Genomic DNA, 113,994 nt, shown 5'->3' on the forward strand with positions numbered 1-113,994 from the left:
TGGGCCTCCGCCAACAAGTTCTCCCTCCTCGGCGGACTGCGCACCGCCGCCCAGCTCCTCGCCTACGAACTCCCGATGCTGCTCGCCGCCGCCTCCGTGGCGATGGCGGCCGGCACCGTCTCCCTCCCCGGCATCCTCGACGCCTTCGAGTGGTGGTGGCTGCCCTGGCAGATCGTCGGCGCGATCGTCTTCTTCGTCGCCGGCCTGGCCGAACTCCAGCGCCCGCCCTTCGACATGCCCGTCGCCGACTCGGAGATCATCTTCGGTGCCTACACCGAGTACACCGGTCTTCGCTTCGCCCTGTTCCTCCTCGCCGAGTACGCCGGAATCATCATCCTGTGCGGCCTGACCACCGTTCTCTTCCTGGGCGGCTGGCACGGCCCCTGGGGCGCCGACGGCCTCGGCTGGGTCTGGACCCTGCTGAAGACGGCCGTCCTCGCCTTCCTCGTGATCTGGCTCCGCGTCACCTATCCCCGTCTGCGCGAGGACCAGCTCCAGAAGCTCTCCTGGACCCTCCTCGTCCCCCTCTCTCTCGCCCAGATCGCCCTCACCGGCATCGTCAAGGTGGTGATCAACTAACCATGGCCCCCATCCCCGGCTCCGGCCTCGCCAAGGGCCTGGCCGTCACCCTCCGCACGATGACGAAGAAGTCCGTCACCGCGCAGTACCCGGACGCCCAGCCCGACCTCCCGCCCCGCACCCGTGGCGTGATCGGCCTGTTCGAGGAGAACTGCACGGTCTGCATGCTCTGCGCCCGTGAGTGCCCGGACTGGTGCATCTACATCGACTCCCACAAGGAGACCGTCCCGGCGGTGACCCCCGGCGGCCGCGAGCGCAGCCGCAACGTTCTCGACCGCTTCGCCATCGACTTCGCCCTGTGCATGTACTGCGGTATCTGCATCGAGGTCTGTCCTTTCGACGCCCTGTTCTGGTCCCCGGAGTTCGAGTACGCCGAGACCGACATCCGCGACCTCACCCACGAGCGCGACAAGCTCCGCGAGTGGATGTGGACCGTCCCGGCCCCGCCCGCGCTGGACCCCGGCGCGGAGGAGCCCAAGGAGATCGCCGCCGCCCGCAAGACCGCCGAGAAGCTGGCCGCCGCGCAGGCGGAACCGCAGGAGGGAGAGTCGTGAGCCTTGCCGCCGAGACCCACGGCTTCCTCTCCCCGACCGGTGTCGAGATCGCCTTCCTCCTCGTCGGCCTGGTCACCTTCGGCGCCGCCCTGGTCACCGTCACCACCCGGCAGCTCGTGCACGCCGCCCTGTGGCTGGTGGTCACGCTCGGCGGCCTCGCCGTGGAGTACCTCCTGCTCACCGCCGAGTTCATCGCCTGGGTGCAGGTCCTCATCTATGTAGGTTCCGTCGTCGTCCTCCTTCTGTTCGGTCTGATGCTCACCAAGGCCCCCATCGGCCGCTCCCCGGACGCCGACTCCGGCAACCGCTGGGTCGCCCTCACCGTGGCCGTCGCCGCCGCGGCCACGCTGGTCTGGGTGGTCGTCGACGCCTTCCGCACGACCTGGATCGACCTCGACGGCCCCGCCGCCGGCTCCACCAGGGCCACCGGCGAGAGCCTCTTCCAGAACTGGGTCCTTCCCTTCGAGGCCCTCTCCGTCCTCCTCCTCGCGGCCCTGGTCGGCGCGATCGTCCTGTCCCGCAAGGCGAAGGCCGAGTCGGGCTCTCCCTCTGTGAACTCCCGGGCCGGGACCGGCAGTTCCCCATCCGCCCCGGATTCCCGGAATCACACGATCGGGCGAAATGGGCCGGTCGAGGGAACCGGTCCGGCCGAGCAGGAAGGCGCCCGCTGATGCATCTCGCCTATCCCGCCGTACTCTCCGCTCTCCTCTTCTGCACCGGCCTGTACGGCGTCCTCGCCCGCCGCAACGCGATCCTGGTCCTGATGTCGGTCGAGCTGATGCTCAACGCCGTCAACCTCAACCTGGTCGCCTTCGACGTCTGGCTCAGCAAGGCGGCCGAGGAGACCCTGCACTCCGGCCTGGCCCTGACCCTGTTCACCATCACGATCGCCGCCGCCGAGATCGGCATCGGCCTGGCGATCGTCCTCGCCGTCCACCGCAACCGCGGCACCTCGGACATCGACAAGCTCCGCGACAGCGCCGAAGGCCCCGACACCGACGGCTCCGACCGCGACGCCCTCACGGCCGCGCAGGGCGAGAAGGCTGAGGCCACCGCGTGACCACGACCACCCTCGCCACACTCGTCCCCCTCCTTCCGTTCCTCGGCGCCGCGGCCGGCCTGCTCCTGGGCCGCACGGCCCCCGGCTTCGTCCGTCCGCTCGCCGTCCTTCCGACGTTCGCCTCCCTCGTGCTCGCCGCGGTGGTCGCCGTGCGCCAGGGCGGCGACCGGGCGATCAACGCCGGCACCGAGCTGACGCCCACCGGCTCGGTCCCGATCGAACTCGCCCTGTACATCGACGGCTTCGCCGCCCTCGTCGCCGTACTCGTCGGCGTCGTCGCCACCTGCGTGCAGATCTACTCCACGGGCTATCTGCGCGAGGACCCGCGCTACCCGTCGTACGCCGCGCTCGTCTCCCTGTTCACCTCCGCGATGCTGCTCGTCGTCTACTCCGGCGACCTGATGGTGCTGCTGGTCGGCTGGGAGATCATGGGCATCTGCTCGTACTTCCTGGTCGGCCACTACTGGGAGACCCCGGAGGCCCGCGCCGCCTCCATCAAGGCCTTCCTGGTGACCAAGCTCGGCGACGTCCCCTTCCTCATCGGCCTGTTCGCGCTGGCCACGGACGCCGGGTCGTTCCGCATCACGAAGGTCCTCGACACCGTCGCGAGCGGCGGACTCGACCACCCGACGCTGATCGCCCTGCTCCTCCTCGCAGGCGTGGCGGGCAAGTCGGCGCAGTTCCCGCTGCACACCTGGCTCCCGGACGCGATGGCGGGCCCGACGCCCGTCTCCGCGCTGATCCACGCCGCGACGATGGTCGCCGCCGGTGTCTACTTCGTCGCCCGGCTCCTCCCGGTCTTCGAGGCGTCCCGGGCCGCGATGATCGTCCTCGCCGTGATGGCCGCCGTCACCATGGCCGGCTCGGCCCTCGCCGCGCTCGCCCAGGACGACATCAAGCGCGTCCTCGCCTACTCGACGATCGGCCAGCTCGGCTACATGACCGGTGCCCTGGCCGTCGCCGACCGCGGTGCCGCCGTCTTCCACCTCCTGTCGCACGGCGCCTTCAAGGCGCTGCTGTTCCTCGCGGCCGGCGTGATCATCCACGCCGCCGGCACCAACTCGCTGGCCGCCATGTCCCGCATGAGCCACCTGCGCGACCGCGTCCCCGACGCCTACTGGACGATGACCGTGGCGCTCCTCGCGCTCGCCGCGATCCCGCCCTTCAGCGGCTTCTTCTCCAAGGAGTCCGTCCTCGGCGCCGCCGAGCACGTCGCCACCGGCAGCACCGAGCACGCCCCCGGCGCCGCGGGCTGGCTCGTCCTCGTCGCCGGCCTGCTCACGGCCCTGCTCACCGCCGCGTACGCGATGCGCCTGTGGCTGCTGGCCTTCCGCGGCTGGGGCGCCGAGGCCCCCGACCACGGCAGGCAGCCGCTGACCATGACCGTGGTGCTGTGGGTGCTCGCCGCCCCGTCCCTCGCCGTCGGTGCCCTTGCCTACCGCGTGCTCCCCGACTGGTTCGACGGCCACGACCTCACCCCGACCCTCACCACCTCCGTCGTCGGCACGGGAGTGGCCCTGGTCGGCGGAATCGTCAGCTACGCCGCCTGGCGCCACACCACCTCGATCGCGGCCCGCGTCCCGCTGGGTGCGGTCGCGGCCCACCCCGAGGGCGACGCCGCCCAGGTCGAGGCCGAGGCCATCGCCAGTCACGCGCCCGTGTACGGGGGAGTGGCCTACGCACCCGATCCGGCGGACCCCGGCCGGCTGCTGCTCGGCCCGCTGCACCGGCACGCGGCCGTCGGCTTCCACCTCGACGCCGTGTACCGGGCGTTGTTCGTCCGCCCGGTCCAGGCCGGCGCGAGTCTCGTCCGGTTCCTCGACCGCGAGGTCGTCGACACCTACGTCCGTGGGGCGGGCGCCCTACCCCGCTGGCTCGGCATCGCCGTACGGCGCGCCCAGACCGGCAATGTGCAGACCTATGTGAGCGCGCTGCTCGCCGGCACCGTCGTCCTCGCGGTCGCCGCCGTCCTCGTCGCCACGGGAGCGTGAGCAGGCGTGATCGATATCAACGAGTCCGTGATGCAGTTCCTTCTGGCGTTCGTCGTCGTCGGCCCGCTCCTCGGCGCGGCCGCCGCCCTGCTGCCCGCCCCGCCCGGACTGAAGGGGAAGTCCCCCGAGCAGGCGGTGCTCCGGCACGGCGTCACCGTCACCGGCGCGGTCCTCATCGCGGCGATCGTCCTCGCGCTCGGCTTCGACCACGGCCAGCCGTCGAAGATGCAGGCCAGCACGGACATCAGCTGGATCCCCGCACTCGACGTGCGCATCCACCTCGGCATCGACGGCATCTCCCTCCCCCTTCTGGTCCTGACCGCGCTGCTGACCTTCCTCTGCGCGCTCTACTCCTACTTCAAGATGCCTTCGGGCCCGACCCCGAAGGCCTTCGTCGCACTGCTGCTCGTCCTGGAGTCCGGCACCCTCGCCACCTTCGCCGTCCTCGACCTGCTGCTGTTCTTCCTCGCTTTCGAGATGGTCCTGATCCCGATGTACTTCCTCATCGCCCGCTGGGGCGGCGAGGGCCGGGCCGCGGCCGCCTGGAAGTTCATCCTCTTCACGCTGCTCGGCTCCGTGGTCATGCTGCTCGGCCTGCTCCTGATCGGAATCAAGGCGGGCACTTTCGACATGGTGGCACTCGCCACTGACAACGGTCGGTCACTGACCGCGTCCGTGCAGGTCATCGCCGTTTTGGCGATCGGGATCGGGCTCGCGGTCAAGACGCCGATGTGGCCGCTGCACAGTTGGCTGCCCGACGCCCACACCGCCGCGCCCACCGTCGGCTCGGTCCTGCTGGCCGGTGTCCTGCTGAAGATGGGCACCTACGGGTTCGTCCGCATCCTGCTGCCGATCACCCCCGACGGATTCGCCGACTTCGCGCCCTACCTCGCCGCCTTCGCCGTCGTCGGAATCATCTACGGCTCCCTGGCCTGCCTCGCCCTCGCCAAGCAGGGCGCCAAGGGCGACCTCAAGCGCCTCATCGCCTACTCCTCCGTCGGCCACATGGGCTTCGTACTGCTCGGCATCGCCACGATGACCCCGACCGGCGTGAACGGCGCCCTGTTCGCCAACATCGCCCACGGCCTCATCACCGGCCTGCTGTTCTTCCTGGTCGGCGCGTTGAAGGACCGTACCGGCAGCACCGACCTCGACACCCTCGCCGAGGAGACCGGAGCCGCGCTGTACGGCAAGGCCCCGCGCCTGGGCGGCCTGCTCGCCTTCGCCGCGGTCGCCTCGCTCGGGCTGCCGGGCCTCGCCGGGTTCTGGGGCGAGATGCTCGCCCTGTTCGGCGCGTTCGAACCCGCCGCCGGCCTCAGCCGCCCGGCCTTCCTCACCTTCATGGCGATCGGCGCCTTCGGCACCCTCCTCACGGCCGCCTACCTGCTCGTCGTGGTCCGCCGCGTCTGCATGGGCGCCGCGCCGCAGGACGCCCCGAAGCTCGCCGACGTCCAGACGTACGAGTTCGCGGCCTGGACCCCGCTCGTCGCCCTCACCGTCGTCGCCGGACTGTGGCCGAAGACCCTCCTCGGCCTGACCGACCCGGCCGTGCAGCAGCTCCTCGCAGGAGGCACCCGATGAGCTCCCTGGCCCAGCCGCTGACCGCGAACCTCGTCCAGTCCGTCGACTGGCTCGCCATCGCGCCGCCCACCATCGCGGCGGCCGTCGGACTCGCCGTCCTCGTCGCCGACCTGTTCGTCGCGGACAGCAAGAAGACCCTGCTCGGCTGGACATCGGTGGCCGGCCTCGCCGCCTCCGTGCTGATGCTGCTGCCGCTCCTCGACGGCGACCGCTCGACGTTCTGCCTGGCCGGCGACGCCGCCCTGTGCAGCTATACGGCCGACCGCTTCACCCTCGTCATCCAGTTCCTGGTCCTCGGCGGCGCCCTCCTCGCGGCCCTCCTGTCCGTCACCGCCCTCAAGGACGCCCACAAGCAACTCCCCGAAGGGGAGTTCTGGTTCCTGCTGCTCTCCTCCGCCGCCGGCGCCGCCCTGCTGCCCGCCTCCCGGGACCTGGCGACCCTCATCGTCGCCCTGGAAGTCGCCTCGCTCCCCGCCTTCGCCCTCGTGGGCCTGCGCCACGGCGACCGCAAGTCCTCCGAGGCAGCCCTGAAGTTCTTCCTGTCCTCGGTCACCGCGACCGCGGTCAGCCTCATGGGCATCAGCTTCGTGTACGCCTCCACAGGCACCCTCTACCTCACGCAGATCGCCGACCGCATCCAGAACGTCGACGGACAGCTCCAGACCCTCGCCCAGACCGGAGTCGCCCTCACCCTGGTCGGCTTCGCCTTCAAGACGGCAGCCGTGCCCTTCCACTTCTGGGTGCCGGACACCTACGTGGGCGCGCCCCTGCCGGTCGCCGCCTACCTGTCGGTCGTCGGCAAGGCCGTCGGCTTCACCGGCCTGATCCTCGTCACGGTGATCGCCCTGCCGTCGTACGCCGACGTCTGGGGCCCCGCCCTCGCGGCACTGGCCGCCCTCACCATGACCGTCGGCAACGTCGGCGCCCTGCGCCAGCAGGCCACGCGCGCGTACAGCGCGGTACGCCTGCTCGCCTGGTCCTCCATCGGGCAGGCCGGCTACCTCCTGGTGCCGATCGCCGCCGCCGCGTACTCCGACGACGCCGAGCGGTCCATCGGATCCACCGTCGCCTACGCCCTCATGTACGCCGCCGTGAACCTCGGCGCCTTCGCGGTGGCCGCACTGGTCGGCCGTACCGCGACGCTCAACCGCATCAGCGATTACCGCGGCCTGTACGCGCGCAACCCGCTGGCCGCCCTGATCCTGGCCTTCTTCCTGCTCTGCCTCGCCGGGCTCCCGCCGGGCATCATCGGCCTCTTCGCCAAGGTCACCGTGTTCTCCGCCGCCGTCGACGCGGGCCTCGGCTGGCTGGCCGTGGTCATGGCCGTCAACGTCGTGATCGCGCTGTTCTACTACCTCCAGTGGACGGCCCTGCTGTTCCGCGCCCCCGAGGGCGAGCCCGTCAGGCACCTCGTCCCCGCACCGGTCACGGCCACCATGGCCCTCACCGGCGTCGTCGGCATCGCCCTGTCCGGAGCCCCCCAGCTCATCCTGCGCTTCGCCAACACCGGGCTCTTCTGAGCCTGGAGTGCACCCAGGCCCTTCTGAGCCTTGGGGGGCACTCCGCACGCGCGCGTGGGACGCCCCAGCCCTCACGCGCGCGGGCGCGTTCACCCGTACGGACCACTCCCGCAGCCGTACGCGCAAGGGAACCCATGACCCTCGCCTGGCGTTGACCAGTACAGAAGGGTCCACTGGACGTGAGACCACGGCACCAGTGGCATCGAAGATCGACCAGCAAAGGGTTCCCCTGCCGCACCACTTGGAGGGCGTACCGTGCACCGCCGGCACAACGGGCTCAGGACCGCAGTACTCCTCGGGGGACTGTCCGCCCTCATCATCGTCATCGGCAGTTTCTTCGGCCGCATGGGGCTCGTCGTCGCAGTTGTGATCGCGCTGGGCACGAACGCGTACGCGTACTGGAACAGCGACAAACTGGCGCTGCGCGCGATGCGCGCGCGCCCGGTCAGCGAGTTCGAGGCACCGGGGCTGTACCGCATGGTCCGCGACCTCTCCACCCAGGCCCGCCAGCCCATGCCGCGCCTGTACATCTCCCCGACGGAGGCGCCGAACGCGTTCGCGACGGGCCGCAATCCGCGCAACGCCGCCGTGTGCTGCACCGAAGGAATCCTGCGCATCCTCGACGAGCGCGAACTGCGCGGTGTCATCGGCCACGAGTTGAGCCACGTCTACAACCGCGACATCCTGATCTCGTCGGTCGCCGGCGCCCTCGCCTCGGTGATCATGTTCCTGGTCAACTTCGCCTGGCTGATCCCGATCGGCCGCTCCGATGACGACGACGGCCCCGGCCTCCTGGGCATGCTGCTGATCATGATCCTGGGCCCGCTCGCCGCCACGCTCATCCAGCTTGCCATCAGCCGCTCCAGAGAGTACGAGGCCGACGCCTCCGGCGCCCAGCTCACAGGGGACCCGCGTGCCCTCGCCAGCGCCCTGCGCAAGCTCGACGCCGGCACCAAGCAGCTTCCGCTGCCCCCCGAGCCGCGTATCGAGACCGCAAGTCACATGATGATCGCGAACCCCTTCCGCCCGGGGCAGGGATTCTCGAGAATGTTCTCCACCCATCCGCCCATGGCGGAACGTATTGCCCGGCTCGAGAAGATGGCAGGCCCCCCACGATGAAGACCATCCTCAACGTCATCTGGCTCGTCCTGAGCGGCTTTTGGCTGTTCCTCGGCTATCTGCTCGCGGGCCTGCTGCTGTGCATCACCATCATCGGCATCCCGTTCGGCATAGCCGCCTTCCGCATCGGCGTCTACGCCCTGTGGCCCTTCGGGTACACGACGGTCGAGCGCCGTGACGCCGGAGCCCCCTCCTGCATCGGCAATGTGCTGTGGCTGGTCCTGGCGGGCTGGTGGCTCGCCATCGGCCACATCGTCACCGGTCTCGCCCTGTGCGTCACGATCATCGGGATCCCGTTCGGCATCGCCAACTTCAAGCTGATCCCGGTGTCGCTGTTCCCGCTGGGCCGCGAGATCGTGTCGACGGACAAGCCGTTCGCGTCGAGCTGGTAGCCGGACGGGGCGGCAGCGGAAGGCGCAGGTTTTCCACAACCCGACGGTTGTCCACAGGCCGGACCGATTGTCAGTGGCGGCTTGCATCATGAATGCATGACCGAGAACGAGCAGTTGCTGACGAGGGTGGCGGACAAGGCCCGCAACACCCGACCGTGGGGCTGGACTTCACTTCCCGAGCCCGTGGACGCGGCCACCGTGGCCCGCGCCGAGTCCGCCCTCGGCTTCCGCCTGCCGTCGCTGCTCGCCGACCTCTACCTGCGTATAGGGGACGGCGGATTCGGTCCGGAGTACGGCCTGTTGCCCCTGCTCGACAGCCCTCCGGCCGACGAGCCCGCCGCCGTCACGCAGTACCTCGCCAACCGCGAGAGCGCCCGCAAGGACCCGGACTGGCCCTGGCCCGAGGGCGTCCTGCCGATATCTCACTGGGGCTGTGCGATGTACGCCTGCGTGGACTGCCGCAGCCCTCAGGCCACCGTCCTGCTCTTCGAACCGAACGCCGACGACGCCGACCAGGCCTGGTACGTGGACGCCCCGAGCCTCATGGACTGGCTGCGCGCCTGGATCGACGGCACGGGCTGGTACGAGGAGATGAACGAGGGGCAGGAGCTGGCCCCTTGGGCCGACTTCCGCATACGCACGGCGACGGCACGCGCGTCTTGAGGGGACCGACGGCATTCGGTTCCCCGATCGTGCAGACGGACCGCCGCACGACTGGACCGAGAACCACCGAGGCGCCCGCCGCCGCCCGCGACGGCACTGAGCGGGACCGGTCCTGCCCTGCGGCTCGGCGCGCCTGACCGCCGCCCGCGCCCATCACGACAGCTACCGCCCCACGCCCTGACGCGCCCGCGCCGCCGCCCACCGCCGGACCCCGTACGCGACCACACCCACCGTCAGCACACCCGCACCGACAACGACCGAGACCGCAGGCAGCGAGAACGCCAGGATCCCGCACCCGAGCAGCCCCACCGCCGGTACGACGCGCGAAGCCGGTGTCGAGTCGAGGGTCCAGGCCGATGCGTTGGCCACCGCGTAGTACGCCAGCACACCGAAGGAGGAGAACCCGATCGCGCCTCGGACGTCCACCGTGGCGGCGAGGACCGCGACGACCGCGCCCACCGCGAGTTCGGCCCGGTGAGGCACCTGGAAACGTGGATGCACGGCCGCCAGCGCGCCGGGCAGATGCCGGTCGCGGGCCATGGCCAGCGTCGTCCGTGAGACGCCCAGAATCAGGGCGAGCAGCGAGCCGAGCGCGGCGACGGCGGCGCCCACTCGTACCACCGGCTCCAGTCCCGGCACACCGGCCGCCTGTACCGCGTCGGCCAGTGGTGCGCCCGCTTGCCCGAGGCCGTTCGGCCCCAGAACGGAAAGGACAGCCACCGCCACGCACGCGTACACCACCAGCGCGATGCCCAGCGCCAGGGGAATCGCCCGGGGGATGGTGCGCGCGGGGTCCCGTACCTCCTCGCCGAGGGTCGCGATCCGCGCGTACCCGGCGAACGCGAAGAACAGCAGGCCGGCCGCCTGCAGCACGCCGCCCACGCCCCCCGAGGTCCCGATGTCCAGGCGCCCGGCATCGGACTCCCCGGACCCCAGGCTCACGACCACCACACAAGCGAGGACAGCGAGGACCACCGCCACGATCGCCCGCGTCAGCCAGGCTGACTTCTGGACACCGCCGTAGTTCACCGCGGTCAGCGCCACCACGGCCGCGACCGCCACCGCATGCGCCTGCCCGGGCCAGACATACGCGCCCACAGTGAGCGCCATCGCCGCACAGGAGGCCGTCTTACCGACCACGAACGACCAGCCCGCGAGATAACCCCAGAACGGCCCGAGCCGTTCGCGCCCGTAGACATACGTGCCGCCCGAGGCCGGATACAGGGCGGCCAGGCGTGCCGACGACGTGGCGTTGCAGTAGGCGACCACGGCCGCGACCGCCAGCCCGAGCAGCAGTCCCGACCCGGCCGCGCGTGCGGCGGGCCCGAGCGCGGCGAAGATCCCGGCCCCGACCATCGAACCGAGCCCGATCACCACGGCGTCCCCGACGCCGAGGGTGCGCCGCAGTTCGGGGGAGGCGGAGCTGGACGGTGTCATGGCCGGAACCCTACTGATCGCTGCAACCGGGAGGCACCACCGGGACGTCCTGTTCATCAACGGAGCACGAACAACCGAGCACGAACAAGCGCGCCCGAAATCACAGTGCCGAAACAGTGCAGGCGCAGCGCGGAGGGGCAGGTTCAGGGCATGACGATCATCGGCTGGATCATTCTGGGGCTGTTGGCCGGCGCCATCGCCAAGTTCCTGCTGCCGGGACGCGACCCGGGCGGCTTCATCGGCACGACGCTCATCGGCATCGCGGGCGCGTTCATCGGTGGCTGGATCTCGGCCCGCTGGCTGGACCACCCGATCACCAAGGACTTCTACGACGGCGCTACATGGGCCTCGGCGATCGGTGGCTCGCTCGTGCTCCTGATCGCCTACCGCCTCTTGTTCGGTCATTCCCGCAACTGAGCGGCGAACGAACGAGGACCGACGACCGAAGCACACTTCCGAACCGCAGCCAGCAGGCGAGAAGGGTGGGCACCCGCACCGGGGGTGCCCACCCTTCCTCGTGAATCAGCCCGACCGTCGGTTCGCGGTCAGCGGCTCACCGGTAGTTCACGAACTGCAGCGCGAAGTCGAAGTCCTTGCCCTTCAGCAGGGCGATCACGGCCTGGAGGTCGTCCCGGCTCTTGGAGCTGACCCGCAGCTCGTCGCCCTGGACCTGGGCCTTCACGCCCTTCGGGCCCTCGTCACGAATGATCTTCGCCACCTTCTTGGCGTTCTCCTGGCTGATGCCCTCCTGGATCGACGCGAAGATCTTGTACTCCTTGCCCGAGAGCTGGGGCTCGCCCGCGTCCAGGGCCTTCAGGGAGATCCCGCGCTTGATCAGCTTGGACTGGAAGACGTCGAGGACGGCGTTGACCCGGTCCTCGGAGTTCGCCTCCATGAGGATCTTCTCCCCGGACCACGAGATCGAGGCACCCACGCCCTTGAAGTCGTAGCGCTGCGAGATCTCCTTGGCGGCCTGGTTGAGGGCGTTGTCGACCTCCTGCCGCTCGACCTTCGAGACGATGTCGAAACTGGAGTCGGCCATGTCCTGTGGCTCCTTGTATCGGGGTGCGTGTGGGGTGCGTATCAGCGGGCGTGGGGGTGTCCGCCGAGCCCGGGGCAGGCCCCGGACCGCATCCGGACAAGCCTAGCCACCCGCCGTCCCCCGGGCGGCGATCAATCGGGTGGCGAAGCACCCCTGTGTATCGGGTATTGTTTACGTCGTTGCCAGGGAGCACCGCCGAAAAGCGGTTCGAACGGCAGCAAACCCCGGCGGTGTGCCCGAGCGGCCAAAGGGAGCAGACTGTAAATCTGCCGGCTCAGCCTTCCCAGGTTCGAATCCTGGCGCCGCCACACTGGGAAAACCCCTCCGATCTGCGGAAACGCAGCGCGGAGGGGTTTTCGCGTTCCATACTGGCGTACGTTCCAGAGTGGCGTACGGGGGCACACTGGCCCCATGAGCACGCGTCGCAGAAGGTGCCCCGAGTGCCGGCGTGAGATCGCCGTCGTCGCCGGTCGGTTCGCACGGCACGACCCGCCCGGCGCGCGGCAGAGCGGGGAGCTCGTGTCGTGTTCCGGATCACGGCGACACGCGGAACTCGGGGCCGCACAGCCCGCGTTGGACGGGTACGTCGTGCCCGAGTTCCCCGGTCAGCTACCGCTGTTCTGAGTCCGGCCGTACGGTCGCCACCATCTTCAGTTCCCCGCCACCGACTTCACCGCCACCGACACCGGGGCCGAGCCGCTGATCAGTTCGAGCGTCAGGCCGGTCGTAGCGGGGGTGTCGAGCAACTCCGCCAGTACGGCGGCCACGTCGTCGCGGGGGATCGGGCCGCGGCCGGTGTGGGCCTCCAGGCGCACCTGGCCGGTTCCCGCGTCGTTCGTGAGCATGCCGGGGCGCAGAATCGTCCAGTCCAGGGCGTCCAGGCCGCGGACGTACTCGTCGGCCGCGCCCTTGGCGCGCAGGTAGACGTCGAAGATCTCGTCGCCCTCGTGCCGCGGGTTCGCGCCCATCGACGACACGATCAGGAATCGCCGTACGCCCGCCTGGATCGAGGCATTCGCGAAGAGGACCGCCGCGTCCTTGTCCACCGTGTCCTTGCGGGCCGACCCGCTGCCCGGGCCCGCACCGGCCGCGAAGACCGCCGCGTCCGCGCCCTGGAGCCGGGCCGCGACCTCCTCGACCGGGGCCGACTCCAGGTCCAGCAGGATGGGTTCGGCACCGGCCTCCCGCAGGTCGTCGGCCTGCTCGTCCTTGCGGATGATCCCCGCGACCTCGTCCCCGCGCGCGGCGAGCAGCCGCTCCAGCCGCAGCGCGATCTGACCATGACCACCAGCGATGACAATGCGCATGTTTCCGACCGTACGCCCGGACAGCCGCATCCGCCGCACGACTTCAGCCATGCCTCACACCCTGGGGCGCGCACCTCAGGCGCAAGCGCCGAGCGCGCGAGCCGCCGACGCCCGCATCACTCCCACTCCACCCTCACATCCACTCCACCCTCACATCCGCGCCGACCGCGCGCAGAGCCGACCGCATGCAGAGCCGGGCGCCCCCAGCGTGAGGCCCACCCCGACGAACCACCGCCTCAAGAGAGCTCCCCCCGCCCCTGCCGAGGCAACCCCAACTCCGCAGCCACAGCCGAGTTGCAGTACTCCCGCACCGCGCTGGTCCGCGCCACCACGCGCCCCCGGTGCACCACAATGCGGCTGTACGCCAGTGACAGCGCCCCCGACAGCCGCTCCCCGCGCACCGCCAGCAACTCGGCCGGGAAGCCCGCCTCCACCCGTACCTCGGGCAGGCCCAGCGCCGCACGCGCCGACGCGCTCACGCAGTCGTACGCGTCCTCGGGGCGCAGCCCATGGCGTGAGGACAGCAGGTAGGCGGCCTCCAGCGGGTCCCCGCGGCCCACCGGGTTCGACACGTCCCGCAGGGCGCCGCTCCCGGCGGCGACGCGTACGCCCGCGGAGCGCAACAGTCGTACGGGCGCCGTGGCCCGCCGTTCCACGCCCCCGCAGCCGCCCTGCGGCAGGCACACCACCGTCACCCCGGCCGCGGCGAGCTGGTCCGCGGTGCGGGAGGCCACCTGGGCGGGCAGCCGCCCGAGGCCGCCGCACGGGCCGAGGGTCACGCCGGGGCGCAGTCCGCCGGCCATCGCGGCGAGGCGGGACAGGCGCGCCGGGTCGGTGGCGTCGGTGTGCAGGTCGACGGGGCAGCCGTGCTCGGAGGCCACCTCCAGGACCGCCTCCACATAACCCGTCGGATCCGGGTCCAGGTCGGGACAGCCGCCGACCACCGACGCGCCCATCTTCAGCGCGTCCCGCAGCATCGCCAGCCCGTCGGCCCCGGCCACGCCGGTCAGCAGCCTGGGCATCGCCACGGTCGTCAACTCGGTGAGCCCGCGCAGCGAACGCCGCGCCTGGAGTACGGCGGCCAGCGCGTTCAGCTCCTGGATCTCGCCCACGCGCACGTGTGCCCGCAGCACGGTCGCACCGTGCCCGAGCTGGAGCAGAGCGGCCTCGGTGGCCCGGCGCTGGACGTCATGGGGGTCGTAGGAGACCGGTCCGCCCTCGTCGGCGGAGAGGGCGGTGTCGCCGTGGGCGTGCGGTTCGGCCGGGGCCGGCAGCAGCAGATAGCCGCTGAGGTCCACGCGTGTGCCGCACGCGCGCGTGCCGCCCGCCGTCAGGCTCCCGGCGGTGCCGACCGCCTCGATACGCCCGCCGTCCAGCCGTACGTCCACGGTCCGGCCGTCGGTGAGCCGTGCCCCGCACAGCAGCAGAGCACCCGGGTCGGCCGGTCCGGACGAGCCGGAGGACGACGAGTGGGGCGGCTGGGGGTGGCTGTCGGGCATCGCGCTCCAGAGGCAAGATCACGCAGAGTGAGTCGAGCCTAGGGTGGTGATGGGGCCCTGGCGCGCAGGAGCGCAATAGTCGTACCGGTGTGGTCCACGCGCGCGAGTCGCGCCCTCGGTACCGCTATGGCCTGCGAGGCGGCCGTGCCGGGCGCCCGTACGGCCGCGGACAGGGACCGCGAAACGGATTTGGGTGAACGGCGGCTGAGCGTGTAATGTCTTCATCGCTCGCCCCAATAGCTCAGTCGGCAGAGCGTCTCCATGGTAAGGAGAAGGTCAACGGTTCGATTCCGTTTTGGGGCTCTGGTGTGAGAGGTTCCCGCCGCGAGGTGGGAACGGATCGCATCACAGCGGTGTAGCTCAGTCGGTAGAGCAAGCGGCTCATAATCGCTGTGTCACCGGTTCAAGTCCGGTCACCGCTACTGACAGTAGCCGATTGCGGGGTCGGTCCTTCGATCGGCTACTCTTTCTTGCGTTAATTCATTCCATCCGTTCGTCAAGGAGCACTCACGTGGCTGCCACCGACGTCCGCCCGAAGATCACGCTGGCCTGCGTGGAGTGCAAGGAGCGGAACTACATCACCAAGAAGAACCGGCGTAACAACCCGGACCGTCTTGAGATGAAGAAGCACTGCCCGCGTTGCAACGCGCACACCGCGCACCGCGAGACGCGATAAATCAGGCTCGTACGCGAGGCCGCCCCCCGACAGCGGGGGCGGCCTCGCGTCGTTTCGGGCCCGGTTACCGGTCGGTTCCGCCGACCACAGGCCACCCAGAGCAGACACCAGGCAGACATCAGGCAGACATCAGGAGGTACCGAGCCATGGCGCTCGACCAGTCCTTCGTGGGGCGGAGCTACCCGCCCACCGAGCCCTATGAGGTGGGCCGGGAGAAGATCCGTGAGTTCGCGCAGGCCGTGGGGGACACCAATTTGGCCTACACGGACCCGGAGGCCGCCAAGGCGCTCGGCCACTCCGATGTGATCGCCCCGCCGACCTTTGTCTTCTCCATCACGTTCAAGGCCGCCGGACAGGTCATCGAGGACCCGCAGCTCGGCCTGGACTACAGCCGAGTGGTGCACGGCGACCAGAAGTTCGCCTACACCCGCCCGGTGCGGGCCGGCGACCGGCTGACCGTCACCTCGACCATCGAGGCGATCAAGTCGATGGCGGGCAACGAGATCCTGGACATCCGCGGCGAGGTCCACGACGAGGCGGGGGAGCACGTCGTGACCGCCTGGACGAAGCTCGTGGCCCGTGGGGCGGACGCCGTAGAAGGGGAGGCCTGAAGGCGATGACGGCGAAGATCGCATACGGCGACGTCGAGGTCGGCACCGAACTGCCCGCCCAGAGCTTCCCCGTGACCCGTGCCACGCTCGTCCAGTACGCGGGCGCCTCCGGGGACTTCAACCCGATCCACTGGAACGAGAAGTTCGCCAAGGAGGTGGGGCTGCCGGACGTCATCGCGCACGGCATGTTCACCATGGCCGAGGCGGTCCGTGTGGTCACCGACTGGACCGGCGACCCGGCGGCGGTCGTCGAGTACGGGGTCCGCTTCACCAAGCCCGTCGTCGTACCGAACGACGACCAGGGCGCCACGATCGAGGTCAGCGGCAAGGTCGCGGCCAAGCTCGATGACAACAAGGTCCGCGTGGATCTGACCGTGGTCAGCGAGGGCCGCAAGGTGCTCGGCATGTCGCGGGCGGTCGTACAGCTCGCGTGAGCGCATGTGTAAGGGGCGCCCTCCATGGTGGGGCGCCTCTTACACGTCCGGGCCGGTGACACATCTTCCGGCCTACCCCCTTGCCCTAGTTAGTGATTGAGTACTAACTTACTTTCATGGTCAGGATGAGCGCAGAGGAGAGGCGCGAGAGCGTCATCCGCGCGGCGATGAGCGAGTTCGCCCGCGGTGGCTACCACGGCACGTCGACCGAGGTGATCGCCAAGCGGGTCGGCGTCTCGCAGCCGTATCTCTTCCGGCTCTTCCCGGGCAAGAAGGCGATCTTCCTGGCGGCGGCGGCGCGGTGCGTCGAGGAGACCATCCGTACCTTCGCGGAGGCCTCCGAGGGGCTGGAGGGCGAAGAGGCCCTGCATGCCATGGCGAACGCGTACATGGACGTCATCGCAGAGCACCCGGAGCAGCTGCTCCTGCAGATGCAGATGTACGTCGCCGTGAGGGCCGCCGAGGAGGAAGGCGACCACGAGTTCGGCGCGGCGGTGCGCGACGGCTGGATGCGGCTGTGGGACACCGTGCACCTGCCGCTGGGCGCCGACGTCAGCGAGACGACGACCTTCATGGCGTACGGGATGCTCGTCAACTGCCTGGTCGCCATGGGATTTCCGCCCGAGCACCGGGTGTGGGAGGGGCTCTACCCGTCCGCCCGCACCACGGGCCGGCTCGAACACTGAGGCACGAGGAAGGCGTTCCGGCGCCTATGTGTGACCTTTGAAGTTAGTCATCAATAACTAACCGAAGCAGATGGCCACCTCTCTGGGGGAGAGATGTCACCGCAGACCGCACTTCGTGGAGGGCCCGTGTGGGCCCTCGTCATCACCAGCGTCGCCGGATTCATGGCCGCGCTCGACAACCTCGTCGTCACCACCGCACTGCCCTCCATCCGCGAGGACCTGGGCGGGGCGCTGCACGACCTGGAGTGGACGGTGAGTGCGTACACGCTCACCTTCGCCGTCCTGCTGATGTTCGGCGCGGCGCTCGGTGACCGCTTCGGCCGCCGTCGGCTCTTCCTCGTCGGCATCACGATCTTCACTGGCGCGTCCGCCGCCGCGGCCCTCGCGCCCGGCATCGACTCCCTGATCGCCGCCCGCGCGGTCCAGGGCGCCGGCGCGGCGGTCATGATGCCGCTGACGCTGACCCTGCTGACGGCGGCCGTGCCTGCGGACAGGCGCGGGATGGCGTACGGCATCTGGGGTGCCGTCAACGGGCTCGCGGTCGCGTCCGGGCCGCTCATCGGGGGCAGTCTCACCGAGCACATCTCCTGGCAGTGGATCTTCTGGCTGAACGTTCCGCTGGGCCTCGCCCTGCTGCCGCTCGCCCGTCTGCGCCTCGCCGAGTCCTACGGCACCGGCGCCCCGCTCGACATCCCCGGCACGCTGCTGGCCAGCGGCGGGCTCTTCGGGGTCGTGTACGGCCTGGTGCGCGGCCCCGCCGACGGCTGGACCGGGCACCTGGTCCTGACCGGCCTGTTCGCGGGAGGCGCGCTGCTCGTCGGGTTCGTCCTCTACAGCACCCGCGCCAAGAACCCGATGCTGCCGATGCGGCTGTTCCGCTCCCGCGCCTTCTCCGGGATCAACGCCGCGAGCATGCTCATGTACCTCGGCATGTTCGGGTCGATCTTCCTGCTCAGCCAGTACATGCAGGGCGTGCTCGGCTACTCGCCGACCGAGGCGGGGCTGCGCATGCTGCCGTGGACCGGCATGCCGATGCTCGTCGCGCCGATCGCAGGCATGCTCTCCGACCGCATCGGCGGCCGCCCGGTCGTCGCCACCGGCCTGTTCCTCCAGGCCGCAGGGCTCGCCTACATGGCGTCCGTGGTCACGGTCGACGTCTCCTACGCCGCCCAGTTGCCCGGCCTGATCATCAGCGGCGTCGGCATGGCCCTGTTCTTCGCTCCGGCCTCCCACCTGGTCATGTCCAGCGTCCGTACCTCGGAGCACGGCATCGCGTCCGGCGCCAACAACGCCCTGCGCGAGGTCGGCGGCGCGCTCGGCATCGCGGTCATGGGGTCGATCTTCGCCTCCCAGGGCGGCTACGAGACGGGCCAGACCTTCGTCGACGGCCTGCGGCCCGCCCTGGTCACCGGCGCCGCGGTGGTGACCCTCTCCGGTGTCGCGGCCCTGATCATCCCGGGGCGGCGGCATGGCGGCGTGGCGGTGAGCCCGGCCGAGCCGGCGGCGGAGCGTGTGCTGGAGGTGGCGGCGCGCTGAGTACGGCGAGCTGAGCCATCCAGGGCCGGGCCGGCAGGGCCCGACCCACTCCGGCCAGGCCCGGCTGAGCGTGGCCGTCCCGGCCGAGCCCGGCTGAGGCTGCAGCCCCGGGCCGAGCCTGCAGCCCCGGGCTGAGCCCGCAGTCCCGGCCGAGCCCGCCGAACCGATTCACCCCCTTTGACCGCACCGCCGACCACACCACCGACCGCCCCGGACCACCGGACCTGAGGAGCAGTCATGCCCACCCTTCCCTGGACCGTCCCGAACCCCGCGCCGCACCACACCGAGGTGCACGTCTTCGCCTCCCGCTTCGAGACCCGCACCCTTTGGGGAGCGCTCCGCTTCCTCGCCCGTACGCCGGGCGTGTGGCGCCAGGTGAGCCGGGCGCCCGGGGCGTACGGGGCCTCCCTGAAGGCGGAGCCGTTCAAGCGGACCTTCTGGACGCTGTCCGCCTGGGAGTCGCCCGCGGCGCTGAAGGACTTCGCCCGCTCCGGCACCCACGCCCCGACCTCGCGGGGCCTGTCCGCCCAGATGCGGGACGCGAAGTTCGCCACCTGGCAGGTCTCCAGCGACGAGCTCCCGCTCGACTGGACGGAGGCGTTCCGACGGCTGACCTGAACGGCACGCGCGCGTGGTGCGCGTCGCGGACCCGGCGCCCCGCACGGGTGCCGGGGCTGTCGGTGCCGTCTCGTAGTCTTGAGCGCGTGCAGGAACTCCACGACGCCCCCCTCGCCCCCTTCACCACCTTCCGGCTGGGCGGGCCCGCCACCCGTCTGGTCACGGCCACCACCGACGCCGAGGTGATCGACGTCGTGCGCGAGGCCGATGCCGAGGGGAGCCCGCTGCTGCTCATCGGCGGCGGATCGAACCTGGTCATCGGCGACAAGGGCTTCGCGGGCACCGCACTCGTCATCGCCACCAAGGGATTCGAGCTGGACGGCACCACGCTCGAACTGGCCGCCGGCGAGGTGTGGACCGACGCCGTCGCCCGCACCGTCGAGGCCGGGCTCGCCGGGATCGAGTGCCTCGCCGGAATCCCGGGCTCCGCGGGTGCCACGCCGATTCAGAACGTGGGCGCCTACGGCCAGGAGGTCTCCTCGACGATCACCGAGGTGATCGCCTACGACCGCCAGGCAGGCGAGACCGTGGTCATCGCGAACTCCGACTGCGCCTTCTCCTACCGCCACAGCCGCTTCAAGGCCGACCCCGAGCGTTACGTCGTCCTGCGCGTCCGCTTCCGGCTGGAGGACGCTGACGGGCTCTCCGCCCCCGTCAAGTACGCCGAGACGGCCCGTGCCCTCGGCGTCGAGGTCGGCGACCGCGTGCCCCTGGCCGCCGCTCGCGAGACCGTGCTGAAGCTGCGTACCGGGAAGGGCATGGTCCTGGACCCCGAGGACCACGACACCTGGTCGGCGGGGTCCTTCTTCACCAACCCGATCCTCACCGACGAGCAGTTCGCGGTGTTCCACGCGCGCGCGTGCGATCGGCTCGGCGACGGTGTGGAGCCGCCCGCCTACCCGGCGGGGGAGGGGCACACCAAGACCTCCGCGGCCTGGCTCATCGACAAGGCCGGCTTCACCAAGGGCTACGGCACCGGCCCCGCCCGCATCTCCACCAAGCACACCCTCGCCCTCACCAACCGCGGCGAAGCGACCACCGAGGACCTCCTCGCGCTCGCCCGCGAGGTCGTGGCCGGCGTGCGTGAGGCCTTCGGCATCACCCTGGTCAACGAGCCGGTGACGGTCGGAGTCAGCCTGTAGGCCGGGCCGGGCCAGTGGCCGGCCTACAGCAGGCCACGCCCAACTCCCTGCCGCAGCGTCGCCGGGTCGTCGACCATCGCCGGCATCGCGTGCGCCACGTCCGCCCGCCCGAGTCCGCCGCCCGATGAACCGCCCCTCGGGCGAAAACCGCCCACGGTGGTGCGATACGTGCCGGTGAGCGGCTCGTCCGGCGGACGCGGGGGTCGTACGACCGACCAGTCCATGGCGCTACGGGCCGCCACCTCGGCCTCCATCTCCCGCAGGTCGGCGCACACGTCCTTCCCACGCGACCAAGGAGACGGTGCGGCCGCCGGTGGACGAGTTCGCCGCCCGGCCGGCCCGCACCCTGCTCGCCGGCATCGCCGACTGATGTCGCCGGCGCCCAAGGACCGTCCGGCGGATCAGGACTGGGCGAGCCAGTCGTCCACCCCTGCCAGCAGCTTGCCCTTCACCGGCTCCGGTGCCGCCGACGCGCGCACCGACTGGCGGGCCAGTTCCGCCAACTCCTCGTCCGTGAAGGCGTGGTGGTGGCGCGCGATGTCGTACTGGGCGGCGAGGCGGGAGCCGAAGAGCAGGGGGTCGTCGGCGCCGAGGGCCATCGGGACGCCCGCCTCGTACAGGGTGCGCAGCGGGACGTCCTCGGGCTTCTCGTAGACGCCGAGGGCGACGTTCGACGCGGGGCACACCTCGCAGGTCACGCCCCTGTCCGCCAGCCGCTTCAGCAGCCGCGGGTCCTCCGCCGCCCGCACCCCGTGGCCGACCCGGTGCGCGTCCAGGTCGTCCAGGCAGTCCCGGACCGAGGACGGGCCGGTCAGCTCGCCGCCGTGCGGGGCCGACAGCAGGCCGCCCTCGCGGGCGATGTGGAAGGCGCGGTCGAAGTCCCGTGCCATGCCCCGGCGCTCGTCGTTCGACAGCCCGAAGCCGACCACGCCCCGGTCGGCGTACCGCACCGCCAGCCGCGCCAGCGTGCGGGCGTCCAGGGGGTGCTTCATCCGGTTCGCGGCGACCAGGACGCGCATCCCGAGCCCGGTGTCCCGCGACGCCGTCTGCACCGCGTCCAGGATGATCTCCAGCGCCGGGATCAGCCCGCCCAGCCTGGGCGCGTACGAGGTCGGATCGACCTGGATCTCCAGCCACCCCGAGCCGTCCCGCAGATCCTCCTCCGCGGCCTCCCGCACCAGCCGCTGGATGTCCTCCGGCTCCCTGAGACAGGATCGCGCCGCGTCGTACAGCCGCTGGAAGCGGAACCAGCCCCGCTCATCCGTCGCCCGCAGCCTCGGCGGCTCCCCGCTGACCAGTGCCTCGGTCAGCGCCTCGGGCAGCCGTACGCCGTACTTGTCGGCCAGTTCCAGGACTGTCCCCGGGCGCATCGACCCGGTGAAGTGCAGGTGCAGATGGGCTTTCGGCAGTTCAGAGACATCACGTACACGCTCCATTCCAGGATCCTGCCGCACGCCCCGCACGTCCCGGTAGCGCTTTCCCCGAACGTGGTCTTGCTCGCACGCGCGCACGACAAAGCGGGCCGTTCCCCTCGGGGGAACGGCCCGCCAACCTGCTCACGTGAGCAGGTGGTCAGTCCCTGGCCTCCGCCAGCAGCTTCTGGATACGGCTCACGCCCTCGACGAGATCCTCGTCACCGAGCGCGTACGACAGCCGCAGATAACCCGGCGTGCCGAAGGCCTCGCCCGGGACGACCGCGACCTCGGCCTCCTCCAGGATCAGCTCGGCCAGCTCGACGCTGCTCTGCGGGCGCTTGCCGCGGATCTCCTTGCCGAGCAGGGCGTTCACCGACGGGTACGCGTAGAAGGCGCCCTCGGGCTCCGGGCAGACCACGCCGTCGATCTCGTTGAGCATCCGCACGATCGTCTTTCGTCGGCGGTCGAAGGCCTCGCGCATCCTCGCGACGGCGTCCAGGTCACCGGAGACGGCGGCGATGGCGGCCGCCTGGGCCACGTTCGAGACGTTCGACGTCGCGTGGGACTGGAGGTTGGTCGCGGCCTTCACCACGTCCTTCGGACCGATGATCCAGCCGACCCGCCAGCCCGTCATGGCGTAGGTCTTGGCGACGCCGTTGACCACGACGCACTTGTCGCGCAGCTCGGGGAACAGGGCCGGCAGGGAGACCGAGGCGGCCTCGCCGTACACCAGGTGCTCGTAGATCTCGTCCGTCATCACCCACAGACCGTGCTCGACGGCCCAGCGGCCGATCGCCTCGGTCTCGGTCTCGGTGTAGACGGCGCCGGTCGGGTTGGACGGCGACACGAAGAGGACGACCTTCGTCTTCTCCGTGCGGGCCGCCTCGAGCTGCTCCACCGAGACGCGGTAGCCGGTCGTCTCGTCGGCGACGACCTCGACCGGGACACCGCCGGCCAGGCGGATCGACTCCGGGTACGTCGTCCAGTACGGCGCCGGGACGATGACCTCGTCGCCCGGGTCGAGGATCGCGGCGAAGGCCTCGTAGATGGCCTGCTTGCCGCCGTTGGTGACGAGGATCTGCGAGACGTCGGGCTCGTAGCCGGAGTCGCGCAGCGTCTTCGCGGCGATGGCGGCCTTCAGCTCCGGCAGACCGCCGGCCGGGGTGTAGCGGTGGTACTTCGGGTTCTTGCAGGCCTCGATGGCGGCCTCGACGATGTAGTCCGGGGTCGGGAAGTCGGGCTCGCCGGCGCCGAAGCCGATCACCGGACGCCCGGCGGCCTTGAGAGCCTTGGCCTTGGCGTCCACGGCGAGGGTGGCGGACTCGGAGATCGCGCCGACTCGGGCGGAGACCCGGCGCTCGGTGGGAGGGGTTGCAGCGCTCATGAGGCCCATCGTTTCAGACCGGAAACGCGGGCGGCACGCGGGTTTCACGGACTGAACATCGGTTGAACATCCGTCCGGATCGGGCCCGCGGCCTGCGCGATCTTGCGCCGTCGCGCCGCCCGTCCCCCGGCGATCTTTCGCGTATCAAGCCCTCATCGGCCACTTTCTGTTCGACGGCACGCCCAGGACCACGTACACTCTCACCTCGTTGGCCTTCAGCATGCCGCGGTCGCACGGTGCACAGCGAGCAGTCGTCCGGATGCGGTACGTTGGGGGACACACAAAGGGTCGTAGCTCAATTGGTAGAGCACTGGTCTCCAAAACCAGCGGTTGGGGGTTCAAGTCCCTCCGGCCCTGCTACACACTCCTTCGCCAGGATGTGTGCGCATGTACGTACAGCATTGCAACGCCGTGCGGCTCAGACCGGGCGCGGCACGGCCACGACCCGGGATCAGGTGAGGACGAATGGCGGACGCCGTGGGCTCCATCGACACGCCTGACGCCCAGGATGAGGCGCAGGAGAAGAAGAAGGCCCGCAAGGGCGGCAAGCGCGCGAAGAAGGGCCCGCTGAAGCGGCTCGCCCTCTTCTACCGGCAGATCGTTGCGGAGCTCCGCAAGGTTGTCTGGCCGACGCGTAACCAGTTGACGACCTACACCACTGTGGTGATCGTCTTCGTCGTCATCATGATCGGCTTGGTGACCGTGATGGACTATGGGCTCGACAACGCCGCCAAGTACGTCTTCGGCTGAGCCAAGAGCGAAGGGCGCCGTGGTTACCGGCGCCCCTTTTCGCATGTTCCACCCCTATGTATCCAGGAAGAAGCAGCCACCGTGTCTGACCAGAACCTGAACGACGCCATCGAGCAGCTCGGACAGGACGCCGAGTCCATGGAAGACAAGCTCGACATCGTCGAGGGCGCGGACGAGGACCAGGACGAGGTCGAGGCTGCCGACGCCGAGGCGGGCGAGCCGGCCGAGGAAGCCGCGTTGCACGCCGAGGACGAGGAAGAGGCCGCCGAGGAGGAGGCCGAGCCGGTCGACCCGATCGCCGCCCTGCGCGAGGAGCTGCGCACGCTGCCCGGCGAGTGGTACGTCATCCACACCTACGCCGGTTACGAGAACCGCGTGAAGACCAACCTGGAGCAGCGCGCCGTCTCGCTGAACGTCGAGGACTACATCTTCCAGGCCGAGGTGCCGCAGGAAGAGGTCGTCCAGATCAAGAACGGCGACCGCAAGACGATCAAGCAGAACAAGCTGCCGGGTTACGTCCTGGTCCGCATGGACCTGACCAACGAGTCCTGGGGCGTCGTCCGCAACACCCCCGGCGTCACCGGCTTCGTGGGCAACGCCTACGACCCGTACCCGCTGACCCTGGACGAGATCGTCAAGATGCTCGCCCCGGAGGCCGAGGAGAAGGCCGCCCGCGAGGCCGCCGAGGCCGAGGGCAAGCCGGCTCCGGCCCGCAAGGTCGAGGTCCAGGTGCTGGACTTCGAGGTCGGCGACTCGGTCACCGTCACCGACGGCCCGTTCGCCACGCTGCAGGCCACGATCAACGAGATCAACGCCGACTCGAAGAAGGTCAAGGGCCTGGTGGAGATCTTCGGTCGCGAGACCCCGGTCGAGCTGTCCTTCGACCAGATCCAGAAGAACTAAGCGCTGCAGCAGCCTTCGCAGAGGGCCTTCGAACGGCGGTTTCCGCTGGTCGAAGGCCCTTTTCTCGTATCCGGCGGGCCGTGCTGCCGACCGAGCCCCGATAAATGTGTGCTGCACCACAACCATCTGGCGCACCCGCTGGTCTGACTTGATGACCGAAACGCGCGGACAGCGCTCTTCCTGATGTTCTCCAGCTCTTTGTGGCGGTTTGCCCTGGGCTGCGCGCTGCCCGCGTCCGCCTTCGACACCCGCCGAGTCACACACCAAGAAGTGGGGGAACTTCCTCATGCGTGCTCGATCCATCCTGGTCATGGCGGCGGCGTCCGCCTGCGTCCTGCTGCCGGCGACGTCCGCGTCCGCCGGCACCGGTCCGGCCCCGTCGCCCGGCAAGCAGAACTCGACCGCCCGTTCGACCGCCCCGTCCGAGGCCGGCAACCCGCTCAGCGCCAAGGCGCGGGCGGCCGGCGTCTGCTCGGACGCCTACCAGATCGGCGCCACCGCGTACATCAACCGGGGCGGTGCGCACGTGGCCTCGGTGAAGCAGCTCTACTCGCCCAAGTGCCAGGCGAACTACGGCTACCTCTGGGTCTGGCAGAGCTTCCGCGACAAGGTCAAGGACTACGACGTCAGCACCGGCGTCTACAGCTACGCCCGTGACGAGGTCGTGGGGCAGGACTGGTGGAACGCCACCAACAGCCAGGAGTTCTGGTCCTTCCCCGCCGACACGGTCAAGGAGTGCACCTCGGCCATCGGCACGCTGCGCGCCCCCGGCGACCCGTTGCCGGGCCAGGCCGCCACGGCCAAGCGCTGCTGACCTCGCGCTGCCCTTGCCGAGCCCCGGCCGACGCGCGGCGGCCGGGGCCGGTCCTTGTCCGGGCGGTGGGCGGTCAGGTGCCTGAGCTGCCGGTTTTGGCCCTGACGCGTTACCCGTTATCGTTGTGCGGTATGCCTCCATCCGGATGATCCGGAAGCTCACCGCCCAAGGTGGCCAGCGGTACGGATGGCGGCGGAACACCTCTCACTAAGGACCCGGAGAGAGCATGCCTCCCAAGAAGAAGAAGGTCACGGGGCTCATCAAGCTCCAGATCCAGGCCGGTGCCGCCAACCCGGCTCCGCCGGTCGGCCCCGCGCTGGGTCAGCACGGCGTCAACATCATGGAGTTCTGCAAGGCCTACAACGCCGCGACCGAGTCGCAGCGCGGTTGGGTCATCCCGGTGGAGATCACGGTCTACGAGGACCGCTCCTTCACCTTCATCACCAAGACGCCGCCGGCCGCCAAGATGATCCTCAAGGCCGCGGGCGTGGAGAAGGGCTCCGGCGAGCCGCACAAGACCAAGGTCGCCAAGATCACCGAGGCGCAGGTCCGCGAGATCGCCACCACCAAGATGCCCGACCTCAACGCCAACGACCTGGACGCCGCCGCGAAGATCATCGCCGGCACCGCCCGTTCCATGGGCATCACGGTCGAGGGCTGACCTCAACCCCCCAAGCAGAAGTGAGTGGCGGGGCCTGCTCGGCCCGGACCACAACTCCTAAGACACCACAGGAGCAGTAGTGAGCAAGCGCAGCAAGTCTCTCCGCGCTGCGGACGCCAAGGTCGACCGGGACAAGCTCTACGCCCCGCTCGAGGCCGTCCGTCTCGCCAAGGAGACGTCCACGACCAAGTTCGACGGCACCGTCGAGGTCGCCTTCCGTCTGGGTGTCGACCCGCGTAAGGCCGACCAGATGGTCCGTGGCACCGTGAACCTTCCGCACGGCACCGGTAAGACCGCCCGGGTCCTGGTCTTCGCGACCGGTGACCGTGCCGAGGCCGCGCGTGCCGCGGGCGCCGACATCGTCGGTGCCGACGAGCTGATCGACGAGGTCTCGAAGGGCCGCCTGGACTTCGACGCCGTCGTCGCCACCCCGGACCTCATGGGCAAGGTCGGCCGCCTCGGCCGCGTCCTCGGCCCGCGTGGTCTGATGCCGAACCCGAAGACCGGCACCGTGACCCCGGACGTGGCCAAGGCCGTGACCGAGATCAAGGGCGGCAAGATCGAGTTCCGCGTCGACAAGCACTCGAACCTGCACTTCATCATCGGTAAGGCGTCCTTCGACGACACCAAGCTGGTGGAGAACTACGGCGCCGCGCTGGAGGAGATCCTCCGTCTGAAGCCGTCCGCCGCCAAGGGTCGCTACATCAAGAAGGCCGCCATCACCACCACGATGGGCCCCGGCATCCCGGTCGACCCGAACCGCACCCGCAACCTCCTCGTCGAGGAGGACCCGGCCGCGGTCTGAGCAAGCCGCTCACCAGGCTCGACGACGGGCCCCGCACCCCTTCCGGGTGCGGGGCCCGTCCCTGTTCTGCGGCCGTTTGCCGGTCCCCTGGGTTAGCGTGCAGTCACGGGATTCGCACAGGGGGGACGAATGACGAGCACGAGGGCGCGCCGGCCGGCGTTCTGGATCGCGCTGCCGACCGCGCTGACGGCCCTGGCCGCCTGCACCTCCTCCGACCAGCCCGAGGAGGACCGCCCGACGCCCTCCCGCGCCGTGACGGCCGCCCTGCGCACCGTGGAGCGCTCCACCGACCGGGCCGACTCCGCCCGGGTGACGTCCACGACCACCGTGGGCTCGGCGCTGTCCATGACAGCCCACGGCACCCTCGCCTGGGGCGACGGCCTCACCGGCACCCTGACGATCACGTACACGGGCGGCACCACGGCCGAGACGATGCGCCGGCTCGGCACCACGTCGATGGAGGCGCGCTACCTCCCCGACGCCTACTACGCCCGCATGGGCGAGGCCTTCGCCGAGAAGGCCGACGGCAGGCACTGGATCAAGTACGCCTACGACGACCTGAAGAACCTCGCCGGCAGCTCCGGAGCCGATCTCGCCGACCAGATGCGCGGCAACGCCCCGCACACCTCGGTGAAGCTGCTGCTGTCCGCCGCGGATGTGCGCAAGGTCGGCGAGGAGACGGTGAGCGGTGCGCACACCACGCGCTACTCCGGCACCGTGCGGGTGGAGGGCGCCACCCCACAGACCGTCGACATCTGGGTGGACGACCGGGACCTGCTGGTCAAGAAGGTCGAGAAGGGCCGCACGGCCACGGGGGCGCTGACCCAGACCGCGTACTACAGCGACTACGGCGTGAAGACCGCGGTCCGCAAGCCGCCGGAGGGGGACACGGCTGACCTCAAGGACCTGCTGAAGCGAGGGGCACTCGACGGCACGTCGTGAGCACGGCCGGACGGGAGCTGAGCGCCGTAAGGGTCGATTTGCTTGACGGCGACAGCGTCCCGTACTCTCTACAGAAGCCAAAGACCGCTGGTCGTTGCCGTGCGCTCGCGAGAGGGCGCGGTGGCCGAAGGATCCGCTGACAATGCGGACGGCCCGCGCAGGTGACAGTGGAAGAACTCCCGGAGTGTGTACGTCCAAGTGCGCACAACCGGTCGAGTCCGCCCCGAGCGCCTGCGCCGGGGCGTTTCGTTTTCCCCAGTCCTCCTTCGGGTCCGCGCGGTCCGAATCACCCGGAAGGAGGCCGAGGCTCATGGCGAGGCCTGACAAGGTCGATGCCGTTGAGGAGATGCGGGACAAGTTCCGCAACTCCAACGGCGCCGTCATCACCGCGTACACCGGTCTCACCGTGGCGCAGCTCCAGCAGCTGCGTCGTTCACTCGGTGAGAACGCTCATTACCGTGTGGCGAAGAACACCCTGACCAAGATTGCGGCCAACGAGGCCGGGATCACCGCGATCGACGATCTCTTCTCGGGCTCGTCGGCCGTCGCCTTCGTGACCGGTGACCCGGTCGAGGCGGCGAAGGGTCTTCGTGACTTCGCCAAGGACAACCCGAATCTCGTCATCAAGGGCGGTGTCCTTGACGGCAAGGCGCTGTCCGCCGACGAAATCAAGAAGCTTGCGGACCTCGAGTCCCGCGAGGTTCTGCTCGCCAAGCTGGCGGGCGCCCTGAAGGGCAAGCAGACGCAGGCTGCTCAGGTCTTTCAGGCGCTCCCGTCGAAGCTCGTCCGCACCGTGGACGCGCTTCGCGCCAAGCAGGACGAGCAGGGCGGTGCCGAGTAATTCGGCTCGCATCATGACCGCCGCCTGAGGCGGAGGTCGTAGCGGGCCAACGTACGCCCGCCAGACATGTACATCCGGCACCTGCCGAATTAGTGGAAGGAAAGCCATCGTGGCTCTCACCCAGGACGAACTGCTCGCCGAGTTCGAGGGCATGACCCTCATCCAGCTCTCCGAGTTCGTGAAGGCGTTCGAGAAGAAGTTCGACGTCACCGCTGCCGCCGCCGCGGTCGCCGTTGCCGCTCCGGGTGCCCCGGGCGCCCCGGTCGAGGCCGAGCCGGAGAAGGACGAGTTCGACGTCATCCTCACCGGCGCCGGCGACAAGAAGATCCAGGTCATCAAGGTCGTGCGTGAGCTGACCTCGCTGGGTCTGAAGGAGGCCAAGGACCTCGTGGACGGCGCCCCGAAGCCCGTTCTCGAGAAGGTCGCCAAGGACGCCGCGGACAAGGCCAAGGAGTCCCTCGAGGGCGCCGGCGCCTCCGTCGAGGTCAAGTAAGACCTCTCGCGGTCGGCTACGACCGTCGCGTGCTGAACGCAGCCCGCTGAGGCTGTAACGCAGTCGCATCGAGGAGCGATCATCCATTCGGGTGGTCGCTCTTCGGCGTTCCTGGGGGCGCGGCCAGGGTTGCCTTGCGCCCGCTTCGGCGGGGGGTATGGTGATCTTCATCGTGTCTCCGGGCCGTCCTGGGTTCGGGCATGGGGGCCTTGACGAACCGCACGCAGCGCGCAATTCTCAGGACGCGTCGTCACAAGGATCCGAATCCGAGGCATGGATCGGCGACGAAGAGGGCAGTATCAACGTGCATTGAGGGCAGCAGGCATGCCGAGGGCGTTGAGGACAACGAGGGTCGCGAAAAACCCGCACTGGACATCAGTGTGCCAAGTGGCTACACTGACCCTTTGCGCTGCCTGTTAGCTGTCCCCTGCCCGTCACCAGGGGCATGCCCTCGCTTGAGCATCGATGACCGGACCGTCCCTGACCTGGCCATTCTGTGGTTGGAGAAGGAAACCCCTGTCTCTGTGCCCTGGTGAGGGGCCGGTACGCGCGTAGTGAGTCCGAGCCCTCGGAAGGACCCCCTCTTGGCCGCCTCGCGCAATGCCTCGACCGCGAATTTGAACAACGGCGCCAGCACCGCCCCGCTGCGCATCTCCTTTGCAAAGATCAAGGAGCCCCTCGAGGTTCCGAACCTGCTCGCGCTGCAGACCGAGAGCTTTGACTGGCTGCTCGGCAACACCGCCTGGCAGAGTCGGGTCGAGGAGGCTCTGGAGTCCGGTCAGGACGTCCCCACCAAGTCCGGCCTCGAGGAGATCTTCGAGGAGATCTCCCCGATCGAGGACTTCTCCGGGTCGATGTCGCTGACGTTCCGCGACCACCGCTTCGAGCCGCCGAAGAACTCGATCGACGAGTGCAAGGAGCGCGACTTCACCTACGCCGCCCCGCTCTTCGTGACGGCGGAGTTCACCAACAACGAGACCGGTGAGATCAAGTCCCAGACGGTCTTCATGGGCGACTTCCCGCTCATGACCAACAAGGGCACCTTCGTCATCAACGGCACCGAGCGTGTCGTCGTGTCGCAGCTCGTCCGTTCTCCGGGTGTCTACTTCGACTCCACCATCGACAAGACGTCCGACAAGGACATCTTCTCGGCCAAGATCATCCCGTCCCGGGGTGCCTGGCTGGAGATGGAGATCGACAAGCGCGACATGGTCGGTGTCCGTATCGACCGCAAGCGCAAGCAGTCCGTCACCGTCCTGCTCAAGGCGCTCGGCTGGACCACCGAGCAGATCCTCGAGGAGTTCGGCGACTACGAGTCGATGCGCGCCACCCTGGAGAAGGACCACACCCAGGGCCAGGACGACGCGCTGCTCGACATCTACCGCAAGCTGCGTCCGGGCGAGCCCCCCACGCGTGAAGCCGCGCAGACGCTTCTGGAGAACCTGTACTTCAACCCGAAGCGCTACGACCTCGCCAAGGTCGGCCGCTACAAGGTCAACAAGAAGCTGGGTGCGGACGCTCCGCTGGACGCGGGCATCCTGACCGTCGAGGACATCATCTCGTCGATCAAGTACCTGGTGAAGCTGCACGCGGGCGAGACCGAGACGGTCGGCGACAGCGGTCAGAGCATCGTCGTCGAGACCGACGACATCGACCACTTCGGCAACCGTCGTCTGCGCAGCGTCGGCGAGCTCATCCAGAACCAGGTCCGCACCGGTCTGGCTCGTATGGAGCGCGTCGTCCGTGAGCGCATGACGACCCAGGACGTCGAGGCGATCACGCCGCAGACCCTGATCAACATCCGGCCGGTCGTCGCCTCCATCAAGGAGTTCTTCGGCACCAGCCAGCTGTCGCAGTTCATGGACCAGAACAACCCGCTGTCGGGTCTGACGCACAAGCGGCGTCTGTCCGCGCTCGGCCCGGGTGGTCTGTCCCGTGAGCGGGCCGGCTTCGAGGTCCGTGACGTGCACCCGTCTCACTACGGCCGTATGTGCCCCATTGAGACGCCCGAAGGCCCGAACATCGGTCTGATCGGTTCGCTCGCCTCGTACGGCAGGGTCAACGCGTTCGGCTTCGTCGAGACCCCGTACCGCAAGGTGAACGACGGCCAGGTCACCGACGAGGTCGACTACCTGACCGCCGACGAAGAGGACCGCTTCGTCATCGCGCAGGCCAACGCGCCGCTGACGAGCGACCTCCGCTTCGAGGAGGCCCGCGTGCTCGTCCGCCGCCGTGGCGGCGAGGTCGACTACGTCACGGGCGAGGACGTGGACTACATGGACGTCTCGCCGCGCCAGATGGTGTCGGTCGCGACCGCCATGATCCCCTTCCTCGAGCACGACGACGCCAACCGTGCCCTCATGGGCGCGAACATGATGCGCCAGGCCGTTCCGCTCATCAAGGCGGAGGCCCCGCTCGTCGGCACCGGCATGGAGTACCGCTCCGCCGTCGACGCCGGCGACGTCGTCAAGGCCGAGAAGGCCGGTGTGGTCCAGGAGGTCTCCGCGGACTACATCACCACCGCCAACGACGACGGCACGTACATCACGTACCGCCTGGCCAAGTTCGCCCGCTCCAACCAGGGCACCTCGGTCAACCAGAAGGTCATCGTCGCCGAGGGCGACCGGATCATCGAGGGCCAGGTCCTCGCCGACGGTCCGGCCACCCAGCAGGGTGAGATGGCGCTCGGCAAGAACCTGCTGGTCGCGTTCATGCCGTGGGAGGGTCACAACTACGAGGACGCGATCATCCTGTCGCAGCGCCTCGTACAGGACGACGTCCTCTCCTCGATCCACATCGAGGAGCACGAGGTCGACGCCCGTGACACCAAGCTCGGCCCCGAGGAGATCACCCGGGACATCCCGAACGTCTCCGAGGAGGTCCTCGCCGACCTCGACGAGCGCGGCATCATCCGCATCGGTGCCGAGGTCATCGCCGGCGACATCCTCGTCGGCAAGGTGACCCCGAAGGGTGAGACCGAGCTGACCCCCGAGGAGCGCCTGCTGCGCGCGATCTTCGGTGAGAAGGCCCGTGAGGTCCGTGACACCTCGCTGAAGGTGCCGCACGGCGAGACCGGCAAGGTCATCGGCGTCCGCGTCTTCGACCGCGAGGAGGGCGACGAGCTTCCCCCCGGTGTGAACCAGCTGGTGCGCGTGTACGTGGCGCAGAAGCGCAAGATCACCGACGGTGACAAGCTCGCCGGCCGGCACGGCAACAAGGGTGTCATCTCCAAGATCCTGCCGATCGAGGACATGCCGTTCCTGGAGGACGGCACCCCGGTCGACATCATCCTCAACCCGCTGGGTGTGCCGTCCCGAATGAACCCGGGACAGGTCCTGGAGATCCACCTCGGCTGGCTCGCCAGCCAGGGCTGGGACGTCTCCGGCCTCGCGGACGAGTGGGCGCAGCGCCTGCAGGCCATCGAGGCCGACCAGGTCGCCCCGCGCACCAACGTCGCCACCCCGGTCTTCGACGGTGCGCGCGAGGACGAGCTGGCGGGTCTGCTGGAGCACACCATCCCCAACCGCGACGGCGACCGCATGGTCCTCCCGTCCGGCAAGGCGCGGCTGTTCGACGGCCGCAGCGGTGAGCCGTTCCCGGACCCGATCTCGGTCGGTTACATGTACATCCTGAAGCTGCACCACCTGGTCGACGACAAGCTGCACGCCCGTTCGACCGGTCCGTACAGCATGATCACCCAGCAGCCGCTGGGTGGTAAGGCCCAGTTCGGTGGCCAGCGGTTCGGTGAGATGGAGGTGTGGGCGCTGGAGGCTTACGGCGCCGCGTACGCCCTCCAGGAGCTGCTGACCATCAAGTCCGACGACGTCACCGGCCGCGTGAAGGTCTACGAGGCCATCGTCAAGGGCGAGAACATCCCCGAGCCCGGCATCCCCGAGTCCTTCAAGGTGCTCATCAAGGAGATGCAGTCGCTCTGCCTGAACGTGGAGGTGCTGTCCAGCGACGGTATGTCCATCGAGATGCGTGACACCGACGAGGACGTCTTCCGCGCTGCGGAGGAGCTCGGCATCGACCTGTCCCGGCGCGAGCCGAGCAGCGTCGAAGAGGTCTGACGGGAGTCCGGCGGGGCCCTCACCCTTAAGGGCCCCGCCGACCCCCAGGCCCCCGTTTCAGACCACAGACTCACGACCCTGAGAGGGATTGACGCATAGTGCTCGACGTCAACTTCTTCGACGAGCTCCGGATCGGCCTGGCCACCGCTGACGACATCCGTCAGTGGAGCCACGGCGAGGTCAAGAAGCCCGAGACCATCAACTACCGCACCCTCAAGCCCGAGAAGGACGGACTCTTCTGCGAGAAGATCTTCGGTCCGACCCGGGACTGGGAGTGCTACTGCGGCAAGTACAAGCGCGTCCGCTTCAAGGGCATCATCTGCGAGCGCTGTGGCGTCGAGGTCACGCGCGCCAAGGTGCGCCGTGAGCGGATGGGCCACATCGAGCTGGCCGCGCCCGTCACGCACATCTGGTACTTCAAGGGCGTTCCGTCGCGGCTGGGCTACCTGCTCGACCTCGCCCCGAAGGACCTCGAGAAGGTCATCTACTTCGCGGCGTACATGATCACGTACGTCGACGAGGAGCGCCGTACCCGCGACCTGCCCTCCCTGGAGGCGCACGTCTCCGTCGAGCGGCAGCAGATCGAGAACCGCCGGGACGCCGACCTGGAGGCCCGTGCCAAGAAGCTCGAGACCGACCTGGCCGAGCTGGAGGCCGAGGGCGCCAAGGCCGACGTGCGCCGCAAGGTGCGCGAGGGTGCCGAGCGTGAGATGAAGCAGCTGCGTGACCGTGCGCAGCGCGAGATCGACCGCCTGGACGAGGTGTGGACCCGGTTCAAGAACCTCAAGGTCCAGGACCTCGAGGGCGACGAGCTGCTCTACCGCGAGCTGCGTGACCGCTTCGGCACGTACTTCGACGGCTCGATGGGTGCCGCGGCGCTGCAGAAGCGCCTGGAGTCCTTCGACCTCGACGAGGAGGCCGAGAAGCTCCGCGAGATCATCCGTACCGGCAAGGGCCAGAAGAAGACCCGTGCCCTGAAGCGGCTCAAGGTCGTCTCCGCCTTCCTGCAGACCAGCAACAGCCCCAAGGGCATGGTGCTGGACTGCGTGCCGGTCATCCCGCCGGACCTTCGCCCGATGGTGCAGCTGGACGGTGGCCGCTTCGCGACCTCCGACCTGAACGACCTGTACCGCCGTGTGATCAACCGGAACAACCGTCTGAAGAGGCTCCTGGACCTCGGTGCCCCGGAGATCATCGTCAACAACGAGAAGCGCATGCTTCAGGAGGCTGTTGACGCCCTCTTCGACAACGGCCGTCGTGGTCGCCCGGTGACGGGCCCCGGCAACCGTCCGCTGAAGTCCCTCAGCGACATGCTGAAGGGCAAGCAGGGCCGCTTCCGTCAGAACCTGCTCGGTAAGCGTGTGGACTACTCCGCGCGTTCCGTGATCGTCGTCGGTCCGCAGCTCAAGCTGCACCAGTGCGGTCTGCCCAAGGCGATGGCGCTGGAGCTGTTCAAGCCGTTCGTGATGAAGCGGCTCGTGGACCTCAACCACGCGCAGAACATCAAGAGCGCCAAGCGCATGGTCGAGCGCGGCCGCACGGTCGTGTACGACGTCCTCGAAGAGGTCATCGCCGAGCACCCGGTGCTGCTGAACCGTGCTCCCACCCTGCACCGCCTCGGCATCCAGGCCTTCGAGCCGCAGCTGGTCGAGGGCAAGGCCATCCAGATCCACCCGCTCGTGTGCACCGCGTTCAACGCGGACTTCGACGGTGACCAGATGGCCGTGCACCTGCCGCTGTCCGCGGAGGCGCAGGCCGAGGCCCGCATCCTGATGCTGTCCTCGAACAACATCCTCAAGCCCGCCGACGGCCGTCCGGTGACGATGCCGACCCAGGACATGGTCCTCGGTCTGTTCTTCCTCACCACCGACGGCGAGATGCGGAACGTGAAGGGCGAGGAACGCTCCTTCGCGTCCGTGGCCGAGGCGATCATGGCCTTCGACGCGGGCGAGCTCTCGCTCCAGTCGAAGATCGACATCCGCTTCCCGGTCGGCACCATCCCGCCGCGCGGCTGGACCCCGCCGGCGCAGGAGGAGGGCGAGCCGGAGTGGCAGCAGGGTGACTCGTTCCGGCTGCGGACGACCCTGGGCCGCGCGCTCTTCAACGAGCTGCTGCCCGAGGACTACCCGTTCGTCGACTACGAGGTCGGCAAGAAGCAGCTCTCCGAGATCGTCAACGACCTCGCCGAGCGCTACCCGAAGGTCATCGTGGCGGCGACGCTCGACAACCTGAAGGCGGCCGGCTTCTACTGGGCCACCCGTTCCGGCGTCACCGTCGCCATCTCCGACGTCGTCGTTCCCGAGGCGAAGAAGGAGATCGTCCGCGGTTACGAGGCGCAGGACGAGAAGGTCCAGAAGCAGTACGAGCGCGGTCTGATCACCAAGGACGAGCGCACGCAGGAACTCATCGCGATCTGGACCAAGGCGACCAACGAGGTCGCCGAGGCGATGAACGACAACTTCCCGAAGACCAACCCGATCTTCATGATGGTGAACTCGGGTGCACGAGGCAACATGATGCAGATGCGTCAGATCGCCGGTATGCGTGGTCTGGTGTCGAACGCGAAGAACGAGACGATCCCGCGGCCCATCAAGGCCTCGTTCCGTGAGGGTCTGTCCGTGCTGGAGTACTTCATCTCCACGCACGGTGCCCGTAAGGGTCTGGCGGACACCGCTCTGCGTACCGCCGACTCGGGTTACCTCACCCGTCGTCTGGTCGACGTCTCCCAGGACGTCATCATTCGCGAGGAGGACTGCGGCACCGACCGTGGCCTCAAGCTGGCCATCGCCGAGCGCGGCGCCGACGGCGTCCTGCGCAAGGCGGACAACGCCGAGACGTCCGTGTACGCGCGCTGCCTCGCCGAGGACATCGTCGTGGACGGCAAGGTGCTCGCCCCGGCGGGCGTCGACCTCGGTGACGTCCTCATCGACCAGCTCGTCGCCGCGGGCATCGAGACGGTCAAGACCCGCTCGGTGCTGACCTGCGAGTCCGCCGTCGGCACCTGCGCGATGTGCTACGGCCGTTCGCTGGCCACCGGCAAGCTGGTCGACATCGGTGAGGCGGTCGGCATCATCGCCGCCCAGTCCATCGGTGAGCCCGGTACCCAGCTGACGATGCGTACCTTCCACACCGGTGGTGTGGCCGGTGACGACATCACCCAGGGTCTGCCGCGTGTCGTCGAGCTCTTCGAGGCCCGTACCCCGAAGGGTGTCGCCCCGATCTCCGAGGCCTCCGGCCGCGTCCGGATCGAGGAGACCGAGAAGACCAAGAAGATCGTCGTCACCCCGGACGACGGCAGCGACGAGACGGCGTACCCGATCTCGAAGCGCGCGCGACTCCTGGTCAGCGAGGGCGAGCACGTCGAGGTGGGCCAGAAGCTCACCGTGGGTGCCACCAACCCGCACGACGTGCTGCGCATCCTGGGCCAGCGTGCCGTCCAGGTCCACCTGGTCGGCGAGGTCCAGAAGGTCTACAACTCGCAGGGTGTGTCGATCCACGACAAGCACATCGAGATCATCATCCGGCAGATGCTGCGCCGTGTGACGATCATCGAGTCCGGCGACGCCGAGCTGCTGCCCGGCGAGCTGGTCGAGCGCTCGAAGTTCGAGACCGAGAACCGTCGTGTGGTCCAGGAGGGCGGTCACCCGGCCTCCGGTCGTCCGCAGCTCATGGGTATCACCAAGGCCTCGCTGGCCACGGAGTCCTGGCTGTCGGCGGCGTCCTTCCAGGAGACGACGCGAGTCCTCACGGACGCGGCGATCAACGCCAAGTCCGACTCGCTCATCGGCCTCAAGGAGAACGTCATCATCGGTAAGCTCATCCCGGCCGGTACGGGCCTGTCCCGCTACCGCAACATCCGGGTCGAGCCGACCGAGGAGGCCAAGGCCGCGATGTACTCGGCCGTCGGCTACGACGACATCGACTACTCGCCGTTCGGCACCGGCTCCGGCCAGGCCGTTCCGCTGGAGGACTACGACTACGGTCCGTACAACCAGTAGGCGAGCGTCCGATTGACGCACTGAAGGGCGGTCACCTCTCGGGGTGGCCGCCCTTCGGCGTTCGCTCAGGCATCCGGGTCGCGCAGCTTCCACTCCCCGGTGGTGTCGATCCGCAGGACGCAGCGGCCCGGGACCGGGACGCTCAGCCGTGCGCCGCCCCGGCCCTCGGCGAGCAGGCCGGCCGGGCGGAAGGACCGGGTGAGCTGCCGGACGGTGAAATCGGTGTCGCCCCGGTGCTCGAACTCCATCACCTTGGACGCCCCGTGCTTGAGCACGGTCTCCGCACCCCGCCCGCGCAGCCACCCGCCGTCGGCCAGTCGCCGGACCTCGCCGATCGGGCGCAGCGCGAGGCGCCATGGCCCGGTGGCGGTGACCTCCACCAGCAGCGAGTCGGCGTCCTGCGGTGCCACCCCCACCTGCGCGCTCGTCGGGCCCAGCACACCGTCCAGCAGCAGGTGCCGGCGGCCGCCGCGTCCGGAGCGGGTGTGCACGGAGAAGCGCTGCTCCACGTCGGTCTCGAAGACCAGCACCGCGGGCGCGCCCGGAGCGGGCCGGGGCACGGCCAGCTTCATCGTGCCCAGCCCCTGGCTCCAGGCGATGCCGGCGGTGGTGCGGTGGCCGGCGCTCAGCCGGTTCAGGGCCGCCCGGCCGTCGGCCAGGACCGTCGCCACCTGGCCGGGGGCGGCCCGCTTGGCCTGCTCGTAGGCGTCGAGCGCGGTGCGGTAGTCCGCCAGTTCGTCGGCGTCGGCCAGGTCGCCGGGGGAGTAGGGGTGGGCGTGCAGCAGCTCGCCGTACCGGGTGATGGCCCGCTCGGCCGCCGCGGAGGCCTCTGCCGTGACCGCCGGCGTCTTACGGTGCCGCTCGCCTCGGGGGCGGGGCAGCAGGCGGTACGAGACGACCGCCGGCGGCAGCACGAAGGCCAGGTAGAACACCAGGAACATCGCGCCGTCGCCGAGCGGGAGCGCGCCGGCGGTGAGCAGCAGGAACAACAATCCGACGGTGCCGCCGACCCAGCCGTGCAGGAGGGCCTTCGGCCAGCGGCGGGCGTGGCCGTGGCCGGCGCGGACGAGTGCGTCGGTGTGGTGCGTGCGGTTCATGGTGCCCCCCTTCGGCCGTGTTGCCGGATCGCTCAGCGGCGGAGCGCGCGGTGGACACGGAGCAGGGCCCTGGTGCCCACGGCGAGCAGCGCGGGCACATCGGCGGTGGGGACGCGTCGGGCCAGGGCGAGCACGTCCAGGGCGATCGCGTAGTCGTCGAGGACATGCCGCGGGACGGTGGTGTCGTCGGCGCGCGGGCCGTACGCGGCCAGGCAGTCGTCGTACTCGATGATGGCGAGGCGGACGTCGACGTCGAGTGTGTCGAGCCGGCTGCTCAGGGTGTTCGGGTCCGGTGTCATGGCGATTCCCCCGTCGCTCGTTCCTTCGAACCGTTGTGCAGGTACCAGAGTGCGGGATCGCGGTCCGGGCAGACAGGTGTCTGGGTCGGCTGTTTTGGGGGGATCGAACCTGCCGGAGCACGGCAGGGAGAGCTGCTGGTGGCGGATGTCCCCGGTGTCTCCGGGTTTTCTCCGGGGAGACCCCGATGCCTGGAATGCCGGTTCGGCGCATGATGGAGGGACTCCGACATGTACGGGGGTGGTGCTCCATGACGCACCCGTCGTGGCAGCCGTGGCAGCCCTGGCAGGGGCACGGCGGCGCGCCGCAACCGTGGACCGGCCCCGCTGCTCCGGCGATGCTCGCCTCGCACGCCGACCGTGAGCGGGCCGTGGACGTGCTCAGGGCGGGGTACGGGGAGGGGCGGCTGGAGCAGTCCGAGCTCGAGAAGCGGGTCGCGCGGGCCTACTCGGCCCGTACGGTGGGCGAGCTGGCCCTGCTCGTCGCCGACCTGCCCCAGGGGCCGGTGCCGCAGCCGGCGCCCGTCACGCCCGTGCCGCGGACCTTCCTGCCGGTGTCGCGGCCGCAGACCAACGGCAAGGCGGTGGGCTCCGCCGTCTGCGGTGTGCTGTGCCTGGTGAGCTTCGGGCTGACCGGCATTCCGGCCGTGGTGCTCGGGCACGCGGCGCGTTCCGAGATACGGCGCACGGGGGAGAGCGGTGACGCGCTCGCCCTGACCGGGCTGGTGCTCGGGTGGCTGTCGAACGCCGCCTGGGCGGCCCTGGTGACGCTGATGATCGTGGCCGCCGCTCTGTCCGCCTGAAGAGGGAAGGAAGCCGCCTGGCATGCCCGTATCGGCGATTCGAAGATCAAACCTGTCGCGCGGTCTTGACATTGGCCGTATAGGGATGCGGGCAGGGCCCATTTGTTTTGACCGCAGCGAATGAGGTAGGTACGCTCAGACCTTGTGCCTGGGGTGTGCCCTGGCTCGCGTGCGTGCCTTCAAACCGCATGGCGGGCTGTGAGCGGCCACCGTAATCTGTGCTCTTTTCGCCTCGCGGCGGGAATCCGCCGGATTCGACACACCCGACCGCGTGGGTCGGCGACGTTCCAGGTTAGCTGTACCCATCGGCACACAGAAACCGGAGAAGTAGTGCCTACGATCCAGCAGCTGGTCCGCAAGGGCCGGCAGGACAAGGTCGAGAAGAACAAGACGCCCGCACTCGAGGGTTCCCCTCAGCGTCGCGGCGTCTGCACGCGTGTGTTCACGACCACCCCGAAGAAGCCGAACTCGGCCCTGCGTAAGGTCGCGCGTGTGCGTCTGACCAGCGGGATCGAGGTCACCGCTTACATTCCGGGTGAGGGACACAACCTGCAGGAGCACTCCATCGTGCTCGTGCGCGGCGGCCGTGTGAAGGACCTGCCGGGTGTTCGCTACAAGATCATCCGTGGCTCCCTCGACACCCAGGGTGTCAAGAACCGCAAGCAGGCCCGTTCCCGCTACGGCGCCAAGAAGGAGAAGTAAGAATGCCTCGTAAGGGCCCCGCCCCGAAGCGCCCGGTCATCATCGACCCGGTCTACGGTTCTCCTCTGGTCACGTCGCTCATCAACAAGGTGCTGCTGAACGGCAAGCGCTCCACCGCCGAGCGCATCGTCTACGGCGCCATGGAGGGCCTGCGCGAGAAGACCGGCAACGACCCGGTCATCACGCTCAAGCGCGCTCTCGAGAACATCAAGCCGACCCTCGAGGTCAAGTCCCGCCGTGTCGGTGGCGCCACCTACCAGGTCCCGGTCGAGGTCAAGCCCGGCCGTGCCAACACCCTGGCGCTGCGCTGGCTGGTCGGTTACTCCCGCGCCCGTCGCGAGAAGACCATGACCGAGCGTCTGCTCAACGAGCTCCTCGACGCGTCCAACGGCCTCGGCGCCGCTGTGAAGAAGCGCGAGGACACGCACAAGATGGCCGAGTCCAACAAGGCCTTCGCGCACTACCGCTGGTAGTCGCTACCCACATCGAGACCGAGAGAAGACTGAAGCCTTATGGCTACCACTTCACTTGACCTGGCCAAGGTCCGCAATATCGGGATCATGGCCCACATCGACGCGGGCAAGACGACCACCACCGAGCGGATCCTGTTCTACACCGGTGTGTCCTACAAGATCGGTGAGGTCCACGACGGCGCTGCCACCATGGACTGGATGGAGCAGGAGCAGGAGCGTGGCATCACGATCACCTCTGCTGCCACCACCTGTCACTGGCCGCTGGAAGACGTCGACCACACCATCAACATCATCGACACCCCGGGCCACGTCGACTTCACCGTCGAGGTGGAGCGCTCCCTGCGCGTGCTCGACGGTGCCGTGACGGTGTTCGACGGCGTCGCCGGCGTTGAGCCGCAGTCCGAGACGGTGTGGCGTCAGGCGGACCGCTACCGCGTTCCGCGTATCTGCTTCGTCAACAAGCTGGACCGTACCGGCGCGGAGTTCCACCGCTGCGTCGACATGATCAGCGACCGTCTGGGTGCCCAGCCGCTCGTCATGCAGCTCCCGATCGGTGCCGAGGCCGACTTCAAGGGCGTCGTGGACCTGGTCCGCATGAAGGCGCTCGTGTGGTCCGCCGAGGCGACCAAGGGCGAGATGTACGACACCGTCGACATCCCGGCCACGCACACCGAGGCGGCCGAGGAGTGGCGCGGCAAGCTGCTCGAGGCCGTCGCGGAGAACGACGAGGAGATCATGGAGCTGTACCTGGAGGGCGAGGAGCCCTCCGAGGAGCAGCTCTACGCGGCCATCCGCCGCATCACGATCGCCTCCGGCAAGTCCAGCGACACCACGGTCACCCCGGTGTTCTGCGGTACCGCGTTCAAGAACAAGGGCGTGCAGCCCCTGCTCGACGCGGTGGTGCGCTACCTGCCCTCGCCGCTCGACATCGAGGCCATCGAGGGCCACGACGTCAAGGACCCCGAGGTCGTCGTCAAGCGCAAGCCCTCCGACGAGGAGCCGCTGTCGGCGCTGGCGTTCAAGATCATGAGCGACCCGCACCTCGGCAAGCTCACCTTCGTCCGCGTGTACTCCGGCCGCCTGGAGTCCGGCACCCAGGTGCTGAACTCCGTCAAGGGCAAGAAGGAGCGCATCGGCAAGATCTACCGCATGCACGCGAACAAGCGTGAGGAGATCCAGTCGGTGGGCGCCGGCGACATCATCGCCGTCATGGGTCTGAAGCAGACCACGACCGGTGAGACGCTGGCCGACGACAAGAACCCGGTGATCCTGGAGTCCATGGACTTCCCGGCGCCGGTCATCCAGGTCGCCATCGAGCCCAAGTCGAAGGGCGACCAGGAGAAGCTCGGCGTCGCGATCCAGCGCCTGGCCGAGGAGGACCCGTCCTTCCAGGTCCACTCGGACGAGGAGACCGGCCAGACCATCATCGGCGGTATGGGTGAGCTGCACCTCGAGGTGCTGGTCGACCGTATGCGCCGTGAGTTCAAGGTCGAGGCCAACGTCGGCAAGCCGCAGGTCGCGTACCGCGAGACGATCCGCAAGGCCGTCGAGCGCGTCGACTTCACGCACAAGAAGCAGACCGGTGGTACCGGCCAGTTCGCCAAGGTGCAGATCGCGATCGAGCCCCTCGAGAGCGGCGACACCTCGTACGAGTTCGTGAACAAGGTGACCGGTGGTCGTATCCCGAAGGAGTACATCCCTTCGGTCGACGCCGGTGCGCAGGAGGCCATGCAGTTCGGCATCCTCGCCGGTTACGAGATGACCGGTGTCCGCGTCACGCTGCTCGACGGTGCGTACCACGAGGTCGACTCCTCCGAGCTCGCGTTCAAGATCGCCGGTTCGCAGGCCTTCAAGGAGGCCGCGCGCAAGGCCAGCCCCGTTCTCCTTGAGCCGATGATGGCCGTCGAGGTCACCACGCCCGAGGACTACATGGGCGAGGTCATCGGCGACATCAACTCCCGCCGTGGCCAGATCCAGGCCATGGAGGAGCGGGCGGGTGCCCGCGTCGTGAAGGGCCTCGTGCCTCTCTCGGAGATGTTCGGTTACGTCGGCGACCTGCGCAGCAAGACGTCCGGCCGCGCCAGCTACTCCATGCAGTTCGACTCCTACGCCGAGGTTCCGCGGAACGTCGCCGAGGAGATCATCGCGAAGGCCAAGGGCGAGTAACGCACCGCGTTCACACGCTTTAGGCTTGACTCCGGAGCCGCCCGGGGTATTCACCCGCGTTCGTGGGGGAATGCCCCCGGCCCCGGGCTTTCCAGCAAAGATCACCTGGCGCCGATGAAGCAAGGCGTTCAGAACCACTCCACAGGAGGACCCCGTGGCGAAGGCGAAGTTCGAGCGGACTAAGCCCCACGTCAACATCGGCACCATCGGTCACATCGACCACGGTAAGACGACCCTTACGGCCGCCATTACCAAGGTGCTGCACGACAAGTACCCGGACCTGAACGAGGCCTCGGCCTTCGACCAGATCGACAAGGCTCCTGAGGAGCGCCAGCGCGGTATCACCATCTCCATCGCGCACGTCGAGTACCAGACCGAGGCGCGTCACTACGCCCACGTCGACTGCCCGGGTCACGCGGACTACATCAAGAACATGATCACCGGTGCTGCCCAGATGGACGGCGCCATCCTCGTGGTCGCCGCCACCGACGGCCCGATGCCGCAGACCAAGGAGCACGTGCTCCTGGCCCGCCAGGTCGGCGTTCCGTACATCGTCGTCGCCCTGAACAAGGCCGACATGGTGGACGACGAGGAGATCCTGGAGCTCGTCGAGCTCGAGGTGCGTGAGCTCCTCTCCGAGTACGAGTTCCCGGGCGACGACGTTCCGGTCGTCAAGGTCTCGGCGCTCAAGGCGCTCGAGGGCGACAAGGAGTGGGGCGACTCCGTCCTCGAGCTCATGAACGCCGTCGACTCCGCCATCCCGGAGCCGGAGCGTGACGTCGACAAGCCGTTCCTGATGCCGATCGAGGACGTCTTCACGATCACCGGTCGTGGTACGGTCGTCACCGGCCGTATCGAGCGTGGTGTCCTGAAGGTCAACGAGACCGTGGACATCATCGGTATCAAGCAGGAGAAGACCTCCACCACGGTCACCGGCATCGAGATGTTCCGCAAGCTGCTCGACGAGGGCCAGGCCGGTGAGAACGTCGGTCTGCTGCTCCGCGGCATCAAGCGCGAGGACGTCGAGCGCGGCCAGGTCATCATCAAGCCGGGCTCGGTCACCCCGCACACCGAGTTCGAGGCGCAGGCCTACATCCTCTCCAAGGACGAGGGTGGCCGCCACACGCCGTTCTTCAACAACTACCGTCCGCAGTTCTACTTCCGTACGACGGACGTGACCGGCGTGGTGACCCTCCCCGAGGGCACCGAGATGGTCATGCCGGGTGACAACACCGAGATGAAGGTGGAGCTCATCCAGCCCGTCGCCATGGAGGAGGGCCTGAAGTTCGCCATCCGTGAGGGTGGCCGGACCGTGGGCGCCGGCCAGGTCACCAAGATCAACAAGTGAGCTTGTTGACCTGACCTGGTAGCTCCAGCGCGAGCTCCTGAAGGGGCCCGTACGACTTCGGTCGTGCGGGCCCCTTTGCTTTTCCGGCGGGTGGGGCGCGTCAGGTGTCGGCGCCGTCCTCGACGAGGCAGAAGTCGGCGTGACTGAGGCCGTAGAAGTCGTTCGGGGGACTGCTGCTCGTGTTGAGCGGTGCGTGGAGGTCCTGGTCCGCCTGGATGCCCGTGGGCCGGTAGTCGTAGAGGTTGGCGTTCGGGCCGCCCTTGACGATGACGCCGATGGCGGCGAAGTCGTCGGAGATGTCGAAGTCGAAGGTGTTGTCGGCGCCGACGTTCGAGATGGTGACCTCGTCGTCGTCCCCGTACGACCCCGCACTCACCGGTTCGACCTTGACCGTCCGGTCGCAGTCGAAGGGCGTGATGGAGGCGGGCAGGGTGGTGAAGGTCGGGTTGCCCGGCACCTCCACCGGCTGCTCGCCGGAGGCGCTGGGAGGTCCAGGCTGCGCCGACGCGGGGCCCGCCCCGAGGGTGACCGCCAGCGCCGTGGCCAGGCCGAGGCCGGTGCAGCGGGCTGCCCATCTCGCTGTTGTCGACCCCGTAGTTGCTCGAGTGGTTACTCGCACGAAGAGTGCTCCTTCTGTTCCGGGTGTTGGGTATCGCCCGTCGGCCGGCGGGCAGTCTGATCAATTGCACAATCAGACCGGTGGCACTCTCCGGGGCTTCCTCCGTCTAGGCCGTCCGGGTTCCGGAGCACCAGAAAGGCGGAGCGTCGATGTGACAGTTAGTCATGTAAGTAGGACATGAATGCAAAATGGTTGATATAACCCTTGCGTGGGGCGCGAGGTCACAGGGAGAACCATGCGGCAGTCCACCAGCACGGTGCCGGAGCAGGCGGTGCCCCTCACACCGCAACGGACCCTCACACGCAGCGGCCCCGCCGACAGGTGGCACGCCCCGGTCGCGATCTGTGTCGACGCCGCGGCCATGGTCCTGCCGACGGCGGTGGCCCTCTCCTCGATCGGCGTGGCCCGGCCCGTGCACCAGGCGGTGGTCGTCACCGTCATCTGGGTCCTCGTGGGCCTCGCCGCCGGCCGCTACGCGCCCTGGACCTGGGACGAGGGCGCCCCCGTCGGACCGCTCGTGCGGGACTGGCTGGTGCTGCTCGGCGCGCTGGCCGTGCTGCGTGCCGTATCCGGGCTGGGCGAGGCCTCCCCGGCGGTGCTCGCCGCGCTGTGTCCGGCGTTGGCGGTCACCGTGGTCTGCCACAAGGCGATCCACCGCCACGTCCTGGCCGCACGCCGACGCGCCCGAAGCCTTCGACGCGTCCTCGTCATCGGTGAGGCCGCGGCCGTGGACGCCGTCGTCGGACAGTTGGCCGAGCGCACCGACCACGGGTACGTGGTGGTCGGGGCCTGTGTGCTGGGTGAGGGCGAAGTGCTGTCCGGGGTGCCGGTGTCGGCACGGCTGCCGGCCGGCGCCCCGACCGCCTCGGACGAGGGGGCCGCACCCGTGGCGGACGCGGCCGACGTGCTCGGTGCCGACCTGGTCTTCGTCGCCACCGGCAGGCACATGTCCGGGGACCGGCTACGGCGGTTGTCCTGGGCCCTGCACGACCGGGGCCGCCGGCTGATGGTGCTGCCCGGTGTCGTCGAGGTGGCCCGGCGCAGGGTCCGGATCACCTCGGCGGCCGGTCTCACCCTGCTGGACATCTCACCGCCGGCGCGCCGAGGCCTGCCGGCGCTGCTGAAGGCCGCCACGGACCGGGCCGGCTCGCTCGTCCTGCTCCTGGCGCTGGCCCCGCTGTTCGCACTGCTGGCGTCGGCCGTGCGGATGAGTTCGCCGGGGCCGGTCATCTACCGCCAGGACCGCGTCGGCCGGAACGGGACACGTTTCCCCATGTGGAAGTTCCGGACCATAATCGCGGACGCGGACCGGTTGAAAGGCGAGCTGGCGGCGGTCAACGAACACGACGGCCATATGTTCAAGCTGCGCCGGGATCCGCGGGTCACACCCGTCGGGCGCTTTCTGCGGCGCTATTCGCTGGACGAGCTGCCCCAGTTGGTCAACGTCCTCCTCGGACACATGTCGTTGGTGGGCCCCCGCCCGCCGCTGCCCGAGGAAGTCGCCCGCTATGACCAGGTGGAGCTGCGCCGGCTCAGCGTCAAACCCGGACTCACGGGGCTGTGGCAGGTCAGCGGCAGGTCCGACCTGTCCTGGCACGAGACCGTCTCGCTCGATCTGCGGTACGTCGACAACTGGTCGTGGGCCTGGGACCTGACGGTCATGGCCCGCACGGTGCGCGCCGTGCTGGACGGGCGCGGGGCCTACTGAGACTTCCCGGCACCGCTCAGCCATGCCGCGTAGGTGGACGCGATCCCCTCTCGCAAGGGGATCCTGGGCTTCCAGCCGAGTGCGGTCATGCGGGAGACGTCCAGGAGTTTGCGCGGCGTACCGTCGGGCTTCGTCGCGTCGAAGGTGATCCGGCCCCGGTAGCCGACGATCTCTCCGACCTGCCGCGCCAGTTGACGGATCGTGAGGTCTTCCCCGCATCCGACGTTGACGGGCATGTCGTCGTCGTAACGGCGCAGCAGTGTCACGCACGCCTCGGCGAGGTCGTCGACATGCAGGAACTCGCGGCGGGGCGCGCCGCTTCCCCACAGGACCACCTCGTCGAGCCCGTCCCGCTTCGCTTCGTGGAATCGGCGGATGAGGGCCGGCAGGACGTGTGAGGACTCCAGGTCGAAGTTGTCGCCGGGGCCGTAGATGTTGGTCGGCATCGCGCAGATGTATGAGGTGCCGTACTGCCGCCGATAGGACCGCACCTGGACGATGCCCGCGATCTTGGCGAGTGCGTACGGCTCGTTGGTCGGCTCCAGGGGCCCCGTGAGCAGGGCTTCTTCCCGGATCGGCTGCGGCGCGAGCCTGGGGTAGATGCAGGAGGAGCCCAGAAACAGCAGGCGGCGTACCCCGGCGGCGTGCGCTGCCGAGATCACGCTGAGCTGGATTCGCAGGTTGTCCTCGATGAACGGCACCGGGTGGCTGCTGTTGGCCATGATGCCGCCGACCCTGGCGGCGGCCAGGACGACGGCGTCCGGCCGGGTCTCCCGGAGAACGGCGGCGGTGGCGCCGGCGTCGCGAAGGTCCAGTTCGGACCGGGTCAGGCCGAGGGGCTCGTGTCCGTGTGACATCAGGCACCGGGTCACGGCGGCACCGACGAGCCCTCGGTGGCCGGCGACGTACACGCGGGCGGGCGTGGCGAGCAGATCTTCCATGGGGCTGAGTCTGTCAGCAACACGCCCGTACGTTCTCATATGCATCGAAACCGCATTGAAATCTGCATAAATAGACATATCATCAAATTGGAAGGTTCACGTCATGGCAGAGGCCGCAGCGCCGCCCGACACGAGTCCCGGCACAGGTGTGGAGCGTTCCCTGCGGGGTTTCACGGGGGCGGGCTACGACAAGGGGCGCCCCCTGCTCGTCCAGGCTGTCTGGTTCGCCGTCCTCCATCTCGTCTTCGTCCGTTGGTGGTTCCCCGCCCGCTGGCGGCCGGCCGTACTGCGGGCCTTCGGGGCGCGGATCGGGCAGCGGGTGCTGATCCGGCACGGTGTCCGCGTGCACTGGCCGTGGCGGTTGCACATCGGTGACGACGTATGGATCGGCGAGGGTGCCTGGCTGCTGAACCTTGAGCAGATCTTGATCGGCAGCAATGTGTGCGTCTCCCAGGACGCCCTGCTCTGCACGGGAAGCCACCAACGCGGCAGCCCCACCTTCGAGTTCGACAACGCGCCGATCCGTCTGGAGCCCGGAGCCTGGGTCGCGGCGCGGGCCGTCGTACTGCGCGGAGTGACTGTCGGCCGTGGCGCCGTGGTGGGCGCGTCGGCGATCGCCCGCCGTGACGTCGCTGCGGGCGAGGTCATCACCACCGCAGTCACCACCGCAGTCGCCACCGGAGTCGCGACCGAAGACGCCACTGGATTCGCGACCGGAGGCCCGTCATGAGGGTCGTCCACGTCGTGACGCTCGTCAGCGACGACGGAGCGTACGGCGGTCCGACGAGCGTGGCCGCCGGACAGCTCGAGGAGTGCGCCGCGCGAGGCCATGAGGTCAGGCTCGTCGCCCTGTGGCGGGGAAGATCCCCGGCACCGGCCCACATCGGCTCGGTGCCGCTGTGGACGCGTCCGGCGCGCGCCATGCTGCCGGGGCGCTTCACCGGTCTGATGCACCCGCTGCTGGTCTCGGACCTGTGGCGCTCGATCGGACGGGCCGATGTGGTCCACGTCCACGCGGGGCGTGACCTCGTCTCCCTCACCGCGCTCGCCGTCGCCGCACTGCGCGGCAAGAGGTTCGTCGCGCAGACGCACGGCATGGTGCAGCCCCGGCGCTCGGCCGTCGTCAGGCTCTTCGACCGCGTGTACGTGCCTCTCCTGCGCCGGACCCGAGGCTGCCTGGTCCTCACCGAGCGGGAGCGCCGGGCCGTGGCCGAGGTCATCGGCGCCGGCGGTCCGCCGCTGCTGACCCTGCCCAACGGGGTGCGGCCCGGGCGCAGCCACGGGGCGGAGCACCGGCGGCGCGACCGGCAGGTGCTCTTCCTCGCCAGGCTGCACCCGCGCAAGCGCCCGGAGGCGTTCGTCGAGATGGCCGCACTGGTGCACCGGGAGATGCCCGACGTCCGGTTCACCCTCCATGGGGCGGACGAGGGATCGCTGCCGGCGGTGCGCCGGCTGATCGCCACCCATGGGCTGGAGGGCGTCGTCACCTACGGCGGGGCGCTGGGGCACGCGGACGCGGTGAGGGCATGCGCGAGGGCTGCGGCCTACGTGCTGCCCAGCGTGGACGAACCGTTCCCGATGACTGTGATCGAGGCTCTCGCGGCGGGCACCCCCGTGGTGTGTACCGACACCTGCGGCATGGCGGACGAACTGGCTCGCCGGGAGGCGGCGGTGGTCACCGACGGCAGTCCCCGGGAGATGGCCGAGGCGGTGTGCGCTCTGCTGGCCGACGACGACAAGCGCGGCGCTCTCGTGGAGGCGGGACATCGCGCCGTCGCGGAGGCCTTCTCCGTCCATGCGGTGACGGACCGGCTGGAGGAGATCTATCGGGACATGTGCCTCGCTCCCTGTCCCGTTCACACATGAGGCCGGGCAATGGACTTCTCCAGCACGCTGCGGCAGCTCTCGAAGGCGCAGAAACCTGCCCGGGGGGTCTCCGTCTACGCGCGGTTCGTCAACCGGCCGGCCGGCCGGCTGCTCGCGGCCGCGGCGTACCGTATCGGGCTCTCGCCCAACCAAGTGACGGCCGTCAGTGCGCTGATCACCTTCGTGGCCGTTGTCGCGACCGCTCTGCATCCGCCTTCCCGTGCGCTGGGCCAGTGGGTCTGCCTTGCCCTGCTCCTCGGCTTCGCACTCGATTCCGCTGACGGTCAACTGGCCCGGCTGCACCGGTCGGCCAGCCTTTCCGGGGAGTGGCTGGACCATGTGGTCGACTGCGCGAAACAACTGGGCATCCACGCGGCGGTGCTGATTTCCTTCTACCGCTTCTTCGACCTGCCGCGTCCTGCGCTGCTGCTGCCCATCACCTTCCAGTTCGCCGCTGTACTGCTGTTCTTCGGAGGGATCCTGACAGAACAGCTGACAAGGCGAGGCGGGCAAGCGCCGTCCGGACCGGCGTCCCCGCCTTCCGCTGTCCGTGGCATGGCTCTGCTGCCCGTGGATTACGGCCTGCTGTGCCTGAGCTTTCTGTTCCTGGGCAGCCAGGAGCTTTTCCTCGCGCTGTACACCGCCCTGCTCGTCGCCCATGTGGTCCTGCTGCCGGCCTTCTTTGCCAAGTGGCTCCGGCAGCTCGCCCGAAGAAACGATCTCGAGGAGTACGTGTGACCAGCAAGACGGCTCTCATCACCGGTATCACAGGCCAGGACGGCTCGTATCTCGCGGAGCTGCTTCTGGAAAAGGGCTACCGGGTGCACGGAGTCATCCGCCGCGCCTCCACCTTCAACACCCAGCGCATCGACCATCTCTACCGAGATCCGCACGACCCGGGTGCCCGCCTCTTCCTGCATTACGGCGACCTCACCGACGGGAGCAGACTGGCGAGTCTGCTGGAGCAGGTGCAGCCCGACGAGGTGTACCACCTTGCGGCCCAATCCCATGTCCGGGTGTCGTTCGACGAACCCGAATTCACCGGGGACACCACCGGACTGGGTACGACGCGGCTGTTGGAAGCCATCAGGAGCACGAGACTTCCCTGCCGCTTCTACCAGGCTTCCAGCTCGGAGATGTTCGGCGCCGCACCACCGCCCCAGAACGAACTCACTCCGTTCCAGCCGCGCTCACCGTACGGCGCGGCCAAGGTGTACGCGTACTGGATCACCCGTAATTACCGGGAGGCGTACGGGCTTTACGCGGTCAACGGCATTCTGTTCAATCACGAGTCGCCGCGCCGCGGTCCCACGTTCGTGACCCGCAAGGTGGCCGCGGCCGCCGCCCGGATCAAGGCCGGCCTGCAGGACGTGGTGCACCTCGGCAACCTCGAGGCCCGTCGGGACTGGGGCTACGCCGCCGAGTACGTCGAGGCGATGTGGCTGATGCTGCAGCAGGATGATCCGGACGACTATGTCGTCGCCACGGGCACCAGCTACAGCGTGCGCGACTTCGTCGAGCACTGCTTCACTCATGTGGGCCTCGACTGGCGCGACCACGTGCGCTTCGACGAGCGCTACCTGCGCCCGACGGAGGTCGACCACCTCGTCGGTGACGCCTCCAGGGCCGAGCGTGTCCTCGGATGGCGTCCCACGGTGCGCACCCCGGAACTGGCCCGTCTGATGGTCGATGCCGAGATGGGCGCCGCAGCGCACATCGGCGGGCCCGCGGACCCGGCCACGCTCTCCACCGCTCCCAGCCTGGCCCTGCGCTGACCTCTCACCGCACGCCGGGGCCCGGGCCCGACAGGCTGCACGCCTCTGTCGTCGGGAGGGCCAGCGCCTCGGACACCACCGCGGTGATACGGGCCAGCCCGGCCTGCGGGCTCAGCCGCTGACGGACGTACGCGGGCCCCCGGGCACCGAGCGCGGTCGACCGCTCGGGGTCCCGGATCAGCTCCTCCACGGCGTTGTGCAGCGCCTCGGGGTCTTCGGGGCGTACCACGAGCCCCGCTCCGGAGCGACGCACTTCCTGCGCCGTGCCGCCCTGCGCGGCCACCGAGGCCACCACCGGGCGCCCGCTCGCGAAGTAGGAGGTCAGCTTGGACGGCAGGCTCATGTCCACCACGGACGCCCGTTGGGTGACGACGAGAACATCCGCGGCGGCCAGTACATCCGGGAAGTCCGAGCCGGCCACGGGCGAGAGCAGGTCCACGTTCGGCAGGACCGCGGCGAGACGCTGAAGGTGTGCCCTCCGGCTGCCGTCCCCCATGAGCACGACCCGCATGCGGGGCGTCGCACGGGCCGCGATCCGAGCGGTGTCGACCAGTACCTCCAGCCCCTGCTTCAGCCCCATGTTCCCGGAGTGCAGTACGACGAACTCCTCCTCGCGCCAGCCGAGTCGTGCCCGTACCGCGCGGCGGTCGCCGGTCGGGGGCGCCACATGGGTCCAGTTGGGCACGACCCTGACTCGTGGTCCCGGCACGCCCATCGCGGTGACGTGGTCCACGAACGACTCATGGACCACGCCGATCAGGGCGGCCCCGCGCAGGACCTTCGCCTCGACCCCGGCCACGCAGGACGCCACGTGACCACCGCCGCGGATACCGCTCTGCGCCGCCGCCGCACCCATGAGGTCCTGCACCATGACCACGTGCGGCGCCCCGTGCCGACAGGCGATCCGGCTGCCGATGAGACCCCCTGCGAGTGCCGGCATCTGACTGATCACCAGGTCGGGCCGTCCGGCGGGCGGTGCGAGCGATCCATGCGCGAAAAAGCTGACCTCGTAGAGCGCTCTGAGGAGTGCCGTCTGGTGTGACGGAACGAAGTGACGGCGACGGTGGATCCGTACTCCTGCGCGGGTCTCGACCGTCCGCCAGCGGCCGCGATAGTCGTCGTGCACTCGCCACGCCGGATAGTGGGGCATGCCGGCGAGGACCGCCACCTCCGCTCCGCAGGCCGCCAGATGCTCGGCCGTCTGTGTCGAGTAGGGCGCGATTCCGGCGTGCTCCGGCGCGTAGTTGACGGAGACCAGGAGTACGCGGCGACCGGTGAGCGACTCATCCACCTGCTGCACGATACGGCGCGGACAGCGCATGTCATTCGACGAGACACACTCTCCATCCCGACCGATATGCACTATTCATTCGCTATAAATAATTTGATGAAGATTCATGCGCTATGCGGTTGGGCAGGTGTTCTCGTCGGCTTGCTGCCGGGACTGATCCTGCAGGCCCGCGATGCGCATTTCGGGGCGGCGCTCGCCGTGCAGTGCATCGTCGTGGCGCACACCGGGGGAGCGCTTGCCCGGGTGCTCACCGGCACGTCGGTGCGTCTCGTCGCCTTCGGATTCTGGGTCTTCGCCTATGTGTGGCTCGGACTGGCACCGCTCGCCATGCTCGCCACCGACACGTACCCGCTCGAATACCGCACCGGCGAGACGACCGCCTTCCTGGCCGCCACACTGACCGAACTCGGGCTCCTCGCCCACAGCGCGGGAGCGGCACTGGCCGCCGGACGCAAGGGCGCGAGATCGGTCGTGCTCGAACCGCTGCTGTCCCGCAGGCTCGCGCCGCTGCCCGTGTTCCTGCTGTGCGGCCTGGCGCTGGTGCTCGCGGTCGTGCTGATCCCCGGGCAGGAAGGAGGGCTGCGCGCGTTCTTCACCAGCAGACAGGCGATGTGGCGCTCCGGGTCGGGTGCCGACACGGACCCCCTGCACGCGCTGCGCGTCTGGGGCCTCGCCGTCCCCGCCTTCTGGGCCATGGTGGCCCTGGTCCACGTGCACCGCCCGACCGCGGGACGGCTGCCGCGCGCGATGCGCCGACTGCTGCTCCCGGCCCTCCTCGCGCTCAACGTGATCGTCAACAATCCGATCAGCAAGCCGCGTTTCTGGGCCGGAACCGTCCTGCTGGTCCTGCTTTTCTCATGGCGCCGGTTCAGCACCCCGCAGGCCTTTCGCATCGCCGCCGCGGCCATTACGGCCGTCGTGCTGTTCGCTTTCCCCTACAGCGACTACTTCCGCTACGACGCGCGTGAAGCGGTACAAGTCGTGGCGCTTGCGGAGCAGTTCAACAGCAACATGGATTACGACGCCTTCCAGCAGATGCAGACCGGCATCGACTATGTGGGGGAAAACGGCTTCTCGCCGGCGGCCGTGCTCGGTGTCGTCCTGTTCATGGTCCCTCGCTCCATGTGGCCCGACAAGCCGCAGGCCACGGGTATCGAACTCGCCGAGTACGTGGGCTACGACTTCCACAACCTCTCCGCGCCGCTGTGGGTCGAGAGTTATCTGTGGGGCGGTGCCCCGTGTGTCGTCGCCGTCTTCTGCCTGCTGGGCGCGGCCGGACGGCGGATGGACGACATCCGGGAGCGACTGCGGGACCGGCAGGGCACTCTGGCGGTCGTACTGGTCCCTGCCTTCGCCTTCTATCAGATGATCCTCCTGCGCGGCAGTCTCATGGGGATCGTCGGACCGCTGCTGCTGCTCCTGACCGTTCCGCTCCTCATCACCACCCGTGCCGCCGGGCCGTCCCGGTTCCCGGCACCGGTGCGCCCGCCCGTGACCACGGGCCCCGCACCCATCCCCGGACACAGGAGGCATCCGTGACCAGCCCCGCCGGCTTCGACGACCGCTACGACGACCCCGACGAGGTGCGCGACCGGGTGCGCCGACTGCTGAGGTACCGCGCGACCATCGCGCTCGGCGTGGCTCTCGGGCTGCTCGGCGCACTGCTGATGGTCCTGTTGCCCGCGGACCGTTACACCTCCACCAGCGAGGTGCTCGTCCGCCCCAGATCGGACCCCTTCAGCACCTCCGGGGCGGCCGCCGGCAACCAGGTGAGCATGGGGACGGAGCGGCAGATCGCGCTCAGCGCGAATGTGGCGGCCCGCGCGGCGAAGGCGCTGCGGCAGCGATCCCGCGCCGACGCGACTCCGACGGACCTGAGCGTGACGAATCCCCCGGAGACGCAGGTGCTCCGGTTCGAGTACACGGCGGGGGATCCCCGACGGGCGGCTCGCGCGGCCAACGCGCTCGCCGAGGCCTACCTCGCCGATCGCCAGGACCGCACCAGGGCCATGGTCGCGCGGATGACCACGGGAATGGAGCGTCAGATCACCGCGCTCAGCAAGCGGCTGGGCACGATGAAGTCCCGCGGGTCCGCCTCCGGCACCGCGGGCATGCAGCAGCAGATCGGCATTCTGCAGAAGCGGGTCTCGGACATCAGGTCCTACGACACCTCGGGTGGTGACATCGTCGGCAGGGCGGAGCCGGCGGCGCGGCCCTCGGGACCGGGCCCCGGCTGGCTCCTCGCGCTCGGCCTGATCGGTGGTCTCATCCTGGGCGTGGTGCTCGCCCGGCTGCGGTCCGCCCTCGAGCCGCGAGCACGCTCCACCGGCGAGGTCGAAGGGGCGCTGCGCGCTCCGGTGCTGGGCATCCTCCCGGATCCGGACACGAACGGCGAGCTGCTGGAGGTGGGCCGGGCCGACGGCAGCCGAGTGGAGGCGTACCGTGCCCTCGCCTTCCGTCTGCGGGGCGGCGACGGCCGTACGGCCGTGGGCACGCTCATGATCGTGGCGCCGGCCGCATCGAGGCGCGCCTCCGGCACGGCGGAACGAGGCGCCGAGGCTGTCGCCGTGAACCTCGCCGCGGCCCTCGCGGAGTCCGGTGACGACGTGCTGCTCGTGGACGCCGCCGCGGACACACCCGGCCTGTCGGCACGGCTGCCGCGGCCGGCCGGCGACTCGGCGCGGAGCGACGTCCCCGACGGTGCGGTGGTCGTCGACGCGGGTACGGCCGGCCGCTTCACGCTCTACCCCGACAGCCGGGACACCACCGGCGACGCAGGGCGGGCGGCCCGGGTGGCGCCGGACGCTCTGCCGGGTGCCGGCCCCGGAAGACCGATGCTCTTCCTGACCCCGCCGCTGCTGGAACACACCGACGGCCGGGCGCTCGCCCGGAGCGTGGACGGGGTTCTCGTGGTGGGAGCTCTGGGCGACGTCAGGCGCGAGGACCTCAAGCGCGTTCGCGAGCTGATCGGCCGTTCGGGAGGACACATCGTGGGCGCGGCGCTCCACAGCGGCACCCGGCCCGGCCTGCTCCGCCGTGCCGTGGGCAGCGGCTGGGTACGTCGTGCGACGCGGCGCAAGCCGTCCACGACACCGCCCGCGTCCGCCGACGAGGCCGTGGCGAAGCCGGCCGCGCCCGTGCGGGACGACACCCTCAGCGCCTCCCGGTGAGCGCCTCCGGTACGGCCGTCCCCGCCACCGTCGGGCCGACCGCCCGGTGCGGGGTCGCCGCCACCGCGCGTGGCGGATGGTGGGGCTTTCTGGGCGCGACGGTCAACGCGGTCTTCGGCTACGCCCTGGTCGCCCTGGTCACCCGCGCGCTCGGAGCGTACGGGGCAGGAGCGGTGTTCACCGGCGTCGCCGTCTTCACCATCCTCAGCAACGCCTGCAAGCTCGGCGCCGACACCGGGCTGGTCCGCTTCGTCTCCCGCGACGTGGCCACGGGCGGCGGCCGGCAGGTGGGCGCGCTGCTGCGCACCGCGGTCGTACCGGGAGCGGTCGTCAGCACCGGGGCCGCCGCGCTGCTGTTCCTGTCACCCTCGACGGCCACCTCACTGCTGCCGAACCTGACCCCGCAGGACGCGGTCACCCTGGTCCGCCTCTTCGCGCTGTTTCTCCCCCTGGCCACGGTCACCCTGATCCTGCTGGGCGCGACCCAGGGCTACGGCACCGTGATTGCGCTGGTCGGTGTCGAGCAGATCGGCAAGCCGGTGCTGCGCGTCCTGATCGCCGTACCCGTCGCGCTGCTGGCGCCCGGTGTGCTGAGCCTGGCCGCCGCCTGGCTCGTCCCCGCCCTGGGCGGCGCCCTCGTCGCCTGGTACGCGGTGCGCCGGTGCCGCCGTACCCGCCCCGGACAGCCCTGCGGACCCGATACGGCCGTCACACGCCACGGATTCTGGGCCTTTGCCGCACCCCGGGCGATCTCCTCCGTCTTCGACATCAGCGCGGTCTGGGTGGGCGTCATCCTGGTGTCGAGCCTGGCCACCAGCGAGGAGGCGGGCATCTACACGGCCGTCGGCCGGGTCGTCGTCGCCGCGACGCTGCTCCAGCTCGCCATCCGCCTGGCCGTCGCCCCGGAGATCAGCCGCCTGCTCGCCATGGAGCAGCACCAGTCGGCCCGCGATCTGCATCGCATCTCGACGCGCTGGATCGTGCTGTTCTCCTGGCCGCTGCTCGTGTTCCTCGTCAGCTTCCCCGGCACCGTCCTGTCCCTGTTCGGACCCGAGTTCGTGGCGGGGTCGGACGCGCTGGTCGTGCTCTGTGTCGCCGCGGCGGTCAATGTCGGGGTGGGCAACGCCCAGACGGTGCTGCTGATGGCCGGCAAGAGCTCATGGCATCTGGCGGTCACCGGCGCCGCGTTCGCGGTGCAGCTCGGCGTCGGCCTCCTTGCCGTGCCCCGTTGGGGTGCGCTGGGAGCCGCCGTGTCCTGGGGAGCGGCGATCGTCGTCGAGAACGTCGTCTCGGCCGCCCTGGTGCGCCGGCACCCGGGCTTCTGTGTCGTCGACGGCGGGTACCTCCTGGCGGCCGGCGCCGGCCTGTTGCTCACGGCGGCCGTGGTCCTCCCCGCGAGGCTCCTCGCAGGTGACACGACCGTAGGACTTGCCGTCGCAATGACCACGGGATTTTCACTATTCGGTATAAGTTTGTGGCGATTTCGCACACCTCTGGGAGTGCGTGAACTCGTCGGTGTGCTGCGCGAACGCGCCACATGAGGCCGTCTCGGAGTCGAGTCGGCCACCCCCTCTCCCCTTCTCCTCACTCGTACTCGCTGCAACCCGGGAAGTTCGATGCGCCTCAGAAAGAGCATGAAGTGGGGGGCCACCACGGCTTCGGCTGTGGCCCTCCTCGCGGCTGCCTCGCTCGTCACCGCTTCGGCCTCGGCGGCCGCCGGCCACGAGAAGACCCTCACCGCCGACACCATGGCGACCTGGCAGACGGACGGAATCGTCTGGTCGATCGAGTACGCGGACGATGTCGTGTACGTCGGCGGGAGCTTCAGCAAGGTCCGCCCGCCGGGCGCGAAGCCCGGCGAAAGGGAGGTCGCGCGCAAGAACTTCGCCGCGTTCGACGCCGACACCGGCAGCCTGCTGCCGTGCGCCCCGCGGCTGACCGGCGCCGGCAACACCGTACGGGCGCTGAAGGCGTCGCCGAGCGGCGAGGCGCTGTACATCGGCGGCTCGTTCACCAGGGCCGACAAGACCCGGGCGGCCGGCGCGGTCGCGCTCGACACGTTCGACTGCTCGGTGCGCAAGGACTTCCGCCCGGCCGTGTCGGGGTACGTGCACGCCATCGACGTCACGGAGAACGCGGTCTATCTGGGCGGCGGCTTCACCACCGTCAACGGCCGGGACAGGGAACGCATCGCGGCGTTCACCCCCAGCGGGAAGCTGCTGCCGTTCAAGGCGGAGATCGAGGCTCCCGTACGGGCCGTCCTCGCCGTGCCGGAACACGGCAAGGTCCTCGTCGGCGGCGACTTCTACATGGTCAACGGCGATCTGGAGAAGTCGCTCGTCGCCCTGCACCCCCGCACGGGCAAGACGGTGACCTCGTACGGGGACTGGGTGCCGCCGAGATCGTCCGTGAAGGCGCTGGCACGCGACAAGACCAACTTCTACGCCGCGGCCGAGGGCACGGGCACGGGCATCTTCGACGGCCGTCTCGCCGGTCGCCTCGGCACCGGCAAGATGGTGTGGAAGGACACCTGCCTCGGCGCGACCCAGGCCATCACCGTGCACAAGGGGGTTCTCTACAGCGGGTCGCACGCCCACAACTGCCGTGACACACCCGGTGGTTTCCCCGAGATCCACGCCCGCCAGCACTTCCTGGCCCAGTCGGTCCGCGACAAGCGCATCCTGCACTGGTTCCCCGACACGAACGGGGGGACCGGTGAGGGCAACGGCCCGCGCGCGCTGGAGATGGTCGGCGAAGTCCTGTGGGCGGGCGGCGAGTTCACCAAGGTCAACGGCGTCCCGCAGCAGAGCCTGACCCGCTTCTCGCCCGGGCCCGACCGCGGGGCCCCGGAGGCGGTGCCCCGGCTCAAGGCCTCGACCTCGGCCGGCGGCCGCGTCAAGCTCACCTGGCGCGCCTCATGGGACCGGGACGACGCGAAGCTCACGTATCTGATCTACCGGGACGGCGTTCTCGTGGCCTCGCCGACGGGGCGGTCCGCGGAGTGGCGGCGCCCCATGATGACGTACACCGACTCCGTCGCCCCCGGCTCGCGCCACCAGTACCGGATCGCCGTCACCGACGGCAAGAACGCCTCGCCCAGGTCGGACGCGCTCGCGGTCACGGCGGTCGCGGACGAGCGTCCGAAGACTGAGCGTCCGAAGGCCGAGCGCCCGAAGGTCGACCGTCCGAAGGACAAACGCTGATGGGAGAGCGTCTCGGTTACGCGCCGGGGGTCTTCGACCTCTTCCACGTGGGCCATCTGAACATCCTGCGCCGGGCGCGCGGGCACTGCGACCGGCTCGTCGCCGGCGTCTGCTCCGACGAACTCGTGGTGCGCCTCAAAGGCAGGCCGCCCGTCGTACCGCTCTCCGAGCGGCTGCAGATCGTCCGCAGCGTGCGCCACGTGGACGAGACCTTCGTCGCGACCGTGGACGACAAGATCGAGATCTGGAAGGAAGTCGGCTTCGACGTCATCTTCAAAGGTGACGACTGGCTCGGGACGGACGTCTGGACGACGTACGAGACCGAGTTCGCGAGAGTGGGCGTGGAGGTCGTCTACTTCCCGTACACCGTGCACACCTCGAGCACCCTGCTCCGGGAAGCGCTGCGCCTCCTCGCCCGGCAGGACCCCTCCGAGCCGGCCCCGCGACAACTCGCGGGGCCGCGTCCGAGAGGAACGGGGAGCTGACGCGGACCCCGGTTCAGTGCGCCAGCGCGATGCCGAAGGCGTCGCCGTCGCTGCCCGCGCTGAAGCCGAGGTCTCCCTCGGCCAGGGCGGTGGCCGACTCCAGGGTGCCCGGCCTGACCTTGAGGATCGTGACGGTGCCCGCCGCGTTGCCGGGGGCGCCGACCAGCGGCTCGACGCGGCCGTTGCCGTCGGTGTCCAGGGCACCGACGGTCCAGCCGAAGTGGTCGGCCGTGGCGACGGTGCCGGGAACTCCCGCCGTGTCCTGGTCGATCCACAGCGCGCCCTTGGTGGTGATGCCGCCGGTGGCGTTGCCGAAGAGGATCATGGAGGCGCCGGAGCCGGTGGCCGAGCCGATGGCCTCGCTGCGCATACCGACGACGAGGTCGTCCGTGCCGTCACCGTCGAAGTCGCCGGCGGCGAGGGAGCCGGCGAAGTGGTCCTCGGACTCGGGGCCGCCGGCGATGCCGGGGGAGTCCTGGTCGAAGAGCTTCACGCGGCTGGTGGCGGACAGGCCCTGGGAGCCGCCGTAGAGGACGGCGAGCCGCCCGGCGGCGCCCTTGGTGCCGACCTGCTGGTCGGAGACGCCGACGGCGACGTCGGCGTACTCGTCGTCGTTGAAGTGGCCGACGGCCAGCGCGCTGCCCGCGAACTCGCCGATGCCGGTGACGTTTCCGGAGTCGACGTATCCGCCGGAGGCGGGGGCGCCGCTCTTGATGGGCCCGTAGAGGATGTGCAGTGAGCCGCGGTCCGAACTGCCGGAGATCTGTTCGCCGATGGTGGCGGAGATCAGGTCGCCGACACCGTCGCCGTTGACGTCCGCGACGGCGAGCTGCTCGCCGAAGCGGTCCTCGGCCTCGGGGACACCGGGGACGTTGGCGGTGGACTGGTCGATCTGGATGGTGTCGGCGGCGTTGAGGCCGGTGGACGTGCCGAACATCAGCTTGATGGTGCCGGCGTTGGATGCGCCGCCGGCGTGGTCGAGGGGCTGGCCGACGGCCAGGTCGCAGTAGCCGTCGCCGTTGACGTCCCCGGCGGCCAGGGAGTACGCGAAGATCTCGTCCCAGCCGACGGCGCCGGGGTAGTTGGCGGTGTCCTCGTCGAAGGACTCGGTCGTGGAGTTGTAGATCCCGCCCGAGCCGCCGTAGTGCACGGTCAGCAGGCCGGCGCCCTCGGTGGTGCCGATGGCCTCCAAGGGGGAGGAGACCGCGAGGTCGGCGTAGCCGTTGCTGTCGAAGTCGCAGCTCGCCACCGACTGGCCGAAGTGGTCGTCGACCTCCGGCTCACCCGGGACGCCGGGGGAGGCCTGGTCGATGCGGACCGCGGTGCTCGCCGGTCCGGTGGCGGTGCCGCCCGCGATGACGACCGATCCCGCCCGCGCGTCGCCGCCGACGTTGTTGCCGGGCACACCGACGGTGAGGTCCGGCTTGCCGTCGCCGTTGAAGTCGTACGGCGCGGCGGCCCCGCCCGATCCGGCGACGAGGGCGGCCGTGGTCGCCGCGCCGACGCACACGAGCAGGGCGACGGCGGCGTGCCATGCCTTGGGCCTGCGCCTGGTTGGCCTGGTTGCCTTCTCTTCGGCCATGACTGCCCTTCACTCGTCTGCGGCCGTACGGGAGTTCCCTCGTGGCGGGAAATCGCTGTGGAGACCCGTGACCGGAGGGTGCGGGCCGCTGTCACCAAGACCGGGCCGCGCGGTCGACGACGCAGGTTATCCCGGCTTTATCTCGACTTGATCACGCCTGAAAGCGTGCCGGACGGGCCGATCTGGTGCTGGCCGAAAACGTTTGTGCCTGATCAGAGGGGGCAGTGGCCTGTCTGGAGATCCCGTGACCGCCCTGTGCGGGACGGACGTAACGGAGGATCTCGTTATAAACCCGTTGTCATGGGCATAGTCAGGGCGCTTTCGATCATCTACCGTGTACGCCGCTCGGGTGCTTCCTGCCTTCCGGTGGCGACCGCATCCGGCTCCCCCTGCTTCCGGCCGGTCGCCCCCACGCGCGGGTGATCGGCCTTGTGGTTTGAAGGAGTGCCGTGCCCAGCCGCTCTCGCCACCGCTCGTTCGCGGGTCTCCGGCGCCGCCGTGCCGTGCGTCCCGCACGCCCCGCGCGTGCCGTCGCCCTGACGTCCGGCAGCCTGCTCCTGGCCCTGTGCGCCACCCTGCTGCCGGCGCCCGCGCTGACGCCGTTCGTCCAGGCCGCGGCGGCCGCCCCGGGCGTGTCCTGGGACGACAGCACCCCGCCCGAGCAGCGCACCGGCACCGCGGCGGGCCGCGCGCACGAGGTGGGCGCCGGGCGCACCGACGCCACCGGACGCGACACGCTCGACGCCGAGGACCTGAAGGCGGCCAAGGGCGCGCTGCGGCTGCACGAGCCCGGCCCCGGGTTCATCCCCGTCGAGCCGAAGGTGAGGACACCGAAGCTCGACCCGACCACCAAGGACGGCTCGGACGGCTCCACGGGCTTCGACGCGGGGCGCAGCGTCGAACTCTCCGGGGAACGGACCGCGAACTCCAAGGAGTTCCGCAACCCCGACGGCACCCGCACCACCCGCGTCTACACCGAGCCGGTGCACTACCGGGACGACTCCGGGACCTGGAAGGAGATCGACACCTCCCTGGTCCCCGCCGCCCAGGCCAAGGGCACGCCGCAGGAGGCGACCGGCGACCGGCTCGCCGCCACCGCCGACGACACCGGACTCACCCTGGCCACCCGTGGTGACGACCCCGTGCTGGCCGAACTGAAGGTCGACGACGGTCGTCACAAGGTCGGCTTCCAACTGGCCGGCGCCTCCGGCAGCACCGCCGAGGTGCACGACGGCGCCGCCCGTTACGAGGGCATCCGGCCCGACTCGGACGTGGTGCTGGAGGCGGCGCACGGGGCCGTCAAGGAGACGATCGTCCTCAACTCGCCCGACGCGCCGCGGGAGTGGACCTTCCGGCTCGACCTCGACGGGCTCACCCCCTCGCTCGACGAGCACGGAGCCGTGCTGCTGAAGGACGGCCAGGGGAAGGTCCAGGCCGTCGTCCCGAAGGGGTGGATGGAGGACTCCGGCCACGACCCGGAGACCGGCGGCCCGGCCCTGTCCGGGGACGTCGACTACCGCCTGGCCGAGCGCGACGGCCGCTGGTCGCTGAAGGTCGAGCTGGACGACGCCTGGCTGGACGCGCCGCAGCGGGTCTACCCGGTCCGCGTCGACCCCAGCGTCGACGACGTCGACACCAACGGCGACTCCTTCGTCCAGGACACCTGGCCGGACGGCAACTTCGCCGGTGACGACGAGCTGAAGATCGGCAGCTACGACGGCGGCACCAACCGCGCCATCAGCTACATGCGGTTCGACAACGTCAACAGCCAGTTGAAGAACCGTTACGTCCTCAACGCCGACCTCGGCCTGTACAACGTCTGGTCCTCCAGTTGCACCGCGAAGGAGATGACGGTCCACCAGGTGACCGGATCGTGGAGTTCCACCACGGTCACCTGGAACAACCGCCCGCCGAGCTACAGCAACCTGATCGCCTCCGACTCCTTCTCCTACGGCGAGAACTGCGGCGGCTCCAAGTGGCGCGTCATCGACCTGGGCAAGAAGGGCACCGACCTCGTCGAGGGCTGGGTCAACGGGTCGGTCACCAACCACGGCCTGGCGATCTGGGCGGACTTCAGCACCTCCGGGCCCTGGAAGCGGTTCGGCAGCGCCAACTCGCTCAACAAGCCCTACCTGGCGATCACGCACAGCGCGTACGGCGCCCAGTACAGCGTGGGCTCGCAGACCGCACCGCTGACCGGTGGCCAGAGCGGCGAGGTCACCGTCAACGTCAAGAACCTCGGCGACTTCACCTGGGAGCCGCTCGGCTGGAACGAGGTACGCCTCGGCGCTCGGGTGCGCAACTACAGCACCGGCGCGTTGATGGGCCAGGTCGCCTTCACCCGGCTCAACGAGCGGCTGACGCCCGGTGACGACACGACCCTCAGCGCCCGCATACCCGCGCTGCCACCGGGCCAGTACAAAGTCAACTTCGACATGCAGCGGCTGCGGGACCAGAAGTGGTTCTCCAGCGAGAGCGTTCCGGTCGCCACGGTCACCGTCACCTCCCAGGACGTCGGCCCGCGCATCACCGACGTCCACCCGAACCCGGGCGGCCAGGTCGGCAGCCTCACTCCGGCTCTTTACCTGTCTGCCGAGTCCATCGACAACTATCCGGCGAGCGCCGCCATCGAGTCCTACTTCGAGGTCTGCGAAGGCACGTCCGGCGCTCCGGTCAACTGCGTCAACTCCGGCTGGCTGACCAAGCGCACCTGGAACGTCCCGGCCGCCAAGCTGACCTGGGGCAAGCAGTACATCTGGCGCGTCAAGGCCCGCGAGAACGGCCTGGCGACCCCGCTGAGCCCCTTCCACACCTTCACCACCGCCGTCGAGCAGCCCGCGATCACCTCGCGGCTGGGCGGACCGGGCCTGGACGGATCCGGCCGCGAGGTCGACCCCGGCATCGGCAACTACACCACCACCGACACCGACGCCACCGTCGCCACGGTCGGCCCCGGCCTGACCGTGGCGCGCACCTACAACAGCCGCGACCCGCGCTCCGACAACGCCTTCGGCGCCGGCTGGTCCACCCGCTACGACATGCGGATCGAGCCGGACGACGACGGCACCGGCAACGTCGTGGCCACCCTGCCCACCGGCCGCCAGGTCCGCTTCGGCAAGAACCCCGACGGCAGCTACGCGCCCCCGTACGGCAGCTTCTCCACCCTCACCGCCGTCACCGGCGGCGGCTGGAAGCTGACCGACAAGGAGCAGACCGGCTACGTCTTCGACGACGGCGGCCGGCTGACCGAGGTCGCCGACTACCGGGGCCGCAAGCAGACCCTCACCTACAACACCTCCGGCGAACTGACCACGGTCACGGCCACCGGCGGCCGCGCCCTGGACTTCACCTGGTCGGGCGGCCACGTGGTGACCGTGACCACTGACGCCCCCGCGACCGGCGCCGACCCGCTGACCTGGTCGTACACCTACGACGGCGACAAGCTGACCCTGGTCTGCGGCCCGGAGGACAGCCTCGGCGCCTGCACCGCGTACGGCTATGGAGACGGCTCGCACCACCGCACGGTCGTCCGCGACGCGGGGCCGTTCTCCTACTGGCGCCTGGACGAGCAGGACGGCGCCACCGACGCGGCCAGCGACCTGCCGCTCGACCGCGACGCACACGCCGGCACCTACCGGGACGTGCAGCTCGGCACCGCGGGCGCACTCGCGGGCAGTGGGTCCACGGCGGCCACCTTCAACGGCACCACCTCGTACGTGCAGCTGCCGGACCAGGTCATCAGCGACACCCCGTATCTGACCGCCGAGCTGTGGTTCCGCACCACCGGCAGCGGTGTGCTCCTCAGCTACCAGAACCACACCCTGGAGGAGGCCACCACCGGTAAGTACACCCCGGCCCTGTACGTGGGCACGGACGGCAAGCTGCGCGGCGAGTTCTGGAACGGCACCGCCGCCCCCATCACCACCAGCGGCACTGTCAACGACGGCGCCTGGCACCACGCGGCCCTGACCGCCGCGGGCAACACCCAGACGCTGTACGTGGACGGCACCAAGGTCGGCAGCCTGACCGGTGACATCACCCAGTACGACCAGCGCTTCGTCTACCTGGGCGCCGGCTACTGGAACAACTGGCCCGCCACCACGGGTACGACGGGCCACTTCACCGGAGACATCGACGAGGCCGCGGTCTACAGCCGCCCCCTCGGTGCCCGCACCATCGCCGAACACCGGGCATCCGCCGCGGTCGCCCAGCAGCTCACCAAGGTGACGCTGCCCAGTGGCCGGGTGCACGCCCAGGTCGCCTACGACACCGTGCACGACCGGGTGTCGTCGTACACCGACGCAGGCGGCGGCACGTACAAGCTGTCCGCCCTCGAGGTCACGGGCACGGAGGCCAAGCCCGCCACCGACGATCAGCCGGCCGTCGCCGGGACCACCACCCTCACCGTCACGATCACCGACCCCGACCAGCGCACGTCCAGCTACACCTACGACCCGCTGCAGGGCAGTCGGCTGATCGAGCAGACCGACGCGCTCGGCAACACCGGGCACTTCGAGTACGACACCGGCGGCTTCCTGGCGGCCACCACCGGCCCCGACGGTTCGGTCACCCGCCTCGGCCACGACGAGCGCGGCAACAAGATCTCGCAGACCACGTGCCGCGACACCGCCGACGAGAGCACCTGCCACACCTCGTACTACAGCTACTACCTGAACACCGCCGACCCGCTCGACCCGCGCAACGACCAGCTCACCGCCGTACGCGACGCCCGTTCGTCGGGCGCGAGCGACGACACGTACAAGACGAGCCACGCCTACAACACCTTCGGCGACCGGACGTCCACCACGACCCCGGCCACCGCGGACTTCCCGTCCGGCCGCACCGAGTCCTTCACCTTCACCGACGGCACGGAGGCGGCGACCGGCGGCGGCACGGTCCCCGCGGGCCTGCTCGCCACCAGCACCGATGTGCGCGGCGGGGTGACGACCCGGGAGTACACCGCGGCCGGTGACCTGGCGAAGGTCACCGACCCGGCGGGCGTGACGACCTCCTACGGCTACGACGCGCTGGGACGGGAGACGTCCGCCGAGCGGATCTCCGACGCGTTCCCGACGGGCGTCACCTGGAACACCGCCTACGACGGGGAGTCCCGCGTCACGGCGCAGAGCGAGCCGCCCGTCAAGAACGAGGTCACGGGCGTCACCCACCAGGCCCGCACCGCGTACACATACGATCCCGATGGCAGGGTCCTCACCACCGTCACCTCGGACCAGACCGGCGGCGACCCGGCACGCACCACCACGCGCGCCTACGACACCCACGGCCGCCTCGCCACCCTCACCGACCCCGAGGGCGGCCAGGAGACGTACACCTACGACGTCTACGGCCACCAGACCAGCCGCACGCTGCCGGGCGGCCAGACCTTCCGGTACGCGTACACGGCGCTCGGCAAGCCGGCGACGGTGACCCTCGCCGACTACACCGGCGACCCCAACAACCCCTCCACCGCGCAGGACGTGGTGCTGGACTCCTACGCGTACGACCCGGCGGGCCGGCTCGCCGAGCACACCGACGCGATGGGCCGCACCGTCCGCTCCACCTACTACGACGACGGCCTCAAGGCCCAGGACATCCTCGTCGGCTTCCACGACCCCGACGGCACCACCCGCGACCTGGTCCTCAGCGACCGCGCGTACGACGCCGCCGGCAACCTGGTGAGCGAGACCACCGGCAACGGCAAGGTCTCCGTGTCGTACGAGGTGGACGCCGCCGGCCGCACCACGGCCGAGGTCCTGGACCCGGCGGGCCTGGCCCGCCGCACCGCCTACACCTACGACGCGGGCGGCTCGGTGCTCACCGCGACCGCCACCGGCACGGGCGGCACCCGCACGGAGAAGGTCACCTACCAGCGCAACGCCACCGGTGACATCACCCGTCGGACGGTGGAGAACGGCACCGACGACCTCGTCACCACCTACCAGGTCGACGACCTGGGCCAGGTGCTCGCCGAGACCTCACCGCGCGGCAATGCCACGGGCGCCGACCCGGCGGCCCACACGACCGACCACACCTACGACGCGCTCGGCCGCCTGACCGAGACACGCGCACCCCCGGTGACGGTCGAGGTCCGGGGACAGACGGCGGCCACCGCCCGCCCGACGACCACCGTCGGCTACGACACCTTCGGCGGGGCGACCGACGTCCGCGACCCGAACGGCGAGGTCGCGCGGACCGCGTACGACGGCCTGGGCCGCGTGACGAGCACGACGCTGCCCGACTACACCCCGCCGGGCGCCACGACCCCGCTGACGTCGAAGGTCACCCGGACCTACGACGCCGCCGGCAACCTGGCGAGCCAGACCGACGCCCTGGGCAACGTCACGGCCTACACCTACGACCAGTTCGGCAACCTGGCGAAGGTGACGCGGCCGGCGCCGGCCACCGGAGCCGCCGCCCCGGTGTCGACGTTCACCCATGACCTGCTGGGCGAGCAGTTGTCGGCCACCGACCCGACGGGCGCCCGCACCGAGGCCACCTATGACGACCTCGGCCGCCAGGTCACGTCCACCGTCATCGAACGCCGCCCGGCACAGGGCGCGTTCACGACGACGCTGCGCTACGACGACGCCGGCAACCTGCTGTCGACGAAGAGCCCGACCGGTCTGACGACGTCCGGGACGTACAACGCGGCGGGCGCCCCGCTCACCGCCACGGACGCCGCGGGCGGCGTGACGACGTACGCCTACGGCCCGACGGGTCTGCCCGCGTCGGTGACGACGCCGCAGGGCCGCACCAGCCGTACGACGTACGATCTGGCGGGCCGGGTGACGCGGGTCAGCGACGAGGACAGCGCGGGCACGATCCTGCGTACGACGAGTTCGTCGTACGACGCGGACGGCAACCCGATCGCGGTCACGGACGCGCTGGGCCACACGGTCACGCAGTCGTTCGACGCGCTGGGCCGGCTGACGGAGCTGGTCGAGCCGGTCGACGCGACGACGTCGATCACGACGACGTACGGCTACGACGCGGCGGGCAACCGCACGCGCCTGACGGACGGCCGGTCCAACACCACCTGGCACGACTTCACCAGCCACGGCCTGCCGGAGTCGGTGGTGGAGCCGTCGACCACGGCCCACCCGAACGCGGCGGACCGCACCTGGACCACCGTCTACGACGCGGCCGGCCGGCCCGTGAAGGAACTGGAGCCGGGCGGCGTGAGCGTGCAGCGCACGTTCGACGCGCTGGGCCGCCTCACCGAGGTCACGGGCGCGGGCGCCGAGGCCACGACGACCGCGGATACCTTCGGCTATGACGCGGCAGGCCGCCTGACCTCGGCGAGCGCACCGGGCGGCACGGACACGTTCACGTACGACGACCGGGGCAACCTGCTCTCGTCGAACGGTCCGTCGGGCACGGCGACGTTCTCGTACGACGAGGAGGGCAGGCTGACCGGCCGCACGGACGCGGCGGGCCAGGCGACCTTCGGCTACGACGGCGCGGGCCGCCTGAAGACGGCCGCGGACCCGCTCACGCAGGCGACGCAGACGTACGGCTACGACACGGCCTCCCGCCTGACGTCGGTGGCGTACGGCAGCACGGGGGCGACGCGTTCGCTGGGCTACGACGTCCTGGACCGCCCGACCTCGGACGTCCTGAATTCCCCGTCAGGTACGACGACGGCGTCGGTGGCCTACGACTTCGACAAGGCGTCTCACCTCACCGGGAAGACGACGACGGGCACGGCGGGCGCCGGCACCCAGTCGTACGGCTACGACCGGGCGGGCCGCCTGACCAGCTGGACCGCGGTCGACGGCACGGTCACGTCCTACGGCTGGGACGCGGCAGGCAACCGCACGAGCGCGGGCGGCGTGACGGCCGTCTACGACGAGCGCAACCGCCTGCTGTCGGCCGGGGACACCACCTACACGTACTCGGCGCGCGGCACCCGCGTCGGCAGCAGCGACGCGAGCGGCAGCCACTCGGCGGCGTTCGACGCCCTGGGCCGGATGGTGTCGGCGGACGGCACGGCGTACGCGTACGACGCGCTGGGCCGGTTGGTGAAGCAGGGGACGCAGTCCCTGGCGTACGCCGACCAGTCCAACAACCCGGTCGCGACGGCCGCGGGCCTGGTCTTCCGCGACCCCGCGGGCGAGGCGCTGTCCTCGGCGAACGCGGACGGCACGAACGCGGCGGCACTGCTGTCGGACCTGCACGGCGATGTGATGGGCGGCTTCGCCCCGGCGACGGGCACCCTGGCCGGCTCCAGCGGCTACTCTCCGTTCGGCGAGGTCACGGCACAGTCGGGCAGCACTGGTCCGCTGGGCTACCAGGGCGAGTACACCGACCCGGCCACGGGCCAGGTGAACATGCACGCCCGTTGGTACGACCCGGCGACGGGCGGCTTCTCCTCGCGGGACTCCTGGACGCTGAACCCGGTTCCGTCCATCAACGCGAACCGTTACGGGTACGGCAACGGCGACCCGTTGGTGAACACCGACCCCAGCGGACACTTCGCGATCTGCGCCACACCAGTGACGGCCCCGGCGTGCGTGGGCGCGGCCGGCGGCGGCGCGGTGGGCGGTCCGGCCGGAGCGGGCGTCGGCGGGGCGCTGGGTCTTGTCACCGGTATCGGCATCCTCATCTACGAGTTGTCATCGGGGTCGGACTCGAAGAGCTCGTCCTCGTACAGCGGTTCGCTGGGCTGGAACAGCTGGGGCTCGGGTCTCTCGTCCGCGGTGGCCCGTCAGGCCGAAGCCCAGGCCAATGCCGCCTGGCGAGCACAGATCCAGGCGGCACAGGACGCGGCCGCCCGCGATGCCGCGCGCCAGGCGGCCCTGTACGCGGCAGCCGGCGCCGGCGGAGGCGGCGGGGGATACGGCGGTGGGGGATACGGCGGCGGTGGCGGCACCGTCGGCAGTGGATTCTGCACCTGGCGCTGTGCCCCCCTCGGTCCGCCGCCTCCCCCGCCTCCGCCGCCGTGGAAGGAGCTGATCAAGGAGGCCCTGTTCACCGAGGCGACCCGCCCGGTCACCGACACGGCGACCGACGCTGAGCTCGACAAGTTCGTCGACGACTCCTTCACCAGGTCACTCGAGGAACTCGACGAGTTCTCCACCGAGGAACTCGCGGAGTACTTCAAGCACTTCCCCGACGGTACCGACTTCTGCACCGGCGGCCTCCTCGGCTTCCAGTGCACGGGCAACGGCAACCTCCTCGACCCCGACACCGGCGTGGCGTACTGCAACCCAGGGGCGGGTTGGACGCCGGGCAACACGTGCGTGCCGCTGCCCGCGCTCGGCGGGGTGGACCCTGCCACCGGGACCTGCGCGTTCGGCAACTGCGATGCCGGCGCCCTGGCGGGGAGGGCCAAGAGGCTCGCGGACGCCATCCACAGCAAGATCGAACCGCAGTTCGTCCGCGAGCGCTTCAGGACGACGGCGGTGACGGTCGCGCGCAGGGCCGACGGTTCGCTCGTCAACGTGGTCAGCGGTGCCGGCAAGGGTCTGTCGAAGGACCAGCTCAACTACATCAGGTCACTGCGTCGCTCCGACATCATGGTCGCGGCCAACATCGACAAGGCTCATGCGGAGGAGACAGCCGTCCACTTCATGGCTCTGAACGGCCTGACACCGGTCGCTGGTGGCGTGTCACGCAACGCCTGCGCACCCGATGGCTGCGAAGACTTTCTCAGTCAAGTGGGAGCGGAGATGTCAGGACCCATTACCCTGGGAACGCAGGCGAAGATACCGGGGCAATCCATGTATGTATGGCGTGACTATGAAACATGGACGAATTTCCTGGCGACCATGGGATATCAGTGAACGTGATGGGGAGCCCAATGGACTGGCGTTACGATGAGGCGCTGACGACGCAAATCCGGCGAATGGACCGGGCGCAGCGGCATCAGGCTGCGTTTCTCGCGCTGCGTCGACTGCAGGCGCCGCTGGTGGACATTGAGATGCCCGGCGAATGGGGAGTCGACCCAGCCGCGGTCGATTCCCTGCTCCGCTGTGGTGCGGCGCGGCTGGATGGCGAGCCCGACGACGCGTTGCAGCAGGCCATCGCTGAACTGAGCCGTGCACCACTGTTTGAATCGGAGATTGATCCCGAACTCGCCGAGAGTTTCCAGTTGGAGACGATCGGAGGGTGGATCCTGCTGGCGGAAGCCTTGGGTGAGATGAGCGAGGTCCAGACCGACAGAATCATCATCCTCGCCCGGGAACAGGCCGACTACCTTGACCGGTGCATTGACGACACGCTGATGGTGGTGGAGGGGGAAGAGTTTCGCGAGCGCTACCTGGCGAATACCGAAGACCGCCTCCGCGCCTATGGTCTGGGGTATTTCGCCACCAGGAACCTCGAGGTCGAAGGCCGCTGCCATGAAGTAATCCTGGACGCTTCTGCTGGTGGCGATCCACTCAGCTCCGGGGTGGGGCGTGAGTTGCTGAACAGCTGTGATCGCTACGGCAGGGAGATGGTGTCGGCCCTGAGGGCATTCCCCTCCGAGTGACGGCGGTGGATTGGCGGCGGGTCCCGCTCTCGGCCTCCTCCGTGGGGTCGATCATGATCGGCGGGGCGCGCTCAGGGTGCGCAGGTTGGGCGCTCCGACGGTGCGTTCAACGGGCGGCCGATCACCGATCCCAAGCAGCTTCGCATCCTTGAGCTGCGACAGGCACCATACGGGCGCAGGCTCTCTCACCGAGGGAGTCGTTGGCCTTCATCGAGAAACTGCTGGAAGAAACATGATCCGCAAGGCCTCCGCCGGGGACGCCTGCGAACTGGCGTGGTTCAAGAGCAGCTACAGCAGCGGCACCGACGGCGAGTCCTGCGTCGAGATCGCCACCACCCCAGGCACCATCCACGTCCGCGACTCCAAGCACCTCGACACCAGCCCCCGACTCGCCCTCACGCCGGAGCCCTGGGCGCCCTTCGTCACGTACGTCGCCGAACGCTAGGACACGACGCTCGCCGCTTGGGCGTCCCGAGTCAGTGACCGACGTCGTGGTCGCCCGCTTCGATGAGCCCGCTCTCGTACGCGAAGATCACGATCTGGATGCGGTCGCGCAGGCCGAGCTTGGTGAGGATGCTCGACACGTGTGACTTGACGGTGGCGGCCCCGATGACGAACTGCTCGGCGATCTCCGCGTTGCTGGCGCCCCGGGCGACCGCGGTCATGATCTCGCGTTCGCGGCCCGTGAGCCGTTCCAGGCGGGTCGCGACGGCGGTGTTGAGCGCGCGGCGCTGTGTGAAGCGGTCGATGAAGCGCCGGGTGATCGACGGGGCCAGCAGCGTCCCGCCCTCGGCCACGGTGCGTACGGCGGTGGCCAGTTGCTCGGGGCGGATGTCCTTGAGCACGAAGGCACTGGCACCGGAGCGCAGCGCCTTGTAGACGTACTCGTCCGGGTCGAACGTGGTCAGGATCAGCACCCGGGCGTCCCAGTCGGCCTCCGCCAGGATCCGGGAGGTCGCTTCGAGGCCGTCCATCTCGGGCATGCGGATGTCCATGAGGATCACGTCCGGGCGGTGCAGGCGGGCCGCCTCGACCGCCTCGACGCCGGTCCCCGCCTCGGCCACCACCTCGATGTCGGGATGGACCCGGAGAATCATGGTGAAGCCCCGCCGCACCAGCGCCTGGTCGTCGGCCACGACGACGCGGATGCTCACGCGGCGTCCCCCGTGGGCTCTCCCGCGGTGGGCAGACGGGCGACGAGCCGGAATCCGCCGCCGGGGCGGGGCCGTGCGTCGAGGCTGCCGCCGAGCAGCACGGCCCGTTCCCGCATGCCGACGATGCCGTGGCCCGGCAGGCCGTCGTGGGCGGCCGACACGGACGGGACGCCGACGCCGCGGCCGTCGTCGAGCACCTCGATGGTGACGCCGTCACCCTCGCCGCGCAGGTGCACCTCGGTGCGGGTGCCCGGCCCGCTGTGCTTGAGCACGTTGGTCAGCGCCTCCTGGACGATGCGGTACGCCGAGAGATCCACGCGGGCGGGGAGCGGGAGCCGGACGCCGCCCGTGACCGAGACGTCCAGACCCGCCTCGCGGACCTCGGCCACCAGTCGGGGCAGATCGGCCAGGCCCGCCTGGGGCCCGAGGCCGCCGCGCTCGGCCTCCGGCCGCAACACTCCCAGCAGGTGCCGCAGTTCGTCCAGTGCCTGGCGGCCGGCTTCCTCCACCGCCGCCATCGCCTCCAGGGCGCCCTGCGGATCCTCGGCGGCCACCATCCGGGCCGCGCCGGCCTGCACGGTCATCATGCTCACCCGGTGGGCGACCACGTCGTGCAGCTCACGGGCGATGTGAGTGCGCTCCTCGGCCACGATCCGCCGTGCCTCGGCGGCCTGCTCCTGACGGAGCCGGACGGCACGCTCGGCGCGCAGTCGCAGACGGCGGCCCAGATACCAGGCACCGAACATGACGACGGCGCCGAAGCCGACGTCCCCCCAGGGGAGGGACGCCAGCAGGCCGTCGACCGTGATCGCGGCGGCGGCCGCGACGATGCCGAGCGGCCCCCACCGGGTGTCGTCCGCATGCCGGCCGACGCTGTACAGCGCGACGATCACGACCCCGCCCAGCGTGGCGTAGCTGCTGCCCAGCGTCGGGGCCCACGCGGCGAGCGCCACGCACAGCACCGCGACCGGTCGGTGCCGACGCCGGTAGAGCGCCGCGCCGGCCACGGCGAAGAGGATCAGGACGGGCGGCGGGAGGTCCGTGAGCGGGCGGAAGACCAGCGAGTCGCCCGGCCCTTCCTCCAGGAACGTCGTCGCCAGGAACAGCGCCGTCGCTAGGACGGCGTCCGCGGTCCGCGGCCAGCGGGTGAACGGGCCGCGGAACCTGCCCGGCACGCCGCGGCTCGCGGGCGGAAGCTCGGTGTGCGGAGCCGTGCGGTTCATCGTCGCTCCATCGAGAGGTGTCCGATGCCCCGGCGCGGGGGCACGGGTCTTCCGGACGCACCGGGCGAGTCATCGTAATTCCGGCTCCGAGGCACCGTCACCCGTCTGCCGACGGATCCGCCCTCCGCCCCCGGGCGGAGACACCGTCCTGTTCTCCCCGCCGCGCGCGGGAGGTGCGAACCCCCCGGGCGCCGGGAGACGGCAAGGGTGCCCGCGACCACGCTGGAAGCGCTCGCCTCTTCCGCCGTCCGGCACCCAAGGCCTGCCGGTCGCCGTCCCACAGGAGCCTCGTCATGAACCGACTCACACGCCGTATCGGCGACGCGAGCGCCCGCCGCCCCTGGGTGACCGTCGCCGCCTGGCTGGCCGCCCTCGCTCTCGTCCTGCCCCTGGCCGGTCTGGCCGGCGGCTCGTTCGTCGACGACCTCGTCGCTCCCGGCAGCCGGAGCGAGAAGGCGATGGAACTTCTCGAGGAGCGCTTCCCCGAAGCGTCCGGCGGCAGTGCCGTGGCGGTCTTCGCCGTGCCCGCAGGGGACCGGATCGAGCGCCACCGGCCCGCCATCGAGGCGGCGGTCGACCGGGTCGCCGAGGTGCGGCACGTCGCCGCGGTCACCGACCCCTTCACCGCCGGCACCGTCTCGCCGGACGGACGGATCGGCTTCGCCCAGGTCACCTTCGACATATCGGCGATGGAGGTGGACCCCGAGGAGATCGACGCCCTGGGCGCCGCGGTCGAACCCGTACGCGGCGACGGCGTGACCGCCGAACTCGGCGGTGACACTGTGTTCGTCAACGCCGAGACGCCAACCTCGGGCGCGGAGGCGGCGGGGCTGCTGACCGCCCTGGTCATCCTGGTGGTCGTGTTCGGCACGGTCGTGACCGCGCTGGTCCCGATCGCGCTCGCCCTGGTCGCCGTCGCCGCCGGACTGGGCGGCATAGCTCTGCTGGCCCATGTCACGGACATCTCCACCGCCGCCCCCACGATCGGCGCGATGATCGGCCTCGGCGTCGGCATCGACTACGCCCTGTTCATCGTGGCCCGCTGCCGTGAGAACCGCGCCGCCGGCCAGGACAACCGCACCGCGCTGTCGGGCGCCATGGGATCGTCGGGCGCGGCCGTCCTGTTCGCCGGTGGCACCGTCGTCGTGGCGATGACCGCGCTCGCGCTGACCGGACTGGGCTTTCTGACCTCGACCGGCCTGAGCACCTCACTCGTCGTGCTGTTCGCCGCCGCGGCCGCCCTGACGCTGCTGCCCGCGCTGCTGACCCTGCTGGGCGACCGCATCCACAAGGACGGGCGGCTTCGCAGGTCCCGTCGGCGCCGGAGTTCCGGCCGTCCCGAGGACACGGCATGGTGGCGGTACGCCCACCGTGTCGCCGCCCGGCCGTGGCGCCATCTGCTCGCCGCGTCCGCGGTGCTGCTCGCCCTGGCCGCCCCCGCGCTGAGCATGGAGACCGGCTTCCCCGACGCGGGCGGCGACGCGGCCGACACCACCCACCGCCGCGCCTACGACCTGCTGGCGGAGGGCTTCGGCCCCGGCTTCAACGCTCCGCTGCTGGTCGTCGCCGATCTGCGCAGCCCCGGCGTGGACGCCGAGGGCATCCCGGAGCTGTCCCGGAGCCTCGCCGCCGACCCCGGCATCGCGTCGGTCGGCGAGCCGCGGATCTCCGCGGCGGGGGACACCGTCGTCCTGCCCGCGTTCCCCACCACCGCCCCGGCGGACACCGCGACCTCCGACACCCTCGAACGTGTTCTCGGCGCCGTCCCCGACAACGTCGCCATATCGGGTCTCACCGCCATGACCGACGACCTCACGCGCCAACTCGCCGACACCCTGCCGCTGTTCATCGGCGCGATCATCCTGGTGTCGTTCCTGCTGCTGATGCTGGTGTTCCGCTCCGTCGTGGTACCGCTGAAGGCCGCCTTGATGAACCTGCTGTCCATCGGCGGTGCGTACGGCGTCGTCGTGGCCGTCTTCCAGTGGGGCTGGCTGGGGGACCTGTTCAACCTCGACGAGCCCCTGCTGATCGCCTCACCCATGCCGACGATCTTCTTCGCGGTCCTGTTCGGTCTGTCCATGGACTATGAGGTGTTCCTGCTCTCGCGGGTGCGCGAGGAGTACGACGCCACGGGTGACACCGAGGAGGCGGTGGCACGCGGCATGGCGGTCACGGGCCGCGTCATCACCTCCGCCGCGCTGATCATGACCGTCGTCTTCCTCAGCTTCGTCGCCAACCCGTCGCCGCTCGTGAAGATGATGGGTTTGGGGCTGGCGACCGCGATCGTCCTCGACGCCACGCTCGTCCGCATGGTGCTGATGCCCGCGGCCATGGCCCTGCTGGGCCGCGCCAACTGGTGGCTGCCCCGCCCCCTCGACCGGCGGCTGCCCCGCATCGGCACGGAGCGCACCGACGCGCCACCGACGACGGCCGAGCCCGCGCTCGCCCCCGCCGCTCCCCGGAACAACTGAGGCTGCGCCCTGGGCCCGCGGCCGGTCACCGTGCCAGGCGGCGGCCGGCCGGCTCCCGGATCCGGTCCACGTCGGCGGCTCCCGCAGGGCCCGCTCGGGCAGCACGCACATGCCGCCCACCGTGTCGTCGACCGACAGAACGAACAGGTCGGCGGTCTCCTGGCAGTCCCGGAAGGCCGACCAGTGGTGCGTGGCCCTGAAGGCGGCCGCCCGGCAGGCGCATCCTGTCGTAGAGGGAGCCCAGCAGCGTTCCCACCAGCGGGGCCGGCAGGATCCATGCCACCGGCCGCAGCCCGGGCGGAAGGGTCACCGCCAGGCCGGCCACCCCCGCGGACGTTCCCCGGAGGGGCCGCCACCAGTCGCCGCTGTTCCAGCGCGAGCGCAGGCGCAGTGCTTCCACCGCGTCCGCCAGGGTCGTCTCGCCCGGCAGCTCGTTGCGTATCCGCCGCCGGTGTTTGACCTGCGTCACGCCCGGGGTATTCTCTCCGGCTCGATTGGCGGAGCCCCTGGCCCATATGGCAGACTGTCCGAGTTGCTCGGTCGAGTGTTGATGCTGCGCGCCTCCCGCCGGGAGGACTGGAAGCGAGTCCCACAGTACTCGTCGCCCTAACTGCCGTAAGGCAGCGCTGGGGCGGACGTACGGGAATCTTCCGGGAAGTGTGGTGCGGCACTGGCCAGGCACCCGGTGAACCTCTTTCCCAGGCAAGGGATGTTCGAACAAGGGACATCTGTGTCAGCGGGAGGGCGACACGCCCGACCGCGTGGGTCGGAGGACTCAAAGGAACACCGGGTTCCAGAGCTGTAGAGAGACAGGACTACTGAGTAGCCATGGCGGGACAGAAGATCCGCATCCGGCTCAAGGCCTACGACCACGAGGTCATCGACTCCTCGGCGAAGAAGATCGTCGAGACGGTGACCCGCACTGGTGCGTCGGTCGCGGGCCCGGTGCCGCTGCCCACTGAGAAGAACGTGTACTGCGTCATCAAGTCGCCGCACAAGTACAAGGACTCGCGCGAGCACTTCGAGATGCGCACGCACAAGCGCCTGATCGACATCCTCGACCCGACCCCCAAGACCGTTGACTCTCTGATGCGACTCGACCTCCCGGCCGGTGTCGACATCGAGATCAAGCTCTGAGGCTGGTGGGCTGAGAATGGCTAAGCAGATCAAGGGCATCCTGGGCGAGAAGCTCGGCATGACGCAGGTGTGGGACGCGAACAACCGCGTCGTCCCGGTCACCGTCGTCAAGGCCGGCCCCAACGTCGTGACCCAGGTTCGTACCAACGACGTCGACGGCTACGAGTCGGTCCAGATCGCCTTCGGCGAGATCGACCCGCGCAAGGTGAACAAGCCCCTCAAGGGCCACTTCGCCAAGGCCGACGTCACCCCCCGTCGTCACCTCGTCGAGATCCGCACCGCGGACGCCTCCGAGTACACGCTGGGCCAGGAGATCACCGCCGAGGTGTTCGAGGCCGGCGTGAAGGTCGACGTCACCGGCAAGAGCAAGGGCAAGGGCTTCGCCGGTGTCATGAAGCGCCACAACTTCGGTGGCCTCGGCGCCGGTCACGGCACCCAGCGCAAGCACCGCTCCCCCGGCTCCATCGGTGGCTGCGCCACCCCGGGCCGTGTGTTCAAGGGCCTGCGCATGGCGGGCCGCATGGGCAACGAGCGGGTCACCACCCAGAACCTGACCGTCCACGCCGTTGACGCGGAGAAGGGTCTGCTGCTCATCAAGGGCGCGGTTCCCGGTCCGAACGGCGGCCTCGTCCTGGTCCGCACCGCGGCCAAGGGGGCCTGAGGTAACCGATGAGCACTGTTGACATCCTTTCGCCGGCGGGCGACAAGGCCGGTTCCGTCGAGCTCCCCGCGGAGATCTTCGACGCCAAGGTCAGCGTCCCGCTGATCCACCAGGTCGTCGTCGCGCAGCTGGCCGCTGCCCGCCAGGGCACGCACAAGACCAAGACGCGTGGCGAGGTCCGCGGTGGTGGCAAGAAGCCGTACCGCCAGAAGGGCACCGGTCGCGCCCGTCAGGGTTCGACCCGCGCGCCGCAGTTCGCCGGTGGTGGCGTCGTGCACGGTCCCGTGCCGCGCGACTACTCGCAGCGGACCCCCAAGAAGATGAAGGCCGCCGCCCTGCGCGGTGCCCTCACCGACCGGGCCCGCAACAACCGCATTCACGTCGTCTCCGGCGTGATCGAGGGCGAGACCCCCTCCACCAAGGCCGCCAAGACGCTGTTCGGCAAGATCTCGGAGCGCAAGAACCTGCTCCTGGTCGTCGACCGCGCCGACGAGGCCGCGTGGCTGTCCGCCCGCAACCTGCCCCAGGTCCACATCCTGGAGCCGGGCCAGCTGAACACGTACGACGTTCTCGTCTCGGACGACGTGGTCTTCACCCAGGCCGCTTTCGAGTCCTTCGTGTCGGGCCCGAAGGCCAATGACACCGAAGGGAGCGAGGCCTGATGGCTATCCGTCACCCCGCCATTGCCTCGAAGGCCGCCAAGAAGGCCAAGGCCGCGCGCGTCGCCAAGGCGCGTCGCCACGCCGCCGAGGGCAAGAACACCGTCGTCACCCCGGTCAGCAAGGCGTTCACGGACCCCCGTGACGTGCTGCTGAAGCCGGTCGTGTCCGAGAAGAGCTACGCGCTCCTGGACGAGAACAAGTACACGTTCATCGTCGACCCGCGCTCCAACAAGACCCAGATCAAGCAGGCCGTCGAGGCGGTCTTCGAGGTCAAGGTCACCGGGGTCAACACGATCAACCGCGTCGGCAAGCGCAAGCGGACCCGTACGGGCTTCGGCCAGCGTGCCGGCAGCAAGCGCGCGATCGTGACCCTCGCCGAGGGCGACCGTATCGACATCTTCGGCGGTCCGACCGCCTGAGGGCGGTCCGGATCGTCCGATATCGGACGAGGACTGAGAAATGGGAATCCGCAAGTACAAGCCGACTACGCCGGGCCGTCGTGGTTCCAGCGTCGCCGACTTCGTCGAGGTCACGCGGTCCACGCCGGAGAAGTCGTTGGTCCGCCCCCTGCACAGCAAGGGTGGCCGTAACAACTCCGGTCGTGTGACCGTCCGCCACCAGGGCGGTGGCCACAAGCGCGCCTACCGCGTGATCGACTTCCGTCGTCACGACAAGGACGGCGTGCCGGCGAAGGTCGCGCACATCGAGTACGACCCCAACCGCACCGCGCGCATCGCGCTGCTGCACTACGCCGACGGCGAGAAGCGCTACATCCTCGCCCCGCGCAACCTGCAGCAGGGTGACCGCGTCGAGAACGGTCCCGGGGCCGACATCAAGCCGGGCAACAACCTGGCACTGCGCAACATCCCGGTCGGTACCACGATCCACGCGATCGAGCTCCGTCCCGGTGGCGGTGCCAAGTTCGCCCGCTCCGCCGGTGCCTCCGTGCAGCTGCTCGCGAAGGAGGGCCAGATGGCCCACCTGCGTATGCCGTCCGGTGAGATCCGCCTGGTCGACGTGCGCTGCCGCGCCACCGTCGGCGAGGTCGGCAACGCCGAGCAGTCCAACATCAACTGGGGCAAGGCCGGCCGCAAGCGCTGGCTGGGCGTCCGCCCGACCGTTCGCGGTGTGGCGATGAACCCGGTTGACCACCCCCACGGTGGTGGTGAGGGCAAGACCTCCGGTGGTCGCCACCCGGTCAGCCCCTGGGGTCAGAAGGAAGGTCGTACTCGTTCGCCCAAGAAGGCGTCGAACAAGTACATCGTCCGCCGCCGCAAGACGAACAAGAAGCGCTAGGAGCGGGTTTAGATGCCGCGCAGTCTCAAGAAGGGGCCCTTCGTCGACGACCACCTGATCAAGAAGGTGGAAGCCCAGAACGAAGCCGGCACCAAGAACGTCATCAAGACCTGGTCCCGTCGCTCCATGATCGTGCCGGCCATGCTCGGCCACACGCTCGCGGTGCACAACGGCAAGACCCACATCCCGGTGTTCGTCACCGAGTCGATGGTCGGCCACAAGCTCGGCGAGTTCTCGCCGACGCGCACCTTCCGGGGCCACGTCAAGGAAGACCGGAAGTCGAAGCGCCGCTAGGCGCGGATCGCAACAGACACGTAAGTAACTGAAGGGACAACCATGGAAGCCAGGGCCCAGGCGCGGTATATCCGCGTCACGCCCATGAAGGCCCGCCGTGTGGTGGACCTCATCCGTGGCATGGACGCCACGGAGGCCCAGGCGGTCCTGCGATTCGCTCCGCAGGCTGCCTCCGTGCCGGTCGGCAAGGTGCTCGACAGCGCCATCGCCAACGCCGCGCACAACTACGACCACCCGGACGCCTCCTCGCTGTTCATCAGCGAGGCGTACGTCGACGAGGGCCCGACCCTGAAGCGGTTCCGTCCGCGCGCCCAGGGCCGTGCCTACCGGATCCGCAAGCGGACCAGCCACATCACCGTGGTCGTCGCCAGCAAGGAAGGAACCCGGTAATGGGCCAGAAGGTAAACCCGCACGGGTTCCGGCTCGGTGTCACGACCGACTTCAAGTCGCGTTGGTACGCCGACAAGCTGTACAAGGACTACGTCAAGGAAGACGTCGCCATCCGTCGGATGATGACGTCCGGCATGGAGCGCGCCGGTATCTCGAAGGTGGAGATCGAGCGCACCCGTGACCGCGTGCGGGTGGACATCCACACCGCTCGTCCCGGCATCGTCATCGGCCGCCGTGGCGCCGAGGCCGACCGCATCCGCGGTGACCTCGAGAAGCTCACGGGCAAGCAGGTCCAGCTGAACATCCTCGAGGTCAAGAACCCCGAGACGGATGCTCAGCTGGTGGCCCAGGCCGTCGCCGAGCAGCTCTCCTCCCGCGTCTCCTTCCGTCGGGCCATGCGCAAGAGCATGCAGTCCGCCATGAAGGCCGGCGCCAAGGGCATCAAGATCCAGTGCGGTGGCCGCCTCGGTGGCGCCGAGATGTCCCGCTCGGAGTTCTACCGCGAGGGCCGTGTGCCCCTGCACACGCTCCGCGCGAACGTGGACTACGGCTTCTTCGAGGCCAAGACGACCTTCGGCCGCATCGGTGTGAAGGTCTGGATCTACAAGGGCGACGTCAAGAACATCGCCGAGGTCCGCGCCGAGAACGCCGCTGCCCGTGCGGGTAACCGCCCGGCCCGCGGTGGTTCGGACCGCCCGGCCCGTGGTGGCCGCGGTGGCGAGCGGCGCGGTCGCAAGCCGCAGCAGCAGGCTGCCGCCGAGGCCCCCAAGGCCGAGGCCGCGTCCTCCGCTCCGGCTGAGAGCACCGGAACGGAGGCCTGACCGACATGCTGATCCCCCGTAGGGTCAAGCACCGCAAGCAGCACCACCCGAAGCGCTCTGGCATGTCCAAGGGTGGGACGCAGGTTGCGTTCGGCGAGTACGGCATCCAGGCGCTCACCCCGGCCTATGTGACGAACCGTCAGATCGAGGCCGCTCGTATCGCCATGACGCGTCACATCAAGCGTGGTGGCAAGGTCTGGATCAACATCTACCCGGACCGCCCCCTCACCAAGAAGCCGGCCGAGACCCGCATGGGTTCCGGTAAGGGTTCGCCGGAGTGGTGGGTGGCCAACGTCAAGCCCGGACGCGTGATGTTCGAGCTGTCGTACCCCAACGAGAAGATCGCGCGCGAGGCCCTGACCCGTGCGGCTCACAAGCTGCCGATGAAGTGCAAGATCGTCAAGCGCGAGGCAGGTGAAGCGTGATGTCGGCCGGTACCAAGGCGTCCGAGCTGCGCGAGCTGGGCAACGAGGAGCTTCTGGCGAAGCTCCGCGAGGCCAAGGAAGAGCTGTTCAACCTCCGCTTCCAGGCGGCGACCGGTCAGCTCGAGAACCACGGCCGTCTCAAGGCGGTCCGCAAGGACATCGCGCGGATCTACACCCTGATGCGCGAGCGTGAGCTGGGCATCGAGACGGTGGAGAACGCCTGATGAGCGAGAACAACGTGACTGAGAAGACTGCTGAAGCGCGCGGCTTCCGCAAGACCCGTGAGGGTCTCGTCGTCAGCGACAAGATGGACAAGACCGTCGTCGTCGCCGTCGAGGACCGTGTGAAGCACGCGCTGTACGGCAAGGTCATCCGCCGTACGAACAAGCTCAAGGCGCACGACGAACAGAACGCCGCGGGTGTCGGCGACCGCGTCCTCCTCATGGAGACCCGGCCGCTGTCCGCGACGAAGCGCTGGCGCGTCGTCGAGATCCTCGAGAAGGCCAAGTAATTCCTGCGGGCAAACCCGCAGGTCAGTTCCGCCAGGCTCCGGGAGCCGCTCGCTGAGCGGCTCCCGGGGAACCGGCAGACACACAGGAGATAGACGTGATCCAGCAGGAGTCGCGACTGCGCGTCGCCGACAACACTGGTGCGAAGGAGATCCTTTGCATCCGTGTGCTCGGTGGCTCCGGTCGCCGCTACGCGGGCATCGGTGACGTCATCGTCGCCACCGTCAAGGATGCGATCCCCGGTGGCAACGTGAAGAAGGGTGACGTCGTCAAGGCGGTCATCGTTCGCACCGTCAAGGAGCGCCGCCGTCCGGACGGCTCGTACATCCGCTTCGACGAGAACGCCGCCGTCATTCTGAAGAACGACGGCGACCCTCGCGGCACCCGTATCTTCGGCCCCGTGGGCCGTGAGCTGCGCGAGAAGAAGTTCATGAAGATCATCTCGCTCGCGCCGGAGGTGCTGTAAGCATGAAGATCAAGAAGGGCGACCTGGTCCAGGTCATCACCGGCAAGGACAAGGGCAAGCAGGGCAAGGTCATTGCCGCTTACCCGCGCGACGAGCGTGTCCTGGTCGAGGGTGTCAACCGGGTTAAGAAGCACACCAAGGCCGGTCCGACCGCTCGCGGTTCCCAGGCCGGCGGCATCGTGACCACCGAGGCGCCGATCCACGTCTCCAACGTCCAGCTGGTCGTTGAGAAGGACGGCAAGAAGGTCGTCACGCGTGTCGGCTACCGCTTCGACGACGAAGGCAACAAGATCCGCGTTGCCAAGCGGACGGGTGAGGACATCTGATGGCTACCACCACCACTCCGCGTCTGAAGCAGAAGTACCGCGAGGAGATCGCGGGCAAGCTGCGTGACGAGTTCAAGTACGAGAACGTCATGCAGATCCCCGGCCTCGTCAAGATCGTGGTCAACATGGGTGTCGGCGACGCCGCCCGTGACTCGAAGCTGATCGAGGGCGCGATCCGCGACCTGACCACCATCACCGGTCAGAAGCCGGCCGTCACCAAGGCCCGCAAGTCCATCGCGCAGTTCAAGCTGCGCGAGGGTCAGCCGATCGGTGCCCACGTCACGCTCCGTGGCGACCGCATGTGGGAGTTCCTGGACCGCACCCTGTCGCTCGCGCTGCCGCGCATCCGCGACTTCCGCGGTCTGTCCCCCAAGCAGTTCGACGGCCGTGGCAACTACACCTTCGGTCTCACGGAGCAGGTCATGTTCCACGAGATCGACCAGGACAAGATCGACCGCGTCCGGGGTATGGACATCACCGTGGTCACCACGGCGACCAACGACGCTGAGGGCCGCGCGCTCCTTCGTCACCTCGGCTTCCCCTTCAAGGAGGCGTGAGCGAGATGGCGAAGAAGGCTCTGATCGCTAAGGCTGCTCGCAAGCCCAAGTTCGGCGTGCGTGGCTACACGCGCTGCCAGCGCTGCGGCCGTCCCCACTCCGTGTACCGCAAGTTCGGCCTGTGCCGCGTGTGCCTTCGTGAGATGGCTCACCGTGGCGAGCTGCCGGGCGTGACCAAGAGCTCCTGGTAATTCCCCTAACAGGGCATTCCAGAGGCTCTCGGTAAGCAACGGGCGTGTCAGGCGCCCTCCTCTCCATGCCATAGGCTTGGGGGGTTGGGCGCCTGACTGTCGCCCATACGACTTACTACGCCGTAGGTCCACCGCGCCGCACCCGTCCCGTCTCGGATCGGGGAGAGGGATGGCGCATCAGGAAACCCCGGCGAGAGAGGCCGAAGGCCAATTCATGACCATGACTGATCCGATCGCAGACATGCTTACGCGTCTGCGGAACGCGAACTCGGCGTACCACGACACCGTGGCGATGCCGCACTCGAAGATCAAGTCGCACATCGCGGAGATCCTCCAGCAGGAGGGCTTCATCACGGGCTGGCGTGTCGAGGACGCCGAGGTCGGCAAGAACCTCGTCCTCGAGCTGAAGTTCGGCCCGAACCGTGAGCGCTCCATCGCGGGCATCAAGCGGATCTCCAAGCCCGGTCTGCGGGTTTACGCGAAGTCCACCAACCTGCCGAAGGTGCTCGGCGGCCTCGGCGTGGCGATCATCTCCACGTCCCACGGGCTCCTCACCGACAAGCAGGCCGGCAAGAAGGGCGTGGGTGGGGAAGTCCTCGCCTACGTCTGGTAGCAGAAGGGAACGGAGGAAACAGCTATGTCGCGCATCGGCAAGCTCCCCATCGCGGTTCCCGCCGGCGTGGACGTCACCATCGACGGCCGTACGGTCTCGGTCAAGGGCCCCAAGGGCACGCTGACCCACACCGTCTCGGCGCCGATCGAGATCGCCAAGGGCGAGGACGGCACCCTGCAGGTGACCCGCCCCAACGACGAGCGTCAGAACAAGGCCCTGCACGGCCTGTCCCGCACGCTGGTGGCGAACATGATCACCGGCGTGACCCAGGGTTACGTGAAGAAGCTCGAGATCAGCGGTGTCGGTTACCGCGTGACCGCCAAGGGCTCGAACCTCGAGTTCGCGCTCGGCTACAGCCACCCGATTCTGGTCGAGGCCCCCGAGGGCATCACCTTCAAGGTCGAGGCGCCCACGCGCTTCTCGGTCGAGGGCATCGACAAGCAGAAGGTCGGCGAGGTCGCGGCCAACATCCGCAAGCTGCGCAAGCCCGACCCGTACAAGGCCAAGGGCGTCAAGTACGAGGGCGAAGTCATCCGCCGCAAGGTCGGAAAGGCGGGTAAGTAAGCCATGGCATACGGGCAGAAGATCCTCAAGGGCGACGCCTACAAGCGCGCCGCGATCAAGCGCCGTCACATCCGGATCCGCAAGCGGATCAACGGTACGGCGGAGCGTCCCCGTCTGGTCGTCACCCGCTCCAACCGTCACATCGTGGCCCAGGTGATCGACGACCTCAAGGGTCACACCCTTGCGTCGGCGTCCACCCTGGACACCTCGATCCGCGGTGGCGAGGGCGACAAGTCCGCGCAGGCCAAGCAGGTCGGCGCCCTGGTCGCCGAGCGAGCCAAGGCCGCCGGTGTCGAGGCCGTCGTATTCGACCGTGGTGGTAACCAGTACGCCGGGCGCATCGCCGCTCTGGCGGACGCCGCCCGCGAGGCCGGGCTCAAGTTCTGAGCCGGTTCCGACCAAGCGGAAACAGAGAGAGGTAATTCCAATGGCTGGACCCCAGCGCCGCGGTGGCGGTGCCGGTGGCGGCGAGCGGCGGGACCGGAAGGGCCGTGACGGCGGTGCGGCTGCCGCCGAGAAGACCGCGTACGTTGAGCGCGTCGTCGCGATCAACCGCGTCGCCAAGGTTGTGAAGGGTGGTCGTCGCTTCAGCTTCACCGCGCTGGTCGTGGTGGGCGACGGTGACGGCACCGTGGGTGTCGGATACGGCAAGGCCAAGGAGGTGCCGGCCGCCATCGCCAAGGGCGTTGAGGAGGCCAAGAAGCACTTCTTCAAGGTCCCCCGGATCCAGGGCACCATCCCGCACCCGATCCAGGGTGAGAAGGCTGCCGGCGTCGTGCTGCTCAAGCCCGCGTCGCCCGGTACCGGTGTTATCGCCGGTGGTCCGGTGCGTGCCGTGCTCGAGTGCGCCGGTATCCACGACGTGCTGTCGAAGTCGCTCGGCTCCGACAACGCCATCAACATCGTGCACGCCACCGTGGAGGCCCTGAAGGGCCTGCAGCGTCCCGAGGAGATCGCGGCCCGCCGTGGTCTGCCGCTCGAGGACGTCGCCCCCGCGGCCCTGCTGCGTGCGCGTGCCGGGGCGGGTGCGTAATCATGGCGCAGCTCAGGATTACGCAGGTCAAGTCCTACATCGGCAGCAAGCAGAACCACCGTGACACCCTGCGCTCCCTTGGTCTCAAGGGCATCAACACGCAGGTCGTCAAGGAGGACCGCCCCGAGTTCCGCGGCATGGTGCACACCGTCCGCCACCTCGTGACGGTCGAGGAGGTCGACTGATCATGGCGGAGCAGAACCCGCTCAAGATCCACAACCTCCGTCCCGCCCCCGGCGCCAAGACCGCCAAGACCCGTGTCGGTCGTGGTGAGGCGTCGAAGGGTAAGACGGCCGGTCGTGGTACCAAGGGCACCAAGGCCCGCTACCAGGTTCCGGAGCGCTTCGAGGGTGGCCAGATGCCGCTGCACATGCGCCTCCCGAAGCTGAAGGGTTTCAAGAACCCGTTCAAGACCGAGTACCAGGTCGTGAACCTCGACAAGCTGGCCGCGCTGTACCCCGAGGGTGGCGAGGTCACCGTCGAGGGTCTGGTGGCCAAGGGTGCCGTTCGCAAGAACAGCCTCGTCAAGGTGCTCGGCCAGGGCGAGATCTCCGTGGCGCTGCAGGTGACGGTGGACGCCGTCTCCGGCTCCGCCAAGGAGAAGATCACCGCCGCCGGCGGTAGCGTCACCGAGCTCGTCTGAACGCAACAGGCGTCTCGATGACTTGAGCGATCCCACCGGGGATACCCCACAAATGGGGTATCCCCGGTTGGTCGTTCCAAGGGGGGCGGTCTCGCCGGTAAGGTGGCCTGCACTGCCCACTTTTACGGAGTGCTCCTTGTGGGGCACTCTGAGCGGCAGTTGACCGTTAGCTAAGTCGTTCCTATTAGTCGAACCTCAAGACCGTCACCCTTGACGCAGTAGCGCGGGGGTCGCAGGAGGCACCGTGCTCACCGCGTTCGCCCGGGCGTTCAAGACGCCCGACCTGCGCAAGAAGCTGCTCTTCACGCTCGGCATCATCGTGATCTTCCGGATCGGTGCGCACATTCCGATCCCCGGCGTCGACTACAGGGCCGTTCAAGTCTGCCTCGACCAGGCGAACGCCAACCAGGGCCTGTTCGGCCTGGTCAACATGTTCAGTGGCGGCGCGCTTCTTCAGATCACGCTCTTCGCGCTCGGCATCATGCCGTACATCACCGCGAGCATCATCCTTCAGTTGCTGACCGTGGTGATCCCGCGCCTGGAAGCCCTCAAGAAGGAGGGCCAGGCAGGCACGGCGAAGATCACGCAGTACACCCGTTACCTGACCGTGGCGCTCGCCGTCCTGCAGGGCACCGGCCTGGTGGCCACCGCCCGCAGCGGCGCGCTCTTCCAGGGCTGTCAGACGGCCGGCCAGATCGTCCCGGACCGCTCGATCTTCACCACCATCGTGATGGTCATCACCATGACCGCCGGTACGGCCACCGTCATGTGGCTCGGTGAGCTCATCACCGACCGCGGCATCGGCAACGGCATGTCGATCCTGATGTTCATCTCGATCGCCGCGACCTTCCCGGCAGGGCTGTGGGCCATCAAGACGCAGGGCTCCCTGGCCGGTGGCTGGATCGAGTTCGGCATCGTGTGTGCCATTGGCCTAGTGATGATCGGTCTCGTCGTCTTCGTCGAGCAGGCCCAGCGGCGTATTCCGGTGCAGTACGCGAAGCGCATGATCGGCCGGAGGTCCTACGGCGGCTCGTCGACGTACATTCCGCTGAAGGTCAACCAGGCGGGCATCATCCCTGTGATCTTTGCCTCGTCGCTGCTCTACATCCCTGCACTGATCGCGCAGTTCGCCGGTGGCAGCGCCGGCTGGAAGACCTGGATCGAACAGAACCTCGCGAGGCCGAATGCTCCGCTGCACATCAGTCTCTACTTCCTCCTGATCATCTTCTTCGCCTTCTTCTACGTGGCCATCTCGTTCAACCCCGAGGAAGTCGCGGACAACATGAAGAAGTATGGTGGCTTCATCCCGGGCATCCGGGCTGGCCGACCGACCGCTGAGTACCTTTCGTATGTGCTCAACCGGATCACCTGGCCGGGCTCGCTGTACTTGGGTCTGATCGCTCTCGTGCCGACGATGGCGTTGGCTGGTTTCGGGGCAGACCAAAACTTCCCGTTCGGCGGTACCAGCATCCTGATCATTGTGGGTGTCGGCCTCGAAACGGTGAAGCAGATCGAGAGCCAGCTCCAGCAGCGCAATTACGAAGGGTTCCTCCGCTGATGCGTATCGTCCTCGTCGGGCCGCCGGGTGCCGGTAAGGGAACGCAGGCCGCGTTCCTGGCCAAGAACCTGTCGATCCCGCACATCTCCACGGGCGACCTGTTCCGGGCCAACATCAGCCAGCAGACGGAGCTCGGGAAACTCGCGAAGTCCTATATGGACGCGGGCAACCTGGTGCCGGACGAGGTCACCATCGGGATGGCCAAGGACCGCATGGAGAAGCCGGACGCCGAGGGCGGCTTCCTGCTGGACGGCTTCCCGCGCAATGTGTCCCAGGCCGAGGCGCTCGACGAGATGCTCCAGTCCGAGAGCATGAAGCTGGACGCGGTGCTGGACCTCGAGGTCCCCGAGGAAGAGGTCGTCAAGCGGATCGCCGGGCGGCGGATCTGCCGCAAGGACTCCAGCCACGTCTTCCACGTGACGTACAGCCGGCCGAAGACGGAGGGCGTCTGCGACGTCTGCGGCGGCGAGCTGTACCAGCGCGACGACGACTCCGAGGAGACCGTCCGCAAGCGGCTGGAGGTCTACCACACGCAGACCGAGCCGATCATCGACTACTACAAGGCGCAGGGGCTGGTCGTCACCATCTCCGCGCTGGGCAAGGTCGAAGAGGTCACGGCGCGCGCGATGGAGGCGCTCCAGCACGACGAGGACGGTAAGCAGTAGCAGCGTTCTCGGCTCGTACGTAGCTCAGGCCGCGGTTCCCGGTACGGGGGCCGCGGCTGCTGCGTGGGGCGGGGCGCCTCGGTTCCGCCCTTATGGTTGAAGCAGTCCACTGAAGTCCCCTCCGTCCCGTCCACGAAAGGCGCCCGTCCCCATGGTGCAGATCAAGAGCCCCGAGCAGATCGCCAAGATGCGTGAGGCGGGGCTGGTCGTCGCCGCGATTCACGCGGCCACGCGTGAGGCCGCGGTGCCCGGGGCCAGCACCAAGGATCTGGACGAGGTCGCCCGCAAGGTGCTCGCGGAGCACGGCGCCAAGTCGAACTTCCTCGGCTACGGCGGCTTCCCCGCGACGATCTGCACTTCCGCCAACGAGGTCGTCGTCCACGGCATCCCGTCCGAGGACGTCGTCCTCAAGGACGGCGACATCATCTCCATCGACGCCGGTGCCATCGTCGACGGCTGGCACGGCGACGCCGCGTACACCGCGTTCGTGGGCTCCGGTCACGCTCCGGAGCTGGTCGAGCTCTCCCGGGTGACCGAGGAGTCCATGTGGGCCGGCATCGCGGCGATGAAGCAGGGCAACCGTCTGATCGACGTCTCGCGGGCCATCGAGACGTACATCCGCCGGCAGCCGAAGCCGGGCGGCGGCCGGTACGGGATCATCGAGGACTACGGCGGCCACGGCATCGGCAGCGAGATGCACATGGACCCGCACCTGCTGAACTACGTCGACCGGCGGCGGGGGAAGGGCCCGAAGCTGGTGCCCGGGTTCTGCCTCGCGATCGAGCCGATGGTGTCGTTGGGCACACCCAAGACGGAGGTCCTGTCGGACGACTGGACCGTCATCACCACCGACGGCACCTGGTCCTCGCACTGGGAGCACTCCGTCGCGCTCACCGAACAGGGCCCGCTGGTGCTGACCGCGCCCGACGGGGGCAAGGCGAAGCTCGCCGAGTACGGGATCACGGCCGCTCCGGATCCGCTCGCTTAATGATCTGCCGGTCGGGGCAGACTCCCTCGATTCGTCTTTCCGAGGGCCCTGACGTAGACTGACTCGTCGGCTCTTGTGTACCCGCATGTCTGCATGCGCCTGTATCTCCGAGGAATCTCTGAGAGGCAGGAAGGTGCACGGGTCGATCAAGGTAGTCGATTCCGAAGGGCGAAGCGTGGCCAAGAAGCAAGGTGCCATCGAGATCGAGGGCACTGTCGTCGAGTCTCTGCCGAACGCCATGTTCAAGGTCGAGCTCCAGAACGGCCACCAGGTCCTGGCACACATCAGCGGCAAGATGCGCATGCACTACATCCGCATCCTCCCTGACGACCGGGTCGTGGTGGAGCTGTCTCCGTACGACCTGACGCGTGGCCGGATCGTCTACCGGTACAAGTAGATCTTGCCCGCGCCCCGGCCTCGCCGGGGTGATGGCACTGACCCGGAGAACCTCACCCAATGAAGGTCAAGCCGAGCGTCAAGAAGATCTGCGACAAGTGCAGGGTGATCCGCCGTCACGGTCGGGTCATGGTCATCTGTGAGAACCCGCGCCACAAGCAGCGCCAGGGCTGACCGCACGATCACCTTTCTGCATTCGCAGGACTTCGCGCGACGCGAGCTGAATATGTTCATACGCAGGACCCGGGCGCTTCGGCGTCCGACACCCCCGGTTCGGAGGCCGGGGACCCAGTCCGTACCTAATCTTTGAGACAGAAGAGGCCGGCGGCTGGGAGTCGGTTCTGTGGAAGACCTCCGAAGATCACCAGGAGCCATTGAATGGCACGCGTTTCCGGTGTTGACATCCCGCGCGACAAGCGCGTGGAGGTCGCCCTCACCTACGTGTTCGGCATCGGCCGGACCCTCTCGAAGACGACGCTGGCCGAGACCGGCGTCGACCCGAACACCCGCGTTCGCGACCTCTCCGAGGAGCAGCTCGTCGCGATTCGTGAGTACGTCGACAACAACCTCAAGACCGAGGGTGACCTTCGTCGCGAGATCCAGGCCGACATCCGCCGCAAGGTCGAGATCGGCTGCTACCAGGGTCTGCGTCACCGTCGCGGTCTGCCCGTCCGCGGTCAGCGCACCAGCACCAACGCTCGCACCCGCAAGGGCCCGCGTCGCGCCATCGCCGGCAAGAAGAAGCCGGGCAAGAAGTAGTCCGCAGCGGATACCTGTCCACGGTCTTCGCTGTAGGACCGACCACCTCCCGTAGGAGTTAGCAGATGCCCCCCAAGGGACGTCAGGGCGCCGTCAAGAAGGTGCGCCGCAAGGAAAAGAAGAACGTCGCTCACGGCCACGCGCACATCAAGAGCACGTTCAACAACACGATCGTCTCCATCACGGACCCGTCCGGCAACGTGATCTCCTGGGCCTCCGCCGGCCACGTCGGCTTCAAGGGATCCCGGAAGTCCACGCCGTTCGCCGCGCAGATGGCCGCCGAGTCGGCTGCCCGCCGCGCCCAGGAGCACGGCATGCGCAAGGTCGACGTGTTCGTGAAGGGCCCGGGTTCCGGTCGTGAGACCGCCATCCGTTCGCTTCAGGCGACCGGTCTCGAGGTCGGCTCCATCCAGGACGTCACCCCGACCCCGCACAACGGTTGCCGTCCGCCGAAGCGTCGTCGCGTCTGACGCACGGTTGACTTGAGGGTTCGGGCGGTACGACTCCTTAAAGGGTTGTATCGCCCGTACCCTTGCAGTACCCGCGCCTTTCGTCTGGGTGCGGTTTCCGTCGGACGTCAAATAGCGGGCGTCCACGAAAGAAGGATCTGATCCACACATGCTGATCGCTCAGCGTCCCTCGTTGACCGAAGAGGTCGTCGACGAGTTCCGCTCCCGGTTCGTGATCGAGCCGCTGGAGCCGGGCTTCGGCTACACCCTCGGCAACTCCCTCCGCCGGACCCTCCTGTCCTCGATTCCGGGTGCGGCGGTCACGTCCATCCGTATCGACGGCGTGCTGCACGAGTTCACCACCGTGCCGGGCGTCAAGGAGGACGTCACCGACCTGATCCTCAACATCAAGCAGCTCGTCGTGAGCAGTGAGCACGACGAGCCCGTCGTGATGTACCTGCGCAAGCAGGGCCCGGGTCTGGTCACCGCCGCCGACATCGCGCCGCCGGCCGGTGTCGAGGTGCACAACCCCGACCTCGTCCTCGCCACGCTCAACGGCAAGGGCAAGCTGGAGATGGAGCTCACGGTCGAGCGTGGCCGTGGTTACGTCTCCGCCGTGCAGAACAAGCAGGTAGGTCAGGAGATCGGCCGTATCCCGGTCGACTCCATCTACTCGCCGGTTCTGAAGGTCACGTACAAGGTCGAGGCCACGCGTGTCGAGCAGCGCACCGACTTCGACAAGCTGATCGTCGACGTCGAGACCAAGCAGGCGATGCGTCCGCGTGACGCCATGGCCTCCGCCGGTAAGACGCTGGTCGAGCTGTTCGGGCTGGCCCGTGAGCTCAACATCGACGCCGAGGGCATCGACATGGGTCCGTCCCCGACGGACGCTGCGCTGGCGGCGGACCTCGCTCTGCCGATCGAGGAGCTGGAGCTCACCGTTCGGTCGTACAACTGCCTCAAGCGCGAGGGCATCCACAGCGTGGGTGAGCTCGTGGCGCGTTCCGAGGCCGACCTCCTCGACATTCGTAACTTCGGTGCGAAGTCCATCGACGAGGTCAAGGCGAAGCTGGCCGGCATGGGCCTGGCCCTGAAGGACAGCCCGCCCGGATTCGACCCGACCGCCGCCGCGGATGCCTTCGGCGCGGACGACGATGCGGACGCCGGGTTCGTCGAGACCGAGCAGTACTGAGAGCTCGGGACCGACGGGTTCGATTTGGCTGCGGGCCCGCTGTGACTGGTCGCGCAGTTCCCCGCGCCCCTTTGGGGCGCGGGGTCTCCGACGAGCAAACCCGCTCGCTCGGATACTGACCCCGGTACCTGACACGGCCGGGGCAGACACACAGGAGAAGAACCATGCCGAAGCCCACCAAGGGTGCCCGTCTGGGCGGCAGCGCCGCGCACGAGAAGCTGCTCCTCGCGAACCTCGCGAAGAACCTCTTCGAGCACGGCCGTATCACCACCACCGAGGCGAAGGCCCGCCGTCTGCGGCCGTACGCCGAGCGTCTGATCACCAAGGCGAAGAAGGGCGACCTTCACAACCGCCGTCAGGTGCTCCAGGTCATCACGGACAAGGGCATCGTCCACACGCTCTTCACCGAGATCGGCCCGCGGTACGAGAACCGTCCGGGTGGTTACACCCGTATCACCAAGATCGGTAACCGCCGTGGCGACAACGCGCCCATGGCCGTCATCGAGCTGGTCGAGGCGCTGACGGTTGCGCAGGAGGCCACGGGCGAGGCCGAGGCCGCGACGAAGCGCGCCGCCAAGGACGCCGAGGTTGCCGCTGAGGCCAAGGTCGATGTGACCAAGGCCGATGAGGCTGCGGCCGAGGAGTCGAAGGACGCCTAAGCGTTCTGCCGGGGATTGTTTGATCGCGGCTGCGGCTTCGTCGTGGCTGGTCGCGCAGTTCCCCGCGCCCCTTTGGGGCGATTGCGGGCCCGTTCCTTTTGAGGAGCGGGCCCGCATTTGTGTGGGTGAGAGGATCTCTGTGTGAGTGATGAAGTAGCGGCCGGGCATGTTCGTATCCGGCTCGATCTGTCCTACGACGGTGCCGAGTTCCACGGCTGGGCCAAGCAGGCCGGTGGTAAGCGGACCGTGCAGGGGGAGGTCGAGGATGCGTTGCGGACCGTGACGCGGTCGGGTGGGACGACGTATGAGCTGACCGTGGCGGGGCGGACCGATGCCGGGGTGCATGCTCGGGGGCAGGTCGCGCATGTCGATCTGCCGGAGTCCGTGTGGCGCGAGCACCATGAGAAGTTGCTCAAGCGGCTCGCCGGGCGGCTGCCCAAGGACGTGCGGGTGTGGGCCCTGCGGGAGGCGCCCGGTGGGTTCAACGCGCGGTTCTCGGCGGTGTGGCGGCGGTACGCCTATCGCGTCACCGACAATCCGGGCGGGGTCGATCCGCTGCTGCGCGGTCATGTGCTGTGGCACGACTGGCCCCTTGACGTCGACGCCATGAACGAGGCCGCGCGGCGGCTGCTCGGGGAGCACGACTTCGCCGCCTACTGCAAGAAGCGGGAGGGGGCCACGACGATCCGTACGCTGCAGGAGCTGAGTCTCGAGCGGGGGGACGACGGGATCGTTACCGCGACCGTCCGTGCCGATGCCTTCTGCCACAACATGGTGCGCTCGCTCATCGGGGCGCTGTTGTTCGTGGGGGACGGGCACCGGCCCGTGGACTGGCCGGGCAAGGTGCTCGCCGCCGGCGTCAGGGACTCCGCCGTGCATGTCGTACGGCCGCACGGGCTGACGCTCGAAGAGGTCGGGTATCCCGCCGACGAGTTGCTCGCGGCGCGGAACAAGGAGGCGCGGAACAAGCGGTCGTTGCCGGGGAGTGCCGGGTGTTGTTGAGGGTCAGTCGGTCGACCAGGTCGTGAGGAGTTCGCCCAGGGCGTCTGCCGTCTCGTCCGCGTCACGGCCGTCGGCGCGGGCATCGGCGGCCAGTTCCACGTGCAGGAACGTGGCGTGCCGACTCTCCGCCGACTTGCCCTGGACGTTCGTGGTGCCCTCCAGCGGGCAGCGTGCCTGCCAGCCCCGGCAGACCCGCAGTCCGTCGGCCTCCAAGCGGTCGGCCAGCGCCGTCGCCTCGCCGGACGTGCTCTGGGCCGAGCCGCCGGAGACGATGGCCTCGTACGGGCGGTCGGATCCCTCGGTGAAGCCGTGCAGTTGGAGGCCGGGCACCCCGCGCTTCTGGAGTTCCACGACGATGGTGTGGAAGGCGCTGTCCTCGCGGTGGGCGACGTCCGCGGCGTCCTTGCGGCCGGCGCGGCGGTGGGCGCCGGCGACGACCAGGGAGCCCGAGGGGGTGTTCTCCAGGAGCCGGACGCCAAGTGTCTCGGTGTCGCGGTCGGACACCGGGTGCGGGATCTGGACGTTCCAGCGCACGCCGGAGTCCGCGGTCAGATAGAGGCGGCCCCAGCGGGCGGCCTCGCCGTTCTTCCTGACGGCGGCGATCTCGTCGTAGCGGCGGCCGGAGTCGGTGTCGGTGAGGCGGGTGACGCCGAGGCCGAGAGGGGCCAGGGTTTCCTCGGCCTCCGCCGCGTCGCCGTCCAGGAGAGCCCCTACGCCGCGCGCCAGTTGCTCGCGCTCGTCGTCGCCGGGCGGTGTGTAGGGGTCGTCAGGGGCGAAGTCGGCCGTGTACGTGAGGATCCGGCTGCGGAGGTCGACGAGTTCCCGGGCCTGCGGAATTGTGTGTTCCGTTTCATCGGGCGATGGCGTATTGCAACCGGCCAACGCCAGAATCAAAACCATTTGAGCAAGAACGCGAGCGGACTGTGACCATCTTGTGATGGCATAGGCCGTGTGTGTTGTGGGGCGCGTGTGAGTATGTCGCGGTGACATTTCGTAAGTCTCTCCGTATAGGTCGCTCGCTGGCGGTTCTGGGGGCTCTGGCCGGGTTGCTCGCCGCCTGCACCTCCGCCGAGGCGTCCGGGGTGAAGGTGAAGCCGGGCGGGCGCTCGTTCACCGTCGCCGCCGCGGGTGATGTGCTCATCCACCCCGAGCTGGTCGAACAGGCGGCCAAGGACGCCAAGAAGACCGGTAAGGGGGAGGCCGGACTGGACTTCGGACCGCTCATGGCCGGCGTCAAGCCGGTCGTCAGCAAGGCCGATCTGGCCATCTGTCACATGGAGACGCCGGTCGGCACGCCCAAGGGCCCGTTCGAGGGTTACCCGGACTTCCTCGTCCCACCGCAGATCCTCACGACCCTCAAGGATGTCGGATACGACACCTGCTCCACGGCCTCCAATCACACCTTCGACCACGGCCTCAAGGCCGTGAAGCGCACCCTGGACGCGATGGACAAGGTGGGTCTCGGACACACCGGGTCCGCGCGTACGCCTGACGAAGCAGAACAGATCAACGTTCGGGACGTCAACGGCGTCAAGGTCGCCCACCTGTCCTTCTCCTGGGAGTCCTTCGGCCACCCGACGCCCGAGAAGGAGAAGTGGGCGTTCAACAAGACCGGCACGGACGCGATCAAGGGTGCGGAGGCGCGGGCCCGTAAGAAGGGCGCCGAGGTGGTGATCCTGTCGATCCACTGGGGCAACGAGCACTACAACGAGCCGACTCTTCCGCAGTTGCGGCTGGCCGAGTGGCTCAGCGAGAAGACCGGGATCGACCTGGTGATCGGACACCACTCCCATGTGGTGCAGCCGATCCAGAAGGTCAACGGCACCTGGGTCGCCTACAGCCTCGGCAACCAGGTGGCCCGTCACTCCGTGCCGTCCGGCCTCACCGAGGAAGGCGCGATCGGCTGGTTCGAGTTCCGGGAGACGACCGACGGGGGCTGGGACGTCAGCGCCCGCTACCGGACCACGCTGGTCGACATCCCGCCGGAGGTGGAGCCCGGTGAGGACCTGCCCGAGGGCGTGGTCCAGGACCACCGGGTGGTGGATGTGCAGCAGGTGCTCGACAGCGCCGACGGGCTGTCCGACGAGCGGCTCGCCCGCTACCGGCTCGCCGAGGACCGCACCCGCGGGTTCCTCTACAACCGGGGTGCCCCGGGCGGCGACGGACTGGAGCAACTCTCGTCGGGGACGTGACAAGCGACACAGTCAGCGCGCCGGAGCCCAACCCCGTCGCGCGTTAACAGTCTTCTTAAGTGACGGCGTCTCATGACCGCGTCCGCGGTGGTTCCTGCGAGCGCCCGAGTAGTGAAGAGGCGAAGGAAACCACCGGTGACTTCAACGCAAGGCATGCGGCGCGGGCGGCGCCGCATGCGCAGACGCGCGGACATGCCGCTCCTGGGTGGTATACGACCGCCGATCGCGCTGCTGTGCCTGCTTGTCCTCGGCCTGGCCGGGCTGACCGCCAAGGTGCTCGGTCCCGCCGGTGAGCCGGCCGTGCCCAAGGCGGTACTGAACTCGCAGGAGTACTTCGCGCAGGACGGCGCCATCGCCCTGCGCGCGTCCATCGACGAGCGGGTCACCGACCTGAACCGCATGGCGGACGCACTGAACGCGGGGGAGCCCGCCGATCCGGAGCGCGTGCTGTCCGATCTGAGCCGGACCTACCAGAAGTGGACCGGCACCACCGTGCTGGACCTGGAGAGCGGGAAGATCCTCGCCGCCCGGGGTGAAACGATTCCCCTCGCCTGGCTCGACAAGGACGTCCTGACCGGGGAAAACGCCCTGACGCCCCGTATGGTGCGGCTGGAGACCGGCGACGTACGGCTGATGACCATGGCGGTCCTCGACCGGAAGGACGGGCCGCAGCAACTGCTGATCGCGTCCAACAGCCTGGCCGTGCCCCCCTTGAACCTGGGAATCGACCGCTCCATGGCGGTCGTGGCCCGAAACGGCGAGATCCTCGCCACGGCCGGGTTCGCGCAGGCCGAGGCGCTCACCTCGGACACGGCGCGCGAGGAACTGGACCACCTGCGCAAGCAGATGACCCGGCTCGCCGACCGGGCCGCCAAGGAGAGCGAACAGGACCCCATCAGCGCCAGAGAGCCGGGCTCCCGCGGCTACCCGGGCGTCAGCGGAACCCTGCTCGGCGACACCTACAACGGCCGCATCGCCACCGGCGGATACGCCTCCCTGGCCTCCGCCGACCCCGAGGAGCGCAAGAGCGTCGGCGCGGGTCTCGGGCTGACCGTCGTGGCCCTGCTGCCCGTGGTGCAGGAGAAGGCCGTCGGGCAGGAGCGGGAGCTGTACGGACTGGTGGCGGCCGGTGTCCTGGTGGTCTTCGGACTGCTGGCGGCGGCCCTGCTGTGGATGGCCGTGCAGCGCCCCCTGCTGACGCTCTTCCTGGAGTCCCGCCGGCTGGCCCGCGGCGATCTGACCCGCCCCGTCGCCGCACCCCGCTGGGGCGAGGCCGCCCGCGTCGGCGCCGCCCTGGAGAAGCTGCGCGCGCAGCTCTCCGGCGGCGGAGCCGAGCCCCGCGCCAAGGACGGCAAGGGCCGCCGGGGCCGGCTCGGACTGCGGGTGCCGCTGGCGCTGACCGCCGTGCTGCTGTTGCTGTGGTGCGTGCCGGTCGGTCTGCTGCTCAACCGCACGGACGCCTCGGTGAGCGTGCCCAGCACCATGGTCAACGACCAGCGCGACCGCACCGACCTCGTCGCCGACCGGGTCCGCCGGGCCCTCAACGAGGCCCAGGCCGACCTCGCCTCCATCTCCCGGCTGATCGACGCGGACGACCCCGACGCCACCACGGACGTGCTCGACGGCGCCCTGCGCAAGCACTCGCGGTACGGCTCCCTGTACGTCGTCGGCGAGGGCGGCGATGTCCTCGCCCGCGCCGGGGCGGAGCCGAACGCCGCCTGGAGCGGGGACGAGAAGAACGACTCGCTCATCCGGGTGGCCGGAGAGGGCGGCAAGAAGCCGGTCGTCCAGGCCGGGGCCGCCGTACCGGACAAGAAGGGCATGACCCTGGTCGGCGAGGTGCGGGTGGAGTTCCTGAACTCGCTGCTGAACCGGCCCGGGCTCGGCGAGGTCCGGGTGGTCGATGCCAGGGCCAGGACGATCGCCGCCAGCGACGGCTTCCTCGCCTTCGAGGAACTGCCGCGCGAATCGCTCACCAGCCTGGTGCGGGCGGGCGCCGTCCAGGCCGGTGCGGGCCCCGTGGAGAACGGGCTGCTGATCCGTGAGGGGCGCTCCGTCACCGTCGCCGCCGCCGCGCCCTTCTCCGGCGGCGGTGTGGCCGCCGACATCGGCTGGACCGTCGTGAGCTGGCAGAACGCCAAGCACTTCGAGATCACCCCGTACGAGCGCGAGGACCGCAGCGTGCTCGCCGGGATGCTCGGGCTCGCGCTGATCGTGGTCTGCCTGGGCTGGATCCACCTGGTCGTGGTCCGGCCGCTGCGCGCGCTGGCGAGCAGCGCCGAGAAGCTGGCCGACGGCGACCTCAAGACCGTGCTGTACCCCCGCTACCACGACGAGGTCGGGGCCGTCGTCCGCAGCCTGGAACTGGTCCGCCAGCAGTTGCAGGCCCGCAGGCAGAACCAGGCGCGCCGGAGTGCCGAGCCCCGGCTCGGCGCCGGAGGAAGGTGACCGGCTGTGCTGTACCTCTACTTCGTGCTGCTGATCGGCGGGGTGAGCCTGCTGATCGCGGGCATCATCGAGCAGCGCAGGCACTACGCCGCCCTGCACACCATCCCTTCCCGGGTGCTGGTCAACGGCATCCGCGGCAAGTCGTCCATCACCCGGCTGTGCGCGGGCGCGCTGCGCGGCGGTGACCTGGTCACCGTGGCCAAGACGACGGGCACCGCGGCCCGCTTCATCCACCCGGACGCCACGGAGGAGCCGGTCTACCGCAAGTTCGGCATCGCCAACGTGGTGGAGCAGATCGGCATCGTCCGCCGGGCCGCCACCTACCGCCCCGACGCCCTGGTCATCGAGTGCATGGCGGTCATGCCGGCCCTGCAGGAGGTCAACCAGAGCAAGCTGATCCGCTCGACGATCGGCGTGCTGTGCAACGTCCGCGAGGACCACCTCGCCGAGATGGGGCCCACCCTGGACGACGTGGCGCGCTCGCTGTGCCGCTCGATGCCTCAGGACGGCATCTGCGTCACCGCCGAGAAGGAGCGCTTCCACATCCTCCAGGAGGAGGCGGACGCCCGGAACTGCCAGTTGATCTACGCCGACCCGGAGACGGTCACCGACGAGGAGCTGCGCGGCTTCAGCTGGTTCACCTTCAAGGAGAACGTCGCCATCGCGCTGGTCGTGGCCGACCTGCTCGGCGTCGAGCGCAAGGTCGCGCTCCAGGGCATGTACGACGCCCCGCCGGACCCCGGTGTGCTGTCCGTGGAGAAGTACGTCACGCCCGAGGGCAAGCGGCTCGCCTTCGCCAACGTGTTCGCGGCCAACGACCCCGAGTCGACGCTGATGAACATCAACCAGCTCCTCGACCTCGGCGCGATCCGCCGCCCCCTGAACGTCGTGATCAACTGCCGCCCCGACCGGGTGGAGCGCAACGGGCAGATGGGCGAGATCATCCCCGACCTGCGGCCGGACAACGTCTTCGTCATCGGCCACCCCTCCAAGAGCGCCATCGACGCCATCCCCGCCGACTGGCGCGACCGCGCCGTGGACCTGGGCGGTGAGCGCCGCTCGGCGGACGAGTTCATGCCGACCCTGCTCGGCCGGATGTCCGACGGCTCCTCCCTGGTCGCCATCGGCAACATCCACGGCCAGGGCGAGGAACTCCTGGAGTACCTCGCCGAGCTGCCCGCGGACGAGAGCGACGCCGACGAGGCCGCCGCCCCGGCCGCCGCCGCGGCGCACCAGCCGCAGCGCCTGGACCCGTACGCCTCGTACCCCACGGCCTACGAGGAGCGGTACCAGGCCTCGCAGACCCAGGAGATCCCGGTGATCACCATCCCGGCCGCCCAGGCACCGGGCGCCTATGCCGGTGCGTACGGCCAGGGCCAGTACCACGGCGAGACCCAGAGCTACGGCCACGGCGAGCAGCCGGCGGTCTCGGAGTGGTTCCGTGACCCGCGCCAGCCCTCGCACGATCCCGGCCGGCAGCAGCCGTACGGCTACGGCGCCGCACCGGAGCCGCAGCCGTACGACGACGGAGGGGGACACCCGCCGCGCGCCTGACCCGGCCCGCCGGCCACCGCCCGTCCCGCACCCGCACCCGTACCCCTTCGTCCGGAGACCCCGTTGACCACCGCCGCCCTGACCCCCGAGATGGCCGCCCTGGGCATCGCCATAGGCCTGTTCTTCTCGCTGCTGTGCTATCTGACGACCAACCTGTCGCCCGGCGGCATGATCACGCCCGGCTGGCTCGCCCTCACCCTCATCGAGGACCTGCAGCGCGCGGCCATGGTGGTGGGCGTCACCGCCCTCACCTACGGCGGCACCAAGATCATGCAGCGGCTGGTGATCCTCTACGGCAAGCGGCTGTTCGCCGCGGTGGTGCTGCTGGGCGTGCTGCTGCAGGCCACGGTGATGATCGTGCTCTCGATCGAGTTCCCGCTGTTGTACGGCAACCAGACGCTCGGCTTCATCGTGCCGGGCCTGATCGCCTACCAGATGGTGCGCCAGCCCAAGGGGGCCACGCTGCTGGCCACCGGCACCGTCTCCCTCATGGCCTACATCGTCGTCGCCGCCGGGCTGCTGCTCGGCATCATGCCGACCGTCTGAGAACCCAGGAGCAATCGATGGCAGGGAAGAAGAAGTCGCGGCCCGTCGTCACGGGCCTGGTGCTGCTGGCGCTCGTCGGTGCCTCCGGCTACCTCACGCTGGAGCTGCGCAAGCAGGAGGAGCAGGGCGTCACCGAGGTGCGCAACGTCGGCGTCCTGGAGGGCGGCCGCAGCTCCGGCGCCTCGGCGGACACCGGCAAGGAGACCTGGTCCCGGCTGGAGAACCCGGCGCGGTCCGTGCTGCGCGGGTCCGACGGCCAGATCAGGGCCGTGTTCACGGACGGCGCCCGCACCGCGACGCTGACCGGCCCGGCCCGCACCTTCCAGGAGCCGACCTCGACCGCGTCCAAGGTCAGCACCACGGACTGGGTGCGGCTGATGCCGGAGCCCTGGAAGAAGGGCGCGGAGCAGCAGAAGTGGTTCAAGGACTGGTACGCCGAGTACAAGGACAGCAAGGAGGACGACATCTTCGCGTTCGCCTTCCAGTACGTGGCGGGCGCGCCGGAGAAGAAGGACGAGCAGGGCACCGTCTACGCCGGTGACGCGAACTTCGGTCCGCTGAACACGAGCGGGGCCGAGGGCGGCGACCTGCGCCTGGAGCAGTCCGACTTCTACGACTACCTCGGGGTGCAGTACCCCTTCCGGGACGGCGTCATCGGGCAGCCCGAGAGCATGCGGGCCCGCTCCATCGACTGCTCGGGCTTCATCCGCATGGTGCTGGGCTACCGGGCCCGCCACCCCCTGATGTCCTCGGACACCTCGGGCGACGGGCTGCCCCGCACCGCCAACGGCATGGCCCGCTCCAAGGTGGGCGTCGACATCCTGCCGCTCACCGGCATCACGGCGAAGGACCGGCCGTCCGCCATCGACCAGCTCCAGCCGGGCGACCTCACCTTCTTCAAGCTCGACACCCGCACCGGAGAGCGGCTCGACCACGTCGGCATGGTCCTCGGCCATGACACCGAGGGGCACCTGATCTTCGTGTCGAGCCGCGAGGAGGTCAACGGGCCCACCATCGGCGACGTCGGCGGCGTGTCCCGGCTCGACGGCAACGGCTACTACGCGAAGACGCTGCGCAGCGCGAAGCGCCTGTAGGCGCGGGGCGCGGGCGGGCACGCGAGCGGCGGTCGACTTCTCGTCGACCGCCGCTTCTCGTCCGGTTGCCGGCCGCTACTCGTTGGCCGCAGCCGACGCCTGGGCCTCGCCCCGCCTGCGGATCTGGCGGAACGTGAACTCGGCCAGGTCGTCGCCGGTCCGGTAGACCTTGGTGTCCTTCTCCGTCACGTCCCGGCCGCTGGTGAAGCCGGAGATGGTGAAGTAGGCGTAGCGGCCGTAGGAGTTGGCGGTCGACAGGCAGATGGACGAGGTGCAGAAGTCCTTGATGCCCTTGCCGGACAGCGACCTGATGATGTCCTTCTGGGTGTTGACCCGGCCCTTGACCTTGGTGGCCTGCGCGGCGTTGTCGAAGACCGCCACGCCGACCGTCACCGCGATGCCGTCCTTGACGTACGACACGCGCATGAAGCGGGTGCAGTCGCTGTCGGTGAGGATCTTCGGGAGGCCGCCCCTGGTGACCGCGGAGCAGCTCTTGGTGTCGTCCGTCGCACCCTTCTTGTACACCGTGTCGCCCATGGTGAGCTGGGTGCCCGGGAAGAGGATCTGCGCGCCGAGCGGGGCGGTGTCCTTGTTCTTGCTGGACACGAAGTCCTTCGGGTCCAGCGGCGGCGGGGCGCTCGTGGGCGCGAAGGACGGGGCCGCGGCGGACTCGCCCGGCAGGGTCGCGGTTCCGGGCAGGTCCGAAGCCGGCTTGTTCGAGGCGGTGTTGCTGTCGTTCGCGGACACCACGGCCACGGCGACGGCGGCACCGATGGCGACGGTGGCGAGCGCACCGCCGCCGATGAACAGCATGCGGCGCCGCTTGTTGCGGGTCTCGGAGGCCTCGGCGAGCGCGGCCCAGTCCGGGGTCTGATCGGCGCCGTCGTTCCACGGCTGCTGGGAATGCGGTTTCCAGGGATCCCACTGGGACTGGGGTCCCCCCTGCTGCCCGTAGCTCATGGGGCGCATCTTAGACGGCCCTGGGGTGTGCCGGACCGCCCCAAGAGGCGCATGGGCACCTGGCGTTCACGTGGTGAGCGAGAGCAAAAGCGACATCTCCGGGTGGTTGGTACGACGTGCCGGGGGGCGGGTGTGGCCGGCCGGGGGTTCGCCGTATGACGTCTCACACTTCCTCCATCCGCTCCTCCATCCGCCGAGCACGGTTACGCTGTGTGATCCGGCCGTGGCGGTGGCGGCAGCCCTCGGGGTCCGGGGCACCCGTTTTGACCCGGCCGTGGCGCCGCAGGTATCCTGCATGTTCGTTGTGTATTGGCTTGCTCATTCTCACGGGACGGGCCCTTACACCGGTCCACCGGGCCGATGACCAGCGACCCCACTACGCGGTATGCGTCGCCGCCGTGCGGTCCAGGCTGTCGTGATCGTTTCGGTGACCTGTTCAGGACCATTCACTCGAAGCGAAGGCTACGAACCGTGCGTACGTACAGCCCCAAGCCCGGCGATGTGACGCGCCAGTGGCACGTCATCGACGCTCAGGACGTCGTCCTGGGTCGTCTCGCCACCACTGCTGCGACGCTCCTCCGGGGCAAGCACAAGCCGATCTACGCGCCGCACGTCGACGCTGGTGACTTCGTCATCATCATCAACGCCGACAAGGTGCACCTCTCCGGCAACAAGCGGACCCAGAAGATGGCGTACCGCCACTCCGGCTACCCGGGTGGTCTGCGCTCCGTCCGTTACGACGAGCTCCTCGACAAGAACCCTGAGAAGGCGATCGAGAAGGCCGTCAAGGGCATGCTCCCCAAGAACTCCCTGGGCCGTCAGATGCTCTCGAAGCTGAAGGTCTACAAGGGTGACCAGCACCCGCACGGCGCGCAGCAGCCGCAGCCGTACGAGATCACCCAGGTCGCGCAGTAAGTCCGGCCACCCCCTAAGACTGAAGAGAATCTGAGGAGAATCGTGGCCGAGACCACTGCCGAGCAGCCGCTCGAAGAGCTTGACATCGACAGCTACACCACCGAGTCCGAGGTTCCGGTGGAGGGTGAGTACACCTCCGAGTCCCTCGCCTCGCGCTTCGGTGAGCCCCAGCCCGCCGCCGGCCTGGGCCGCCGCAAGAACGCCATCGCGCGCGTTCGCATCGTGCCGGGTTCCGGCAAGTGGAAGATCAACGGGCGGACGCTCGAGGACTACTTCCCGAACAAGGTGCACCAGCAGGAGGTCAACGAGCCGTTCAAGGTTCTTGAGCTCGAGGGCCGCTACGACGTCGTCGCCCGTATCGCCGGTGGCGGTGTCTCCGGCCAGGCCGGTGCGCTGCGTCTCGGTGTCGCCCGTGCGCTGAACGAGGCCGACGTCGACAACAACCGCGGCCCGCTGAAGAAGGCCGGCTTCCTGCGCCGCGACGACCGTGCGGTCGAGCGCAAGAAGGCCGGTCTGAAGAAGGCCCGCAAGGCCCCGCAGTACAGCAAGCGCTAAGCGCAGGCTGCCTCTGCTCGTACTTCAGGTACGCGGTACTCCGAACGCCCCGACGGCACGCCACAGTGCCGTCGGGGCGTTCGTCTTATCCCTGGGCTCGGGCGTATAACGGCACAAGACGTTGAGACGGTCAGGCGTTCAACGTCTTGTGTGATCCGATGCCTATTGAAGTTTCCTCAGGAGGACAAGTGGGACGACTCTTCGGCACGGACGGCGTGCGTGGTGTCGCCAACGCGGATCTGACGGCCGAGATGGCGCTCGGTCTGTCCGTGGCGGCGGCACATGTACTGGCCGAGGCGGGCACCTTCGAGGGCCACCGGCCGACTGCGGTGGTCGGACGGGACCCGCGCGCGTCCGGGGAGTTCCTGGAGGCCGCCGTGGTGGCCGGTCTGGCGAGCGCGGGTGTCGACGTGCTGCGGGTCGGTGTGCTGCCGACGCCGGCCGTCGCCCACCTCACCGGCTCGCTCGGCGCCGACCTCGGCGTCATGCTCTCCGCCAGCCACAACGCCATGCCCGACAACGGCATCAAGTTCTTCGCCCGCGGCGGCCACAAGCTCGCCGACGAGCTGGAGGACCGGATCGAGTCGGTGTACGAGGCCCACCGGCACGGTGAGCCCTGGGAGCGGCCGACGGGCTCGGGGGTCGGGCGCGTGCGGTCCTACGACGAGGGCTTCGACGAGTACGTCGGCCATCTTCTCGGCGTGCTGCCCAACCGGCTGGACGGGCTGAAGATCGTCCTCGACGAGGCGCACGGCGCGGCGGCGGGAGTGTCGCCGGAGGCGTTCCGGCGGGCCGGGGCCGAGATCGTCACCATCGGTGCCGAGCCGGACGGGCTCAACATCAACGACGGCTGCGGGTCCACGCACCTCGACAAGCTCAAGGCCGCGGTCCTCGAGCACCGCGCCGACTTCGGCGTCGCGCACGACGGGGACGCCGACCGGTGCCTGGCCGTGGACCACACCGGCGAGGAGGTGGACGGCGACCAGATCCTCGCCGTCCTCGCGCTGGCGATGCGGGAGCGGTCCGAGCTGCGGGCCGAGACCGTCGTGGCGACCGTGATGTCCAATCTCGGGTTCAAGCTGGCGCTGGAGCGCGAGGGCCTGAAGCTGGTGCAGACCGCCGTCGGTGACCGGTATGTGCTGGAGGAGATGAAGGAGCACGGCTACGCCCTCGGCGGGGAGCAGTCCGGGCACGTCATCATCCTCGATCACGCCACGACCGGTGACGGCACGCTGACCGGGCTGCTGCTGGCGGCGCGGGTCGCTGAGACCGGACGGACGCTTCGGGAGCTGGCGTCGGTCATGGAGCGGCTGCCGCAGGTGCTGGTCAATGTGCCGGACGTGGACAGGTCGCGGGTCGCGAGCTCGGCCGAGCTCGCCGCCGCCGTCACCGAGGCGGAGCGGGAGCTGGGGGAGACCGGCCGGGTGCTGCTTCGGCCCTCCGGTACCGAGCCGCTGGTGCGGGTCATGGTCGAGGCCGCGGACATCGATCAGGCCCGGTCGGTGGCGGGGCGGTTGGCCGACTCGGTGAAGTCCGCGCTCGGGTAGGTCCCGGGAGGACCCTTTCGGGCGAGGTCCCGGGAAAGCCCCCGAGGGGCCCTTTGGGCGTTTGGGCGTTGTGGTTCCGGTCTCTTGTCACAGCCGGATGAAACGGTCTTGCCGAGGACTCAAATCCCCCACACGCCACCCTGATTCGCCCAGCCGCCCGCGCTCGCGCTGCCATATTCGACAACCACTTCGGAGGTGGTTGTGACGAATGAGGTTGCGCACGTGGCCGGAGGCACCGCCGGACGCATCGCCGATCTGGGCCGCCGCGAGGAGCGGGCGGTGCGGGGCGGCGGGGCGCGCAGGCGGGGGGAGTTCGGGGCCCGGGAGCGGATCGAGCGGCTGGTGGACAAGGGGTCCTTCAGCGAGACCGGGCTGTTCGTGCGGGCACGGCCGACCGGCGACGGCGGCCGGCGCCCCTACGGCGACGGCGTCGTCACCGGGTACGGCACCGTCGACGGGCGCCGGGTGTGCGTGTTCGCCCAGGACTCCTCCGTGTTCGGCGGGAGCATGGGCGAGGCGTTCGGCGAGAAGACCGTCGCCCTGATGGACCTCGCCCTGAAGACCGGCTGCCCGGTCGTCGGGCTCAACGACTCCGGCGGCGCCCGCATCCAGGAGGGCGTCGCCTCGCTCGCCCTCTACGCCGAGCTGGTGCGCCGCAATGTGCAGGCGTCCGGGGTGATCCCGCAGATCTCCGTGGTACTGGGGCCGTGCGCGGGCGGTGCCGCCTACTCGCCCGCGATCACCGACTTCACGGTGATGGTCGACGGAGCCTCGCACATGTTCGTCACCGGCCCCGACGTCATCGAGGCCGTCACCGGCGAGCGGGCCACCGCCGAGGAACTGGGCGGCGCCCGCACCAGCAACGCCGTCAACGGCAACGCGCACTTCCTCGCCGCCGACGAGCAGGACGCCCTGGACGTCGTACGCGATCTGCTGTCGTATCTGCCCGCCAACAACCTGGAGCGGCCCCCCGAGTACGCGCCGGGTCCCACCCCGGACGGGGTCCGGCTCGACTCCGTCGTCCCGGACCGGACCGGGCAGGCCTACGACATGCGGGAGATCCTGCGGGCGGTCGTCGACGACGGTGAACTGCTGGAGGTGCAGGAGCTGTTCGCGCCGAACATCGTCTGCGCCCTGGCCCGCGTCGAGGGCCACTCGGTCGGCGTCGTCGCCAACCAGCCGCTGCACGCCGCCGGCGTCCTCGACATCGACGCCTCCGAGAAGGCGGCACGCTTCGTACGGTTCTGCGACGCGTTCGGGATCCCGCTGCTGACCTTCGCCGATGTGCCGGGCTATCTGTCCGGCGTACGGCAGGAGCGGGGCGGGATCATCCGGCGCGGGGCCAAACTGCTGTACGCGTACGCCGAGGCGACCGTCCCCAAGGTCACGGTGGTGGTACGCAAGGCGTACGGCGGCGGATACGCCGTGATGGGCTCCAAGCACCTGGGGGCCGACATCAACCTCGCCTGGCCCACCGCCCGTATCGCGGTGATGGGCGCCGAGGGCGCGGTGGGCGTCCTGCACCGGCGTGAACTGGCCGCCGCCGACGACCCCGAGGCGCTGCGGGCCCGGTTGGTCGCCGCGTACGAAGAGACCCACGGCACGCCCTACCTCGCCGCCGAGCGCGGCTACGTCGACGGCGTCATCGCGCCGCGCGACACACGTGACCACATCTGCCGGGCGCTGCGGGCCCTGCGCGGCAAACGCGCGCCGCTGCCGCAGCGCCGGCACGGCAACATCCCGCTCTGACCGGAGGGAGGGAAGCCCCGGGGGCGTGTCCAACACCTCAAGACGGGCTCGCCGGGCCCTGGCACAGGCTCGCCGCGGCCCGGTGAGCGCCGTGAGCATGGTGAGCATGGTGATTGCCAATGAGCACGATGAGCACGGGTGAGCGTCGTGAGCACGGTGAGCACGGCGCGATCGCATGGCTTCGGAAGACCGCCCGTCCACCCCGCGGGCCGGGCAGGACACGACCCGCTCGCCGACCCGCATTCCCGCAAGCCCCGCCCCTTCGGCCGCACCGCCCGCACGAACCCCGCATCCGACTCGCCCGACCGCCCGCACAGTCCCCCACGCATCTGACCCGCCGGGACCGGCAGTTGCTCGTCCAGCCGATTCCGGACGTGAGGAGCCACGCCAGATGGACAGCCGTCGCCCCCCGCTCGCACCCGCCTGCCGGACTCTGCCGCAGTACGTGCGGCACTGGGCCGAAGTCGCCCCGGAACGCCGGGCGTTCACCTTCGTCGATCACCCCGCGCCGCACTCGCGCGGCGTCCACCGCACGCTGACCTGGCGGCGCCTGGACCTGCGGGTGCGCGCGCTGGCCGCCCGGCTCGCCGAGGTGGCGGAGCCGGGGGCGCGGGTCGCGCTGCCGTGTCCGCAGGGGGTGGAGTACGTCACCGGGTTCCTCGGGGTGCTGGCCGCCGGGATGGTGGCCGTACCGCTGTATCCGCCGGGCCTGCCGGGGCATGCGGACCGGCTCGCGGGCGTGGTGGCCGACGCGTGCCCGGCCGCCGTCGTGACCACGAGCCCTGCCCGGCAGGAGGTGCGGGACTTCTCGGCTGGGACGGTGGGTGACGGCCGCACGCCGGTCGTCTGTGTCGACGAGGTGGCCGACGACGACGCCCGGGGGTGGCGGCCGCTCGACCTGGCCGACGCCGGGGCCACCGCGTATCTCCAGTACACCTCCGGTTCGACCCGCGCCCCGGCCGGTGTGGAGGTCACCCACGCCAACGTCGTCGCCAACGCCCGCCAGGCGCTGACCGCGTACGGCGCCGACGTCCATCCCGTGACGTGCGTGGGCTGGCTGCCGCTCTACCACGACATGGGGCTGGTGCTCAGCGTGGCCGCGCCCGTGGTGCGCGGGCTGCTGTCGGTGCTGATGGATCCGGCCGCGTTTGTGCACGAGCCCGTGCGCTGGCTGCGGCTGCTCGCCGCGCATCCGCGTGCCGTGAGCGCCGCGCCCAACTTCGCGTACGACTACTGCGCGTCCGCCGTCACCGAGGCCCAGAAGGCGGATCTCCGGCTCGACGGGGTCACCGCGCTGATCAACGGCAGCGAGCCGGTGCGCCCCGGCACCGCCGACCGCTTCCACGCCGCCTTCGCCGGCCAGGGGCTCGCGCCGACGACGCACTGCCCCTCGTACGGGCTCGCCGAGGCCACCGTCTTCGTCAGTGCCGCCCGGCCCGGTGCGCCGCTCGGCCGTTTCGCGCTGGACCGCGACGCCCTCGCCGCCGGGAAGGCGCTGCCCGCGCGGCCCGATGACCCCAGGGCCGTGCTGCTGGCCGGCTGCGGGACCCCTGCGGGGCAGCGCGTCCGCATCGCCGACCCTGCCGGTCGGGCCGTCCTGGGGGAGGGGGAGATCGGCGAGATATGGGTGCAGGGTCCCAACGTCGGGCGCGGCTACTGGAACCGGGCGCAGGAGAGCGAGCGGGTCTTCGGGGCCCGGCTCGCGGACGCCGGGGACGCGCCGGACGGCCGGTGGCTGCGCACGGGTGACCTGGGGGCGGTGCTGGACGGGCAACTGCTCGTCACCGGCCGGCTGAAGGACCTCGTTATCGTCGACGGCCGCAATCACTACCCGCAGGACCTGGAGGCCACGGCTCAGGAGGCACACCCGGCCGTACGACGGGACCGGCTGGCCGCGTTCGCCGTGCCCGGTGCCGCGGGGGAGGGGGAGCGGGTCGTGATCGTCGCCGAGCACGTGCGCACCGCGACCCTGGCCGCCCTGGACGTACCGGCCGTGACCCAGGCCGTACGCGCCGCCGTCTCCGCCCGGCACGGCCTACGGCTGGACGACGTCGTACTCGTACCGCCGGGGGCCGTCGCCCGCACCTCCAGCGGCAAGGTGTCGCGTGCGTTGACGCGGGGGCGGTATCTGGAGGGGGCGTATACGGGGACGGCCGAGGCGGCGGCGGGCGGCGCGGCGGTGGCCGGCGGGGTGGCGGGTGATGCGTCGCCGGTCGGGTCGGTGGCCGGCAGCAGGTCGGCGGCTGATGCGGGAGAGGGCGGCGCGGCGGGAGGTGGCGCGGCACGGGATGGCGCGACGGGGCGGGGCAGGGCGCCCGTGGGTGCGGGGCGCGCGTCGCGGGATGGTGCGGTGGCGCGGGGCCCGGCTTCGGTCGGCGCGACAGCGGGCGACACGCCCTCTACCGACACGCCCTCTACCGACACGCCCTCTACCGACACGCCCTCTACCGACACGCTCCCTACCGACCCGCGTCCCACTCACCTACCTGCCACCGACCCGACCGCGCGGCGGACGCCACCAACCGGCTCGGCGGCGCGGCATACGCCGTCTATCGATCCGGCGGCGCGGCACGCACCGTCCACCGATCCGACCGCGCGGCATACACCGTCCACCGACCCGACCACGCGTCGGACGCCACCAACCGGCCAGGCGGCGCGGCGCACCCCGCCCACCGACCCGACCCCGCGGCACACCCCACCACCCTCCACAGCCGCCGACCACACCGCGGAGGCCGCAGGATGAGGGGCGTTGACGCGGACGTGCTGCGGCGGGTGATCGCCGAGCGGGTGGCCTCGTGGGACGGTTCGGTGCCCGAGGACGTTCCGATGGACCGGCAGCTCGCCGAGCTCGGGATGTCGTCGCGGGACGCGGTCGCGCTGGCCGGGGAGCTGTCCCGGGTCACGGGGTGCGAGCTGCCGCCGACGCTGCTGTGGGAGGCGCCGACCGGGGAGGCGCTGGTGGCGCGGCTGTGCGGTACGGCCCCCGGGCCCGCGCCGCTCGTCATGGCGCCCGGCGCGCCCGGCGAGCCCGTCGCGGTCATCGGCGTGGGCTGCCGGCTGCCCGGCGGGGTGCACGGGCCGGGCGACTACTGGCGGCTGCTGTGCGAGGGCGGGGATGCCATTCGGCGTGTTCCGGAGGACCGGTGGCGCGACTTCACCGCCTTTCCGCCCGCCGACGCGCATCCGTACGGCGGCTATCTCGACGACATCGCCGGGTTCGACGCGGACTTCTTCCGCATCACGCCGCGCGAGGCCGCCGTGATGGACCCCCAGCAGCGGATCCTGCTGGAGGTCGTCCACGAGGCGCTCGATCACGCCGCCGTCCCGGCCGCCTCCCTCGCGGGGACCCCCACCGGCGTCTTCGTCGGCGTCTCCGCCCCGGAGTACGGCCAGCTCACCGGCGCCGACCCGGCCGCCGTCGACCCCTGGGCGCCGGCCGGCGCCGCCCTCAGCGTCACCGCGGGCCGGCTGGCGTACGTCCTGGACACGCGCGGGCCCTGCCTGGCCGTGGACACGGCCTGTTCCTCCTCGCTGGTCGCCGTGCACCACGCCTGCGTCAGCCTGCGCGCCGGCGAGAGCGAGACGGCGATCGCCGCCGGGGTGAATCTGCTGCTGTCGCCGGCCGTCACCGTCGCCTTCGAGCGGGCGGGCGTCCTCGCACCGGACGGGCGCTGCAAGCCGTTCTCGGCCGCCGCCGACGGCATCGGGCGCGGCGAGGGCTGCGCGGCCGTCGTTCTGAAGCGGCTGTCGCACGCCGAGCGGGACGGCGACCGGGTGCTGGCGGTGATCCGTACGACGGCCGTCAACTCCGACGGGCGGTCGAACGGGCTGATGGCCCCCAACCCCGCCGCCCAGCGGGCGTTACTGGAGACCGCGTACGCGCGGGCCGGCCTCACCCCCGCCCAGGTCGACTTCGTCGAGGCGCACGGCACCGGCACCCCGCTCGGCGACCCGATCGAGGCGGGCGCCCTCACCGCGGTGCTCGGCGACGGCCGCGACCTCGACCAGCCGCTGCTGCTCGGCTCCGTCAAGGGCAACCTGGGTCACCTGGAGTCGGCCGCGGGCATCGCCGGACTGGTCAAGACGGTGCTCGCCCTCCACCACGACGTCATCCCGCCCTCCCTGCACTGTACGGACGGCAGCGTGCTCGGCGACGACCGGCTGCGAGTGGTGACCGAGCCCGAGCCGTGGCCCCGCTACGGCGGCACGGCCACCGCCGGGGTCTCCGGGTTCGGCTTCGGCGGCACCAACGCCCATGCCGTACTGGAGGAATGGCGGCCCGTCGGCCCGCCGCCGGTGCCGGTCGACGAGCCCGCCGTGCGGCTTCACCTGCTCTCCGACGTCGACGCCGAGCGGGTGCGCGACACCGCCGCCCGGATCGCCGACTGGCCGGACACCAGCGCCGCGTACCCGGCCGACATCGCCCGCACCCTCGCCGGACGCGCCGGCAGGGGGCCCGTGCGCGCCGCCGTGGCCGCCCGTGACCGGGCCGAACTCGCCGAGGCGCTCCGTGCGTTGGCGGCGGGGCGGCCGGACGGGCGGGTCGTCACCGGTCACCGTGACCTCGTCGGGCGGGGCGGCACGGTGTGGGTCTTCTCCGGCTACGGCTGCCAGTGGCCCGGCATGGGGCGGCGGCTGCTGGAGGAGGAGCCTGCGTTCGCCGCCGCCGTGGAGAAGCTCGACCCGCAGCTCGCCGCGGAGTGCGGCGGCCTGTCCCTGTACGACCACCTGACGTCCGGCACCGGCCTGGACCGCTTGGAGACCGCACAGCCCCTGCTGTTCGGGGTTCAGTTGGCGCTCGCGGAACTGTGGCGTTCGTACGGCGTCGAGCCCGCGGCCGTGATCGGGCACTCCATGGGCGAGGTGGCCGCCGCCGTGTGCGCGGGCGCCCTCGACGTGTCGGACGGCGCGCGCGTCATCGCCGTACGCGCCCGGCTGCTGAGCGGGCTGCGGGGCGGGGCGATGGCCGTCGTCGACCTCGACGACGGCGAACTCGGGCGTCTGGAAGGGGACTTCCCGGGGGTGCACGTCGCGGTGCACTCCTCTCCCCGGCAGAAGGTCGTCACCGGGGAGGAGGCGGCCGTGGGGCGGCTGGTGCGGCGGCTGGAGGAGGAGGGCCGGGCGGCTCGCTCCATGCGGGTCGTCGGCGCCGGGCACTCCCCGCAGGTCGACGCGCTGCTGCCGGAGCTGGCCGACGGGCTGGCCGGTGTGACGGGGCGCCGGCCGCGGCTGCCCGTGTTCTCCACCGTCCTCGACGACCCGCGCGGCGCGAGCGCCTTCGACGCCGCCCACTGGGTTGCCAACCTGCGGCGGCCGGTTCGCCTGGACCGGGCCGTCGCGGCGGCCGCGGCCGACGGTCACACGGCCTTCGTGGAGATCTCCCCGCACCCTGTCCTCACGGGTGCCGTCACCGACTCCGCTCCCGACTCCCTCGCCCTGGCCACGCTGCGCCGCGACGCCGACGGATCGGCCGCGTTCGCCGCACAGCTGGGCGCGCTGTACGCGGCCGGGCAACGGCTGCCGCTGCCGCCCGGCCGGGTCGTCGACGTACCCGGGCCGCGCTGGCGTCATGGGCGGTACTGGTGGACGGACGGGCGGACGAGGGCGGGGATTGCGTCGGCGGCGGGGTTGACGGGGGGCCGGGCCGACGGTCTCGCTGGCGGGGGCCCATCTGGGGGCACCGCCGCCGGCACGGCTGAGGGCACCGCTAGTGGCAGGGCTGGGGGCACCGCCGCTGGCATGACTGAGGGCACCGCCGCTGACATCGCGCACCCGGCGGACGACCCCTCCCCGGTCCTGGCCCGCCTC

The 113,994-nt window shown here is 69.7% G+C and carries 107 protein-coding genes, 4 tRNA genes and 2 pseudogenes (2 of these 113 running past the window's edge); 95 read left to right on the top strand and 18 right to left on the bottom strand.

Annotated elements, in window-relative coordinates; translation table 11 throughout:
- From ACP4J3_RS07170 to ACP4J3_RS07215, 10 genes are all read left to right on the top strand, one after another.
- Window positions 1–579, top strand: the 3' portion of a protein-coding gene (locus tag ACP4J3_RS07170; RefSeq protein ID WP_426531594.1) for a complex I subunit 1/NuoH family protein. The gene continues 390 nt to the left of window position 1, outside the view; the window shows 579 of its 969 coding nt (coding positions 391–969); its start codon lies beyond the left edge, outside the window; the stop codon is at window positions 577–579.
- A gap of 2 nt (window positions 580–581) precedes the next feature.
- Window positions 582–1,133, top strand: coding sequence for a NuoI/complex I 23 kDa subunit family protein (locus ACP4J3_RS07175; RefSeq protein ID WP_426531596.1), 552 nt, complete (start codon window positions 582–584; stop codon window positions 1,131–1,133).
- Entirely contained in the window at window positions 1,130–1,804 is a 675-nt protein-coding gene (locus tag ACP4J3_RS07180; RefSeq protein WP_426531598.1) for an NADH-quinone oxidoreductase subunit J family protein, read from the top strand. The genes ACP4J3_RS07175 and ACP4J3_RS07180 overlap by 4 nt, the downstream gene beginning before the upstream one ends.
- The gene (nuoK, locus tag ACP4J3_RS07185; protein ID WP_426531600.1) at window positions 1,804–2,193 is read left to right on the top strand and encodes an NADH-quinone oxidoreductase subunit NuoK; all 390 of its coding nucleotides are present in this window, start codon (window positions 1,804–1,806) and stop codon (window positions 2,191–2,193) included. Before ACP4J3_RS07180 ends, nuoK begins: the two co-directional genes overlap by 1 nt.
- Entirely contained in the window at window positions 2,190–4,184 is a 1,995-nt protein-coding gene (locus tag ACP4J3_RS07190) for an NADH-quinone oxidoreductase subunit L (protein ID WP_426531602.1), read from the top strand. Before nuoK ends, ACP4J3_RS07190 begins: the two co-directional genes overlap by 4 nt.
- Before the next feature lie 6 nt (window positions 4,185–4,190).
- Window positions 4,191–5,765 carry a complex I subunit 4 family protein gene (locus ACP4J3_RS07195; RefSeq protein WP_426531604.1) on the top strand — a complete coding sequence of 525 codons (1,575 nt, stop codon included), beginning with the start codon at window positions 4,191–4,193 and terminating at the stop codon, window positions 5,763–5,765.
- Window positions 5,762–7,285, top strand: coding sequence for an NADH-quinone oxidoreductase subunit N (locus ACP4J3_RS07200; RefSeq protein ID WP_426531606.1), 1,524 nt, complete (start codon window positions 5,762–5,764; stop codon window positions 7,283–7,285). The genes ACP4J3_RS07195 and ACP4J3_RS07200 overlap by 4 nt, the downstream gene beginning before the upstream one ends.
- Before the next feature lie 255 nt (window positions 7,286–7,540).
- Window positions 7,541–8,404: a zinc metalloprotease HtpX gene (gene htpX, locus ACP4J3_RS07205; protein WP_426531608.1), complete on the top strand. Its 864-nt coding sequence runs from the start codon at window positions 7,541–7,543 to the stop codon at window positions 8,402–8,404.
- Window positions 8,401–8,796 (top strand): YccF domain-containing protein, encoded by a 396-nt coding sequence (locus ACP4J3_RS07210; protein WP_426531610.1) that lies wholly within the window; start codon window positions 8,401–8,403, stop codon window positions 8,794–8,796. The genes htpX and ACP4J3_RS07210 overlap by 4 nt, the downstream gene beginning before the upstream one ends.
- A 96-nt stretch (window positions 8,797–8,892) precedes the next feature.
- Window positions 8,893–9,459, top strand: a complete 567-nt coding sequence (locus tag ACP4J3_RS07215; protein ID WP_426531612.1) for an SMI1/KNR4 family protein — start codon at window positions 8,893–8,895, stop codon at window positions 9,457–9,459.
- A gap of 162 nt (window positions 9,460–9,621) precedes the next feature.
- Here ACP4J3_RS07215 and ACP4J3_RS07220 read toward each other — a convergent pair whose 3' ends face one another.
- Window positions 9,622–10,896 carry an APC family permease gene (locus tag ACP4J3_RS07220; protein ID WP_426531614.1) on the bottom strand — a complete coding sequence of 425 codons (1,275 nt, stop codon included), beginning with the start codon at window positions 10,894–10,896 and terminating at the stop codon, window positions 9,622–9,624.
- A gap of 150 nt (window positions 10,897–11,046) precedes the next feature.
- On the opposite strand from ACP4J3_RS07220, the gene ACP4J3_RS07225 reads away from it, so the two are divergent.
- The gene (locus ACP4J3_RS07225; protein WP_426531616.1) at window positions 11,047–11,313 is read left to right on the top strand and encodes a GlsB/YeaQ/YmgE family stress response membrane protein; all 267 of its coding nucleotides are present in this window, start codon (window positions 11,047–11,049) and stop codon (window positions 11,311–11,313) included.
- Window positions 11,314–11,449: 136 nt separating this feature from the next.
- Here the strand turns inward: ACP4J3_RS07225 and ACP4J3_RS07230 are convergent, their stop codons facing one another.
- The gene (locus tag ACP4J3_RS07230) at window positions 11,450–11,938 is read right to left on the bottom strand and encodes a YajQ family cyclic di-GMP-binding protein (protein WP_031477911.1); all 489 of its coding nucleotides are present in this window, start codon (window positions 11,936–11,938) and stop codon (window positions 11,450–11,452) included.
- A gap of 226 nt (window positions 11,939–12,164) precedes the next feature.
- On the opposite strand from ACP4J3_RS07230, the gene ACP4J3_RS07235 reads away from it, so the two are divergent.
- Window positions 12,165–12,246, top strand: a tRNA-Tyr gene (locus ACP4J3_RS07235).
- Between the two features lie 103 nt (window positions 12,247–12,349).
- Window positions 12,350–12,562: a hypothetical protein gene (locus ACP4J3_RS07240; RefSeq protein ID WP_426531618.1), complete on the top strand. Its 213-nt coding sequence runs from the start codon at window positions 12,350–12,352 to the stop codon at window positions 12,560–12,562.
- A 26-nt stretch (window positions 12,563–12,588) separates the two neighbouring features.
- Here ACP4J3_RS07240 and ACP4J3_RS07245 read toward each other — a convergent pair whose 3' ends face one another.
- Window positions 12,589–13,245, bottom strand: a complete 657-nt coding sequence (locus ACP4J3_RS07245) for an SDR family oxidoreductase (protein WP_426531915.1) — start codon at window positions 13,243–13,245, stop codon at window positions 12,589–12,591.
- 236 nt (window positions 13,246–13,481) lie between these two features.
- Entirely contained in the window at window positions 13,482–14,744 is a 1,263-nt protein-coding gene (locus ACP4J3_RS07250; RefSeq protein WP_426531620.1) for an amidohydrolase family protein, read from the bottom strand.
- A 230-nt stretch (window positions 14,745–14,974) separates the two neighbouring features.
- Here ACP4J3_RS07250 and ACP4J3_RS07255 point away from each other — a divergent pair.
- The 9 genes from ACP4J3_RS07255 to ACP4J3_RS07295 all read left to right on the top strand — a co-directional run bounded on the left by ACP4J3_RS07255 (window position 14,975) and on the right by ACP4J3_RS07295 (window position 20,447).
- Window positions 14,975–15,047, top strand: a tRNA-Thr gene (locus ACP4J3_RS07255).
- Between the two features lie 46 nt (window positions 15,048–15,093).
- Window positions 15,094–15,166, top strand: a tRNA-Met gene (locus tag ACP4J3_RS07260).
- An 89-nt stretch (window positions 15,167–15,255) separates the two neighbouring features.
- Complete coding sequence (gene rpmG / locus ACP4J3_RS07265; protein ID WP_003948671.1) at window positions 15,256–15,420, top strand: 50S ribosomal protein L33; 165 nt, start codon at window positions 15,256–15,258, stop codon at window positions 15,418–15,420.
- Window positions 15,421–15,566: 146 nt separating this feature from the next.
- Window positions 15,567–16,031 carry an FAS1-like dehydratase domain-containing protein gene (locus ACP4J3_RS07270; RefSeq protein WP_426531622.1) on the top strand — a complete coding sequence of 155 codons (465 nt, stop codon included), beginning with the start codon at window positions 15,567–15,569 and terminating at the stop codon, window positions 16,029–16,031.
- A gap of 5 nt (window positions 16,032–16,036) precedes the next feature.
- Window positions 16,037–16,465 (top strand): MaoC family dehydratase, encoded by a 429-nt coding sequence (locus tag ACP4J3_RS07275; RefSeq protein WP_426531624.1) that lies wholly within the window; start codon window positions 16,037–16,039, stop codon window positions 16,463–16,465.
- Window positions 16,466–16,581: 116 nt separating this feature from the next.
- Window positions 16,582–17,151: a TetR/AcrR family transcriptional regulator gene (locus ACP4J3_RS07280; RefSeq protein ID WP_426531626.1), complete on the top strand. Its 570-nt coding sequence runs from the start codon at window positions 16,582–16,584 to the stop codon at window positions 17,149–17,151.
- A gap of 93 nt (window positions 17,152–17,244) precedes the next feature.
- The gene (locus ACP4J3_RS07285; protein ID WP_426531628.1) at window positions 17,245–18,687 is read left to right on the top strand and encodes an MFS transporter; all 1,443 of its coding nucleotides are present in this window, start codon (window positions 17,245–17,247) and stop codon (window positions 18,685–18,687) included.
- Window positions 18,688–18,924: 237 nt separating this feature from the next.
- Complete coding sequence (locus ACP4J3_RS07290) at window positions 18,925–19,305, top strand: DUF3291 domain-containing protein (protein ID WP_426531630.1); 381 nt, start codon at window positions 18,925–18,927, stop codon at window positions 19,303–19,305.
- 86 nt (window positions 19,306–19,391) lie between these two features.
- Entirely contained in the window at window positions 19,392–20,447 is a 1,056-nt protein-coding gene (locus ACP4J3_RS07295; protein ID WP_426531632.1) for a UDP-N-acetylmuramate dehydrogenase, read from the top strand.
- A gap of 23 nt (window positions 20,448–20,470) precedes the next feature.
- On the opposite strand, the gene ACP4J3_RS07300 is transcribed toward ACP4J3_RS07295, so the two are convergent.
- From ACP4J3_RS07300 to ACP4J3_RS07310, 3 genes are all read right to left on the bottom strand, one after another.
- Window positions 20,471–20,722, bottom strand: a complete 252-nt coding sequence (locus ACP4J3_RS07300) for an NAD(P)H-binding protein (protein WP_426531634.1) — start codon at window positions 20,720–20,722, stop codon at window positions 20,471–20,473.
- 126 nt (window positions 20,723–20,848) lie between these two features.
- Window positions 20,849–21,883 (bottom strand): adenosine deaminase, encoded by a 1,035-nt coding sequence (locus tag ACP4J3_RS07305; protein WP_426531636.1) that lies wholly within the window; start codon window positions 21,881–21,883, stop codon window positions 20,849–20,851.
- Between the two features lie 136 nt (window positions 21,884–22,019).
- Window positions 22,020–23,246, bottom strand: coding sequence for a pyridoxal phosphate-dependent aminotransferase (locus tag ACP4J3_RS07310; protein WP_426531638.1), 1,227 nt, complete (start codon window positions 23,244–23,246; stop codon window positions 22,020–22,022).
- 284 nt (window positions 23,247–23,530) lie between these two features.
- Here ACP4J3_RS07310 and ACP4J3_RS07315 point away from each other — a divergent pair.
- The 11 genes from ACP4J3_RS07315 to ACP4J3_RS07365 all read left to right on the top strand — a co-directional run bounded on the left by ACP4J3_RS07315 (window position 23,531) and on the right by ACP4J3_RS07365 (window position 37,523).
- Window positions 23,531–23,603 (top strand) — tRNA-Trp (locus ACP4J3_RS07315).
- A gap of 108 nt (window positions 23,604–23,711) precedes the next feature.
- Window positions 23,712–23,996: a preprotein translocase subunit SecE gene (gene secE, locus ACP4J3_RS07320; protein ID WP_426531640.1), complete on the top strand. Its 285-nt coding sequence runs from the start codon at window positions 23,712–23,714 to the stop codon at window positions 23,994–23,996.
- Window positions 23,997–24,077: 81 nt separating this feature from the next.
- On the top strand, window positions 24,078–24,899 hold the full coding sequence (gene nusG, locus ACP4J3_RS07325) for a transcription termination/antitermination protein NusG (RefSeq protein ID WP_426531642.1): 822 nt from the start codon (window positions 24,078–24,080) through the stop codon (window positions 24,897–24,899).
- Window positions 24,900–25,185: 286 nt separating this feature from the next.
- Window positions 25,186–25,713, top strand: a complete 528-nt coding sequence (locus ACP4J3_RS07330; protein WP_426531644.1) for a hypothetical protein — start codon at window positions 25,186–25,188, stop codon at window positions 25,711–25,713.
- 226 nt (window positions 25,714–25,939) lie between these two features.
- The gene (rplK, locus tag ACP4J3_RS07335) at window positions 25,940–26,374 is read left to right on the top strand and encodes a 50S ribosomal protein L11 (protein ID WP_028805116.1); all 435 of its coding nucleotides are present in this window, start codon (window positions 25,940–25,942) and stop codon (window positions 26,372–26,374) included.
- A gap of 79 nt (window positions 26,375–26,453) precedes the next feature.
- Window positions 26,454–27,179, top strand: coding sequence for a 50S ribosomal protein L1 (rplA, locus tag ACP4J3_RS07340; protein WP_194042022.1), 726 nt, complete (start codon window positions 26,454–26,456; stop codon window positions 27,177–27,179).
- A gap of 129 nt (window positions 27,180–27,308) precedes the next feature.
- Window positions 27,309–28,121 (top strand): hypothetical protein, encoded by an 813-nt coding sequence (locus ACP4J3_RS07345; RefSeq protein WP_426531646.1) that lies wholly within the window; start codon window positions 27,309–27,311, stop codon window positions 28,119–28,121.
- 310 nt (window positions 28,122–28,431) lie between these two features.
- Window positions 28,432–28,962: a 50S ribosomal protein L10 gene (rplJ, locus tag ACP4J3_RS07350; RefSeq protein WP_426531648.1), complete on the top strand. Its 531-nt coding sequence runs from the start codon at window positions 28,432–28,434 to the stop codon at window positions 28,960–28,962.
- A 106-nt stretch (window positions 28,963–29,068) separates the two neighbouring features.
- Window positions 29,069–29,455, top strand: coding sequence for a 50S ribosomal protein L7/L12 (gene rplL / locus ACP4J3_RS07355; RefSeq protein ID WP_426531917.1), 387 nt, complete (start codon window positions 29,069–29,071; stop codon window positions 29,453–29,455).
- Between the two features lie 584 nt (window positions 29,456–30,039).
- A complete protein-coding gene (gene rpoB, locus ACP4J3_RS07360) occupies window positions 30,040–33,525 on the top strand; it encodes a DNA-directed RNA polymerase subunit beta (RefSeq protein ID WP_426531650.1) in 3,486 nt (1,161 codons plus the stop codon).
- Window positions 33,526–33,623: 98 nt separating this feature from the next.
- Window positions 33,624–37,523, top strand: a complete 3,900-nt coding sequence (locus tag ACP4J3_RS07365; RefSeq protein ID WP_426531652.1) for a DNA-directed RNA polymerase subunit beta' — start codon at window positions 33,624–33,626, stop codon at window positions 37,521–37,523.
- 65 nt (window positions 37,524–37,588) lie between these two features.
- On the opposite strand, the gene ACP4J3_RS07370 is transcribed toward ACP4J3_RS07365, so the two are convergent.
- Together ACP4J3_RS07370 and ACP4J3_RS07375 are read right to left on the bottom strand one after the other, a co-directional pair.
- Window positions 37,589–38,620: a hypothetical protein gene (locus ACP4J3_RS07370; protein WP_426531654.1), complete on the bottom strand. Its 1,032-nt coding sequence runs from the start codon at window positions 38,618–38,620 to the stop codon at window positions 37,589–37,591.
- A 32-nt stretch (window positions 38,621–38,652) separates the two neighbouring features.
- Window positions 38,653–38,919, bottom strand: coding sequence for a hypothetical protein (locus ACP4J3_RS07375; protein ID WP_426531656.1), 267 nt, complete (start codon window positions 38,917–38,919; stop codon window positions 38,653–38,655).
- 248 nt (window positions 38,920–39,167) lie between these two features.
- Here ACP4J3_RS07375 and ACP4J3_RS07380 point away from each other — a divergent pair, with 248 nt between their 5' ends.
- From ACP4J3_RS07380 to tuf, 5 genes are all read left to right on the top strand, one after another.
- On the top strand, window positions 39,168–39,719 hold the full coding sequence (locus ACP4J3_RS07380) for a DUF1707 and DUF4190 domain-containing protein (RefSeq protein ID WP_426531658.1): 552 nt from the start codon (window positions 39,168–39,170) through the stop codon (window positions 39,717–39,719).
- Between the two features lie 330 nt (window positions 39,720–40,049).
- Entirely contained in the window at window positions 40,050–40,421 is a 372-nt protein-coding gene (gene rpsL / locus ACP4J3_RS07385) for a 30S ribosomal protein S12 (protein WP_003948652.1), read from the top strand.
- 2 nt (window positions 40,422–40,423) lie between these two features.
- Window positions 40,424–40,894 (top strand): 30S ribosomal protein S7, encoded by a 471-nt coding sequence (rpsG, locus tag ACP4J3_RS07390; RefSeq protein WP_003998848.1) that lies wholly within the window; start codon window positions 40,424–40,426, stop codon window positions 40,892–40,894.
- A gap of 39 nt (window positions 40,895–40,933) precedes the next feature.
- Window positions 40,934–43,060: an elongation factor G gene (gene fusA / locus ACP4J3_RS07395; RefSeq protein ID WP_426531660.1), complete on the top strand. Its 2,127-nt coding sequence runs from the start codon at window positions 40,934–40,936 to the stop codon at window positions 43,058–43,060.
- 154 nt (window positions 43,061–43,214) lie between these two features.
- On the top strand, window positions 43,215–44,408 hold the full coding sequence (gene tuf / locus ACP4J3_RS07400; protein ID WP_194042007.1) for an elongation factor Tu: 1,194 nt from the start codon (window positions 43,215–43,217) through the stop codon (window positions 44,406–44,408).
- 100 nt (window positions 44,409–44,508) lie between these two features.
- Here the strand turns inward: tuf and ACP4J3_RS07405 are convergent, their stop codons facing one another.
- Complete coding sequence (locus ACP4J3_RS07405; RefSeq protein WP_426531663.1) at window positions 44,509–45,027, bottom strand: hypothetical protein; 519 nt, start codon at window positions 45,025–45,027, stop codon at window positions 44,509–44,511.
- 235 nt (window positions 45,028–45,262) lie between these two features.
- Here ACP4J3_RS07405 and ACP4J3_RS07410 point away from each other — a divergent pair, with 235 nt between their 5' ends.
- The gene (locus ACP4J3_RS07410; RefSeq protein ID WP_426531665.1) at window positions 45,263–46,735 is read left to right on the top strand and encodes an exopolysaccharide biosynthesis polyprenyl glycosylphosphotransferase; all 1,473 of its coding nucleotides are present in this window, start codon (window positions 45,263–45,265) and stop codon (window positions 46,733–46,735) included.
- On the opposite strand, the gene ACP4J3_RS07415 is transcribed toward ACP4J3_RS07410, so the two are convergent.
- Window positions 46,729–47,676, bottom strand: a complete 948-nt coding sequence (locus ACP4J3_RS07415; RefSeq protein ID WP_426531667.1) for a GDP-L-fucose synthase family protein — start codon at window positions 47,674–47,676, stop codon at window positions 46,729–46,731. The two genes, ACP4J3_RS07410 and ACP4J3_RS07415, sit on opposite strands and share 7 nt — an antisense overlap.
- Before the next feature lie 103 nt (window positions 47,677–47,779).
- Here ACP4J3_RS07415 and ACP4J3_RS07420 point away from each other — a divergent pair, with 103 nt between their 5' ends.
- The 4 genes from ACP4J3_RS07420 to gmd are packed head-to-tail and all read left to right on the top strand — an operon-like array spanning window position 47,780 to window position 51,317.
- The gene (locus ACP4J3_RS07420; protein WP_426531669.1) at window positions 47,780–48,406 is read left to right on the top strand and encodes a putative colanic acid biosynthesis acetyltransferase; all 627 of its coding nucleotides are present in this window, start codon (window positions 47,780–47,782) and stop codon (window positions 48,404–48,406) included.
- Window positions 48,403–49,542 (top strand): glycosyltransferase, encoded by a 1,140-nt coding sequence (locus tag ACP4J3_RS07425; protein ID WP_426531670.1) that lies wholly within the window; start codon window positions 48,403–48,405, stop codon window positions 49,540–49,542. The genes ACP4J3_RS07420 and ACP4J3_RS07425 overlap by 4 nt, the downstream gene beginning before the upstream one ends.
- A 9-nt stretch (window positions 49,543–49,551) precedes the next feature.
- Window positions 49,552–50,280 (top strand): CDP-alcohol phosphatidyltransferase family protein, encoded by a 729-nt coding sequence (locus tag ACP4J3_RS07430; RefSeq protein WP_426531672.1) that lies wholly within the window; start codon window positions 49,552–49,554, stop codon window positions 50,278–50,280.
- Window positions 50,277–51,317, top strand: a complete 1,041-nt coding sequence (gene gmd, locus ACP4J3_RS07435) for a GDP-mannose 4,6-dehydratase (RefSeq protein WP_426531674.1) — start codon at window positions 50,277–50,279, stop codon at window positions 51,315–51,317. Before ACP4J3_RS07430 ends, gmd begins: the two co-directional genes overlap by 4 nt.
- A gap of 4 nt (window positions 51,318–51,321) precedes the next feature.
- Here the strand turns inward: gmd and ACP4J3_RS07440 are convergent, their stop codons facing one another.
- Window positions 51,322–52,575, bottom strand: coding sequence for a glycosyltransferase (locus tag ACP4J3_RS07440; protein ID WP_426531919.1), 1,254 nt, complete (start codon window positions 52,573–52,575; stop codon window positions 51,322–51,324).
- Window positions 52,576–52,749: 174 nt separating this feature from the next.
- On the opposite strand from ACP4J3_RS07440, the gene ACP4J3_RS07445 reads away from it, so the two are divergent.
- The 5 genes from ACP4J3_RS07445 (at window position 52,750) to ACP4J3_RS07465 (ending at window position 59,466) form a co-directional block, all read left to right on the top strand.
- The gene (locus ACP4J3_RS07445) at window positions 52,750–54,147 is read left to right on the top strand and encodes a hypothetical protein (protein WP_426531676.1); all 1,398 of its coding nucleotides are present in this window, start codon (window positions 52,750–52,752) and stop codon (window positions 54,145–54,147) included.
- On the top strand, window positions 54,144–55,778 hold the full coding sequence (locus tag ACP4J3_RS07450; RefSeq protein WP_426531678.1) for a hypothetical protein: 1,635 nt from the start codon (window positions 54,144–54,146) through the stop codon (window positions 55,776–55,778). The genes ACP4J3_RS07445 and ACP4J3_RS07450 overlap by 4 nt, the downstream gene beginning before the upstream one ends.
- Window positions 55,775–57,319 carry an oligosaccharide flippase family protein gene (locus ACP4J3_RS07455; protein ID WP_426531680.1) on the top strand — a complete coding sequence of 515 codons (1,545 nt, stop codon included), beginning with the start codon at window positions 55,775–55,777 and terminating at the stop codon, window positions 57,317–57,319. The genes ACP4J3_RS07450 and ACP4J3_RS07455 overlap by 4 nt, the downstream gene beginning before the upstream one ends.
- A 75-nt stretch (window positions 57,320–57,394) precedes the next feature.
- Window positions 57,395–58,981: a fibronectin type III domain-containing protein gene (locus tag ACP4J3_RS07460; protein ID WP_426531682.1), complete on the top strand. Its 1,587-nt coding sequence runs from the start codon at window positions 57,395–57,397 to the stop codon at window positions 58,979–58,981.
- Window positions 58,978–59,466, top strand: a complete 489-nt coding sequence (locus ACP4J3_RS07465) for an adenylyltransferase/cytidyltransferase family protein (RefSeq protein WP_426531921.1) — start codon at window positions 58,978–58,980, stop codon at window positions 59,464–59,466. Before ACP4J3_RS07460 ends, ACP4J3_RS07465 begins: the two co-directional genes overlap by 4 nt.
- Before the next feature lie 13 nt (window positions 59,467–59,479).
- Here ACP4J3_RS07465 and ACP4J3_RS07470 read toward each other — a convergent pair whose 3' ends face one another.
- Window positions 59,480–61,048: an FG-GAP repeat protein gene (locus ACP4J3_RS07470; RefSeq protein ID WP_426531684.1), complete on the bottom strand. Its 1,569-nt coding sequence runs from the start codon at window positions 61,046–61,048 to the stop codon at window positions 59,480–59,482.
- 449 nt (window positions 61,049–61,497) lie between these two features.
- Here ACP4J3_RS07470 and ACP4J3_RS07475 point away from each other — a divergent pair, with 449 nt between their 5' ends.
- The 4 genes and pseudogenes from ACP4J3_RS07475 (at window position 61,498) to ACP4J3_RS07490 (ending at window position 71,967) form a co-directional block, all read left to right on the top strand.
- Window positions 61,498–70,833, top strand: a complete 9,336-nt coding sequence (locus ACP4J3_RS07475; protein ID WP_426531686.1) for a DNRLRE domain-containing protein — start codon at window positions 61,498–61,500, stop codon at window positions 70,831–70,833.
- A 17-nt stretch (window positions 70,834–70,850) separates the two neighbouring features.
- Window positions 70,851–71,522, top strand: a complete 672-nt coding sequence (locus ACP4J3_RS07480) for a hypothetical protein (protein WP_426531688.1) — start codon at window positions 70,851–70,853, stop codon at window positions 71,520–71,522.
- A 75-nt stretch (window positions 71,523–71,597) separates the two neighbouring features.
- Window positions 71,598–71,758: pseudogene (locus ACP4J3_RS07485) on the top strand (transcriptional regulator); the annotation flags it as partial.
- A complete protein-coding gene (locus ACP4J3_RS07490; protein WP_426531690.1) occupies window positions 71,755–71,967 on the top strand; it encodes a DUF397 domain-containing protein in 213 nt (70 codons plus the stop codon). The pseudogene ACP4J3_RS07485 and the gene ACP4J3_RS07490, both read left to right, overlap by 4 nt.
- A gap of 31 nt (window positions 71,968–71,998) precedes the next feature.
- On the opposite strand, the gene ACP4J3_RS07495 is transcribed toward ACP4J3_RS07490, so the two are convergent.
- Window positions 71,999–72,676 (bottom strand): response regulator, encoded by a 678-nt coding sequence (locus ACP4J3_RS07495; RefSeq protein WP_426531692.1) that lies wholly within the window; start codon window positions 72,674–72,676, stop codon window positions 71,999–72,001.
- On the bottom strand, window positions 72,673–73,899 hold the full coding sequence (locus tag ACP4J3_RS07500; RefSeq protein WP_426531694.1) for a sensor histidine kinase: 1,227 nt from the start codon (window positions 73,897–73,899) through the stop codon (window positions 72,673–72,675). Before ACP4J3_RS07500 ends, ACP4J3_RS07495 begins: the two co-directional genes overlap by 4 nt.
- Before the next feature lie 293 nt (window positions 73,900–74,192).
- Between ACP4J3_RS07500 and ACP4J3_RS07505 the strand changes: the two genes are divergently transcribed.
- Window positions 74,193–76,370: an MMPL family transporter gene (locus ACP4J3_RS07505; protein WP_426531696.1), complete on the top strand. Its 2,178-nt coding sequence runs from the start codon at window positions 74,193–74,195 to the stop codon at window positions 76,368–76,370.
- A gap of 25 nt (window positions 76,371–76,395) precedes the next feature.
- Here the strand turns inward: ACP4J3_RS07505 and ACP4J3_RS07510 are convergent, their stop codons facing one another.
- Window positions 76,396–76,839, bottom strand: coding sequence for a hypothetical protein (locus ACP4J3_RS07510; protein WP_426531698.1), 444 nt, complete (start codon window positions 76,837–76,839; stop codon window positions 76,396–76,398).
- 359 nt (window positions 76,840–77,198) lie between these two features.
- Here ACP4J3_RS07510 and rpsJ point away from each other — a divergent pair, with 359 nt between their 5' ends.
- The 31 genes from rpsJ to truA all read left to right on the top strand — a co-directional run bounded on the left by rpsJ (window position 77,199) and on the right by truA (window position 94,626).
- Entirely contained in the window at window positions 77,199–77,507 is a 309-nt protein-coding gene (rpsJ, locus tag ACP4J3_RS07515; RefSeq protein ID WP_003948644.1) for a 30S ribosomal protein S10, read from the top strand.
- 16 nt (window positions 77,508–77,523) lie between these two features.
- Window positions 77,524–78,168 carry a 50S ribosomal protein L3 gene (rplC, locus tag ACP4J3_RS07520; protein WP_194041987.1) on the top strand — a complete coding sequence of 215 codons (645 nt, stop codon included), beginning with the start codon at window positions 77,524–77,526 and terminating at the stop codon, window positions 78,166–78,168.
- A gap of 8 nt (window positions 78,169–78,176) precedes the next feature.
- On the top strand, window positions 78,177–78,830 hold the full coding sequence (rplD, locus tag ACP4J3_RS07525) for a 50S ribosomal protein L4 (RefSeq protein ID WP_426531701.1): 654 nt from the start codon (window positions 78,177–78,179) through the stop codon (window positions 78,828–78,830).
- A complete protein-coding gene (rplW, locus tag ACP4J3_RS07530) occupies window positions 78,830–79,249 on the top strand; it encodes a 50S ribosomal protein L23 (protein WP_426531703.1) in 420 nt (139 codons plus the stop codon). The genes rplD and rplW overlap by 1 nt, the downstream gene beginning before the upstream one ends.
- 40 nt (window positions 79,250–79,289) lie before the next feature.
- Window positions 79,290–80,126 (top strand): 50S ribosomal protein L2, encoded by an 837-nt coding sequence (gene rplB, locus ACP4J3_RS07535; protein ID WP_030046376.1) that lies wholly within the window; start codon window positions 79,290–79,292, stop codon window positions 80,124–80,126.
- 12 nt (window positions 80,127–80,138) lie between these two features.
- On the top strand, window positions 80,139–80,420 hold the full coding sequence (gene rpsS / locus ACP4J3_RS07540) for a 30S ribosomal protein S19 (protein WP_003998828.1): 282 nt from the start codon (window positions 80,139–80,141) through the stop codon (window positions 80,418–80,420).
- Between the two features lie 42 nt (window positions 80,421–80,462).
- Complete coding sequence (gene rplV, locus ACP4J3_RS07545; protein WP_019753093.1) at window positions 80,463–80,810, top strand: 50S ribosomal protein L22; 348 nt, start codon at window positions 80,463–80,465, stop codon at window positions 80,808–80,810.
- The gene (gene rpsC / locus ACP4J3_RS07550) at window positions 80,810–81,631 is read left to right on the top strand and encodes a 30S ribosomal protein S3 (RefSeq protein WP_426531706.1); all 822 of its coding nucleotides are present in this window, start codon (window positions 80,810–80,812) and stop codon (window positions 81,629–81,631) included. Before rplV ends, rpsC begins: the two co-directional genes overlap by 1 nt.
- 5 nt (window positions 81,632–81,636) lie before the next feature.
- Complete coding sequence (rplP, locus tag ACP4J3_RS07555; RefSeq protein WP_059424836.1) at window positions 81,637–82,056, top strand: 50S ribosomal protein L16; 420 nt, start codon at window positions 81,637–81,639, stop codon at window positions 82,054–82,056.
- Window positions 82,056–82,280, top strand: coding sequence for a 50S ribosomal protein L29 (rpmC, locus tag ACP4J3_RS07560; protein ID WP_007494763.1), 225 nt, complete (start codon window positions 82,056–82,058; stop codon window positions 82,278–82,280). Before rplP ends, rpmC begins: the two co-directional genes overlap by 1 nt.
- Window positions 82,280–82,567 (top strand): 30S ribosomal protein S17, encoded by a 288-nt coding sequence (rpsQ, locus tag ACP4J3_RS07565; RefSeq protein WP_194041981.1) that lies wholly within the window; start codon window positions 82,280–82,282, stop codon window positions 82,565–82,567. The genes rpmC and rpsQ overlap by 1 nt, the downstream gene beginning before the upstream one ends.
- Window positions 82,568–82,662: 95 nt before the next feature.
- Window positions 82,663–83,031 (top strand): 50S ribosomal protein L14, encoded by a 369-nt coding sequence (rplN, locus tag ACP4J3_RS07570; protein ID WP_003998823.1) that lies wholly within the window; start codon window positions 82,663–82,665, stop codon window positions 83,029–83,031.
- 2 nt (window positions 83,032–83,033) lie between these two features.
- Window positions 83,034–83,357 (top strand): 50S ribosomal protein L24, encoded by a 324-nt coding sequence (gene rplX, locus ACP4J3_RS07575; RefSeq protein WP_016434629.1) that lies wholly within the window; start codon window positions 83,034–83,036, stop codon window positions 83,355–83,357.
- A complete protein-coding gene (rplE, locus tag ACP4J3_RS07580; protein WP_016434630.1) occupies window positions 83,357–83,914 on the top strand; it encodes a 50S ribosomal protein L5 in 558 nt (185 codons plus the stop codon). Before rplX ends, rplE begins: the two co-directional genes overlap by 1 nt.
- A gap of 5 nt (window positions 83,915–83,919) precedes the next feature.
- Window positions 83,920–84,105: a type Z 30S ribosomal protein S14 gene (locus ACP4J3_RS07585; protein WP_003948630.1), complete on the top strand. Its 186-nt coding sequence runs from the start codon at window positions 83,920–83,922 to the stop codon at window positions 84,103–84,105.
- 214 nt (window positions 84,106–84,319) lie between these two features.
- The gene (gene rpsH / locus ACP4J3_RS07590) at window positions 84,320–84,718 is read left to right on the top strand and encodes a 30S ribosomal protein S8 (protein ID WP_129799270.1); all 399 of its coding nucleotides are present in this window, start codon (window positions 84,320–84,322) and stop codon (window positions 84,716–84,718) included.
- Window positions 84,719–84,742: 24 nt separating this feature from the next.
- Window positions 84,743–85,282, top strand: coding sequence for a 50S ribosomal protein L6 (gene rplF / locus ACP4J3_RS07595; RefSeq protein WP_426531711.1), 540 nt, complete (start codon window positions 84,743–84,745; stop codon window positions 85,280–85,282).
- A gap of 3 nt (window positions 85,283–85,285) precedes the next feature.
- Complete coding sequence (gene rplR / locus ACP4J3_RS07600; RefSeq protein ID WP_071364959.1) at window positions 85,286–85,669, top strand: 50S ribosomal protein L18; 384 nt, start codon at window positions 85,286–85,288, stop codon at window positions 85,667–85,669.
- Between the two features lie 40 nt (window positions 85,670–85,709).
- Window positions 85,710–86,315, top strand: a complete 606-nt coding sequence (gene rpsE / locus ACP4J3_RS07605) for a 30S ribosomal protein S5 (RefSeq protein ID WP_009190144.1) — start codon at window positions 85,710–85,712, stop codon at window positions 86,313–86,315.
- A gap of 2 nt (window positions 86,316–86,317) precedes the next feature.
- Window positions 86,318–86,500, top strand: a complete 183-nt coding sequence (rpmD, locus tag ACP4J3_RS07610; protein ID WP_004927226.1) for a 50S ribosomal protein L30 — start codon at window positions 86,318–86,320, stop codon at window positions 86,498–86,500.
- 2 nt (window positions 86,501–86,502) lie between these two features.
- On the top strand, window positions 86,503–86,958 hold the full coding sequence (gene rplO, locus ACP4J3_RS07615; RefSeq protein ID WP_019753100.1) for a 50S ribosomal protein L15: 456 nt from the start codon (window positions 86,503–86,505) through the stop codon (window positions 86,956–86,958).
- A 244-nt stretch (window positions 86,959–87,202) separates the two neighbouring features.
- The gene (gene secY / locus ACP4J3_RS07620) at window positions 87,203–88,516 is read left to right on the top strand and encodes a preprotein translocase subunit SecY (RefSeq protein WP_426531715.1); all 1,314 of its coding nucleotides are present in this window, start codon (window positions 87,203–87,205) and stop codon (window positions 88,514–88,516) included.
- Entirely contained in the window at window positions 88,516–89,181 is a 666-nt protein-coding gene (locus ACP4J3_RS07625; RefSeq protein ID WP_426531717.1) for an adenylate kinase, read from the top strand. The genes secY and ACP4J3_RS07625 overlap by 1 nt, the downstream gene beginning before the upstream one ends.
- Before the next feature lie 151 nt (window positions 89,182–89,332).
- On the top strand, window positions 89,333–90,169 hold the full coding sequence (gene map, locus ACP4J3_RS07630; RefSeq protein WP_426531719.1) for a type I methionyl aminopeptidase: 837 nt from the start codon (window positions 89,333–89,335) through the stop codon (window positions 90,167–90,169).
- Between the two features lie 175 nt (window positions 90,170–90,344).
- A complete protein-coding gene (infA, locus tag ACP4J3_RS07635; RefSeq protein ID WP_003948620.1) occupies window positions 90,345–90,566 on the top strand; it encodes a translation initiation factor IF-1 in 222 nt (73 codons plus the stop codon).
- Between the two features lie 59 nt (window positions 90,567–90,625).
- Entirely contained in the window at window positions 90,626–90,739 is a 114-nt protein-coding gene (gene rpmJ, locus ACP4J3_RS07640; RefSeq protein ID WP_003998809.1) for a 50S ribosomal protein L36, read from the top strand.
- Window positions 90,740–90,943: 204 nt separating this feature from the next.
- Window positions 90,944–91,324, top strand: a complete 381-nt coding sequence (rpsM, locus tag ACP4J3_RS07645; RefSeq protein ID WP_426531722.1) for a 30S ribosomal protein S13 — start codon at window positions 90,944–90,946, stop codon at window positions 91,322–91,324.
- 65 nt (window positions 91,325–91,389) lie between these two features.
- On the top strand, window positions 91,390–91,794 hold the full coding sequence (gene rpsK / locus ACP4J3_RS07650; RefSeq protein WP_017949643.1) for a 30S ribosomal protein S11: 405 nt from the start codon (window positions 91,390–91,392) through the stop codon (window positions 91,792–91,794).
- A gap of 148 nt (window positions 91,795–91,942) precedes the next feature.
- Window positions 91,943–92,965 carry a DNA-directed RNA polymerase subunit alpha gene (locus ACP4J3_RS07655; protein ID WP_003966937.1) on the top strand — a complete coding sequence of 341 codons (1,023 nt, stop codon included), beginning with the start codon at window positions 91,943–91,945 and terminating at the stop codon, window positions 92,963–92,965.
- A gap of 164 nt (window positions 92,966–93,129) precedes the next feature.
- Window positions 93,130–93,624: a 50S ribosomal protein L17 gene (rplQ, locus tag ACP4J3_RS07660; protein WP_426531724.1), complete on the top strand. Its 495-nt coding sequence runs from the start codon at window positions 93,130–93,132 to the stop codon at window positions 93,622–93,624.
- 141 nt (window positions 93,625–93,765) lie between these two features.
- Entirely contained in the window at window positions 93,766–94,626 is an 861-nt protein-coding gene (truA, locus tag ACP4J3_RS07665; RefSeq protein ID WP_426531726.1) for a tRNA pseudouridine(38-40) synthase TruA, read from the top strand.
- 3 nt (window positions 94,627–94,629) lie between these two features.
- Here truA and ACP4J3_RS07670 read toward each other — a convergent pair whose 3' ends face one another.
- Window positions 94,630–95,526, bottom strand: coding sequence for a hypothetical protein (locus tag ACP4J3_RS07670; RefSeq protein ID WP_426531728.1), 897 nt, complete (start codon window positions 95,524–95,526; stop codon window positions 94,630–94,632).
- Window positions 95,527–95,609: 83 nt separating this feature from the next.
- Between ACP4J3_RS07670 and ACP4J3_RS07675 the strand changes: the two genes are divergently transcribed.
- From ACP4J3_RS07675 to ACP4J3_RS07695, 5 genes are all read left to right on the top strand, one after another.
- Window positions 95,610–96,818 carry a CapA family protein gene (locus ACP4J3_RS07675; protein ID WP_426531730.1) on the top strand — a complete coding sequence of 403 codons (1,209 nt, stop codon included), beginning with the start codon at window positions 95,610–95,612 and terminating at the stop codon, window positions 96,816–96,818.
- Between the two features lie 192 nt (window positions 96,819–97,010).
- Window positions 97,011–99,266 (top strand): HAMP domain-containing protein, encoded by a 2,256-nt coding sequence (locus ACP4J3_RS07680; RefSeq protein ID WP_426531923.1) that lies wholly within the window; start codon window positions 97,011–97,013, stop codon window positions 99,264–99,266.
- 6 nt (window positions 99,267–99,272) lie between these two features.
- The gene (pgsB, locus tag ACP4J3_RS07685; RefSeq protein ID WP_426531732.1) at window positions 99,273–100,820 is read left to right on the top strand and encodes a poly-gamma-glutamate synthase PgsB; all 1,548 of its coding nucleotides are present in this window, start codon (window positions 99,273–99,275) and stop codon (window positions 100,818–100,820) included.
- A gap of 63 nt (window positions 100,821–100,883) precedes the next feature.
- Window positions 100,884–101,366 carry a poly-gamma-glutamate biosynthesis protein PgsC/CapC gene (locus ACP4J3_RS07690; protein WP_426531734.1) on the top strand — a complete coding sequence of 161 codons (483 nt, stop codon included), beginning with the start codon at window positions 100,884–100,886 and terminating at the stop codon, window positions 101,364–101,366.
- Between the two features lie 17 nt (window positions 101,367–101,383).
- Window positions 101,384–102,460 carry an NlpC/P60 family protein gene (locus tag ACP4J3_RS07695; protein ID WP_426531736.1) on the top strand — a complete coding sequence of 359 codons (1,077 nt, stop codon included), beginning with the start codon at window positions 101,384–101,386 and terminating at the stop codon, window positions 102,458–102,460.
- A 75-nt stretch (window positions 102,461–102,535) separates the two neighbouring features.
- On the opposite strand, the gene ACP4J3_RS07700 is transcribed toward ACP4J3_RS07695, so the two are convergent.
- Window positions 102,536–103,420, bottom strand: a complete 885-nt coding sequence (locus tag ACP4J3_RS07700) for a hypothetical protein (protein WP_426531738.1) — start codon at window positions 103,418–103,420, stop codon at window positions 102,536–102,538.
- A gap of 471 nt (window positions 103,421–103,891) precedes the next feature.
- Here ACP4J3_RS07700 and rplM point away from each other — a divergent pair, with 471 nt between their 5' ends.
- The 6 genes and pseudogenes from rplM to ACP4J3_RS07730 form a co-directional block, all read left to right on the top strand.
- Window positions 103,892–104,335, top strand: coding sequence for a 50S ribosomal protein L13 (gene rplM / locus ACP4J3_RS07705; protein WP_003998796.1), 444 nt, complete (start codon window positions 103,892–103,894; stop codon window positions 104,333–104,335).
- A 42-nt stretch (window positions 104,336–104,377) separates the two neighbouring features.
- A complete protein-coding gene (gene rpsI, locus ACP4J3_RS07710; RefSeq protein ID WP_111005365.1) occupies window positions 104,378–104,890 on the top strand; it encodes a 30S ribosomal protein S9 in 513 nt (170 codons plus the stop codon).
- Window positions 104,891–105,078: 188 nt separating this feature from the next.
- Window positions 105,079–106,437 carry a phosphoglucosamine mutase gene (glmM, locus tag ACP4J3_RS07715; protein WP_426531740.1) on the top strand — a complete coding sequence of 453 codons (1,359 nt, stop codon included), beginning with the start codon at window positions 105,079–105,081 and terminating at the stop codon, window positions 106,435–106,437.
- A 222-nt stretch (window positions 106,438–106,659) separates the two neighbouring features.
- Complete coding sequence (locus ACP4J3_RS07720) at window positions 106,660–108,186, top strand: acyl-CoA carboxylase subunit beta (RefSeq protein WP_426531742.1); 1,527 nt, start codon at window positions 106,660–106,662, stop codon at window positions 108,184–108,186.
- Between the two features lie 391 nt (window positions 108,187–108,577).
- Window positions 108,578–110,362: pseudogene (locus ACP4J3_RS07725) on the top strand (fatty acyl-AMP ligase); the annotation flags it as partial.
- A gap of 563 nt (window positions 110,363–110,925) precedes the next feature.
- Window positions 110,926–113,994, top strand: the 5' portion of a protein-coding gene (locus ACP4J3_RS07730; protein ID WP_426531744.1) for a beta-ketoacyl synthase N-terminal-like domain-containing protein. It continues 1,032 nt past the right edge of the window; 3,069 of the gene's 4,101 nt are visible here — the first part of the coding sequence; the start codon lies at window positions 110,926–110,928; its stop codon lies beyond the right edge, outside the window.

It is taken from the genome of Streptomyces sp. UG1 (assembly GCF_049974585.1).
Taxonomy (GTDB): domain Bacteria; phylum Actinomycetota; class Actinomycetes; order Streptomycetales; family Streptomycetaceae; genus Streptomyces.

Coding starts and splice junctions, on each gene's coding strand:
- ACP4J3_RS07245 (WP_426531915.1), bottom strand. CDS start 13,245: ATGCGCATTGTCATCGCTGGTGGTCATGGTCAGATCGCGCTGCGGCTG.
- rpsK (WP_017949643.1), top strand. CDS start 91,390: ATGCCCCCCAAGGGACGTCAGGGCGCCGTCAAGAAGGTGCGCCGCAAG.
- ACP4J3_RS07285 (WP_426531628.1), top strand. CDS start 17,245: ATGTCACCGCAGACCGCACTTCGTGGAGGGCCCGTGTGGGCCCTCGTC.
- rpsS (WP_003998828.1), top strand. CDS start 80,139: ATGCCGCGCAGTCTCAAGAAGGGGCCCTTCGTCGACGACCACCTGATC.
- ACP4J3_RS07695 (WP_426531736.1), top strand. CDS start 101,384: ATGGCAGGGAAGAAGAAGTCGCGGCCCGTCGTCACGGGCCTGGTGCTG.
- ACP4J3_RS07430 (WP_426531672.1), top strand. CDS start 49,552: ATGGACTTCTCCAGCACGCTGCGGCAGCTCTCGAAGGCGCAGAAACCT.
- rpmD (WP_004927226.1), top strand. CDS start 86,318: ATGGCGCAGCTCAGGATTACGCAGGTCAAGTCCTACATCGGCAGCAAG.
- ACP4J3_RS07410 (WP_426531665.1), top strand. CDS start 45,263: ATGCGGCAGTCCACCAGCACGGTGCCGGAGCAGGCGGTGCCCCTCACA.
- rplO (WP_019753100.1), top strand. CDS start 86,503: ATGGCGGAGCAGAACCCGCTCAAGATCCACAACCTCCGTCCCGCCCCC.
- ACP4J3_RS07505 (WP_426531696.1), top strand. CDS start 74,193: ATGAACCGACTCACACGCCGTATCGGCGACGCGAGCGCCCGCCGCCCC.
- ACP4J3_RS07220 (WP_426531614.1), bottom strand. CDS start 10,896: ATGACACCGTCCAGCTCCGCCTCCCCCGAACTGCGGCGCACCCTCGGC.
- ACP4J3_RS07585 (WP_003948630.1), top strand. CDS start 83,920: ATGGCGAAGAAGGCTCTGATCGCTAAGGCTGCTCGCAAGCCCAAGTTC.
- ACP4J3_RS07290 (WP_426531630.1), top strand. CDS start 18,925: ATGCCCACCCTTCCCTGGACCGTCCCGAACCCCGCGCCGCACCACACC.
- rplR (WP_071364959.1), top strand. CDS start 85,286: ATGGCATACGGGCAGAAGATCCTCAAGGGCGACGCCTACAAGCGCGCC.
- rpsH (WP_129799270.1), top strand. CDS start 84,320: ATGACCATGACTGATCCGATCGCAGACATGCTTACGCGTCTGCGGAAC.
- nuoK (WP_426531600.1), top strand. CDS start 1,804: ATGCATCTCGCCTATCCCGCCGTACTCTCCGCTCTCCTCTTCTGCACC.
- ACP4J3_RS07425 (WP_426531670.1), top strand. CDS start 48,403: ATGAGGGTCGTCCACGTCGTGACGCTCGTCAGCGACGACGGAGCGTAC.
- rpsQ (WP_194041981.1), top strand. CDS start 82,280: ATGAGCGAGAACAACGTGACTGAGAAGACTGCTGAAGCGCGCGGCTTC.
- rplE (WP_016434630.1), top strand. CDS start 83,357: ATGGCTACCACCACCACTCCGCGTCTGAAGCAGAAGTACCGCGAGGAG.
- rpsC (WP_426531706.1), top strand. CDS start 80,810: ATGGGCCAGAAGGTAAACCCGCACGGGTTCCGGCTCGGTGTCACGACC.
- ACP4J3_RS07210 (WP_426531610.1), top strand. CDS start 8,401: ATGAAGACCATCCTCAACGTCATCTGGCTCGTCCTGAGCGGCTTTTGG.
- ACP4J3_RS07200 (WP_426531606.1), top strand. CDS start 5,762: ATGAGCTCCCTGGCCCAGCCGCTGACCGCGAACCTCGTCCAGTCCGTC.
- ACP4J3_RS07680 (WP_426531923.1), top strand. CDS start 97,011: ATGCCGCTCCTGGGTGGTATACGACCGCCGATCGCGCTGCTGTGCCTG.
- rplK (WP_028805116.1), top strand. CDS start 25,940: ATGCCTCCCAAGAAGAAGAAGGTCACGGGGCTCATCAAGCTCCAGATC.
- ACP4J3_RS07305 (WP_426531636.1), bottom strand. CDS start 21,883: ATGGAGCGTGTACGTGATGTCTCTGAACTGCCGAAAGCCCATCTGCAC.
- ACP4J3_RS07420 (WP_426531669.1), top strand. CDS start 47,780: ATGGCAGAGGCCGCAGCGCCGCCCGACACGAGTCCCGGCACAGGTGTG.
- ACP4J3_RS07250 (WP_426531620.1), bottom strand. CDS start 14,744: ATGCCCGACAGCCACCCCCAGCCGCCCCACTCGTCGTCCTCCGGCTCG.
- ACP4J3_RS07175 (WP_426531596.1), top strand. CDS start 582: ATGGCCCCCATCCCCGGCTCCGGCCTCGCCAAGGGCCTGGCCGTCACC.
- ACP4J3_RS07330 (WP_426531644.1), top strand. CDS start 25,186: ATGCGTGCTCGATCCATCCTGGTCATGGCGGCGGCGTCCGCCTGCGTC.
- map (WP_426531719.1), top strand. CDS start 89,333: ATGGTGCAGATCAAGAGCCCCGAGCAGATCGCCAAGATGCGTGAGGCG.
- ACP4J3_RS07500 (WP_426531694.1), bottom strand. CDS start 73,899: ATGAACCGCACGGCTCCGCACACCGAGCTTCCGCCCGCGAGCCGCGGC.
- fusA (WP_426531660.1), top strand. CDS start 40,934: ATGGCTACCACTTCACTTGACCTGGCCAAGGTCCGCAATATCGGGATC.
- ACP4J3_RS07345 (WP_426531646.1), top strand. CDS start 27,309: ATGACGAGCACGAGGGCGCGCCGGCCGGCGTTCTGGATCGCGCTGCCG.
- ACP4J3_RS07625 (WP_426531717.1), top strand. CDS start 88,516: ATGCGTATCGTCCTCGTCGGGCCGCCGGGTGCCGGTAAGGGAACGCAG.
- ACP4J3_RS07700 (WP_426531738.1), bottom strand. CDS start 103,420: ATGAGCTACGGGCAGCAGGGGGGACCCCAGTCCCAGTGGGATCCCTGG.
- ACP4J3_RS07370 (WP_426531654.1), bottom strand. CDS start 38,620: ATGAACCGCACGCACCACACCGACGCACTCGTCCGCGCCGGCCACGGC.
- ACP4J3_RS07275 (WP_426531624.1), top strand. CDS start 16,037: ATGACGGCGAAGATCGCATACGGCGACGTCGAGGTCGGCACCGAACTG.
- ACP4J3_RS07310 (WP_426531638.1), bottom strand. CDS start 23,246: ATGAGCGCTGCAACCCCTCCCACCGAGCGCCGGGTCTCCGCCCGAGTC.
- rpsE (WP_009190144.1), top strand. CDS start 85,710: ATGGCTGGACCCCAGCGCCGCGGTGGCGGTGCCGGTGGCGGCGAGCGG.
- rplQ (WP_426531724.1), top strand. CDS start 93,130: ATGCCGAAGCCCACCAAGGGTGCCCGTCTGGGCGGCAGCGCCGCGCAC.
- ACP4J3_RS07380 (WP_426531658.1), top strand. CDS start 39,168: ATGACGCACCCGTCGTGGCAGCCGTGGCAGCCCTGGCAGGGGCACGGC.
- ACP4J3_RS07240 (WP_426531618.1), top strand. CDS start 12,350: ATGAGCACGCGTCGCAGAAGGTGCCCCGAGTGCCGGCGTGAGATCGCC.
- rpsM (WP_426531722.1), top strand. CDS start 90,944: ATGGCACGCGTTTCCGGTGTTGACATCCCGCGCGACAAGCGCGTGGAG.
- rpmJ (WP_003998809.1), top strand. CDS start 90,626: ATGAAGGTCAAGCCGAGCGTCAAGAAGATCTGCGACAAGTGCAGGGTG.
- rplB (WP_030046376.1), top strand. CDS start 79,290: ATGGGAATCCGCAAGTACAAGCCGACTACGCCGGGCCGTCGTGGTTCC.
- secE (WP_426531640.1), top strand. CDS start 23,712: ATGGCGGACGCCGTGGGCTCCATCGACACGCCTGACGCCCAGGATGAG.
- rplJ (WP_426531648.1), top strand. CDS start 28,432: ATGGCGAGGCCTGACAAGGTCGATGCCGTTGAGGAGATGCGGGACAAG.
- rpsG (WP_003998848.1), top strand. CDS start 40,424: ATGCCTCGTAAGGGCCCCGCCCCGAAGCGCCCGGTCATCATCGACCCG.
- ACP4J3_RS07415 (WP_426531667.1), bottom strand. CDS start 47,676: ATGGAAGATCTGCTCGCCACGCCCGCCCGCGTGTACGTCGCCGGCCAC.
- ACP4J3_RS07225 (WP_426531616.1), top strand. CDS start 11,047: ATGACGATCATCGGCTGGATCATTCTGGGGCTGTTGGCCGGCGCCATC.
- ACP4J3_RS07375 (WP_426531656.1), bottom strand. CDS start 38,919: ATGACACCGGACCCGAACACCCTGAGCAGCCGGCTCGACACACTCGAC.
- rplF (WP_426531711.1), top strand. CDS start 84,743: ATGTCGCGCATCGGCAAGCTCCCCATCGCGGTTCCCGCCGGCGTGGAC.
- ACP4J3_RS07655 (WP_003966937.1), top strand. CDS start 91,943: ATGCTGATCGCTCAGCGTCCCTCGTTGACCGAAGAGGTCGTCGACGAG.
- ACP4J3_RS07215 (WP_426531612.1), top strand. CDS start 8,893: ATGACCGAGAACGAGCAGTTGCTGACGAGGGTGGCGGACAAGGCCCGC.
- rplV (WP_019753093.1), top strand. CDS start 80,463: ATGGAAGCCAGGGCCCAGGCGCGGTATATCCGCGTCACGCCCATGAAG.
- rpsJ (WP_003948644.1), top strand. CDS start 77,199: ATGGCGGGACAGAAGATCCGCATCCGGCTCAAGGCCTACGACCACGAG.
- ACP4J3_RS07670 (WP_426531728.1), bottom strand. CDS start 95,526: ATGGTTTTGATTCTGGCGTTGGCCGGTTGCAATACGCCATCGCCCGAT.
- rplX (WP_016434629.1), top strand. CDS start 83,034: ATGAAGATCAAGAAGGGCGACCTGGTCCAGGTCATCACCGGCAAGGAC.
- ACP4J3_RS07480 (WP_426531688.1), top strand. CDS start 70,851: ATGGACTGGCGTTACGATGAGGCGCTGACGACGCAAATCCGGCGAATG.
- ACP4J3_RS07280 (WP_426531626.1), top strand. CDS start 16,582: ATGGTCAGGATGAGCGCAGAGGAGAGGCGCGAGAGCGTCATCCGCGCG.
- rplP (WP_059424836.1), top strand. CDS start 81,637: ATGCTGATCCCCCGTAGGGTCAAGCACCGCAAGCAGCACCACCCGAAG.
- ACP4J3_RS07230 (WP_031477911.1), bottom strand. CDS start 11,938: ATGGCCGACTCCAGTTTCGACATCGTCTCGAAGGTCGAGCGGCAGGAG.
- rpmC (WP_007494763.1), top strand. CDS start 82,056: ATGTCGGCCGGTACCAAGGCGTCCGAGCTGCGCGAGCTGGGCAACGAG.
- ACP4J3_RS07270 (WP_426531622.1), top strand. CDS start 15,567: ATGGCGCTCGACCAGTCCTTCGTGGGGCGGAGCTACCCGCCCACCGAG.
- ACP4J3_RS07490 (WP_426531690.1), top strand. CDS start 71,755: ATGATCCGCAAGGCCTCCGCCGGGGACGCCTGCGAACTGGCGTGGTTC.
- ACP4J3_RS07470 (WP_426531684.1), bottom strand. CDS start 61,048: ATGGCCGAAGAGAAGGCAACCAGGCCAACCAGGCGCAGGCCCAAGGCA.
- ACP4J3_RS07460 (WP_426531682.1), top strand. CDS start 57,395: ATGCGCCTCAGAAAGAGCATGAAGTGGGGGGCCACCACGGCTTCGGCT.
- rplW (WP_426531703.1), top strand. CDS start 78,830: ATGGCTATCCGTCACCCCGCCATTGCCTCGAAGGCCGCCAAGAAGGCC.
- rplD (WP_426531701.1), top strand. CDS start 78,177: ATGAGCACTGTTGACATCCTTTCGCCGGCGGGCGACAAGGCCGGTTCC.
- rplC (WP_194041987.1), top strand. CDS start 77,524: ATGGCTAAGCAGATCAAGGGCATCCTGGGCGAGAAGCTCGGCATGACG.